Consider the following 112,093-nt stretch of genomic DNA (forward strand, 5'->3'; position numbering starts at 1 on the left):
TGAGGCATTCGGATTCGAGTGGGACGGAGAAGTCGCCTATCAGAGCCGCCGTTACGCCCTGTATGAAGAAACCCTATGCCGTCTGAAAACCGCCGGACTGGTCTATCCCTGCCATTGCAGCCGCAAAGACTGGCAGGCCGGGGCAAGGCGGGGCGCAGACGGGTTCGTCTATAACGGACGTTGCCGCCACCCAGGCCAACGCCCTGCACTGCAAGGCAAACAGCCGGCGTGGCGCATCCGCGTCCCCGACCGCATTATCGGTTTTTCAGACGGCATCGTCGGCAGTTACGCCCAAAACCTCGCCGGCGACATCGGCGATTTCGTCCTGCTTCGTGCAGACGGTTACTGGGCATACCAACTCGCCGTCGTTGCCGACGATGCCGAACAGGGCGTTACCCACATCGTCCGCGGACAAGACCTGCTCGTTTCCACGCCGCGCCAAATCTATTTGCAGCAGTGTTTGGACGTTCCGACACCGCAATATGCCCACCTGCCGCTCCTGACCAACGCACAAGGGCAGAAATGGTCGAAACAGACGCTCGCCCCAGCATTGGATTTAAACCGCCGCGAACAACTCCTCCGCCAAGTGTTCCGTTACCTCAACCTGCCCGAAGCACCGGAAACCGACCGCCCTGCCGAACTGCTCGACTGGGCGGTGGCACACTGGGATATGGACAAAGTGCCGAAACACGCCATTACCGCCCCCTAAACACCGCCCGACAAACGCACAAATGCCGTCTGAAACCTTCAGACGGCATTTCACACATACAGCCCCGCCCTATTCGCGCGTATTTGCCCGCTCAACCTCTTTCCATGCTTCGAGAATCAGGCTGCCGTCGTTGTCTTTCAAGAGCGTTGCATCAGAAAGCATACGCCGCCAAGTGCGAGCGTTTTTCAGACCGTGCATCAGCCCGAGGCTGTGGCGGACGATGTGGCGCAAGATTGTGCCGCGTCCGGCTTGGATTTGGGCTTGACTGTATGTGTAGAGACGCTGCACCAAATCGGCGTATTCAATCGGGCTGCGGGTATCGCCGTAAAACAGCCTGTCCCATTCGCGCATCACCATCGGGTTGTGGTACGCCTCGCGCCCGACCATCACGCCGTCAACGTGTTGCAGGTGTCCGGCAATTGCTTCGTTGGCGGTAATGCCGCCGTTGATGATGATTTCCAGCTCGGGAAACTCCTGCTTAAGACGGTAAACGTAATCGTATTTCAAGGGCGGAACATCGCGGTTTTCTTTGGGGGAAAGTCCGTCCAGCCATGCGTTGCGGGCGTGGACGATAAAGGTTTTGCAGGCGGTTTTGTCACGCAGCGTGCCGACGAAATCGGCAACGGTTTGGTATTCGGTCTGCCTGTCCACACCGATGCGGTGTTTGACGGTAACGGGAATGGCGACCGCGTCCTGCATCGCGTTGAGGCAGTCGGCAACCAGCCCGACTTCGTTCATCAGACACGCGCCGAACGCACCTTTCTGCACGCGCGGACTGGGGCAGCCGCAGTTGAGGTTGACCTCGTTGTAACCGTATGCCTCGGCGGCTTTGGCGGCTTTCGCCAAATCGGACGGGTCGCTGCCGCCCAGTTGCAGGGCGACGGGTTGCTCGCCTTCGTTAAACATCAAAAAGCGGTCTTTGTCGCCGTAAACAATCGCACCGGCATTGACCATTTCGCTATACAGCCAAGTATTGCGGGTAATCTGGCGCGCCATGTAACGGTAGTGCCTGTCCGTCCAGTCGAGCATCGGTGCAACGGAAAGGCGGCGCGGGGGAAGGGTGTGTGTATTGTCGTTCATTGTCGATATTTCATCATTGCGGATTCAATTTCAATCCGGAACAACCTTCATTTTTGGGGAAATCCGCGTCATGAAAGAGTCCAGCAGTATGGTTACCGGCCCGTCGTTGCAGAGCGACACCTGCATATGTGTGCGGAAACGCCCTGTTTCGACATGAATCCCGTGTCCGCGCAACAGTTCTGCCGTATGCAGGTAAAGCCGTTCCGCCTGTTCTGCCGGAGCGGCTTGCGAAAACGACGGCCGCCGCCCGCTTGTCGCGTCGGCATAAAGCGTAAACTGCGACACTAGCAGCACCGCACCCCCGACATCTTTCAAAGACAGGTTCAGCTTGCCCGCTTCGTCTTCAAACACGCGCAAATGGGCGATTTTGTCGGCGATATAGCGTGCGTCTTTTTCTGTGTCGCTATGCGTTACACCGAGCAGCACGACGAATCCGCCGTCGATTTTGCCGCAGGTTTCCGTGCCGTTTTCAGACACGACATCTACCTTCGCGCCCGTCGTTTTCTGTATCACCGCACGCATAAGCCGTCCTCCTTGTCTAAAAGCGGATAATGCCGTCTGAAAAGGCTTCAGACGGCATCGGTATCGAAAATGCCATTACGGTTTGACACCGTTTTCTTCCAAAAGGGCATCGATTTTCAAGCGGGCTTTTTCTTGTTTCAAACCCTGCTCCAATTGGTTTCTGACCAACTCGAAAGGCTGTGCGTCGGGGTTTTTCCCGACCTCGCTGAGTTTGAACAGGTAATAGCGTCCGCCCAATTTGACCGGATCGCGGGTAACGTCGCCCCGATTCATCGCGGCAAACCGGGAAGCCAGCGGCTCGGGAAGCTGCTGCGCCATAATGAAACTGTCAAACGCCTGTTCGTCGTTCGGATAACGCTTCATCAGCCCTTCAAAAGACAGCCCTTTGAGCAGAAGCTGCTGCGCCTGACGCGCCTCATCCTCCGTGGCAAAACCGACCTGCTGCAATTTGATCATGCGGATTTGCCGCTCATAAAACTGACGCAGTTCGCTTTCGGAAACCGTTTCCGAACGTTCCAAAAAGCGGACGTATTCTTGGGCGTAAAAAGACGCTTCGGCGATTTTAAAGCGGTTTTGAACGCCTTGATCCTTATCCAATCCCGCCTGCAATGCCCCGTTTTTCAAAACTTCCAAAGTTTGCAGTTGACGGACAGCATCGTTTCGGATTGCCTGCCCGTCCGGTTTTTGGGACTGCTCCGCATGCCGGTCTGCCTGCTGCATGATCTGCGCCACCAGCGTATCCACCAAAGCCGGGTCGATTTCGGGTGCTTTGGCTGCCGCAAAACCTGCCAACATTGCAGCAATAACTGCGGCAGCGGTTTTTTTCTGTTTCATGGTATTCCCTGTCCTGTACGGCGGCAAAACGCCTGTCTGAACGTCTTGCCGCCGTGTCCCGTTTTCAGATTATTTTGCAGGTTTGATGTCCGCCTTATCCAACAACGCGCCGACGGCACGGTCAATCCGTTCCGCCTGAAGGTTGCCGGCAATCTGTTCCTTCATTTCCTCAAAAGAAGGCACTTTCACATCGCGGCGGTCGTTGACATAATAAACGCCGTAGAAATCGCCGTTTTTCAGCGGCGTTGCCGTAAATTCGCCTTTTTTCAAGTCCTTAATTGCCTGATAAAGCGGCGGAACACCCTGTTCCAAATCTTTCAGCGGCACATATCCGACTGGCGCGCCGGTCTGTTTGGTATGGTCGTTGAGGGAATATTGTTTCAAAACGGCATCGAAACCTTTTTTCGCCTTCAAGTCGGCAACCGCTTTTTTCGCATTTTCTTCCTTGTCGGTCAGGATTTCGCCTAACTGGACTTCCTGCGTACCTTTATAAAAACCGCTGACATTGTCGTAACCGGCTTTTACTTCCTGCTCGGAAACCGGTTGGGTTTTCGCAACGTGCAGCGCGTATGCCCTGCCGTTCAATTCATATTCCACTGCCGACCAGACGGTTTTGAAGGACGGTTTCTTGTCATCGCCCGACTTTTTCGCTTCGGCACGCAATTTGGCCAACGTGTCTTTAAACTCTGCCGACTGGTCGAGTTTCAAACGTTTGACTTCCTGCGCGACCACGGTGTTGACCACTTCGTTTTCCAGCAGGGATTGGCGCAGTTGCGGCGTGTCTTCGGCACGGCTGTTTTCCGCACGGAATGCGGCAACCTGCGCATCGATGACGGAACTGTCGATTTTTTGACCGTTGACGGTTGCCAGTGTTTGGGCAAACAGGCTGCCTGAACAGGCAAGCAGTGCAACGGAAGTCAGGATTTTTGCTTTCATAATCTTCTCTCTTTAAATTTTAAATTGAAATGTTCGGGCAGACTTCATTCAGTCCGCCGTATGGAAATACTCGTCAGGGGCAGCCGCCCGGATGCCGAGCGCGTGAATCATGCCGTCTGCAAACAAATCTTTGAGCAGCGATTTGACCGTTTTCTGGCGGTTCAGGCGGCTTACGCCTTCAAAACGGCCGCTGACGACCAAAACAGCATAATGTCCGCCGCCAGTATTGCCCGCGTGTCCTTTGTGCAGATGGCTCTCATCGCCGATTTCCAACACCAGAGGATCGAGCGTCTGCAGGCGTTCGCGGATCAAATCGACGGCCGGCATTATTTGAACACCGCTTTAAACGGTTTAATCAGCACTTCGCTATACACGCCTGCATGAACATAGGGATCGTCTTCCGCCCAAGCCTGCGCCGCATCCAAAGACTCGAACTGCGCCACAATCAGACTGCCCGAAACACGTTCGGGATTGTCCGGCAGCGGGTTTGGGCCTGCCGTCAGCAGCCGGCCTTCCGATTTCAGCGTTTCCAGCCGTTTGAGGTGTTCGGGACGTGCCGCCATACGTGCTTCATGCACATTCTCCCCGTCTGTTGCCAGCAACATAAAATATTCCACAGTCAATCCTCCTTTTTCAGATAGGTACTCAGATAAATACCCTGAATAATAAAGAAAACAAGCATCAGCGCAGTCGAACCGAACATCTTATAGTTGACCCACTGCGACTCGAACCGGGTAAACACAAACCAGTTGGCAATTCCCATAAAAATCAGGAAACCGACCCACATATAAGTCAATTTCGCCCATACGGCATCCGGAAGCTGAATCTCTCTGCCGAGACCCGCCTTCAAGCCGTTTTTACCCGCAAGGTGGCTGCCCAGCAGGAATAATGCCCCGCACCAGAACAATACTGTCGGCTTCCACATAATGAAGCGGCTGTCGCCCAAAACGACGGTTGCGCCGCCGAATACGACAATCAGCACCAGTCCGACCCACTGCATCGTATCCAGCTTTTTATATTTCCAATACAGAAAAGCCGCCTGAACCACACCGGCAACCAAGGCAACCGCCGTTGCGGTAATCATGTTTTTAGTAACGGTATAAGTAGCGAAAAACAGGATGACGGATAAAAGGTCGCTGACAAATTTCATATCCAAATGAGAAAGCAAATCAAATAAACGCTAATCATACAGGCAGAACCCTATTTTTGCACCTGCAAAGCCAACAAATTTTGTTTTGATTAATGAAAATATGCACAGATGTTTTTGAAAAAAGATGGAGATATGTCATAATTTGTAAAATTGGCTTTAAAATACAGCTTCGGCTGGGACCTCTGCCTATCCGCACCCTATCGTCCGTATTGCCGATGCCTGATGACGAAATTTACAGACTGTACGCGGTCAAACCGTATTCAGCCGCCAACCCACAGGGGATACATCTTGAAAAACAACAGACAAATCAAACTGATTGCCGCCTCCGTCGCACTTGCCGCATCCTTTCAGGCACATGCGGGACTGGGCGGACTGAATATCCAGTCCAACCTTGACGAACCCTTTTCCGGCAGCATTACCGTAACCGGCGAAGAAGCCAAAGCCCTGCTAGGCGGCGGCAGCGTTACCGTTTCCGAAAAAGGCCTGACCGCCAAAGTCCACAAGTTGGGCGACAAAGCCGTCATTGCCGTTTCTTCCGCACAGGCAGTCCGCGATCCCGTCCTGGTGTTCCGCATCGGTGCAGGCGCGCAGGTACGCGAATACACCGCCATCCTCGATCCTGTCGGCTACTCGCCCAAAACCAAATCTGCACTTTCAGACGGCAAGACACACCGCAAAACCGATAAAAAAGACAGCGCGAACGCAGCCGTCAAACCGGCGCACAACGGCAAAACCCATACCGTCCGCAAAGGCGAAACGGTCAAACAGATTGCCGCCGCCATCCGTCCGAAACACCTGACGCTCGAACAGGTTGCCGATGCGCTGCTGAAGGCAAACCCAAATGTTTCCGCACACGGCAGACTGCGTGCGGGCAGCGTGCTTCACATTCCGAATCTGAACAGGATCAAAGCGGCAGCACCCAAAAAAAATCAAAGCGGAACAACCCAAGCCGCAAACGGCGAAACCCAAAACCGAAACCGCATCCATGCCGTCTGAACCGTCCAAACAGGCAATGGTAGAGAAACCGATAGAGAAACCTGTCGAAAAACCGGTTGAAAAACCTGAAGCAAAAGTTGCCGCGCCCGAAGCAAAAGCGGAAAAACCGGCCGTTCGACCCGAACCCAAACCCACAGTGTCCGAAACTCCGGCTTCGGCGACAGAACGCCAACCCGAACCTGTACCCGCTGCAAATACTGCCGCATCGGAAACTGCTGCCGAATCAGCCCCCCAAGAAGCCGCCGCTTCTGCCATCGACACGCCGACCGACGAAATCGGCAACGCCGTTTCCGAACCTGTTGCGGAAACAGCCAGTGAAGTTGCCGCCGAACCCGTTGCCGAACCTGTCGAACAGGTTCCTGCCGAAGAAGAAACCGAAAGCGGACTGTTTGACGGTCTGTTCGACGGTTCGTACACCTTGCTACTTGCCGGCGGAGGCGCGGCATTGATTGCCCTGCTGCTGCTTTTGCGCCTTGCCCAATCCAAACGCGCGCGCCGTACCGAAGAATCCGTCCCTGAAGAAGAGCTTGACCTTGACGACGCGGCAGACGACGGCATAGAAATCACCTTTGCCGAAGTCGAAACTCCGGCAACGCCCGAACCCGCTCCGAAAAACGATGTAAACGACACACTTGCCTTAGGTGGGGAATCTGAAGAAGAGTTATCGGCAAAACAAACGTTCGATGTCGAAACCGATACGCCTTCCAACCGCATCGACTTGGATTTCGACAGCCTGGCAGCCGCGCAAAACGGCATTTTGTCCGGCGCACTTACGCAGGATGAAGAAACCCAAAAACGCGCGGATGCCGATTGGAACAAAATCGAATCCACAGACAGCGTGTACGAGCCCGAGACCTTCAACCCGTACAACCCTGTCAAAATCGTCATCGACACGCCCAAACCGGAATCTGTCGCCCAAACTGCCGAAAACAAACCGGAAACCGTCGATACCGATTTCTACAACAACCTGTTCTCAAACAACCATATCGGCACAGAAGAAACAGCTTCCGCAAAACCTGCCTCACCCTCCGGACTGGCAGGCTTCCTGAAGGCTTCCTCGCCCGAAACCATCTTGGAAAAAACAGTTGCCGAAGTCCAAACACCGGAAGAGTTGCACGATTTCCTGAAAGTGTACGAAACCGATGCCGTCGCGGAAACTGCGCCTGAAACGCCCGATTTCAACGACACCGCAGACGATTTGTCCGCACTGTTGCAACCTGCCGAAGCACCGGCTGTTGAGGAAAATGTAACGGAAACTGTTGCCGAAACGTCCGACTTCCACACCGCCGCAGACGATTTGTCCGCATTGCTTCAACCTGCCGAAGCACCGGCCGTTGAGGAAAATGTAACGGAAACCGTTGCCGATGATTTGTCCGCGCTGCTGCAACCGTTTGAAACGCCTGACGTTGGGGAAACCGCAGCAGAAACCGTTGCCGAAATACCTGATTTCAACGCCACCGCAGACGATTTGTCCGCATTGCTTCAGCCTTCTGAAGCACCGGCTGTTGGAGAAAAAGCAGAGGAAACCATTGATAAAACGCCCGACTTCCACACCGTTGCCGACGATTTGTCCGCGCTGCTGCAACCTGCTGAAGCACCGGCCGTTGAGGAAAAAACAGAGGAAATCACTTTGGAAACACCTGATTCCAACACCTCTGAGGCAGACGCTTTGCCTGACTTCCTGAAAGACGGCGAGGAGGAAACGGTAGATTGGAGCATCTCCCTCTCGGAAGAAAATATCCCAAATAATGCAGATACCGGTTTCACTTCGGAATCTGTGGGTTCTGACGCACCGTCCGAAGCGAAATACGACCTTGCCAAAATGTATCTCGAAATCGGCGACCGCGATGCCGCTGCCGAGACAGTGCAGGAATTGCTGGAAGAAGCGGAAGGCGACGTACTCAAACGTGCCCAAACATTGGCGCAGGAATTGGGTATTTGATTCCCAACTGCCCTTTCGCAAATCAAGGATGCCGTTTCAGACGGCATCTTTTTTTGCCTTATCGGTGTAACGGATAAAGTTTGACCCGGCACAGGCTCAAACAGCAAACCGCCGACAACAAAATGCCGTCTGAACCCCCTAAAGGCTTCAGACGGCATTGGCGGCGGCGGTATCAGGCAGTTTGATAGGCAACCGAATCGTCGCCGCTTTTCTTTTGAATGAACTCGATTTTGTATCTGTCTGGGTCTTCGACGAAGGCTATCACGGTTGTGCCGTGTTTCATCGGGCCGGCTTCGCGGACGACGTTTCCGCCCTGCCGCTTCACACGTTCGCAGGCTTCGTAGGCATCGTCCACTTCAACCGCGATGTGTCCGTAGGCATTGCCCAAGTCGTATCGTTCCGTATCCCAGTTGTGCGTCAGTTCCAAAACCGTGCTGTCGGTTTCATCGCCGTAACCGACGAAGGCAAGGGTAAATCTGCCTTCGGGATAGTCTTTTCGGCGGAGCAGTTTCATGCCCAAAACGTTTTGGTAGAAATCGAGGGATTTTTCGAGATTGCCCACGCGGAGCATAGTATGGAGTAAGCGCATTTTTGTGTTCCTCTCGGTAGTGGTTAAACTTCGATTTTGTTTGGCGTAAACGTCTGCCATTTGTTGCAGGCAGGACAATGCCAGAAAAAGACTTGGGATTTGAAGTGGCAGTTGCGGCAACGGTACATCACGCTGCGCTGTAGCTGCCGTCCGATAACCGAACGCATCATATCGGCATCGGCTTTCCAAGCCGGATCCATATCGCTGATTCTTAAACCGAGCAGGCGGTAAACACCGTTCAAGTCCGGTTTGCGCCGAACAAGCTCGATAGCAGTTTGTGCAGCCTCTTTCTCCCCCCTGAGCAATAAGGATTTCTCGTACACGACGTTAATCAAATCAAGTTCCGGGAAGGTCTGCATATACCCTATCAGGCGATTTAATCCTTCTTCAGGCTTTCCTTGCGCCGCATAAGCGTCATAAAGTTTCTCTCCGACCATGCTCAAATAGGCATGATTTTGCTGCTCGATGGCGGCATACGCTTCAACCGATGCAGGAAAATTGCCCTGCCTGTATTCAATGTCGCCTAAAATCATATTGGCACGGGTACATCTTTTGTTGGCCTCAAGGGCTTTACCGACATTAAAACGTGCAACATCAAAATTGGACTTAAACAATGAAGCCTGTGCAAGTTCGCAATAAAACTGTGCGATTTCAAACTGATATGTCTGTTCGTCGTGACTGAGAAGTTGGGCGGTTTCAATCGCTTTTTCCCAATCCCTGTCCTGCTGGTAGATATTGAGCAGGTGCTGTCTGGCTTCACGCGCCATTTCACCGTCTTGCAGACTGAGGAAAATCTGTTCGGCACGATCAACCAACCCCGCACTTTGATAGTTTTGCGCCAATTCAAACAACACGCGCGCACGCTTGGCTCCGGTTGTATCGGGAGAGTCAAGCAATGTTTGGTGCATATTGATGGCTTTGTCGTTTTCGCCACGCTGACGGTAAAGCTTGCCTAGGGTGAGGTTCAGGTCGTATGACTGAGGCTGCTGATCGATGACCTCTGCCAATTCCCTGGCGGCACGTCCGCTGTTGCGGTCAACCAGTGCATCCAGACTTTTATAAAATCCCGACGGTATGCTTTTTGCCTGCTTTAATACAGTCTTCATATCCACGCGGGCGGCAAACCAGCCCATCGCGAAGAAAACGGGCAAAAGGATAATCGGCAGCAGGATAATCCACAATTCATTGTCCATATCGGCTTTCTCAAGGCTGTTTGGCAGATTCGGGCGCATTTTGCGCCGGTGGTGCGGTCAGCTCCTTCCCCGTCAAACGCGCACTTTTCTTCACTTCCGCACGCAGGCGGCTGTTTTCGCCGCGCAAGGACAGCAGCCGCCCGAACAGGGCAAACATTCCGAACACGATGCCGACGACAAACGCGCCGAACAATACGACAATCAGCGGCAAATCGACTTTCTGTCCGGGCAGGTAGGAGAAGGTAACGGCATCCGTATTAATGACGGCAAGCAGCAGGAAGAACAGCAGGATAATGATTTTGATGAAGGTATAGATAAGTTTCATATGTGTTCCGCAGGTAAGACAGACGGGCTGCGCGCCCAAACGGTACGGCAGCCGGATTGTGCAAGTTTAAACGATTTGGACGCTTCCGGATAGGGAAGCCGCTGACACGGGCAGGCCGCAATGCTAAAATATGCAAAGACAAACTCCCCGCGCCGATACAAAAATGCCATGCAACCAATCAACCAATCAACCAATCAACCAATCAACCAATCAATCAATCAATCAATCAATCAACAAAATTGTAGGCTTTGCCCGAACCTGCCGCAAGCCTGACGAAGTATTTGATTTTCTCACGCGCCACGCCGTCCCCTTCTCCCCCATCGGGGGAATGACCAACCAAAATATCCTGCTGGATCTGCCCGGCGGGAAATTCGTCCTGCGCCTGCCCCATTCCGCCCGCGCCGCCTTGATCGACCGGAGGCACGAGGCGTTCAACAATGATTTGGCGTACCGCGCCGGTTTGAATGTGGAAACGCCCGTTTTGGATGTACAAAGCGGCGTAAAGCTGACGCGTTATCTGGAAAATGCCGCGCCCTTAAATCAAACGCAACTGCAAGACGGACGCTGCCTGCGCCTGATTGCGGGCAACCTGCGCCGGCTGCACGGCGGAAACTTCGCCTTCCGCAACACATTCAATGCCTTTGACGCATTCCGCCGGTATTTTTCCTTATTGCAGGACAAGGATTTGTTCCTGAAGGCGGACGCGCGTATGGACAGGCTCGCGGATGCTTTTTGGCGGCTGGAAGGCGTATGCCGGAAACTGCCCCTGCGCCCGTGCCACAATGATTTGGTACCGGAAAATATGCTGTTGCAGGGGGAGGGGCTGTTTTTTATCGATTGGGAGTATTCGGGTATGAACGACCCCTTGTTCGACCTTGCCGCCGTTATCGAGGAGGGGCGGATGCCGTCTGAAGCGGCAGACTGCCTGCTGGAAGCCTATTTTGCCGGCGGGGCTTCAGACGGCATTTCGGCGCGGGACGCGGCGGCGCGCCTGACCATCCACCGTTTTTGCCAAAACGTGCTGTGGTTTTTGTGGACGAAGGTTAAAGAGGAACAGGGCGAAGATTTCGGCGGTTATGCGGCACGGCGGCTGGCGGCGGCGTTTGAACTGTCGGCGGTGCTGCCGTGATGCGCGGCTATCTGTTCGGAGCGGTCTCGGCGGTATTTTGGGCAGCTTCCGGCCTGTTGTTCGACCGTTTGCCGTTTGCGCGCGGCGCGGCATTCGGACAGATGGTTTTTTTGCTGTTTTTGATTGATTTGTGTTCTTTGTCGGCAGTGTGGGCGGGCTTGGGGAGCGGCGGGCGACCGGGGTTTCGCGGCGTTTTTTGGCGGCCCGTGTTGTCGGGACTGCTCGGCGGGCCGGTCGGAATGTCGGCATACCTTTTGGGCATCCATTACCTGACGGTATATTACGCCGCGCCTTTATCGTCCCTGTTCCCCGTATTGGCGGCGGCTTTGTCGGCTTGGTTTTTAAAGGAACGCACAGGGACGGCGGCGCGTGCCGGTTTCGCGCTGGCGGTACTCGCTTCGGCAGGCTTGGCTGCGGATGCGGGCGGACGGGGCGGACTGAACGCTTTGGGGCTGGTTTGTATCGCGGTGTGCGTTTCGGGCTGGTCGCTCGAGGTTGTTTTGTCTGCCCGGACGATGCGTACGCTCTCCGGCCTTCAGGTTTATTGTTTGCGCCTGTGCGGATCGGTATGCGGCTACCTGCTGATTCTCGTTTTCCTGTCTGCCCGGGGGTTTTCTTTAAACCCCTCCGATTTTCACGACGCGCGCATCATCGGCATCATTGCCTTCGGCGCGTTGTCTTATGCCTGTTATTATCAGGCGATTTATCTGTTGAAACCCCTCAAGGCGATGGCTTTGAACATTACCTACCCTGTTTGGGCGATGGTTTTGGGGTTCTTCGTTTACCGCCACCCGGTTCCGCCGTCCGCCATAATATGGGCGGTTTTGTTGGGAACCGGCGCGGCATTGAGCCTGTATGGGCGGGAAGGTGAAATATGTTTCAACACACAGGACGACACATAATAGCGTCGCCCTATATGTTGCCCTGATTGGGAAGGGGTTGCGCCCCTCCCAAATAAAGTCTGATCCTGCCTCCCTAAAGGGCGGGGTTTCAACCGAAAAGGAAATACGATGAATGCCATTATTTTGGCGGCGGGGCTGGGCAGCCGCTTTAAAGAAATGACGCAAACCGTCCACAAAGCCCTTTTGGACATCTGCGGCACGCCCAACCTCGAAAGGACGCTGTCCTTCCTGCGCGAAGCCGGCATAAGCAATATCGCCGTCGTAACCGGCCATTTGCACCGGCAATTCGATTATCTTCAAGAAAAATACGGCTGTGTTTTGATTCACAACGAAAAATATCGGGAATACAACAGCATCTATTCCTTTTCGCTGGCGTGTGATTTTTTCAACGGCTGCTACGTCGTCGATGCCGACGTGGTGCTCGGACGCAATATTTTTTTAAACCGCCCGCGGCACAGCACCTATTTCACCGTCGTCCGCGCCCGCACGCACAACGAATGGCTGCCTGTTTCAGACGACACCGGACGGGTCGTCCGCATCGACATCGGTTCCCAACCCCGCCCCAGCCTGTCGGGCGTGTCTTACTGGACGGCGGAAGACTGCCGCACCATCTTAAACCTGCTTGGGGCATACGCCGGCGCGGAACGCTTGGAAAACCCCAAACTCTATTGGGACAACATCCCGATGGAACACCTCGGCAAACTGGACATCCGCACCGAGCTGCTCGGCAGCGGCGACATATTTGAAATGGACGACCAAGAAGACTACCGCGCCATCTTACGGCAACTCTCCCCCCTTAAAGAGCGGCAATGCCCCGACGCGCAAGGCGGTGCATAAAACGCGCCTCTGCCGTATTGCCCGACGGGTTTGCCGCTGCGGCCGGCGGCGTTTCAACCGGAAAGGAATTTAGATGAAAAAACTGACACTCAGGGAACAACAGCTTGTCTGCCTCGACATTTTGGACGATTTCCACACCCTGTGCGAACGGCACGGCATCCGCTATTCGCTCGGCGGCGGCACACTGATCGGCGCGATACGCCACCAAGGCTTTATCCCTTGGGACGACGACATCGACGTTTATATGCACTTCGACGAATACCAAAAATTTGTCGATGCTTGGCAAAAAACCGCGCACCCGCACTATTTTTTGGAAACCATCGAAGACATACGCGCCCGGCACAGCGGCGAAATGGCAAAAATCTTCGATCCCCGTGCGGAACTCATCGACGCATACGGCAAAAAAAGCCCTTTATTTATCGACATTTTCATTTATGACGGCGTACCTGACGAACCAAAAACCATTTTCCGTATGATGAAAAGACACCGCCGCATCAAGCTGCGTTTTTCTTCCTGCAAAAAAAGGTGGCTGAGGGCAAAAGAAGGCAGCCTGAAACACAAAATTTTTGCCGTTTTAAGTCGTTTCCTGTTTGACAAAATGACAAAAAACCTTCAGCAATTTCGAGCCGCCTATCCCATTCGGGAATGCGGTTTCATCGGCTTGGTTTTGTCCGATTACGGCGGCTGGCGGAAATCCTATATGCCCAAAAAATATTTCGACAGCATCGTCTATAAAACATTCGAGGGCAGGCAGTTTCAAGTGATGAACGGCTACCACGAACACCTGACGCAATATTACGGCGACTATATGCGGCTGCCGCCCGAAGAAGAACAGAAACCGCACCATACGTCCGAAGCATACCTGTTGTCCGAATGAGCGCGGGCGGCGGGCAGATTGTCATCCGTCCCCGATACGGATTAAAATGTCCGAATACATATCCGAACAAGAAAGGCTTTACATCATGAGCAGACCCGTACCCGCCGTATTCGGCAGCGTTTTTCACAGTCAAATGCCCGTCCTCGCCTACCGCGAAGGCAAATGGCAGCCGACCGAATGGCAATCTTCCCAAGACCTCTCCCTCGCACCGGGCGCGCACGCCCTGCACTACGGCAGCGAATGCTTTGAAGGTTTGAAGGCCTTCCGTCAGGCAGACGGCAAAATCGTGCTGTTCCGTCCGACTGCCAATATCGCGCGCATGCAGCAAAGTGCGGACATTTTGCACCTGCCGCGCCCCGAAACCCAAGCTTATCTAGATGCTTTGGTTGAATTGGTTAAACGCGCTGCCGATGAAATTCCCGATGCGCCTGCCGCGCTGTACCTGCGCCCGACCTTAATCGGTACCGATCCCGTTATCGGCAAGGCCGGCTCTCCTTCCGAAACCGCTCTGCTGTATATTTTGGCTTCTCCCGTCGGCGACTATTTCAAAGTCGGATCGCCCGTCAAAATTTTGGTGGAAACCGAACACATCCGCTGCGCCCCGCATATGGGACGCGTCAAATGCGGCGGCAACTACGCTTCCGCCATGCACTGGGTGCTGAAGGCGAAAGCCGAATACGGCGCAAATCAGGTTCTGTTCTGCCCGAACGGCGACGTACAAGAAACCGGCGCGTCCAACTTTATCCTGATTAACGGCGATGAAATCATTACCAAACCGCTGACCGACGAATTTTTGCACGGCGTAACCCGCGATTCCGTACTGACGGTTGCCAAAGATTTGGGCTATACCGTCAGCGAACGCAATTTCACGGTTGACGAACTCAAAGCTGCGGTGGAAAACGGTGCGGAGGCGATTCTGACCGGTACGGCAGCCGTCATCTCGCCCGTTACTTCCTTCGTCATCGGCGGCAAAGAAATCGAAGTGAAAAGCCAAGAACGCGGCTATGCCATCCGTAAGGCGATTACCGACATCCAGTATGGTTTGGCGGAAGACAAATACGGCTGGCTGGTTGAAGTGTGCTGATGCTTTAAATAAAAAATGCCGTCTGAAACCCGTTTGGCGTTTCAGACGGCATTTTCGCATCCGAACCGTTTTCGCTGCACCTGCAGCAAGTCGGCACAAAGGCAATCGGTTAAAACAAGCGTCCGCATTTCCCATCCCGCCTGCCGTAAGTCGGGCATTTCCCTAGAAATACGCTTCAGACGGCAAAACGCCGCCCGAAACCGATATGCGGCACGGACGGCGCACGGATTTGAAAACGGCGGATTATCCCTCGGTGCTCAAGGCATTGATGCTGTAACCGCCGTCAACGTAAGTGATTTCGCCGGTAATGCCGGACGACAGGTCGGACAGCAGGAAGGCGGCGGTATTGCCGACTTCTTCGATGGTAACGTTGCGGCGCAGCGGATTGTGGGCGGCGACGTGTCCCAAGAGTTTGCCGAAATCGGCGATGCCGGAGGCGGCAAGCGTTTTGATCGGGCCGGCGGAAATGCCGTTGCAGCGGATGCCTTCTTTGCCCAAGCAGGCGGCGGTAAAGCGGATGCCTGCCTCAAGGCTGGCTTTTGCCATACCCATCACGTTGTAGTTCGGAATCGCGCGTACCGCGCCCAAGTAGCTCAGGGCGACGATGGCGGAATTTCTGCCGCGCATCATCGGACGGGCGGCTTTTGCCAATGCGGGCAGGCTGTATGCGGAAATTTCGTGTGCGGTGTTGAACGCTTCGCGGCTGATGCTGTCGAGGAAATCGCCGCTCAAGGCTTCTTTCGGCGCGAAGCCGATGGAATGCACCAAACCGTCCAAGCCGTCCCAATGTTTGCCCAAATCGGCGAACACTTGGTTGATTTCGTCGTCGCTGGCGACATCGCAGCGGAATACGAGTTCGGAATCCAATTCCGCCGCCATTTTGCGGACGCGCTCTTCCAGTTTGTCCACAACGTAGGTAAACGCCAGTTCCGCGCCCTGTTCGCGGCAGGCTTTGGCGATGCCGTAAGCGATGGAACGCTCGGAAATCATGCCGGTAATCAGAATTTTTTTGCCTTGCAGAAAACCCATTTTGTATCCTTCAAATAGTGTTCGGTTCGTTCTAAACCGTTGATTATAGCAAATTGTCCCTGTTTCTGTGTTTTCACGTTGCAGCGTGCAGACGGCAATGCCGTCTGAAGCGGATTTCAGACGGCATCGGACGTTTCAAATACGGTTTAAGGCATCAGATGCCGCGCAACAATTCGTTCACACTGGTTTTGGCGCGTGTTTGCGCGTCCACACGTTTGACGATGACGGCGCAGTAAAGGCTGTGGCTGCCGTCTTTGGAAGGCATACTGCCGGACACGACGACCGAACCTGCCGGTACGCGGCCTTGGTAGATTTCGCCGGTGGTGCGGTCGAAGATTTTGGTGGATTGACCGATGAACACGCCCATCGAAATCACGCTGCCTTCTTCGACAATCACGCCCTCAACGATTTCAGAACGCGCACCGATGAAGCAGTTGTCTTCAATGATGGTGGGGGCGGCCTGCAGGGGTTCGAGTACGCCGCCGATACCGACGCCGCCACTCAAGTGGACGTTTTTGCCGATTTGCGCGCAAGAGCCGACGGTTGCCCAAGTATCGACCATCGCACCTTCGTCAACGTATGCGCCGATGTTGACGTAAGACGGCATCAGCACGACATTTTTCGCCACAAAGCTGCCGCGTCGGGCAACGGCACCGGGTACGGCGCGGAAGCCTGCGTTTTTGAACTCGTCTTCAGACCAGTCGGCAAACTTGGTCGGCACTTTGTCGAAGTATTTGTTCACGCCGTCGTTGAGAACTTCGTTGTCTTGGATGCGGAAGGACAGCAACACGGCTTTTTTCGCCCATTCGTTGACTTTCCACTCGCCCACGCCCAAGCGTTCGGCGACGCGCAATTTGCCGGAATCGAGCTGGCGGATGGTTTCCAACACGGCCTCTTTGACTTCGGTGGCAACGGTGGTCGGGGTGATGTCCGCGCGGTTTTCAAAGGCGGTTTCGATAATGTTTTGCAAAGACATAATGTTTCCTTATGTGAGATGTTTCGTGGGACGCTTGCCGGTATTTTCAGGCAGTATGTTCATTTGAAATGAATGCGCTATTGTGCCACGCAAACGCATATTCGTCAGCAATACGCGGGCGGTTGCCGAACATTGGCGTTTCGGAATCGGGCGGGCGGCAGGCATTGCCTTTTCCGCACCCGAATCAATACAGAACGGCGGCAGTACCTTTATGCCGCGCCGCCGCCTTTCAGACGGCATTCGCGGTAAAACGCCATCAGCCCTTCGGTCGAGGCATCGTGTACGGACGTGCCGCCTTCCAGTTCGCCGATGATGGTTTTCGCCAACTGTTTGCCGTACTCAACCCCCCACTGATCGAAGGGGTTGATGTTCCAGATTACGCCTTGTACAAAAGTTTTGTGTTCGTAAGCCGCCATCAGCATACCCAGATTGTAGGGCGTGAGGCGGTCGAGCAGGATGCTGTTGCTGGGGCGGTTGCCGGGGAACTCTTTGTGCGGCGCGAGGCGTTCGCGTTCCGCTTCGGGCAAATCTGCCAGTTCGGCGCGTGCTTCGTCCAAGGTTTTGCCCTTCATCAAGGCTTCAGCCTGTGCAAAGGCGTTGGCAACAGTAAAACGGCTGCGTCCGTCCTCCACGCCCTGCGCCGTCATCGGGACAATAAAGTCGCAGGGAATCAGGCGCGTGCCTTGGTGGAGCAGTTGGAAATAGGCGTGCTGGCAGTTGACCCCTTCACCGCCGAACACGATGCCGCCCGTTTTGCACGCGGCGAGACTGCCGTCTGAAGCGCGGCTTTTGCCCAAACTCTCCATATCGAGCTGGTTCAGCCACGCCGGCAGCAGGCGCAGGTTGTGGCTGTACGGAACGGAGGTCTGCCCGTCCGCGTGCTGGAAATTGTTATACCACACGGCAATCAGTGCCATCAGCACGGGAATGTTGCGGCGCGGCGGCGTGTGGAAAAAATGGCTGTCCATCGCGTGCGCCCCCGCCAACAACTCGCGGAAACACGCCCCGCCGACGGCGACCATCACAGGAAGCCCGACAGGCGACCAGACGGAATAGCGTCCGCCCACCCAGTCGTACATCGCAAACACACGTTCCGCCGCAATGCCGAAACTTTGCGCCGCTTCCGTATCGGCAGACACCGCGCAAAAATGGCGCGCCGTTTCGGATTCCGAGAACCCCGCACCGCGATACCACGCCTTGACCGCCTGTGCATTGAGCAGGGTTTCCGGTGTTTTAAAGGACTTGCTGGCAACGCAAAACACCGCCGTTTCAGGGTTCAGACGGCATAAAACCGCATCCAGGCAGGCAGGGTCGGCGTTGGCGGCAAAATGGACGGCGATATGCCGTCTGAACGGCTCGAGTGCCTGAACGCACATTGCCGGCCCGAGGTCGGATCCGCCTATGCCGATGTGGACAAAATCCGTAATCCGTTTCCCAGTTATCCCCTGATACGAACCGTCGTCCAAACTGTGTGCAAACTTCAACGCACGATTTAACTCGCGGCGGATTTCGGGCAACACGTCCCTGCCGTCCACATAAACGGCATCCGCACCGTCGGGCAGGCGCAAAGCCGTATGCAGCGCGGCACGCCCCTCGCTGTTGTTGACCTTCGCACCCGTCCGCAAATCATGCATTTTCCGTCCGAGCCCTGCCGCATCTGCAAGGTTACAGAGCAGTTGAAGCGTATCTTCCCCAAGCCGGTTCTTGCTGTAATCGAACAACATGCCGTCCAAACGTTCGTGCATACGCTCAAAGCGGTCCGGTTCGCAGGCAAAGCGGTCGCGCAAAAGAATATGTCGCGTATCCTGATAATGGCGTTCGAGCGCATGCCATGCACGGGTAAAAGCATTCATCTGTTTTCCTTGATTTTTCAGAACCGGATTAAAATGTAGCAGAATGTAGTTTAACAAACGGCAGCGGCTTTGGCGAATCACGGAAACACTGCGCCCCGCTTTCAGACGGCAGCAGAATTGATTTTTATCAAGCAGGATACCGATGAAAGTGCAGGATGCAAAAAACTTGTGCTATTCTTTGTAATCGAATGAAAGACGGGGGTTATCGTCTGTAAGATACCTACAAGATGCCGCACGACGGCACGGTTGGCAAAAGAAAGCGGCACACCGCTTCGCAAATTGTTGTTTCTTCCCATTTTCCTCAGGAGCAGGTCGATATGAAGGTTTCCCCACAAACGGCAATGACGCTTCGCCAAATCATGCTGATGAACTTCGGTTTTTTCGGCATCCAATACAGCTTCGGTTTGCAGCAGACCGCCATCAACCCCATCTTCAGCTTTCTTCAGGCCGACCCCGCACAACTGCCCGTCCTCAATATGGCGGGCCCGATTACTGGACTGCTCGTGCAGCCCATCATCGGCGCAATGTCCGACCGCACCTGGATACCCGGCCTGGGTCGCCGCCGTCCGTATTTCCTCATCGGCGCAATCGGGTGCAGCCTCTGCCTCTTCATCTATCCGCACGTTACCGCCCTGTGGGTCGCCGTCATGCTGCTCTGGCTGCTCGACATCAGCAACAACACCGCCATGGAACCCTTCCGCGCCTTCGTTGCCGACACCGTTCCCGAGAAACAGCAGCCTACCGGCTTTCTGATGCAGTCCGTATTTACCGGATTGGGCATCACGCTGGCAAACGTCTCCCTCTACATCTTCCAACAAATCGGCTGGCTCAAACAGACCTCCGAAGCAGGCATCCCCTACTGGGTATTCGGTTCCTTCTACATCGGTGCGGCCTGTTCCATCGGCTCGGTGCTCATTACCATCCTCTCCACACAGGAAAAAATGCCCACAGGCAAAGAAGCCGCCGAGTTGAAAGCCAAAACGGGCAATCCCTTGGGGGCAGTCAAAGATATCTTCGCCGCCATCAAAGAAATGCCCAAAACCCTGTGGCAGCTCGCCCTTGTGTACCTCTTCCAGTGGTACGCCCTCTTCATCTACTGGCAATACATCTCCCACAGCATCGTCCAATCCGTCTGGCACTCGACCGCTGCCGACAAAGCCGCCTACGAACAGGCAGTCGCCTGGACGGGTCTGGTCAACGGTTTCTACAACATCGTAACCTTCGTTTCCGCGTTTGGACTGATGTGGCTCGCACGCAAATACGCCGCCAAATACGTCCACGCCTTCGCCGTTTCCCTTGCTGCCGCCGCACTGTTGGCAATTCCCCATATTTCCGACAAATACCTCATGTTCGCACCCATGATCGGTTTCGGCGTAGGTTGGGCAAGCATGATGGGCGTGCCGTTCATGATTGTCGTCAACTCCATCCCCAAAGCACGTTACGGCGTGTACATGGGCATCGTCAACATGATGATCGTCATCCCCATGCTGATCGAAACCGTAACCTTCGGTTGGGTTTACAACACCTTCCTCGGCGCAAACCCCACCAACGCCATGACCTTTGCCGGCATTTTCCTCGCCGTCGCCGCCGTCCTGACGCTGGGCATCAAAACCAAAGGCAAACCGTCCGAATCCTGACGAATCCCGCCCCTGCCGTGCCATCTGAAGGCAGCCGCCCTGCAAACGGCAGCCGGTCAGATTAATTACAGGCGAATAAATGCCGGACAGCCGCCTAATAAGGTATAATCGCATCCGATTCCGTCCCGTTTGCCGCCCGCAGGCGGGATGTCGGCGGTTTCCATCTTACCGGGAACACGCCGATACTGTTTTTTAACGATATTTCTTACATTTTATTCCAATTACTTTACGGGGCTAGAATATGGCTAAAAATGGGGGATTTTCTTTGTTCGCAAAGAAAGAAAAACGCTTTATCTTTGAAGGCAGGCATTCCGCCTCCGACAAACTGGTCAACGGCGAAGTATCCGCGTTTACCGAAGAAGAGGCGCGCAAAAAACTGGCAAAACGCGGCATCCGCCCGCTGCAGGTTACCCGTGTGAAAACAAGCTCCAAGCGCAAAATCACACAAGAAGACATCACCGTCTTCACCCGCCAGCTGTCCACTATGATCAAGGCGGGTCTGCCGCTGATGCAGGCATTTGAAATCGTGGCGCGCGGACACGGCAACCCGTCTATGACGGAAATGCTGATGGAAATCCGCAGCAATGTGGAACAGGGCAGCACATTGAGCCGCGCATTCTCAAACCACCCGAAATATTTCGACCGCTTCTACTGCAACCTGGTTGCGGCGGGCGAAACGGGCGGCGTGTTGGAAAGCCTGTTGGACAAATTGGCAGTTTACAAGGAAAAAACCCAGGCCATCCGCAAAAAGGTAAAAACCGCGCTGACCTATCCGGTATCCGTTATCGCCGTCGCCATCGGTTTGGTATTCGTGATGATGATTTTCGTACTGCCCGCCTTTAAAGAAGTTTACGCCAATATGGGCGCGGAGCTTCCCGCACTGACCCAAACAGTGATGGATATGTCCGACTTTTTCGTCTCATACGGCTGGATGGTGCTGATCGCACTGGGCTTTGCCATATACGGCTTCCTCAAATTGAAGGCGCGTTCGATTAAAATCCAACGGCGTATGGATGCCCTGCTGCTGCGTATGCCGATTTTCGGAGACATCGTCCGCAAAGGGACGATTGCCCGCTGGGGCAGGACGACGGCGACACTGATTGCGGCAGGCGTGCCTTTGGTCGATGTATTGGACTCCACTGCCGGCGCGGCAGGCAATTTAATCTATGAAGAAGCCACCCGGGAAATCCGTACGCGCGTCATCCAAGGCCTGTCTATGACTTCGGGGATGCGTGCGACGGAACTGTTCCCCAATATGATGGTGCAGATGTCCTCCATCGGCGAGGAATCGGGTTCTTTGGACGATATGCTCAACAAAGCCGCCGAATTTTATGAAGACGAGGTGGACAATGCGGTCGGTCGGCTGTCCGCTATGATGGAGCCGATCATTATCGTGATTTTAGGCTTGGTCATCGGCACGCTTCTGGTCGCCATGTATCTGCCGCTGTTTAATTTGGGTAACGTGGTCGGCTGACTTGCCGCACAGATCCGGCGCGGATTCGCTCTGCGCCGGTTTGTTTTTGTTTTGAATACATTGAGAACAAAATATGTCTGATTTGTCTGTATTGTCGCCGTTTGCCGTGCCTTTGGCAGCGGTGTTGGGACTGCTGGTCGGCAGTTTCCTGAATGTCGTCATTTACCGCGCACCCGTGATGATGGAGCGCGGTTGGACGGTATTTGCCAAAGAACATTTAAACCTGCCTCTGACCGATGAGGAAAGCCGCACCTTCAACCTGATGAAACCGGATTCTTGCTGCCCGAAATGTCGCGTGCCGATACGCGCGTGGCAGAATATTCCGATTGTCAGCTACCTTCTCCTGCGCGGCAAATGCGCCTCCTGCCAAACCAAAATCAGCATACGTTATCCCTTAATCGAACTGCTGACCGGCGTATTGTTCGGGCTGGTTGCCTGGCAATACGGCTGGTCTTGGATTACGCTGGGCGGATTGGTACTGACCGCGTTTCTGATTTCCCTGACCTTTATCGATGCGGACACCCAATACCTGCCCGACTCGATGACATTACCTTTGATTTGGCTGGGGCTGATATTTAATTTGAACGGCGGCTTCGTGCCTTTGCAGTCTGCCGTTTTAGGTGCGGTTGCCGGCTATGGTTCATTATGGCTCTTATGTGCAGTGTATAAACTGCTCACAGGAAAAACCGGTATGGGCAACGGAGATTTCAAACTGATTGCCGCATTGGGCGCGTGGCTCGGCATATCCGCATTGCCCGTGCTAATTTTTGTTTCCTCGCTGATCGGTTTGGTCGCGGCAATCGTTATGCGCGTCGCCAAGGGGCAGCATTTTGCCTTCGGCCCCGCACTGACAGTTTCGGGCTGGATAATTTTTACGGCAAACGATTCCGTATGGCGGGCGGTCAACTGGTGGCTGACCCATCCGGTGCTGTAAGATGACGGTATGGGTCGGACTGACCGGCGGAATCGGCAGCGGCAAATCGGCAGCCGCGCAATGTTTTGCCGATTTGGGCGTGCCGCGCATCGATGCGGACGCGGCGGCGCACTCGCTGACGGCTTCAGACGGCATCGCCCTGCCGGAAATCAGGCGGCTGTTCGGCGATACCGTTTTCGACACACAGGGTTTGTTGCGGCGCGACATATTGCGTAAAGAAATCTTTGCCTCCCCATCGCGAAAAGCCTTGCTCGAATCCGTGATGTTGCCGCTGATTTTCTTAGAAATCAAAAAACAGCAAGAAACCTTTACCGATGCGGCTTACGGCATTGTCGAAATTCCGCTGCTGACGGAAAAGCGTCAATTTGTCAGCCTGATACGGCGTGTCCTGACCATAAGCGCACCTTTGGAAAAACGTATCGGCAGGGTGATGGCCCGCAGCGGGCTGACGCGCGGCGAGGTGGATGCCGTCATCAGCCATCAGGCATCCGAATCCGAACGCCTGCTGCTTGCAGACGATGTGCTGCTCAATGACGGCAGCCTCAAAAGCCTGCGTGATAAAACAATGCGCCTGCACACGTTTTATTCAGGGATTTTCGCCTTAAAACCAACACAAGGAAAACACAATGGCTGAGTCGCGGCAAACACGCCTTCAAGTCAAATGTCCGACCTGTCAAACGGCAGTAGTATGGGAACCGGAAAACACATTCCGCCCCTTCTGTTCGCAACGCTGCAAACTGATCGACTTGGGCGGATGGGCAGATGAGGAATATACGGTTACAGCCCAAGAAGAAGGTTTATTGAAAATATCCGAATTTGAGTGTATATACCGCTGATTTTAAAAAATCCGCCTGACTAACCCCCTCTACTGCTCAAAATAAATGCCGTCTGAAACAAATACGCTTCAGACGGCATTTTCATTCTCAAACCTAATCGTTGGTATTTGCCGTTACCTCTTCCAACGAGGTAATGCCCTGCATAACTTTCAAAATGCCGGCCCGGCGCAAATCCACCATACCCTCCTTATAGGCAACGTCCAAAATATCCACTTCCGTACCGTTGTTCATAATCACACGCTGCATTTCTTCGCTGATGGGCATAACCTCATACACGCCCGCACGCCCCTTATAACCCTGCCCCCGGCAACGGTCGCAACCGACGGCGCGGTAAAGTTTCCAATCTTTTGCAAGGTCCTCATCGGTGAAGCCGACTTCCTTCAAAGCAGAGGCAGACGGACGTTCCACTTCCTGTTTGCAGCTCGAACACAGCCTGCGTAAAAGACGCTGCGCCATAATCAGGCTGACCGAACTGGCAATATTAAACGGCGCGACACCCATATTCAGCATACGCGACAACGTCGCCGGCGCATTATTGGTGTGCAGGGTGGAAAACACCATATGCCCTGTTTGTGCCGCCTTAATCGCAATATCGGCAGTTTCCAAATCACGAATCTCACCGACCATAATGATGTCCGGGTCCTGACGCAGGAAAGACTTCAAAGCAGCGGCAAAAGTCAGACCCTGCTTATCATTGACGTTAACCTGATTGATGCCCGGCAGGTTAATCTCGGCAGGGTCTTCCGCCGTTGCAATATTTACCGACTCCGTATTCAAAATATTCAAACAGGTATAGAGCGACACCGTCTTACCCGAACCCGTCGGACCGGTTACCAGCACCATCCCGTAAGGACGGTGAATCGCCTCCAACAACAATTTTTTCTGAAACGGCTCAAAACCGAGCTGGTCGATGTTCAAAGACGCGGCATCGGAATTCAAAATCCGCATCACAACCTTTTCGCCAAACAGCGTCGGCAATGTGCTGACACGGAAATCGACAGGCTTGCCGCCCTTTTGAAAGGTCAGCTGCATCCTGCCGTCCTGCGGTATCCGTTTTTCGGAAATGTCCAAACGCGACATTACCTTAATCCGGGAAGCAAGCTGCCCCCTTACCGCAATGGGCGGCTGAACCACCTCGCGGAGCTGCCCGTCCACACGGAAACGGATACGGGCATTGTGTTCGTAAAACTCAAAATGGATGTCTGATGCCCCGCTGCGCAAGGCATCAGACAAAGTTTTATGGATAAACCTCGGAACAGGGCCGTCCTCAGCCTCCTCATTGTCGATATACAGGGTGTGGCTTTCCTCTTCCTCCTGCCCCTCCCCAAGCTCCTGAAGCAGCGATGTCGAACGCGAACCCACCCAATCGAGCAAACCCGCCAACTGGTCATCCTCGACAATGACCAACTCAACCTCAATCCCTGTGGCAGAAACGGTTTTCTGAATTTGCGGCATCTGTGTCGGATCCGAAACCGCAAAAAATACTTTGTTGCCCCGACGGAAAACCGGCACACAGTGGAACTCCACCATCTGCTCCTCCGTCAATATACCCATTAACACCCTATGGCGCGGATAGTAGCGCAAATCGAAAACCGAATAACTGAACACCCTTGCAATCAATGCCGCAAGCGACTTGGGCGAAATGACACCGTCTGAAAACAGCATCGGCAACACTTCCTTACCCGCCTGCGACTCCTTGTAGTAATGCTCGGCCTGCTCAACAGTAACCACCTGGTTTTGAACCAGAATCCTCAGCAAACCTACGCTCATACGACCTTATCCCCAAATTTATTCATTGTTATACCTGTACAGCTTTTATAGTGGATTAAATTTAAACCAGTACGGCGTTGCCTCGCCTTGTCCTGATTTAAATTTAATCCACTATATCATAAAACAACAGATTTCCAAGCCGGAACATCTTTTACGGAACCTGAAAATCATTTCATGATTCTACCGTCCTAAAGGTCGGTTTTTCAAGCAGGAAGAAAAAGTTTTCAGATGGCAAAAAAGCCTTCCAACACTGAAAGGCCTTATATCGGAAACTTCCCGCAACACGAGAAACAGACAAATGCAAATCGTCAAACCTCGCCAACAGGAATCGAACCTGTATTTTACGCTTAGGAGGCATACGTTCTATCCGTTGAACTATGGCGAGCCGAAATGAAAAGGGAGATTTTAAACCTTTCCGGCAACAAAAGACAAGATGCCGGCCGCAATCAGCGGCCCGACAGGGATACCGCCCATAAATGCCACCCCGATAACCGTCCCGATTAACAGCCCTGTAATTAAAACAGGCTGCTGTCCCATCAAAGGCACGCCGCGTCCCGCCAGCCAAGCCACGAAAATACCGATAAAAACGGCGGATATCATTTTAAAATTCAAAAATTCGGCAACGGGAGGAACCTGCGCCTTTCCTGAAACCAACGGACTCAAAACCCCTATGGTCAAAAGAATGATACCGAGATTCAACCCGTGCTTCTCGACCAACGGGACAAACTGTACCAATGCCGTCTGCTGCATCAGCAGCAATATGGTTGCCGAGATGGTAATCGAATTGTTGTTGCTGACCACCCCCAACAGAATCAGCGTAACCAGAAACAGGGGAACAAAACTGAAATTCATCGCCTCAAGACACCCTGACCAAAGATTCCTTCGCCAGCTGAATCATGGCATCCTTCACTTCGCTGTCGGGCAGGGCATCCAACGCGGTAACGGCACAATCGACTGCTTTGCGCGCCTCGCCTATCGAATATGCCAACGCATCCGAACGGACGACATAATCGTGGATTTTCTCAAAATAGCTGCGATCTGCATTTTCCAAAGCAGTACGCACATCGTTCGCAACCTGTTCGGAACCCTGACGCATCAGATAAATCAAAGGCAAAGTCGGTTTTCCTTCCGCCAAATCGTCGCCGACGTTTTTGCCGGTTTCTTCGGTTTCGCCAGAATAGTCCAGCACATCGTCAATAATTTGGAATGCCGTGCCGACGTACATACCGTAGTCTTTCAACGCCTGTTCGTGTTCGGGGGAAGCCTTGCCCAAAATTGCGCCGACTTGAGCGGCAGCTTCAAACAATTTTGCCGTTTTATATTGGATGACTTGGATATATTGTTCTTCGGTAATGTCCGTATTGCCGATGTTCATCAGCTGCATGACTTCGCCCTCGGCAATAATGTTGGTTGCATCCGCCATCACTTCCAAAACGCGCATACTGCCCGAGGCAACCATCAGTTGAAAGGCGCGCGTGTATAAAAAGTCGCCAACCAACACAGCCGCCGCATTGCCGAACAGATTGTTTGCCGTTGCCCGCCCACGGCGCAAATCGCTTTCATCGACGACATCGTCGTGCAGGAGGGTGGAAGTGTGGATAAACTCGACCATCGCCGCCAGCGAATACAGTTTCTCGTCATCATAACCGACCGCCTTACCCGCCAAAATCGTCATAATCGGACGCAGGCGTTTGCCGCCCGCGCTGATGATATATGTACCGATTTGCGAAATCAGTGCGACATCGGATTGCACCGCACGGTTGATGACTTCATTGACTTTGGCAAGGTCTTCAGGCAGATGTCGCTGGAAATAGGGCAGATTCTCGAGCATGGCAGATTGAAAGCTGATTCAAATAGCGGGCAATTATATCAGCAAAGCCATCAGGGTACATCTTTTCAGACGGCATATGATTATCCGAACCGCGCAAACTTTGACAAAACAGGCAAATAACAATACAATGCCGAGTTTCGCACAATGGTGTGCGGATATTAACCATAACCCTTATGGAGTTGAGTATGTACGCGGTCGTAAAAACCGGCGGCAAACAGTATAAAGTTTCCGTCGGCGAAAAATTGAAAGTAGAACAGATACCAGCCGAACTCGACAGCCAAATCGAACTGACCGAAGTTTTGATGATTGCTGACGGCGAATCTGTAAAAGTTGGCGCACCTTTTATCGAAGGTGCAAAAGTAACGGCTAAAGTAGTGGCACACGGTCGTGGCGAAAAAGTCCGCATCTTCAAAATGCGCCGCCGCAAACACTACCAAAAACGCCAAGGCCACCGCCAAAATTTCACCCAAATCGAAATCGTGGCAATCGCCTAACCTTAAAACTTAGGAGCATTACAAATGGCAAGTAAAAAAGCAGGCGGCAGCACCCGCAACGGTCGCGATTCAGAAGCCAAACGCTTGGGCGTTAAAGCCTACGGCAACGAGCTGATTCCCGCAGGTTCCATCATCGTACGCCAACGCGGTACCAAATTCCACGCAGGCGACAACGTAGGCATGGGCAAAGACCACACTTTGTTCGCCAAAGTTGACGGTTATGTCGAATTCAAAACCAAAGGCGCGCTGAACCGTAAAACTGTCAGCATCCGTCCTTACACCGGTTCTGAAGAATAATCCAACCGATACCTGAAGCCGCATCTTTTCACGATGCGGCTTTTTATAGTGGATTAAATTTAAATCAGGACAAGGCGACGAAGCCGCAGACAGTACAAATAGTACGGCAAGGCGAGGCAACGCCGTACTGGTTTAAATTTAATCCACTATACATACCCCACACCCGATTTGATACACATTAAGCTGAAAGTAAAAATCCGCATACACCCTCCCCTGCATATTTCTTCAACAGTGGGTTTTGATATAATCGCCTATCTGTTACAGATAGTTCAAACGGCATTCAAACCCTTACAAATGCCGTCTGAAATCATCGGCATCCGCCTATGCAAAGGATATTTTATGAGTTTACACAGCGACATCCTCGTCGTCGGCGCAGGCCCGGCGGGTTTAAGTTTTGCAGCCGAACTTGCCGGCAGCGGTTTGAAAGTTACCCTGATCGAACGCAGCCCACTGACTGTTCTGCAAAATCCTCCATATGACGGACGCGAAATCGCCCTGACCCATTTTTCCCGCGAAATCATGCAGCGTTTGGGTATGTGGGACAAAATTCCCGAAAACGAAATCTACCCTTTGCGCGATGCCAAAGTGCTGAACGGACGTTCTGACTACCAGCTCCACTTTCCCCAACCGACTGAAGCGCGCGGCGAGCCTGCCGACCGCCTGGGTTATTTGATTTCCAACCACAATATCCGACGCGCCGCCTACGAAGTCGTATCCCAACTCGACAACATTACCATTCTGACCGATACGGCCGTTAAAGAAGTCAAAACATCTGATAATGAAGCGCAAGTCTTTTTGGAAAATGGAGACATTCTGACCGCGCGTCTCCTTTTAGCAGCAGACAGCCGTTTCTCACAAACCCGCCGACAACTCGGCATTTCTTCAGATATGCACGACTACAGCCGAACCATGTTCGTCTGCCGCATGAAACATACTCTTTCCAACCAGCATACCGCTTACGAATGCTTCCATTACGGACGCACCATCGCACTGCTGCCACTGGAAGAGCACCTGACCAATACCGTCATTACCGTCGATACCGATAAAATCAACAGCGTTCAAAACCTTTCGCCTGAAGAATTGGCCGCAAGCGTAAAAGAACAACTCAAGGGTAGGCTTGGCGACATGGAACTGGTCAGCAGCATCCACCATTACCCCCTTGTCGGCATGATTGCCAAACGTTTCTACGGCAAACGCAGCGCGCTGATTGGCGATGCCGCCGTCGGTATGCACCCCGTTACCGCACACGGTTTCAACTTGGGGCTTTCCAGCGCAGATATTCTGGCAAAACTGATACTCGAAGCCGAGCAGCGCGGTCAAGACATCGGCGCATCTTCCTTATTGGAAAAATACAGTAACAAACATATGCTGCATGCCCAGCCGCTTTATCACGGAACCAATATGATGCTGAAACTGTTTACCAATGAGACCGCACCGGCAAAACTGCTGCGCGGTTTGGTATTGCGTGCCAGCAACAATTTCCCGCCGCTGAAGAAACTGATCACTAAACAACTGACCGGTTAAAATCATATAAAAAATGCCGTCTGAAACATGTTCAGACGGCATTTTATTTGACTGCCTGCTATATTGCCGTTCAAGTTCGACAGACAAATCCATTACCCTGTATAAGTTGACTGATTACACAATATCATCTGACACCGACTGAAAATAAGAAATTTACAATACTTGAAAACAAAGCCTCCGAACAATCGGAGGCTTTGTTTGCCAAACGGAAATTATTTCAGTTTGGTTTCTTTGTACACTACGTGTTTGCGAGCAACCGGATCGAATTTTTTGATTTCCAGTTTGCCGGGCATAGTGCGTTTGTTTTTGGTAGTGGTGTAGAAGTGACCAGTACCTGCACTGGATTCCAGTTTGATTTTATCGCGCATTGCAGTAGTCCTTAATTAAATAGTGTTTAAATTAAGCTTCGCCGCGAGCACGCAAATCAGCCAATACGACATCAATGCCTACTTTGTCGATGGTACGCAATGCAGCGTTGGAAACGCGCAGGCGGACCCAGCGGTTTTCACTTTCTACCCAAAAACGACGTGATTGCAAGTTGGGCAAAAAACGGCGTTTGGTTTTGTTGTTGGCGTGCGATACGTTGTTGCCGGACATCGGGCGTTTGCCGGTCACTTTGCAAACTCGTGCCATAATCAGTCTCCAAACTTCTAAAATAGTAAAACGCGATTTATACCACGAAAAACAGTGTTAGTTCAAGTGTTTTAAAGAAAAACGGCTGTTTTGCGCGGATAATCCTTCCGATTGTTGCATCTGCGGAACGTTTGCAGGTACGAAACAGATGGGGTGCGATTATAGCGGATTTCGGGAACTGCTGCATTCAAAATGCCGTCCGAACATATTTCCAGTATTTTCAGACGGCATTTCAAGTTTTCAAATCTCTCAATGTCCACCACCGCCACTGCTGTGGAACGGCGGTTTTGCCAGCCATATGACAGGAATCATGATGATGAACAGCAGGCTGCCTGCCATAAAGATTTCATTCGATCCGATGATGAAGCCCTGTTGCGTGATGGTGTTGTTGATGATGCCTAGGGCTTGAATGTCAGAAACACCTTGTTGGGACAAATGCGCCGCCATTTCGTGCAATGTTGCGGAATAGGGCGTGATGTGTTCGGCAAAACGCGTGTGGTGCAACGCTTCGCGCCGTTCCCACAGGGTGCTGACGACGGATACGCCGACACCGCCCATCAGCACGCGCAGGAAATTCGACAGGCTGCCGGCGGCGGCAATCTGCCCGCCCTTCATATGCGACAGGGTGATGGTCGTCAGCGGCAGGAAGAACATGGCAACGCCTACCCCCTGCCAAAACTGCGGCCAGATGACGTTGCCGATATCCATGTCGGCATAAAAATCCGTACGCCAATAGAAAGTGAAAGCAAAGGTCAGGAAGCTGGCGGTTACGAGCAGGCGCATATCGGCCTTGTTGCCGAACCTGCCGATTAACGGAGATAGGAAAACTGGGAGGATGCCGACGGGCGCGGCGGCAAGCCCTGCCCACGTGGAGGTATAGCCCAGGTTGGTCTGCAACACTAGCGGCAGCAGGGTCAGCGTCCCCATATACACCATAAAACCCAATGATGTGGCAATGACGCCGACGGTAAAATTCCGATCTTTAAACAGCGATAAATCGACAATCGGGTATTTTTCTCCCAATTCCCAAACAATAAAATACGACAAGCACACCAGTGCGACTACGCCCAAGGTAATGATTTCTCCAGAGGCGAACCAGTCAAGTTCCTTACCCCTGTCCAACATCATCTGTAACGCGCCGATACCGACTACCATCAATGTAAGCCCGACATAGTCGGTCGGCATTTTAACGGTTTCCGTTTCCCGATATTTCAAATGTTTCCATGTAATCCATGCCGATATGATACCGATGGGGATATTAATGAAAAAAATCCAACCCCAATGCCAGTTTCCGGAAATCCAACCGCCGAGTATCGGCCCGAGAACAGGGGCGACAACGACGGTCATTGCCCACAATGCCAGTGCCAGCGTCCGTTTTGCGGGCGGATAGGATGCCATTAACAGGCTTTGCGACAAGGGAATCAGCGGCCCGGCGATAAAGCCCTGCAAAATGCGGAAAACAACCAGCGACTGAAGGTTGGGCGCGATGCCGCACAGCCATGATGTGATGACGAAACCGACAGCGGCGGCGGTAAACAATTTGACCTCGCCGATACGTTTCGCCAAAAATCCCGTTAACGGCACGGAAACGGCGTTTGCCACAGCAAAAGAAGTAATGACCCACGTCCCCTGCGTGGTTGCCGCACCGAGGTTGCCGGCGATGACGGGAACGGCGACATTGGCGATAGTCGTATCTAAAACTTCCATAAATACGGCAAGCCCCAAAGACAGCGTAACCCACGCCAATGCCGCACCCTTAAGCGGTGGATAATCCATTGTGTCCTCCGTTTCAGACGGCATCAGGGCGCGGATTGCCCGAGGATTTCATCGACCGTCCGATCGACTTCCGACCAGTCGGTACTTTCCATTTCCGGCAATGCCGCACCCGGCGTTTTTGAAACAGGCGCGCCTGCGGCGGAAGTATCCACTTTAACCGTCATCGACAAACCGATACGCAACGGATGCCTGTCCACATCTTCGCGGTTCAGCACGATACGGACGGGGACGCGCTGCACCACTTTAATCCAGTTGCCCGTTGCGTTTTGCGCCGGAATCAGCGAAAACGCGCTGCCCGTACCTGCCGAAAAACCTGCCACCCTGCCGCGATAAACAATTTGTTTGCCGTACAAATCGGACACCAGCTCGGCAGGCTGTCCGATTTTCATATGCCGCAACTGCGTCTCTTTAAAATTAGCATCCACCCACACATCCGACAGCGGCACCACCGCCATCAGCGGCGCGCCTGCCGCCACCTGTTGCCCAACCTGCACCGAACGCTTTGCCACCTGACCGTCCGCCGGCGCGCGGATTTGCGTCCGCTGAAGGTTCAACCACGCATCTTTCAACCTGCCGATTGCCGTCTGAACCGCCGGCTGTTCGCGCAAAGAAACATCTCCGCCCAAAGCCGCGCGTGCCGAAGACTCTTCCGCCAAAGCCGCTTTGACCGCCGCCTGCGCCTGAGACACTGCCGCACGGGCGTGTGCCAGCTCTTCGGCGGACACCGCGCCCGATTCCGCCAAAGCAGACCGGCGGCGCAAATCATCCTGCGCGCGCGCCAAATCCGCCCGGCGCAAGGCAACCTGCGCCGCCGCCTGCGAAGTGGCGGCATTTTGCCGGCGGTTTTGCCGCACCGCCTGAATCAGCTCGTTTTTTGCCCGTTCATACGCCAACACATAATTGCCGTCGTCCAATACGGCCAACATATCGCCTTTCTTCACAACATCCGTATCATCATGCAACACCTTCCGCACCATACCGCCCGTTTGCGGCGTAATCTGAACCACGCGTCCGACAACATAAGCGTCTTCCGTTTCCTCTTCGTGCTGCCACCATAAAAAAAACGCCGACCCGGCGGCTGCGGCGGCAAGCGCGAACAGCAGCGTCAATGCCGTCAGGCGGCGTTTGCGTTTGGCTTGCGTGTTTTGAAGTTTTGTTTCGTCCGTGTGCGTATCCATAAGATTGGGTTCCGAATTTCCTGATTTCATATAAACAATGTTCTTTCAATAGGAGGCAGATTCTATATCCGCGCAATAACGCAATCAAGTCAGTATTTTAGATGCAATATTCAAAAAACAACGCTTCAGGCGGCAAAACTGAAAATATATTTCGTTTATATATGACACGGCAAACACCGCCGCCTGCACCATGCCGTCTGAAGAAAACTACACAGATACCGCCGCTTATATTACAATCGCCGCCCCGTGGTTCGAAAACCTCCCACATTAAAAAACTAAGGAAACCCTATGTCCCGCAACAACGAAGAGCTGCAAGGCATCTCGCTTTTGGGTAATCAGAAAACCCGATATCCGATCGGCTACGCGCCTGAAATTCTCGAAGCATTCGACAACAAACATCCCGACAACGACTATTTCGTCAAATTCGTCTGTCCCGAATTCACCAGCCTCTGCCCCATGACCGGGCAGCCCGACTTCGCCACCATCGTCATCCGCTACATTCCGCACATCAAAATGGTGGAAAGCAAATCCCTGAAACTCTACCTCTTCAGCTTCCGCAACCACGGCGATTTTCATGAAGACTGCGTCAACATCATCATGAAAGACCTCATTGCCCTGATGGATCCGAAATACATCGAAGTATTCGGCGAGTTCACACCGCGCGGCGGCATCGCCATTCATCCTTTCGCCAATTACGGCAAAGCAGGCACCGAGTTTGAAGCATTGGCGCGTAAACGCCTGTTTGAGCACGACGCACAATAAACCATCCTTCCCATATTTCAGACGGCATTCCTTCGATACGATATGCCGTCTGAACGCCTTTCCGAAAGATTTTTATGTACGCATTTACCGACGCACAGCAACAGAAGGCACTCTTCTGGCTGGTGCTTTTTCATATCCTCATCATCGCCGCCAGCAACTATCTGGTGCAGTTCCCCTTCCAAATTTTCGGCATCCACACCACTTGGGGCGCATTTTCCTTTCCCTTCATCTTCCTTGCCACCGACCTGACCGTCCGCATTTTCGGTTCGCACTTGGCACGGCGGATTATCTTTTGGGTCATGTTCCCCGCCCTTTTGCTTTCCTACATCTTTTCCGTTTTGTTCCACAACGGCAGTTGGACAGGCTTGGGCGCGCTGTCCGAATTCAACACCTTTGTCGGACGCATCGCCTTAGCCAGCTTTGCCGCCTATGCGCTCGGACAAATCCTTGATATTTTTGTATTCAACAAATTACGCCGTCTGAAAGCGTGGTGGATTGCCCCAACCGCATCAACCGTCATCGGCAACGCCTTGGATACGTTGGTATTTTTCGCCGTTGCCTTCTATGCAAGCAGCGATGAATTTATGACGGCAAACTGGCAGGGCATCGCTTTTGTCGATTACCTGTTCAAACTTACCGTCTGCGGTCTGTTTTTCCTGCCCGCCTACGGCGTGATTCTGAATCTGCTGACGAAAAAACTGACAACCCTGCAAACCAAACAGGCGCAAGACCGCCCCGCGCCCTCGCTGCAAAATCCGTAACACAGCCCTGCCGGGAATCGGGACGGTTGGGTTTTCTTTTATTTGCAAACACTGCCGGAACGGATAAATCCGGATTCCCGCCACTTCGTCATTCCCGCGAAAGCGGGAATCCGGTGCGTTGGGTTTCAGTCATTTCCGATAAACTCCTGCCGCGTTGTATTTCTAGATTCCCGCTTTCGCGGGAATGACGGCAGTACTTCCTTGGCTTAGTTTTATTTGGCTGTGTTTTAACAATGTGTTGATTTTTACACTAAATTTTGCTAAAATTCCTTGCAGCCAATTGAACTACAAGGAATTTTATCATGTCTGGCGTAACAAAAGAATTAGACATTTTAAAACAACTTTTTGAAAACTTATCCGATACGGATAAACAGGCTTTTTTGACTTCTGTTAATCAAAAAAGTCATTGAACCAAGAAAAATTACGAATTGCCCACATTGTCAATCTACGCATTTTGTAAGAAATGGTACGAAATGCGATAACCAACGCTATTTGTGTCGTGATTGCAAAAAATCTTTTGTTGAGCAAACAGGCACTATTCTCTACAACACGCAAAAAGACATTGAAGTTTGGGAAAAATACATTCATTGCATGATTGAAAAATACCCATTGCGTAAATGTGCTGAAATTTGCGAAATCAATCTCGCTACTGCTTTTGCGTGGCGACACAAAATTTTAGACGCACTTCAAAACATGATGAATGAAGTTGAGTTAGATGGCATTGTGCAAGCTGACGAAACTTATTCAACTATTTCTTACAAAGGACACCACAAAAATTTTAATCTGCCACGTCCTGCTCACAAACGAGGAACGAGAGCAACGAAGCGTGGCATTTCCAAAGAACAAGTTTGTGTTCCTTGTTGTATCAATTTGGACGGTAAATCTGTTGCTAGAATTAGCAATCTAGGTAAGCCATCTCTAAAAGATTTGCAAAAAGTTCTAAATGGCAAAGTTGCCAAAGATTCTGTATTTGTTACCGATTCATTAAGACCATATCAAAAATTATCGCTGGATATGAATTTAAGCCATATCCGCATTCCACGCGGTAAACGTGCAGTTTGTACGTTTAACATTCAAACAATCAACAGTTACCACAGCATACTGAAAAACATGATTGTTCATCGGTTTAAAGGGGTTGCAACCAAGTATTTGAACAATTACTTGGTGTATCATAACTTTGTTAATTTTGCCAAAGATACGTTGGCAAACAAAGAGGTAATCCTGATGGATTTTATCCGTAACACTATGTGTACAATTAGGTCAGCAGACGTAACTAAACGTCCTGCTATTCCTGTGTAAATTAACTCAATTCAAGATTAAGGTATAACTGAAATGTTAAATTTAGACATTCAAACATTTGTAAAAGAAGCACATACATTCTCACAAGTTGAAAGCAATCATGCAGAGCCTGCTCTATTTGGAGTTACTGACGGCAAGGCAGTCGGTACATATTTAGAGCATAAATTTAAAAATTATTTGGCTCAAAATTATTCATTCCAATTGGGAAACTCTGCGAATGGTATAGATTTTCCAAGTTTGAACACTGATATGAAAGTAACAAGTAAACGGCAACCACAATCCTCATGCCCATACAAATCAGCGAGACAGAAAATTTTTGGTCTTGGCTATAATTTAATTGTATTTGTATATGAGAAATATGATGACTCAATTTCACGAACTGGTAGATTAAATATTACTGACACAATATTCGTTGAAGCAAGCAGAACAGCAGATTTCCAGACCACAACAGGGATTTTGGAAATTCTTCGAAAAAATGGAAACCGCGATGACCTCATTGGTTTTATGATTGAGCGAAATCTTCCAGTTGAAGAAATTGAACTAAATAATATAGCAAATGAAATCCTTATCACACCTCCAAATCAAGGATTTTTAACTATATCAAATGCTCTTCAATGGAGACTTCAATATACAAGAGTTATTGAAATGGCTGGTCAAGTTCAAGGTATTCACTCTATCTTCAAATTTTCTTAAGGTATTTTTATGAACAATAAAATTCGCAATAAAAAGGAATTTGGTGATTTTCAAACACCTGATTACTTTGCAATACAAGTTTGTGAAAAACTTAAAAATATTGGCATCAATGCCGACTCAATTATTGAGCCAACATGTGGTGTAGGTGCTTTTGTCATTGCTTCAAGAAAAATCTTTCCCGATGCTGAAATATTTGGTTACGAGATAAACAAGGATTATGTGGAAATTCTTGATAATAAATTGTCATCCATAGGCAATACTAACATTCACATCAAACAGTCTGATTTTTTTTCTACGAACTGGAAAGAGAATCTCTCCAAGATAAATGATAAGTTATTGGTTATTGGGAACCTGCCTTGGGTTACTAACTCAACACAAGGAAGTTTAAGAAGCAATAATTTACCAGAGAAGAATAATTTCTTGGGTTTTAAGGGGGTTGATGCCATAACAGGTAAGGCTAATTTTGATATTTCTGAATGGATGCTCATTGAAAACTTGTCATGGTTTCATAATAAAAACGGAACTATTGCTATGCTTGTTAAAACAGCAGTTGCAAGAAAGATTATTGCCTATGCTAAGAAAAGTAATGCTCACCTTATCAATGCATCAATCTATAAAATAAATGCAAAAGAATTATTTAATGCATCTGTTGATGCATGTTTAATGGTTCTTGTGTTCGACCAGAAATCAACTCCTTGCTACGACTGTTCCGTATTTGATAGTTTAAATACAACTGATTGTACAACGATAGGTCATAGAGATGGCTTAACTATATCAAACTTAGATGATTACAATCAGCTTAAAAATCTTCTTGGTTCTAGTAGTATTAAATGGAGGTCAGGAATTAAGCATGACCTCTCATCTGTTATGGAGCTAACGCGAGATGAAAGGGGCTACATTAATGGACTTGGAGAATATGTTGATATTGAGCCAGATATTTTATATCCATTGATGAAAGGTTCTGATATTGGATCTGGTAATGAATGGCGAAACAAATTTGCCATTGTTACGCAAAAAGCAATTGGAATGGATACATCTTATATAAGAGAAAAGTATCCAAAAACATGGAATTATCTTTTATCTCACTCTGAAAAACTTGATGCTCGTGGGAGTAGCATTTACAAAAAGAATCCACGATTTTCAATTTTTGGAGTAGGTGATTACTCTTTCAAAATGTGGAAAATTGCGATATGTAGTCTTTATAAAAATTTATCGTTTAGACTTGTTGAGCCAATAGAAAGAAAACCAGTCCAATTTGATGACACGGTTTATTTTATATCATTTAATTCAAAAGAAGAAGCCGAGAATGCATATTCTTACCTTACATCCGACAGTGTTCAGAAAATACTTAATTCTTTAATTTTCTGGGGAGATAAGAGACCAATTAAAGCAAGTATTTTAAACCTTTTAAAGTGGGAAGATAGTGAAAATCATCATTGACTAAAACTTGAAAAATAAAAATTATACCATCTTGCAACATTTCTACTGACCGATGATTTTCTAAAATCCAGTGTTATTTTAAAGCAGGGCTAACTAAAATATCAACACAAAATTAAGACACAGCCTTTTATTTTAATCCACTATAAATGCCGTCTGAAAACCTGTTTGCAGATTTTCAGACGGCATTGTTTTCGTCGCCGGTTCAAACTTCAATCCGATTGCGACACAGTAACCGATATGCCGCGCAAGCGCGCAAGCAGCGCGTCCGCCTTCTGTTTCTGCGCGGCAAACGCCGCCTTGTCCGCCTGCGTCAATTCGGGTGTCGGCAATGCGACCGAAACAGGATTGACGGGCTGCCCGTTGATGCGCGCCTCGTAATGCAGGTGCGGCCCGGTCGAACGCCCTGTCGAACCGACAAAACCGATGACCTCGCCGCCGCGCACATTGCCTTGTGCCTGCGAAAACGCGCTCAAGTGCGCATACAGCGTTTCCACACCGTTGGCGTGGCGTATCATCACCGCGTTGCCGTAGCCGCCCTTCCGGCCTTTAAAGGTAATCACGCCGTCGGCGGAAGCCCTGACCGGTGTTCCCTGCGGTGCGGCATAATCGATGCCCGTGTGCAGCCGCCAAGTGTGCAGGATGGGGTGCATACGGTAGCCGAACGGCGAAGAAATGCGCGTATAGACCAGCGGCTCGATGTTGAAGCCGCCTTTTTCCTGCAACACCCTGCCGTCTTCATCGTAATAATTGCCGCCCCCTCCGCCTTCCTTGTCCGAACGGTAATAGAACGCCTGATGCCTTGTGCCGCCCTTGACGACTTCCGCCGCCAGAATATCGCCCGCCGCCACCTGCTGCCCATGGAAATACAGGCTGTCGTAAAGCAGGCGCACGGCATCGCCTTCCTTCAAACCGTCAAGGCTGAAGCGGCCGGCGAAAATCCCGCTTAAGGATTCGCGGATTTCGACGGGCACTTCCGCCCGCGCCAGCGAACCGCGCGCCGACGTTTTGACCACGACCGAACGCAGCGTCGGCAAAACCTTCATATCTGCCTCAGAAGCCGTCCGCCGCCATTCGCCGCCTTTCTTTTCCAAAGCGACCAAATTGCGCTCGCCGTCTTCGTCGGTAAAAAACTGCACTTCGCGCGCACTGCCGTCGCTGCCGACCAAAACATGAACCGACTGGTCGGCGCGCAAATGCCGCAAATCGGCTTCGCCGCCATATTTTTCCGTGATTCGGGCAATCTCGTCCCGCGCCATACCCGAACGCGCCAGCACGTCCGCCAGCGAGTCGCCCGGCTGCACCGCCTCCTGCACCCAATATGCCGTCTGAACACCGCTGCCGCCCCAAGACAGCGGCGGCAGTTTTTGTTCCACGCGCTGCGGTCTGACGCGCTCCGTCCTCTCTGTCGAAGCAATGTATGCCGCCGAAGCCAGAATAATCGAAACAGCAAGCGCGCGCAGCGCGTATTTCCGATGTTTTGCCGAAAGTGGGAAGACAGCCATATTGTTCCTTTTTGACGGCGTTTGCGCCGAATCCTCTATAATGTTGCGCCTGACCTGCATTTCTAAAACGTCAAACGATGAAACTCACCCTCGCCCTCCCCTCGCTCAATTTGGATGGAGACGAAATCCGAATACCTCTATGCCTGCACGCCTTCAACAAAATCCTGCAATACGGCTCGCTGCACCGCCAAAGCTGCACGGCTTCGGCATTTTACGCGCGTTATTTGTGGTGCGGCAGACTGGTGGAACGCGCGGCGCAAAGCCTGAATATGCCGTCTGAAACCGTCGCGCTCGCCACGCCCGTCTGGCAAAAGATGGGGATGCATCAGGCAAATGTCCTGACGGCGGAATATTTGGATGTCGGTACGGATGAAGCGGAACGGCTCTGCCGCGATTTGTCTGAATTTTACGCCGATATTCCCTGGCATTTCACGCCCGTCCTGCCCGAATTATGGCTGGTTTCCCTTCCCCACGCGTACCGCTGGGACGCGAAGCCCGTTTTGGACTTGGGCGGATTGTTGGGCGCGGACGATCAGCCGGACGGGGAAGACGCGTTGGAATGGCTGCGCGTCCAAACCGAAATCCAAATGTGGCTGGCGGCGCACCCCGTCAACCATAACCGCAAAAAACGCGGGCTGCCCGAATTGAACGGGCTGTGGCTTTGGGACAGTCTGCACGGAAGCAGTCAAGGCGGCACGCTTTTCGCCGATACGGTTTGGAGCCGTTTCCACCCGAACCGCCACGCACTGCCCGACAGCTTCCGAGCTTATGCGGAAACGGCGGCGCACCTGCCCGATACGCACCATATCCTGTTTATGGACGATTTGCGCCTGACCGCCCTGACAGGGGACAGGGAGCGGTATGCGGCAATATTGCAGCAGTGGGAAGAACGCTGGTTCGCACCGATCTACGAAGCCGTCCGCGCCGGCAAAATCAAGCGGCTGGACATCGCCACGGACGGACAACACGGCGGTACGCTGACCTTCAAACCCGCCGACAGGTGGAAGTTTTGGCGCGGCGCGAAAACCTTTGACGGAATCTGGTGAACCCGCCTGCCGCAACCGCGACAATGCCGTCTGAAGCCCGAATCGGGTTTCAGACGGCATTTCCGTATCCGTTCAGACCTGACGTGCCGACCAACCATTCACACGCCGTTCCACCGCTTCGGCACTTAAACCCAAATCGTCCAAAAGTTTTTTCGGATCGCCGTGTCCGGTTACGGTATCGGCAACGCCCAAAAGCAAAACGGGTTTGCAGATGCCGTGTTTCGCCAACACTTCCAGCACCGCGCCGCCTGCGCCGCCCTGTTCGGCATTTTCTTCAAGGGTAACGATGCGGTCGTGGCTTCGGGCAAGGCGGACAATCAACTCTTCGTCTATCGGTTTGACGAAGCGCATATCGGCGACGGTGGCGTTCAGTTTTTCGGCAACCGCCAATGCGGGGGCGACCATACTGCCAAAGGCAATGAAAGCGGTTTTCTCACCTTCGCGGCGGATAATGCCCTTGCCGATTTCCACGGTTTCCATGCCGTCTGAAACCGGCGCGCCCGTACCCGTTCCGCGCGGATAGCGGACGGCGGACGGTGAATTTGCCTGATAGCAGGTCGAAAGCAGCAGGCGGCATTCGTTTTCATCGCTCGGTGCGGCAACAATCATGTTCGGCACGCAGCGCAAGAAGCTCAAATCGTACAAACCGGCATGGGTCGGGCCGTCCGCGCCGACGATGCCAGCGCGGTCGACGGCAAACAAAACGGGCAGGTTTTGCAGGGCGATGTCGTGCACCAGTTGGTCGTAGGCGCGTTGTAAAAAGGTGGAATAAATCGCCACGACGGGCTTCATCCCTTCGCAAGCCAAACCGCCGGCAAAGGTTACGGCGTGCTGCTCGGCGATGCCGACATCGAAATAACGGTCGGGGAATCGTTGTTCAAACTCCACCAGTCCGCTGCCCTCGCGCATGGCGGGGGTAATCGCAACCAGTCGGGAATCTGCCGCCGCCCGGTCGCACAGCCATTTGCCGAACACTTGGGTATAGGTCGGTTTGGCGGCGGGCTTGGGTTCTTTTTCAGACGGCATTTGCGCCGCGCCTTCTTTGGGCAGCTTGGCGACGGCGTGGTATTTGACGGGGTCGTTTTCGGCGAGTTTGTAGCCGTTGCCCTTTTTGGTGATGACGTGCAGCAGTTGAGGGCCTTTGCGGCTGCGCAAGTCTTTCAATACGTCCACCAGATTTTCGACGTTATGTCCGTCCACGGGGCCGGTGTAGCGGAAGCCGAAGTTTTCAAACAGCGACAGCGACTGTTTGGCGTGTTCGGCTTCTTCGGCAAGGGTTTTGATTTTGTGTTCGACTTTTTGGGCAAGCTCCATCGCGCCGGGTATCTTGTCTAATACCTTGCCCGTTTGCGCTTTGACGGTACTCAACAGTCCGTGCATATCGCGCACGACGTTGCTGGCAAGGTATTTCGGCAGTGCGCCAACGTTGGGGGAAATCGACATTTCGTTGTCGTTGAGGACGACCAGCAGATCCACATCCATATCGCCCGCGCAATTTAAGGCTTCAAACGCCTGCCCCGCCGTCATCGCGCCGTCGCCGATAATGGCGACGCTGCGGCGGTTGCCGCCCAAGAGTTTGTCTGCCGCCGCCATACCCAACGCCGCGCCGATGGAAGTGGACGAATGCCCCACGCCGAACGCGTCGTATTCCGACTCGCAACGTTTCGGAAAACCCGCCAAACCGCCATATTGGCGCATGGTGTGCATCTGGTTTTTCCTGCCTGTCAGGATTTTGTGCGGATAGCTTTGGTGTCCGACATCCCACACCAGCTTGTCTTCGGGCGTGTCGTACACATAGTGCAGGGCGATGGTCAGTTCGACCGCGCCCAGATTGCTGGCGAAATGTCCGCCGGTCTGCCCGATAGATTCCAGCAGAAAGGCGCGCAGCTCGCCGGCAAGGCGCGGCAGCTGTTTTTTGTCCAGACGGCGCAAATCTTGCGGGCTGTCAATCAGGTCGAGTAGGGGGCTTGGGTTCATGGTGTGTCTTTTTTGTGTGTCGTCCGGGTGCAACGGTCAATTATATATCAAGAGCGTGCGGCTGACGGCTGATTTTGCCGTATGTCATTCGTCCTGCCGCTTGGCGCGCGGGTGGGCTTCGTCATACAGGCGGGCGATGTGGTCGAAATCGAGCTTGGTGTAAATCTGCGTGGTCGAAAGGCTGCTGTGCCCGAGCAGCTCCTGCACCGCCCTGATGTCGCGCGAAGCCTGCAACAGGTGTCCGGCGTAGCTGTGGCGCATCATATGCGGCGAAACGTGCCTGCCGTCGCCGTTTTGCGCCGCCCATTGCGCCAAACGTTTTTGGATTTGGCGTTGACTCAGGCGCGTGCCGTTCCTGCCGGTAAACAGGGCTTTGCCGTCCGATGCCGTCTGACGCAGCGGCAGATAGTTTTTCAGGGCTTCCACGCTTTTGCCGGTCAGCGGAACCTGACGCTGCTTGCGCCCTTTGCCGGTAACGTGTACCCACGCCTCGTCCAAATATACATCATCCGCATTCAGACCGTGTATCTCGCTCACACGCAAACCGCTGCCGTACATCAGCTCGAACAGGGCGTGATCGCGCACCGCCAGAGGGTCGCCGCCGTCCACGGGCAAATCCAGCATCCGGTTCAACCATTCCTGGGGCAGCGCCTTAGGGATGCGTTGCGGCTGCTTCGGCGGACTGATGCCGGCGGTCGGGTCGGCGCACATCAGCCCGCGTTTGACCAGCCAGGCGCAATACTGCCGCCAAGACGACAGCTTGCGCGCCAGCGTCCGCGCATTCAAACCGCGCTGCGACAAACGCCGCAACGCCGCCGTAAAATCGCGCCGCGACAAGTCCTGCGGCACGCCGCCTCCATCTTCAGACGGCATTTGTGCCAACAGCGCAAACAGTTCTTCCAAATCGCGCCGGTATGCAGCAACCGTGTGCTCCGACTTGCCCTCGCGCACGATGTTTTCCAAATAAGCGTCAAAATGCGCCGCAAACCCGTCCGGATTCATCCCCGCCCCCTGTCCGACCTCAAAAAACAGCGGGGATATTATCACAAACCGCGCCGCCCGCCTGCCCGCGCCGGCATAGCCGCCCATAGTTTTCCGCCGTAAAAAACATTATAATCCGCCTTATCTACCCCACTGTCCAAGGAGACAAAAATGGCACTCGTATCTATGCGCCAACTGCTCGACCATGCCGCCGAAAACAGCTACGGCCTGCCCGCGTTCAACGTCAACAACCTCGAACAAATGCGCGCCATTATGGAAGCCGCCGACCAAGTCGGCGCACCCGTCATTGTTCAAGCGTCCGCCGGCGCGCGCAAATACGCGGGTGCGCCGTTTTTACGCCACTTGATTTTGGCGGCTGTCGAAGAATTCCCGCACATCCCCGTCGTGATGCACCAAGACCACGGCGCATCGCCCGACGTGTGCCAACGCTCCATCCAACTGGGCTTCTCCTCCGTGATGATGGACGGCTCGCTGCTCGAAGACGGCAAAACCCCTTCTTCTTACGAATACAACGTCAACGCCACCCGTACCGTCGTCAATTTCTCCCACGCTTGCGGCGTGTCCGTTGAAGGCGAGATCGGCGTATTGGGCAACCTAGAAACCGGCGAAGCCGGCGAAGAAGACGGCGTGGGCGCGGCAGGCAAACTCTCCCACGACCAAATGCTCACAAGCGTTGAAGATGCCGTACGTTTCGTAAAAGATACCGGTGTTGACGCATTGGCGATTGCCGTCGGCACCAGCCACGGCGCATACAAATTCACCCGTCCGCCCACAGGCGACGTATTGCGTATCGACCGCATCAAAGAAATCCACCAAGCCCTGCCCAATACACACATCGTGATGCACGGCTCCAGCTCCGTTCCGCAAGAATGGCTGAAAGTCATCAACGAATACGGCGGCAATATCGGCGAAACCTACGGCGTGCCGGTTGAAGAAATCGTCGAAGGCATCAAACACGGCGTGCGCAAAGTCAACATTGATACCGACCTGCGCCTTGCTTCCACCGGCGCGGTACGCCGCTACCTTGCCGAAAACCCATCCGACTTCGATCCGCGCAAATACCTGAGCAAAACCATTGAAGCGATGAAGCAAATCTGCCTCGACCGTTATCTTGCGTTCGGTTGCGAAGGTCAGGCAGGCAAAATCAAACCGGTTTCCTTGGAAAAAATGGCAAGCCGTTATGCCAAGGGCGAATTGGACCAAATCGTCAAATAACCGTCCGGCTGGAAATCAGAAAGGGCGGCTTACCGCCCCTTATCCGAATCCTGTCAAACAAAAAAACCAAGCCGGCCGGCTTGGTTTTTTGTCGGGATAGGCAAGATTTAGAATGTATATCTTATGCCTCCGGAAATTTCTTGGGTTCTGACCCTGTTGCCTTCCAGCCTACCCCAATCGTCGTAATGGTACGCCAAATCCAACGCGGCATTTTTCGTAATCTCGTAGCTTACCCCCGCCGTCGCACCGACACCGAGGCGGGTAATGCCGATATGGTTTGTCGTTTGGGCGAAGGGAACGGTCTGACCTGCCTGAATGGTGGGAATACCGGGGAAAATGTTGTCGAGGATTTGCTTGGGTAACGGCACAGGACTGGTATTTTTGATATAACCGTCATCGCTGAAATCGATGCTGATATGGTTCACGCTCAAACGCGCGCCGACATAAGGTTTGACGGGAGATTGTGTTTCAAAATCGTAAATAGCGGAAATGCCGACAGACCGGCTTTTGACTTTGTTGTGGGCGTTATATTCCGTCTCGAAAAAAGGTTGTGACTTTGTTGAGGCGTGTGCATCTTTTTTGATGGCGCGGTAACGCGAATAATCCAAAGCCAAACGCCATTGCCCGAAATCGTAACCTGCCGAGAAACGGGGATGAACCGCCTGCTTTTTGTATTCGGCATTTGTGCCGCCGTTGGTCAGTTTTTCCCGGGCAAGCCCGATATCTGCCTGAACATAAAAACCTTTGCTTTGAGCGCCGTCGGCAGCCGAGGCTTCAGCAGACAAAAGGATCAGGAACGCAGGAACGCAGGAACGCAGGAACGCAGGAACGCAGGAACGCAGGAACGCAGGAACGCAGGAACGCAGGAACGCAGGAACGCAGGAACGCAGGAACGCGTTTTATTTTTCATGGTGTTTCTTTCACGGATTGATAATTTATTATTATAACAGAAATAATTGCTTACGAGGACAATATTGCGAACCGTCCCGGCGGGCGCGGGCGGAATCATTGCGGCGGTCGCAATCGGGCGGTTTGCACAAGGGGGCGGTGTTATAATGCCGTCCGAACCTTTCAGGACAACATTATGCAAGCCGATTTCAACCGCCCCGTCCTCGCCGTCGATACCGGAACTTCCTATTTGTCGCTCGCGCTGCGCGCCGACGGCGAAACCCGCCTGTTCCATCAAGAGGCCGGCAGCCGCCAATCCGAATGGATTTTGCCGCAAATCCGCACGCTGTTTCACGATGCGGGCATTACCGCCGCCGATTTGGGGGCGATTGTTTATGCGAAAGGCCCCGGCGCGTTTACCGGACTGCGTATCGGCATCGGTGTGGCTCAGGGTTTGGCAACGCCGTTCGATACCCCCTTAATCGGCGTACCCTCGCTCGATGCCGCCGCCTCGCTGCCGCCGCCGCAAAGCTGCATCCTTGCTGCTGCGGACGCGCGTATGGGCGAAGTGTTTTATGCGTGGTTCGACACGCTGAACCGCCGCCGTTTGAGCGATTATCAGGTCGGTAGGGCGGCAGACATCCGGCTGCCGGAGGGATGTGCCTTTTCAGACGGCATCGGCAATGCGTTCGCGCTGGAAAACCGTCCGCCCTTCTCAGGCAAACCCGATATGCCGACCGCCGCCGATTTCCTCAATCTGGCGGCGGAAGGCGGTTTTCCCGCCGTCGCTGCGGCACACGCCGAGCTGCTCTACGTCCGCAACAAAATCGCCCTGACCGCCAAAGAACAGGCGGAACGGAGGGCGCGTCCGTGAACATCCGCCGCGCCGTTTATGCCGATTGCGCGGCACTCGCCGCACTCGATGCCGTCTGCAACCCGTCCGCATGGACGCAACGCCAATTTGAGTCCGCGCTTGTTTCGCCGTCCGAACAGGTTTTCCTTGCGGAAAAAGACGGCGGGATTGCCGCCTTTATCGTTTGGCAGAACCTGCCCGACGAATCCGAGCTGCACCTGATTGCCACCGCGCCCGAATGCCGCCGCCGTGGCGTTGCGTCCGCCCTGCTCGAATATTGGTTCGCACATCTGCCCGAAGACACGCAACGCCTGCTGCTCGAAGTCCGCGCAGGCAACACCGCCGCACAGGCACTGTACGCAGCGCACGGCTTTACCGATGCGGGCAGGCGGAAAAACTATTACCGTACAGCCGACGGTAAAACCGAAGATGCCGTCTTGATGGAGAAAATATGTTAAGCGCGCGCTACCTCCACCTGCATGAAGCTTTGGGTTTGGGTCCGATGTGGTTGAAGCGGGGAGCCGCCGTCCTGCCGCCCAAAAACACACCCGCAACCCCGGCACAGGCACGTCCCCAAACCGTCCGCGCCGCCCCGATCCGCCCTTCCCAACCCCATAACGTTCAGGCGCGGCTCGAAACGATGAAAGCGTTGGAAACCGCCGCCGTACCTACGCGCAAACCCGTGCCTGAAACCGAAACGCCTCTGCCCGGCGTTTCAGACGGCATCGCCCCCGTTCCTGCTGCTTCGGGCATTACCAGACTCGCCGTCGTCAGCCTGTGTCCGCCGACCGAGGATGCGGTTTACGGGCAACTGTTCCACGGCAAAGCGGGCATCCTGCTCGACAATATACTCAAAGCCGTAGGACTGGATGCCGCTTATGTCCACAAAACCTGTTGGGTGAAAACCGCCGCCGTCGGCAACCCGATGCCGTCTGAACAGGCTATCGAGAATGCGCTGGGTCAAATCGCCAGGGAACTCGACGGCTGCCGCGCCCCGGCCGTCCTTTTCCTCGGGCAGGCTTTTGTCCAGCCTGAACGGCAGGCGATGATTGAAACTTTGTGCGGCAGCCGACCCTTCTTCATCATTGACCATCCCGCCCGGCTTTTACGCCAACCCGAACTTAAAGCCCGAAACTGGCAGGTGTTGAAACAGTTGAAACACGCCTTGCAGGCAGGCGGCAGTTGAAGCAGGCCGCACGGGGCGGTAGAATCACAACTGCATCGCAATACCTGACAGAAAGCAAAAAATGACCGATTTCCGCCAAGATTTCCTTAAATTCTCCCTCGCCCAAAACGTCTTAAAATTCGGCGAATTTACCACCAAGGCAGGACGGCGGTCGCCTTACTTCTTCAATGCCGGCCTCTTTAACGACGGCTTGTCCACGCTGCAACTGGCAAAATTTTACGCACAATCCATCATTGAAAGCGGCATCCGATTCGATATGCTGTTCGGCCCCGCCTACAAAGGCATTATTTTGGCGGCGGCAACCGCGATGATGCTGGCGGAAAAAGGCGTAAACGTCCCGTTTGCCTACAACCGCAAAGAAGCCAAAGACCACGGCGAAGGCGGCGTGTTGGTCGGCGCGCCGCTTAAAGGGCGCGTGCTGATTATCGACGATGTGATTTCCGCCGGCACATCCGTACGCGAATCAATCAAACTGATTGAAGCGGAGGGCGCAACCCCCGCCGGCGTCGCCATCGCGCTCGACCGTATGGAAAAAGGCACGGGTGAATTGTCCGCCGTTCAGGAAGTGGAAAAACAATACGGTCTGCCCGTCGCCCCCATCGCCAGCCTGAACGATTTGTTTATCCTGTTGCAAAACAACCCCGAATTCGGACAGTTCCTCGAACCCGTCCGAGCCTACCGCCGGCAGTACGGCGTAGAATAAAAACAAAGCATATGCCGTCTGAACCGCCTTACGCCTCAGACGGCATCAAACCTGACACACACGAGGAAATACCATGCCCGCCTGTTTCTGCCCCCACTGCAAAGCCCGCCTTTGGGTCAAAGAAACCCAGCTCAATGTCGCCCAAGGCTTCGTCGTCTGCCAAAAATGCGAAGGGCTGTTTAAAGCCAAAGACCATCTGGCAAGCACGAAAGAACCTATATTCAACGATTTGCCCGAGGCTGTTTCGGATGTCAAACTCGTTCACCGTATCGGCACGCACGCCATTGGCAAGAAACAGATTTCTCGCGATGAAATCGCCGGCATCCTCAACGGCGGTACAACCCTGCACGATACGCCGCCTGCGCCTGCCGCCGCCCCTGCTGCCGCACCACAGGTTTCCGTACCGCCCGCCGCGCCCGCCCGTCAGGATGGGTTCAACTGGACGATTGCAACCCTGTTTGCCCTTATCGTCCTCATTATGCAGCTTTCCTACCTCGTCATCCTATGAGCGCGCCCGACCTCTTTGTCGCCCACTTCCGCGAAGCCGCCCCCTATATCCGCCAAATGCGCGGCAAAACGCTGGTCGCCGGCATAGACGACCGCCTGCTCGAAGGCGATACCTTAAACAAGCTCGCCGCCGACATCGGGCTGTTGTCGCAACTGGGCATCAGGCTCGTCCTCATCCACGGCACGCGCCACTTCCTCGACCGCCACGCCGCCGCGCAAGGCCGCACGCCGCATTATTGCCGGGGCTTGCGCGTTACCGACGAAACCTCGCTCGAACAGGCGCAGCAGTTTGCCGGCACCGTCCACAGCCGTTTTGAAGCCGCATTGTGCGGCAGCGTTTCCGGGTTCGCGCGCGCGCCTTCCGTTCCGCTCGTATCGGGCAACTTCCTGACCGCCCGTCCGATAGGTGTGATTGACGGAACCGATATGGAATACGCGGGCGTTATCCGCAAAACCGACACCGCCGCCATCCGTTTCCAACTCGACGCGGGCAATATCGTCTGGCTGCCGCCGCTCGGACATTCCTACGGCGGCAAGACCTTCTATCTCGATATGCTTCAAACCGCCGCCTCCGTCGCTGTCTCGCTTCAGGCCGAAAAACTCGTTTACCTGACCCTTTCAGACGGCATTGCCCACCCCGACGGTACGCTCGCCGAAACCCTCTCGGCGCAGGAAGCGCAATCGCTGGCGGAACACGCCGACGGCGAAACGCGACGGCTGATTTCGTCCGCCGTTGCCGCGCTCGAAGGCGGCGTGCATCGCGTCCAAATCCTCAACGGCGCCGCCGACGGCAGCCTGCTGCAAGAACTCTTTACCCGCAACGGCATCGGCACGTCCGTCGCCCAAGAATCCTTTGTTTCCATCCGGCAGGCGCACAGCGGCGACATCCCGCACATCGCCGCCCTCGTCCGTCCTTTGGAAGAACAGGGCATCCTGCTGCACCGCAGCCGCGAATACCTCGAAAATCACATTTCCGAATTTTCCATCCTCGAACACGACGGCAACCTGTACGGCTGTGCCGCACTGAAAACCTTTGCCGAAGCCGATTGCGGCGAAATCGCCTGCCTTGCCGTCTCGCCGCAGGCACAGGACGGCGGCTACGGCGAACGCCTGCTTGCCCACATTATCGACAAGGCGCGCGGCATAGGCATCAGCAAGCTGTTCGCACTGTCCACCAATACCGGCGAATGGTTTGCCGAACGCGGCTTTCAGACGGCATCGGAAGCCGGGTTGCCCGAAGCGCGGCGCAAAAGCCGGCAGTCTGACGGGCGCAATTCCCAAATCTTCCTGATGAAGCTCTAATGCCTTGTTTTTATAGTGGATTAACAAAAATCAGTACGGCGTTGGCTCGCCTTAGCTCAAAGAGAACGATTCTCTAAGGTGCTGAAGCACCAAGTGAATCGGTTCCGTACTATTTGTACTGTCTGCGGCTCGCCGCCTTGTCCTGATTTTTGTTAATCCACTATAAAACTTTCTCGGCGCGCCTTTATGCGCCTCATTTCGCGGACCGGCGGTTTTTGCAAAGATTTCCCCCGATTCGTGCCTATTGTTTATCCCGAGGAGAACGGAACTGGAAACAATCGCAGGCGCGTCCGCCTTCAAACCCATACCGCCCTTCAGACGGCATTGCCGCCTGCTTTTTCAAACCGCCGTCCGTACCGGCCGCGCGGCAATCGTCCGCCTGAATTTCCGATATAATCCGCCTTCTATTGTTCAGACGGCATTCCGATGAAATCCTATCCCGACCCCTACCGCCATTTTGAAAACCTCGATTCCGCCGAAACGCAGGCGTTTGCCGCCGCAGCGCATTCCGAAACGCGCGCCCGTTTTTTAGAAAACGACAAAGCGCGCGTTCTTTCAGACGGCATTTTGGCGCAGATGCAGGACACGCGGCAGATTCCGTTTTGTCAGGAACACCGCGCGCGGATGTACCATTTCCATCAGGATGCGGAATATCCGAAGGGCGTGTACCGCGTATGTACCGCGGCGACGTACCGTTCCGGCTATCCTGAGTGGAAAATCCTGTTTTCGGTGGCGGATTTTGATGAGTTGCTTGGCGACGATGTATATTTGGGCGGCGTGTCGCACTTGGTGGAAAAGCCCAACCGCGCATTGTTAACGCTGAGCAAATCGGGCGGCGATACGGCGTACACGCTGGAAGTGGATTTGGAAGCAGGGGAGTTGGTAGAAGGCGGTTTTCACTTTCCGGCAGGCAAAAACCATGTGTCGTGGCGCGATGAAAACAGCGTGTGGGTGTGTCCGGCTTGGGACGAACGGCAGTTGACCGAATCGGGCTATCCGCGCGAGGTGTGGCTGGTGGAGCGCGGCAAAAGTTTCGAGGAAAGCCTGCCGGTGTACCAAATCGGCGAAGATGGGATGATGGTGAACGCGTGGCGTTATCTCGATCCGCAGGGTTCGCCGATTGATTTGATTGAAGCATCGGACGGTTTTTACACCAAAACCTATTTGCAGGTCTCAGCCGGAGGCGAAGCGAAACCGTTAAACCTGCCCAACGATTGCGACGTGGTCGGCTATCTGGCGGGACATCTTTTGCTGACGTTGCGTAAAGACTGGAACCGCGCGAACCAAAGCTATCCGAGCGGCGCGCTGGTAGCAGTAAAATTGAACCGCGGCGAATTGGGCGCGGCGCAGCTTTTGTTTGCGCCCGATGAAACGCAGGCATTGGAAAGCGTGGAAACGACCAAGCGTTTTGTTGTGGCGAGTCTGCTGGAAAACGTACAAGGTCGTCTGAAAGCGTGGCGTTTTACTGATGGCAAATGGCAGGAAGTCGAACTGCCGCGCCTGCCTTCGGGTGCGTTGGAAATGACCGACCAACCGTGGGGCGGCGACGTGGTTTACCTTGCCGCCAGCGATTTCACCACGCCGCTGACGCTGTTTGCGCTGGATTTGAACGTGATGGAACTGACCGTCATGCGCCGTCAGCCGCAGCAGTTTGATTCAGACGGCATCGAAGTGCGGCAGTTTTGGACGACTTCGGCCGACGGCGAGCGCATTCCTTATTTCCACGTCGGCAAAAACGCCGCCCCCGACACGCCGACTTTGGTTTATGCCTACGGCGGTTTCGGTATTCCCGAATTGCCGCATTATCTGGGCAGCATTGGCAAATATTGGCTGGAAGAGGGCAATGCCTTTGTATTGGCGAACATTCGCGGCGGCGGCGAGTTCGGCCCGCGCTGGCATCAGGCGGCGCAGGGAATCAGCAAACACAAAAGCGTCGATGATTTGCTTGCCGTCGTGCGCGATTTATCCGAACGCGGCATCAGTTCGCCCAAACACATCGGTTTGCAGGGCGGCAGCAACGGCGGTCTGATTACCGCCGCCGCCTTCGTGCGCGAACCGCAAAGCATCGGCGCGCTGGTGTGCGAAGTACCGCTGACCGATATGATCCGCTATCCGCTGCTCTCCGCAGGCTCAAGCTGGACGGACGAATACGGCAACCCGCAGAAATACGAAGTCTGCAAACGCCGGCTGGGCGAATTGTCGCCGTATCACAATCTTTCAGACGGCATCGATTATCCACCCGCGCTCATTACCACCAGCCTGTCCGACGACCGCGTCCATCCCGCCCACGCGCTCAAGTTCTACGCCAAACTGCGCGAAACCTCCGCGCAATCGTGGCTCTACGCTCCCGACGGCGGCGGACACACCGGCAACGGCACGCAACGCGAATCCGCCGACGAAATGGCGTGCGTCTTATTGTTCCTCAAAGAATTTTTGGCATCATAATCAAGACGGCATTCCGTACCGTATCCGATAAGGAATGCCGTCTGCAACCATCAGGCTCAATAACGCGGCAAAGATTTGTCCACCTCAACCGCCCACGCGTCGATACCGCCTTTTAAGTTATACAGATGATCAAACCCCGCGTCCGCCAGATACATCGCCGTATGCAGGCTGCGGATACCGTGGTGGCAATACACCACAAGCGGCACATCGTCCGGCAGCTCGTTTTGCCGCAACGGAATCAGATTCATCGGGATATGCAGCGCATTTGGCAGCGAACAAACCGCCGCTTCTTCATCCGTACGCACGTCCAACAAACAAAACATCCGCCCTTCGTCCATCCACGCCTTCAATTCCGCCGCCCCAAGTTGCACAATATCCATCGCAAAAACCCCGAAAAACCAAGCAAAATGCCGTCTGAAGCCCCAAATCCGCTTTCAGACGGCATCGCAATCCGAACATCAAAAATTAAAACTGTCGAAAGGATGGGCATCCTTGTCGGTCAAATTAGCTACCAAAGTATCGAACAGTGCCTTCTCTTCAAACGTATCGCCCCTGCGCGTCATCAAAAGCGCACGTTGAACAGGCCTGCGTCCGACGATAACCACCATACGCCCCCCGTCTTTCAACTGTTGTTTCAACACATCAGGCACAATATTGACCGCGCCGCCGACATAAACCGCATCAAACGGCGCGCCCGCGGAAGGTTCAGTTAATCCGTTGTTTTGCACATAATCGATATTGTCCAAACCCAAGCCGTCCAACACCGCTTTGGCGCGGTTTTGCTGTTCGGCATCGATGTCGTCCGAAACCACCCTGCCCGCCAATTTTGCCAAAAGCGCGGCCGCATAGCCCGAGCCCGTACCGATTTCCAAAACCGTATCGTTTTTCGTCAGCTTCAAACCCTGCGCCAACCGCGCCACGACTTTCGGCTCCAGCATCTTATGTCCGTTGGCAAGCGGCAGCTCCATATCCGCATACGCCAAACCCTGTAAAGGCTCATCCACGAAAAGCTCGCGCGGAATCTCATCCAAAGCGTCCAAAACATCAAAATCCAATACATCCCAAGGACGGATTTGCTGTTCGACCATATTGGACCGCGCTTTATCAAAATCCATTTAACGCTCCGTCAAATAATTGTTTGAACAATGGCAGGCATTATAAAACCACACTCCCGCCGCGCCAACTTCGGCACGCGCCGCCCGCCTGTTTTTCCAGTCTCAAGCCGCCCGACGCGAAGCCTCAAACCGCTTTTCCAAAATCTTCGCCAGTTCGCCCAAATACAAAGCATCCGTCTCATCAAACTGCGCCGGATGTTCGCTATCCACGTCCAACACGCCGATACAGAGGCCGTCTGAAAACAGCGGCACGACGATTTCCGAACGCGACAAAGACGAACAGGCAATATGGTCGGGATGCGCGTTGACATCCTTAACAACCACCGTCCCGCCCTTCGCCCAAGCCTGACCGCACACCCCGCGCCCGAACGGAATCCGCGTACACGCCAAAGGCCCCTGAAACGGTGCCAAAACCAATTCGTCCGAACGCGTATCGACCAAATAAAAACCCACCCAAAACCAGCCGAACGCCTCCTTCAAAACCGCCGCCGTGTTCGCCAAATTCGCCACCCAGTCCGTCTCGTCCGCCACCACAGACTCAATCTGCGGCAATACCTCCCGATAAAGCGCGGCCTTGTCCGAAGCCGAAAAATGAAGCGCGTGCATCACATCTCCTATATTTTCATACATATCAGGCAGCCATTATAAAACAGCCTGCCCGAAACAACATTCCAAACCGCCCCGGCCGGCCGCTTCAAGTTGCGAACCCGCCGCATATCCACTAAACTTCACGTTGCACCGCGCCACACGCGGCAGACAGAAAAAACACGACACGGAGCAAAAAAGATGTATCGCCAAATCGGAATGTGGGATCAAAAATGGGTCATCGGCAACTGGAAAATGAACGGCCGGCTCCAAAACAACAACGCACTGATGCACCGCTTCCGCATCCACCCCACCGCCGAACGCGTCCTCATCGGACTCGCCGCCCCGACCGTTTACCTGCTGCAACTGCACAACGCCATGCAAATCGTTTTAAACAACCGCATCCTCACCTGCGCCCAAGACGTGAGCCGCTTCCCCAATAACGGCGCATACACCGGCGAAGTGTCCGCCGAAATGCTCGCCGACATCGGAACAGACATCGTCCTCATCGGACACTCCGAACGCAGCCTCTATTTCGGTGAGAAAAACGAAATCCAACGCCGCAAAATGGAAAACGTCCTCAACGTCGGACTGATTCCATTATTGTGCGTCGGCGAAAGCCTCGAAGAGCGCGAAGCCGGCAAAGAACACGAAGTCATCGCCCACCAGCTTTCCATCCTGCAAGGGCTGGACACCAAAAACATCGCCGTCGCCTACGAACCCGTCTGGGCAATCGGCACCGGCAAAGTCGCCACCGTCGAACAGATTGCCGATATGCACGCATTCATCTACAAAGAAATCTTGTCTTTGTGCGGAAGCGATGTTAAAATCCGCGTCCTTTACGGCGGAAGTGTGAAGGCGGACAACGCGGCCGACATCTTCGCAGTACCTTATGTGGACGGCGCACTCGTCGGCGGCGCGTCATTGTCGTACGACTCCTTTACCGCCATCATCAGTGCCGCACAAAATGCGTAGAAAAATATGGAAGCCTTCAAAACCCTAATTTGGATTATTAATATTATTTCCGCTTTGGCCGTCATCGTGTTAGTATTGCTCCAACACGGTAAAGGCGCGGATGCCGGCGCGACTTTCGGATCGGGAAGCGGCAGCGCGCAAGGCGTATTCGGCTCGGCCGGCAACGCTAACTTCCTCAGCCGCTCGACCGCCGTTGCAGCAACATTTTTCTTTGCAACCTGCATGGCTATGGTGTATATTCACACCCACACAACAAAACACGGTTTGGACTTCAGCAACGTACAACAGACTCAGCAAGCACCAAAACCCGTAAGCAATACCGAACCTTCTGCCCCTGTTCCTCAGCAGCAGAAATAACAGTTTTTCAAATGCCGACATGGTGAAATTGGTAGACACGCTATCTTGAGGGGGTAGTGGCCGTAGGCTGTGCGAGTTCAAATCTCGCTGTCGGCACCAACATACAAAAACGCTTAGAAATTCTAAGCGTTTTTTTCGTTTAATCCTGCCTGATGCCATCAACCAATCCCCATCAATACAAGGTTTTCAGGCTGATTGTTATCCTGCCGTCCCCTTCCTGACGGTGCAATCCCGTCCAATCCGCCCTAATTGAACTAACCTGATTTTTTACGGCATCCGAAAATACCGCGAAAAATACGTGAAAATAAAGCTGAACGACCGCCAAATCAGGAATGCCAAGCGGAAAAGAGCTTGCGGGGAATACTGCCAAGACGTAGGGAACAGGGGAAAACCGTCCAAGATGCAGGGCGGTTTTTTTGGTTCTCGGAAAACCCCTATATAGAAATGCACTACCCTTACCCGTTACCGCCGTTACTGAAAGATATTATAAAAATAAGTATATAAAATAAAATAATAAAAAAATAAAAATCGGTAACGATTACGGTAACAAGTAGTAACGGATTGGTGGCGGGTTTTGTGTGTTTGCGTTTTTTTGCCGTCTTGGCGGCACGGGTGCATCGGGACAGAAAGCGGAAACGAGCTAAAAACGAAAATTTGAGCCATTGGCGGCTATTGATCAAAAAACAGGCAGATTAACCGCAGGTGTTTCAGACGGCATAAGCGGAGAAATTGCAGGACGCAAAAGGCAGCTTGCCGTCTTATCTGTCTTTGGTGTAATTCCAAGCATCACTAAATCAATAGCTACACAATGCGGATATTCAAAAACCAGTGAATAACGAAATTTGCCAAGAAGCACAAAATCAGTGATTCCTAGCTGCCGGAAGCGGTAAGGCGGGCGGATAACGGGCTGACAGATGCAGACCTTGGCGGCGGCGTGATTAAGCAGCGCATAGCAAGGCAAGGACAAGGCAGAAGCGGCGGCTATCGCAGCCTGATATTGTTCAAACAGGCAGATAGGGCATTTTTCGTTTATGCCTTTGCCAAGAACGATCGTGAAAACATTACAGATAAAGAACTGGCAGCCCTGAAGGATTTAGCGCGATATGCCGCCAAGTGCACCAAGCAGGAGCTTGAAGCCCTGATTATCAAAATGGATTTACAGGAGATTTGAAAATGGAACGGAAATATAAAAGCGAGCTAAGCGGCGTAATCCACGAAATGGCAACCGCATTGCACGACATCGGCGCAATCGACAAAAAGACTATGCGCGGCTTTGACAAGTCCTGCCTGACCGAAATCAAACCGTTGAGCGGCGGAGACATCAAGGCAATCAGGGAGAAGGAGGCACTATCGCAAGCCGCTTTCGCCATCTATCTCAACGTGGGAAAAAATCACGTTTCGGCTTGGGAGCGGGGCGTTAAAAAGCCGAGCGGCGCGGCGTTGAAGCTGCTGACCATCGTCAAAAACAAGGGTATCGAAGCCATTGCGTAGCCGACTTGGCAAACGGCAAAATCAGCAAGTTCACAATAGACGCGCTGCTGAATATGCCTGCCAAGACAGGCAAGACCGCCGAACCGAATATCAGGGCATAGCCGCACAAATGCCCGACCGCATCAAACCAAGCCGAAACGGCGGCGGTGCAGACGGCATAGCCCGACAGCAAGGCACGGCGCAGACGGGCGCGAAACCCGAAACATCCCCGACCGCGAGGCACGGGGATTTTTTGAGCCCGTTGCAGGGGGGATTGGATTTAAGCGGCGCGGGCTTGAAGGCAAAACGGGCGGGCGCAGAACTGTTTAAATGCCGTCTGAATCTCAAACGATTTCAGACGGCATTTTGAAACAACGGCTCAAATTCTCGATCCCCTTCCCTTAACGCCAACGTTTTTTATTAACGCGCCCCTTATTTCTGACACTTTGCTCATAAACCGGCATAACGGTCGGTAACAACCGTTTTAGATTTTCTATACGGGCATTGTTTGTCGGATGAGTAGAGGTAATAGCATAAATAAAGCCGTTTTGGTCATTTTCCTGATTCATTTTTTCCCAAACCCTGACAGCGGCCGCCGGATGATAGCCTGCCTGCGCCATCAACATCATTCCCCCCTCATCGGCTTCTTCTTCCAAGCTGCGGCTATAAGGCAAGGTAATGCCGTACGTCCCCAAAATATCCATACCCAATCCGACCAATTCCGGATTAGTGTCCGGTTTTTTGTCTAATATAATCTGAGTGCCTATCTGCGCCGCCATATTAGTCAAGATTTTCTGCCCGACCTTATTTTTACCGTGTTCATGCAGGGCGTGCGTCATTTCATGCCCCATAATGGCGGCAATTTCGCCATCGGTCAGCTTAAGTTTATCGACTATCCCCGTATAAAACGCCATTTTCCCGCCGGGCATTGCCCACGCGTTCAGCTCATCGTTTTTGAAAACCGTCATTTTCCAGTCAAACTTATGGCCGGTATTATTTGCCGCATCGGCATAAGGCAACATACGTCGAAATACTGCCTGCACCCTACGGGCTGTTTTGGATGTAGTATCGACATTGCCGGCAGACTTGTTCAACTCAACCGTTTTCATATAATCTTCGGCAGCCGCAGCATTCATTGTGGCGGAATCCTGACCGTAAACATCAGCAACGACCGTACAAGCCCCCAATACCGAGATTACTGCCGACAGGCAGAGTATCCGTTTAAAGGAAGGAAGGAAGGAAGGAAGGAAGGAAGGAAGGAAGGAAATTTCATATTTAGGTTTACTCCTTAAAAAATTAAATTTAAAAAAATGCCGTCTGAATCCAAAACGGATTTCGGACGGCATCTTAACATTATTTAATGTTTTTAAAAAGATTTACACCACGATGTTCGCCAGTCTGCCCGGTACGGCGATGATTTTTTTCGCAGGCTTGCCTTCTATGAATTTCACCGCGCCTTCAGCGGCGTGTTCGGCAGCTTCTTCAGCCGGTTTGTCGAAATCACGCATAAATTGCCAATAATTCTCCGACTTTTTTACGGCTGCTGCCTTTTGCGGCAATATTGCGCTGAACTTCAACTGTTTTCAGAATAGCAAAAGAATAAATATCCCTTGTGAATTCAGTATCATGATTTGAAATTAAAACGCCTTGGGAGTCGGACGCAATTTGTCGATTTTTTTGTAAAGTCCGCGACCAATGAATTCGATCGTATTTTGGTCGCGCAAAATTTGCAACTGTTGGCGGATTTTGTCTCTGATATGGTTGTTTTTGGGAAATTGGATGGATAGTTTTTCTTCAAATTCATACATTTGCGACAATGTGAATTCTTCGGGAAGTTGGTCGATACATTTCATAACAGCCAAAAGCCAGCCTTTGCGCTCCGCATTTTGGTTGCGTAAAAACAAATTGGATTGCCATTTTTTCAGAACGGTTTCGGGTTCGATAATGCGGGAATTGTCTATTAAGAATATTTTGCCGCTTTCAGGCAAAGGGGCGAGATTGATAGAACACATAATGTGGTTCGGCCGGTTTTTAATGCCTTTATTTCTGGGAATAATCATATCCGGCGTGATGAAATGTTTGGGTACAAGCACCAATTGCCGTATGGAGTAATCCGCTTTTTTATATGCAAGAAAGAAAAAGTTGGGGTTGGTATCTGACCGGATGCGCTCCAACATAGTGCGATATGCACCGTCAGGCACACTGTTGCCTATGGTTTTTTGATTTTTACTCTTTAATTCATATTGCTCGTGGCAATTTGGACAAAAGAGGTCGGCAACAGGTTTGTTATTGGCAAATCTCTGCATCGGCTTGCTTCCGCAACAGGGGCAGTAGCCGTTTTTTTCCAACCAAGCCTCGCTCATTACACGGATTTTGTGGGTTGCTTCATTTTGTTGCTTTCCCAATTCGGTATCGAAAAATAAATTCATATTTTGGATTTTGAGATTTAAGTTTTAGTGGATTAACAAAAATCAGGACAAGGCGACGAAGCCGCAGACAGTACAAATAGTACGGAACCGATTCACTTGGTGCTTCAGCACCTTAGAGAATCGTTCTCTTTGAGCTAAGGCGGGGCAACGCCGTACCGGTTTAAAGTTAATCCACTATATTTGAGGTCTGTAATGCAGACAACTCCATCTGCCTTAAAAAGGCCGTCTGAAAACCCTGTTTCCAAGTTTCAGACGGCCTTTCCTAATTACAGCAATCAATGCCGAATCGGCTTTACACCACGATGTTCACCAGTCTGCCGGGCACGACGATGATTTTCTTCGCGGGCCTGCCTTCCATGAATTTCACCGCGCCTTCGGTGGCGAGTGCGGCGGCTTCGAGGTCGGCTTTGGATGCGTCGGCGGCGACGGTGATTTTGCCGCGCAGTTTGCCGTTGACTTGAACCATCACTTCGATTTCGGATTTGACCAAGGCGGCTTCGTCGACTGTCGGCCAGCCTGCTTCCCACAGTTTCGCGCCGTTCAATTCGCTCCACAGGGTTTCGCAGATGTGCGGCACGATGGGCCACAACAGGCGTACAGCGGTTTCCAATACTTCTTGGGCGACGGTGCGGCCTTGTTCGCTGCCGGTGTCGGTTTTGTCGTATTGGTTGAGCAGTTCCATCACGGCGGCGATGGCGGTGTTGAACTGTTGGCGGCGGCCGTAGTCGTCGCTGACTTTGGCGATGGTGGAATGCAGTTTGTGGCGTAGGTCTTTGAGTTCTTTAGACAAACCGTCTTGGCTGCCTGCGAACGCTTTGACCGCTTTGCCTTGTTTCAGGTATTCGTAAATGGTGCGCCACAGGCGGCGCAGGAAGCGGTGTGCGCCTTCGACGCCGCTGTCGCTCCATTCGAGGGACTGTTCGGGCGGTGCGGCAAACATCATGAACAGGCGGGCGGTGTCCGCGCCGTAGGCGTTAATCAGCTCTTGCGGATCAACGCCGTTGTTTTTGGACTTGGACATTTTTTCCGTGCCGCTGATGACGACAGGCAGGCCGTCGGTTTTCAGAACAGCAGAAACAGGGCGGCCTTTGTCGTCGAAAGTCAGCTCGACATCGGCAGGGTTGATCCAGTCTTTGCCGCCTTTGTCGTTTTCGCGGTAGTAGGTCTCGCAAACGACCATGCCTTGTGTGAGCAGGCGTTCAAACGGTTCGTCAACATTGACCAAGCCTTCGTCGCGCATCAGTTTGGTGAAGAAACGCGCGTACAAGAGGTGCAAAATCGCGTGTTCGATGCCGCCAATGTATTGGTCGACCGCGCCCCAGTATTTCGCGGCTTCAGCCGATACCATGCCTTCTGCGAACTTGGGCGACATATAGCGGAAGAAATACCAGCTTGATTCCATGAAGGTGTCCATGGTGTCGGTTTCGCGTTTTGCCGCGCCGCCGCAGCATGGGCAGGTAGTTTCGTAAAACTCGGGCATTTTTGCCAGCGGCGAACCCATGCCGTCGGGTACGACGTTTTCAGGCAGGACGACGGGCAGTTGGTCGGCGGGGACGGATACGTCGCCGCATTTTTCGCAATGGACGATGGGAATCGGGCAGCCCCAGTAGCGTTGGCGCGAAATGCCCCAGTCGCGCAGGCGGTATTGGGTTTTCGGTTCGCCCGCACTTTGGCTTTGCAGCTTGGCGGCGATGGCATCAAATGCCGTCTGAAAATCCAAGCCGTCCAAGTCGCCGCTGTTGACCAATACGCCGTTTTCTTTGTCGCCGTACCACTCTTGCCATCGGTTTGCGTCGAATGCGTTGTCGCCGACGGCAATGACCTGTTTTTTAGGCAGATTGTATTTGGTGGCAAACTCGAAATCGCGTTCGTCGTGCGCCGGAACCGCCATCACCGCGCCGTCGCCGTAGCCCCACAATACATAGTTGGCAATCCACACTTCCAGCTTGTCGCCGTTGAGCGGGTTGACGACGTAGCGGCCGGTCGGCACGCCTTTTTTCTCCATCGTCGCCATATCGGCTTCGGCAACCGAGCCGGCTTTGCATTCGGCGATAAATGCCTGTAATTCGGGTTTGCCGGCGGCTGCGGCAGTTGCCAGCGGATGCTCGGCGGCAACGGCAACATAAGTCGCGCCCATCAGCGTGTCGGGGCGGGTGGTATAAACTTGCAGGAATTTCGCGTAATCGCCTTCCAAACCTTGTTTGCTGTCATCTGAAACGGCGAAGCGCACGGTCATACCGCGAGATTTGCCGATCCAGTTGCGCTGCATGGTTTTGACTTGTTCCGGCCAGTGTTCCAGCTTGTCCAAGTCGTTAAGCAGCTCTTCGGCGTAATCGGTGATTTTGAAGTAATACATCGGGATTTCGCGTTTTTCGATCAACGCGCCCGAACGCCAGCCGCGCCCGTCGATGACTTGCTCGTTGGCAAGGACGGTTTGATCGACCGGATCCCAGTTTACCGTGCCGTTTTTGCGGTAGACGATGCCTTTTTCAAACAGCTTGGTAAACAGCCATTGTTCCCAGCGGTAGTATTCGGGTTTGCAGGTTGCGGTTTCGCGTTCCCAGTCAATCGCAAAACCCAGGCTTTTGAGCTGGGTTTTCATGTATTCGATGTTGTCGTAGGTCCAAGCGGCGGGAGCGACGTTGTGTTTCATCGCCGCGTTTTCCGCCGGCATACCGAACGCGTCCCAACCCATAGGCTGCATGACGTTGAAGCCGTTTAAGCGTTTGAAGCGGCTCAATACGTCGCCGATGGTGTAGTTGCGCACATGCCCCATGTGCAGCTTGCCGCTGGGGTAGGGGAACATGGAAAGGCAGTAGTATTTGGGTTTGGAAGCGTCTTCGGAGACGTTGAAAATACGGGCGTCGTCCCATTTTTTCTGCGCCGCGGGCTCGATGGCGGCGGGCTGGTAATGTTCTTGCATGGTCATTCTGTTTTTCGCTTGAAAACGTTAGGAATTTAAAAGAGGAATTATAACAGGTTGCCGATGTCGGCGAATCGGCAAATTGCCGGCAGGATGCGTAAATTCGCACGCGCATCATTCCGTATGCCGTACAAATACACCGCGTTTACTGATACGCACGTTTTTTATGCTAATATTACAAACCAAAATCAAACGTTTAAAACTCTCCTGATGCGGCTCTTCCGAACAAAAGGCAGACGGGCATCGGGTAAAAAAGGATTCTGCATATGAAAATCAAACAAATCGTCAAACCGGGCTTGGCAGTATTGGCGGCGGGCATTCTGTCTGCCTGCGCAACCAAAAGCAACGTCAAAGCCGACGGAACGACCGACAATCCGGTCTTCCCGAAACCCTATTCCCTGACCTTCAACAACGATCGCGGTACATTCCCGACCTATGACGAACTGGATCAGATGCGCCCCGGCCTGACCAAAGACGACATCTACAAAATCCTGGGCCGCCCGCATTACGACGAAGGTATGTACGGCGTGCGCGAATGGGATTATCTGTTCCACTTCCACACCCCCGGCGTAGGTATCGACCCTGAAAACACTTCCGGCGTGGAAGATGTTACTACCTGCCAATACAAAGTGGTTTTCGATAAAGACAAATTTGCCCGCAGCTTCTACTGGAATCCCGTATTCCCGAAAGATGCCGTCTGCCCGCCGCCAGCACCCAAAGCCGAGCCGCAAGTCATCATCCGCGAAATCGTGCCGGCAAAACCGAAACGTATCCGCCAATAAGCCGCTATGCCGCCCCGCCTGCTTTCAGGGATATTGTGCTGCCTGCTGACGGCTGCCCCCGTATTCGCACAGGGGCAGCCGGATGCGGTCAATGCCTATATCCAAAAGAAAAAAGTCATCGTCGACACATCCAAAGCGGAACTCTGTTTTGCCGATGACAGGCAGTGCTACCCCGTCCTCATCGGTGTTGCCACGCCCAAGGGGACGTTCGGGCTGACGCTGAACAGTACCGACAAGCCCGGATACGGCGGCGAAGTCATCGGTTTCAAGCAGGAGGGCGATTTTCTTTTCGCCCTGCACCGCGTTTGGAATCAGATACCGTCGGAAAGGCGGAACGAACGCATCGCCTCCCCGTCCGTGTCCGACAGGATTATGACCAACGGCTGCATCAACGTCAGCGATGCGGTGTACGAAAAACTGCGTCATTATTTTGTGTTGGAAGTGATTTGAAACAGACGGATACCGCACGCGCCGGTATCCGTTTTCACATTGCCCCGATGCCTGAAACAGACCGTCCGCCACGTCATGCCGTCTGAAACCGGCCGGACAACAACCATCTTTGGGAGAGCCTTATGCCCGAACAAAATCGCATCCTCTGCCGCGAACTGAGCCTGCTGGCATTCAACCGCCGCGTGTTGGCACAGGCGGAAGACAGAAACGTCCCCCTTTTGGAACGCCTGCGCTTCCTGTGCATCGTGTCGTCCAATCTTGACGAGTTTTTTGAAGTCCGCATGGCGTGGCTCAAGCGTGAAAACAAGCTGCACCCCCGGCGCAGGCTGGACAACGACAAAATGCCGTCTGAAACCATCGCCGACGTTACCGAAGCGGCGCGCTCCCTGATACGGCACCAGTACGACCTGTTCAACAACGTCCTTCAGCCCGAGCTGGCGCGGGAAGGCATCCATTTTTACCGCCGCCGCAATTGGACAGACACACAGAAAAAATGGATTGAAGACTATTTTGACCGTGAGTTGTTGCCGATTCTGACCCCCATTGGCCTTGACCCGTCCCACCCCTTCCCGCGACCGCTGAACAAATCGCTCAACTTCGCCGTCGAACTCGACGGCACGGACGCGTTCGGCAGGCCTTCGGGGATGGCGATTGTGCAGGCACCGCGCATCCTGCCGCGCGTTGTTCCCCTGCCGTCCGAACTGTGTGGCGGCGGACACGGCTTCGTCTTCCTGTCGTCCATCCTCCACGCCCACGTCGGCAAACTCTTCCCGGGCATGAACGTCAAAGGCTGCCACCAGTTCCGCCTGACGCGCGACAGCGACTTGACCGTTGACGAAGAAGACGTACAAAACCTCCGCGCCGCCATTCAAAACGAGTTGCACGACCGCGAATACGGCGACGGCGTGCGGCTCGAAGTCGCCGACACCTGCCCCGCCTACATCCACGACTTCCTGCTGTCGCAATTCAAACTGACCGCCGCCGAACTCTATCAGGTCAAAGGCCCGGTCAACCTCGTGCGCCTCAACGCCGTCCCCGACCTAGTCAACCGCCCCGATTTGAAATTTCCCACACACACGCCGGGCAGACTGAAAGCCTTGGGCAAAACCGCGTCCATATTCGATTTGGTGCGCCAATCTCCCATCCTGCTGCACCACCCCTACCAATCCTTCGACCCCGTTGTCGAAATGATGCGCGAAGCCGCCGCCGACCCCGCCGTGCTTGCCGTCAAAATGACGATTTACCGCACCGGCACGCGTTCCGAACTCGTCCGCGCCCTGATGAAGGCGGCACTCGCCGGCAAACAAGTAACCGTCGTCGTCGAACTGATGGCGCGTTTTGACGAAGCCAACAACGTCAACTGGGCGAAGCAGCTCGAAGAGGCGGGCGCGCACGTCGTGTACGGCGTGTTCGGCTACAAAGTCCACGCCAAAATGGCACTGGTCATCCGCCGCGAAGACGGCGTGCTCAAGCGTTACGCCCACCTCGGCACGGGTAACTACCACCAAGGCACATCGCGCATCTACACCGACTTCGGCCTCATCACAGCCGACGAACAAATCACCGCCGATGTGAACACATTGTTTATGGAAATCACAGGCTTGGGCAAACCCGGGCGGCTGAACAAACTCTACCAAAGCCCGTTTACCCTGCACAAAATGGTTATCGACCGCATCGCACGCGAAACCGAACACGCGAAAGCCGGCAAACCCGCCCGAATCACCGCCAAGATGAATTCGCTCATCGAACCGACCGTCATCGAAGCCCTGTATCGGGCAAGCGCGGCAGGCGTGCAAATCGATTTGATTGTGCGCGGTATGTGCACCCTGCGTCCCGGTGTAAAAGGCTTGTCCGAAAACATCCGCGTCCGCTCCATCATCGGCAGGCAGCTCGAACACGCGCGCGTGTATTGCTTCCACAACAACGGCGCGGACGATACCTTTATCTCCAGCGCGGATTGGATGGGGCGCAACTTCTTCCGCCGCATCGAAACCGCCGCGCCGATTACCGCGCCCGAACTCAAAAAACGCGTCATCCGCGAAGGTTTGGAAATGGCATTGGCAGACAATACGCACGCGTGGCTGATGCAGCCCGACGGCGGCTATATCCGCGCCGCGCCTGCCGAAGGCGAGTCCGAAGCCGATCTGCAAAACGATTTGTGGGCACTGCTCGGAGGATGACCCGCACCGTCCCAATCAAAAACCATGCCGTCTGAAACCTTTCCGTTTCAGACGGCATGGTTTTACAGCAATCTAAACAGGGCGGACCGGAGTCAAAAACACACCTTCGCCATTCCTGCACAAGCACTTCCCCTATACGCTCCCAACCCCAAGCCGCCGCATTCCAGACGGCATTATAGTGGATTAACAAAAATCAGGACAAGACGACGAAGCCGCAGACAGTACAGATAGTACGGCAAGGCGAGGCAACGCTGTACTGGTTTAAATTTAATCCACTATACCCTTCCGACAGCCGAACAAAACCCCGAATCCGTCTGCACGGTTCGGGGCATATCTCCAATACGGGCATCGTGCTCCGGAAAACCGTCAAATCCGCATCGGCATCACGATATATTTGAAATTCGGATTGTTCGGTACGGTAAACAAGGTCGAACGGTTGGCATCGCCGAAAGCAAGCTGCACATCGTCGGAATGAATATTTCGCAACACGTCCATCAGATAACCGATATTGAAACCGACTTCGAGTTCGCCGCCCTGATAGGCGATTTCGATTTCTTCACGCGCTTCTTCCTGTTCGTTGTTGCTGCACACAACGCTCAAGAGGCCTGGCTGCAAAAACAATCGCGCACCGCGGAATTTTTCATTGGCAAGAATCGATGCACGTTCCAACGCGCCCAACAATTCCGCCCTCGACAACACGAAAATCTTGTCGTTGTCCAAAGGAATCACGCGGTTGAAATCGGGGAATTTGCCGTCGATGACCTTGCTGACGATGGTCGTGCCGTTGCATTGGAAACGCACCTGTTTGTCCAGCAGCTCGATTTGAATCGGATCGTCGGGGTTGTTCAACAGTTTGAACAGTTCCAGCACCGTTTTGCGCGGCAAAATCACTTCGGCGCACGGCAAATCCGCATCAATCGCGCAGGCTGCATAGGCAAGGCGGTGTCCGTCAGTCGCCACAAGGAGCAACTGGCTGCCCTCAACCTGCATCAGCAGACCGTTGAGATAATAGCGGATGTCCTGCACCGCCATGCTGTACTGCACTTGCGACAGCATGGTTTTGAAACGCTCCTGCTCCAGCGAGAAAGTCGCGCTGATGTCCTCGCCGACATTCATCATCGGAAAATCGGCGGCAGGCAGGGTCTGCAGGGCAAAACGCGATTTGCCCGCCTTCAGCGTCAGACGGCTGTCGTCCCAATCCAGCGACACCAGCGCACCGGCAGGCAGCGCGCGCAAAATGTCCTGAAATTTCTTGGCATTGGTGGTGATGCGGAAGTCGCCCGCGCCGCCCTCGGGACCCGCAGTGTCGATTTGGATTTCCAAATCGGTTGCCAAGAGTTTGGTCTGACCGCCTTTTCCCTCAATCAGGACGTTGGACAGGATGGGCAGGGTGTGGCGGCGTTCGACAATGCCGGTAACGGCTTGCAACGGCTTGAGCAGGCTGTCGCGCTCGGCTTGTAAAATCAACATGTTCGCTCCTTTAAATCGGTTTGTATAGTGGATTAAATTTAAATCAGGACAAGGCGACGAAGCCGCAGACAGTACAAATAGTACGGCAAGGCGAGGCAACGCCGTACTGGTTTAAAGTTAATCCGCTATATCTTTACCCTTCGGACGGCATGGGCAATATCATGCCGTCTGAAAACGTTTTCCATCAGTTTTGAATCAGAATCAGCAGCTTTTCATAATCCTGAGCCAATTCCGGATCTTCTTCGCGCAGTTTCGCCACTGCCCTGATGCCGTGCATAACGGTCGTATGGTCGCGCCCGCCGAACGAATCGCCGATAGACGGCAGGCTCAAAGTGGTCAGTTCTTTGGTCAGGCTCATGGCAACCTGACGCGGACGGGCAATGTTGCGCGTGCGTTTTTTGCCGAGTACGTCGCTGATTTTGATGCGGTAATATTTCGCCACCGCATCGATGATGATGTCGGCGGTGATGACTTTGTGCTTCTCGGCAATAATGTCCTGCAAAGCGGTACGCGCCAAATCGATGTCGATGACGGGACGGTTCATAAAGCGGCTGCTCGCTCCGACGCGGTTGAACGCGCCTTCAAGCTCACGCACGTTGGAACGGATCAGATTGGCAATGAACAGCGCGGCTTCGTCTTCGATGCTGATGCCCGCCGCTTCCGCCTTTTTCTGCAAAATGGCGATACGCATTTCCAATTCGGGCGGCTCGAGTTCCAAAGTCAGTCCCCATGAAAAACGGGATTTGAGGCGGTCGTCCATACCTTCGATTTTGGCGGGTAAAACATCGCAAGTGAGGATCAGCTGTTTTTTCTCGTTGTGGAAATGGTTGTACAGATAGAAAAACTCTTCCATCGTACGGTCTTTGCCTTTGATGAACTGGATGTCGTCGATAATCAGCAGGTCGTATTGCTTGTATTGCTGCTTGAACACGTCGTAGGTATTGTTGCGAACCGCCTTCATAAAGCTGCGGATGTAGTCGTCCGAATGCATATAGCGCACTTTGGCATCGGGACGGTTTTTCAACAGTTCGTTGCCGACCGCCTGCACAAGGTGGGTTTTACCCAAACCCGTACTGCCATAGAGGAAGAACGGGTTGTAACTCTGCCCCGGGCTTTCCGCAATCGCCTGCGCCGCAGCCGCCGCAAGGCGGTTGCCCTTGCCTTCAACCAATGTGTCGAACGTATAGTCCGGCGACAGATTGGTCTGCTCGTAACGCGCCTCTTCCGCATCGCGCTGCGCATCCATCCGTGCTTTGGCAACTGCCGCCGATTCCGGCCGAGAAACAGGCTCGGCAGCCTGACGCGGCTCGTTCGGCAGGTTTTTCATACGTTCCGCCAAAATATCCGCCGCCGTTTTCGACGCAGCGGGTTTGACAGGCTCTTCAGACGGCAGCTCGTCCAACAGAACCTCCTGCACGGGCATTTCCTCCGACACCGCGTGCAAGGACGGCTCGGCAGGTTCGACAGCACCTTCAACCGCCGCCATCTCATAACGCACGCCTTCTCCCGGTTTGAATACGAAGGCGGAATGGCCGGCAGCCAACTCTTCCCTTACCGCTTCTATTTTTCCGGCAAACTGGCTCTTGAGCATATTGCAGGCAAACTGGTTCTTGCCGTACACCACCCATACGCCACCCTCCTCACCGACCGTAAGGGGCGCAATCCATTGCGCAAACTGCCCGTGAGGCAATATATCGTGAAGACGGCGGAGGCACAGCGGCCAAAACTCTGCTAATGTCATGGATAAGCTCGAATCGGTAAAAATGAAATCGAAAACAAAGAAAATATAATATTTTCAAAAAGAAAACAAATCTGTTGAACGCACATCGGTTCAAAATGCAACGAACCGATTATACCGACTCGCCGATATTTTATCCACAACCCGTGCAAAAATTTATCCACAGAAAGGCGGCAGAAATCCGCAGGTAATCGGGCAATCCTCCTGCAAAGTTTCTATATTGATTGACAAAAGCGGCAAATTGGAGTGTAATTCACGGTTTAATTATCTACCCATTCTATTTTAGGAAACATCATGAAACGCACTTATCAACCTTCCGTTACCAAACGCAAACGCACCCACGGCTTCCTGGTGCGCTCCAAAACACGCGGCGGCCGCGCAGTATTGGCCGCACGCCGCGCCAAAGGCCGCAAACGCCTGGCGGTATAATTTTGGACTACCGCTTCGGAAAGCAGTACCGCTTGTTAAAAACGGATGATTTTTCATCCGTTTTTGCATTCAGGAAACGCCGCAGCCGAGACCTTCTGCAAGTCTCCCGTTCAGACGGCAACGGACTGGGGCACCCCCGCCTCGGGCTGGTCGTCGGTAAAAAAACAGCCAAACGGGCCAACGAACGGAATTACATGAAACGCGTTATCCGCGACTGGTTCAGATTAAATAAAAACAAGCTGCCGCCGCAAGATTTCGTTGTCCGCGCCCATCGGAAATTCGGCAGGGACGCTGCGGCACAGGCACGGGAAGAACTGGCGCAGCTCATGCTGGGCGGTTCGGATCCAAACTGCAAAAAACAGGCATAAATCGGGCGATACGGCATGCGCCGGCGGGTTTACACATAAGGCATCCTCCATGAACTTTCTGTTATCCAAACTGCTGCTGGTTCTGATAAGGTTCTACCAATACTGCATCAGCCCGCTGATTCCGCCCCGCTGCCGCTATACGCCGACCTGTTCGCAATATGCCGTCGAAGCCGTCAAAAAATATGGCGCATTCAAAGGCGGCCTGCTTGCGGCAAAACGCATCGCCCGATGCCACCCCCTCGGCGGACACGGACACGACCCCGTTCCCTGACCCGACGCAATATTCAAATTGCACGCTTTCCTTTTATTTCCCATCGGTTTCTATATAATGCCGTCTGAACCTTCGGGCTGGCGGCACGACCGTCGGGTATGAAGCCCGCCCTTATTCCCCGTCTATCGGAACACGCAACCTGCGGCATTTCCGACCATTCAGGAAACTCTATATGGATTTTAAAAGACTCACGGCGTTTTTCGCCATCGCGTTGGTGATTATGATCGGATGGGAAAAGATGTTCCCCACTCCGAAACCCGCCCCCGCGCCCCAACAGGCAGCACAACAACAGGCCGTAACCGCTTCCGCCGAAGCCGCGCTCGCCCCCGAAACGCCGATTACCGTAACGACCGATACGGTCAAAGCCGTTATCGACGAAAAAAGCGGCGACCTGCGTCAAATGACCCTGCTCAAATACAAAGCAAACGGCAACGAAAACAAACCCTTCTCCCTGTTTGACGACAGCAAAGAATACACCTACGTTGCCCAATCCGAGCTTTTGGACGCACAAGGCAACAACATCCTGAAAGGTGTCAACTTTACCGCCGCCCAAAAACAATACAGCCTCAACGGCGACAAAGTCGAAGTCCGCCTGAGCGCGCCCGAAACCAACGGACTGAAAATCGACAAAGTCTATACCTTTACCAAAGACAGCTACCTCGTCAACGTCCGTTTCGACATCACCAACACCAGCGGCAAGCCCGCCAACCTGAGCGCGGACTACCGCATCGTACGCGACCACAGCCAACCGGAAGGCCAAGGCTACTTCACACGTTCCTACCTCGGCCCCGTCGTGTACACTCCTGAAGACAAATTCCAAAAAGTCAGCTTCTCCGACTTGGACGACGATGCCAAATCCGGCAAATCCGAGGCCGAATACATCCGCAAAACCCCGACCGGCTGGCTCGGTATGATCGAACACCACTTTATGTCCGCTTGGATTTTGCAACCCAAAGGCGGACAAAGCGTTTGCGTCGCAGGCGACTGCCGTATCGACATCAAACGTCGCAACGACAACCTGTACAGCGCAAGCGTCAGCGTGCCTTTAGCCGCCATCCAAGCCGACGCAAAAGCCGAAACTGCCATCAATCTGTATGCCGGTCCGCAAACCACTTCCGTTATCGCCAATATCGCCGACAACCTGCAACTGGCAAAAGACTACGGCAAAGTACACTGGTTCGCATCGCCGCTCTTCTGGCTCCTGAACCAACTGCACAACATCATCGGCAACTGGGGCTGGGCAATCATCGTTTTGACCATCATCGTCAAAGCCGTACTCTATCCACTGACCAACGCGTCCTACCGCTCGATGGCGAAAATGCGCGCCGCCGCACCCAAACTGCAAGCCATCAAAGAGAAATACGGCGACGACCGTATGGCGCAGCAACAAGCGATGATGCAGCTTTACAAAGACGAAAAAATCAATCCGCTGGGCGGCTGTCTGCCTATGCTGTTGCAAATCCCCGTATTCATCGGCTTGTACTGGGCATTGTTCGCCTCCGTAGAATTGCGCCAGGCACCTTGGCTGGGCTGGATTACCGACCTCAGCCGCTCCGACCCCTACTACATCCTGCCCATCATTATGGCGGCAACGATGTTCGCCCAAACCTATCTGAACCCGCCGCCGACCGACCCGATGCAGGCGAAAATGATGAAAATCATGCCTTTGATTTTCTCCGTCATGTTCTTCTTCTTCCCTGCCGGTCTGGTATTGTACTGGGTGGTCAACAATCTCTTAACCATCGCCCAGCAATGGCACATCAACCGCAGCATCGAAAAACAACGCGCCAAAGGTGAAGTCGTTTCCTAAATGCTGCAGCATGAAAAATGCCGTCTGAAACCTGTTCAGACGGCATTTTTATTGTTCACCCCCTATCTGGGCGGAAATCTTCAACCCGCATACATCACAAAAATCGTCGGGCGTTTTTTCAAGTTCGGCATTTCTTTTCTTTTTCGCCACTGCGCAATCGTCTGGCTGATGATTTCCTGTGTCGGCAAAGTCAAGTCCGTAGCCACACATAAGCGCGTTTCAGGATGCAGGTTTTCCACCGCATCAGCCAACAACGCATCATTGCGGTAAGGCGTTTCAATAAAAATCTGCGTCTCGCCGCACTGCCGCGAACGTTGCTCCAAAGCCTTCAAACTCTGAATCCGCTCGTTTTTTTCAGACGGCAGATAACCCTTAAACGCAAAGTTCTGCCCGTTCGCGCCCGAAGCCATCAGCGCCAGCAACAGGCTGGACGGGCCGACCAAAGGCCGTACTTCAAAACCGTGTTTATGCGCCAATGCCACCAAATTCGCACCCGGATCAGCCACAGCCGGGCAACCCGCCTCGCTGACAATCCCCATACTGCGCCCTTCTTGCAAAGGTTTCAGTAATTCCGGCAAAGTCTTCAAATCCGTGTGTTCGTTCAATGTTTGCAGATTCAGCTCGCGGATAGGCGCAGTTACGCCCAAATGTTTCAAATGCGCACGCGCCGTTTTTTCCGCTTCCACGACAAAATCCGTCAGCCCGACAACCGCCCGTTGTTCGTGCGGCAACAGGCACGGCGTGTCAGGCGTACCCAAAGGCGTAGGAATCAAATACAAAACAGGAGACATCATTCCCTCACTCGTCAGTTAAAAATGCCGTCTGAACCCTTCAGACGGCATAAACGGGCAGTTACAAAACATCCACGCCCTCATTTTTCAAAAAATCGACCAGACGGAAAACCGGCAAACCGATTAAAGCATTCGGATCAGTACTCTCAATCCTTTCGATCAACAATGCACCCAAATCCTCGCTCTTCAACGCACACGAGCAATAAACCGCATCCGGCTCGCGCTCCAAATAACGGAGTATATGCAGCTCGTCCAACTTCCTCATCACGACCACAGTCTTATCGATATGCCGCTGCATCGTGCCCGTAACCGTATTCAACAGCACGACCGCGCTGTAAAACTCAATCTCCCTGCCGCTCAAGTGCATCAGCATCTTTTGCGCATTGGCAAGGTTCATCGGCTTGCCCCACTGCCTGCCGTCGCACCACGCTACCTGGTCCGCACCGACAATCAACGCCTCGGGGAAACGTCCGGCCAACGACCGCGCCTTACCCTCGGCAAGGCGCAATGCCGTCTGAGGGGCAGACTCCCCCAGCATCGGCGTTTCGTCAAAATCGGGGGATGCCGCCTGAAAGGCGATGCCGAGCCTTTCCATCTGTTCGCGGCGGAAAACCGAACTCGTACCTAAAATCAAAGGCAGCTTCAAACCCATCCCATCCTCCTTACCGTTGAAAACACGCCCGAAGAGGCGGTAAAATCCGAACATAAGCCGAAACTCGGACACCCCCTCCGGCACACCGTAACATTTTTCTTAAAAATATTGACGTTAGAACATCTAAATTATATCATACCCCGTTTATGTCAGACCCTAATTTGATTGACCCGGAAATTTTTGCCGCCGAAGGGCAGAACCTGCAAGGCAGTTTTCTGCTGGAAGAATTGGACGAGCGAGTCAGTTTGCACGATTATCCCGCCGACAGGCAGACCAAAATATCGTTTACACTGACCGGCGGTCGCGACCGGCTGCAACGCCTGTTCCTCGACCTGAACGTCAAAGCCGATATGCCCCTGATCTGCCAGAGATGTATCAAACCCATGCCGTTCATGCTCGATGAAAGCAGCCGTATTGTCCTGTTTTCCGACGAAGAGTCCTTGGACGAATCCATGCTTGCCGACGAAGAACTCGAAGGCATACTGATTGAAAAAGAACTCGACGTGCGCGCATTGGTAGAAGACCAAATCCTGATGTCCCTGCCCTTTTCGCCGCGACACGAAGACTGCGGCGACAATGGGACACTGGAAGAAGTCAATCGGGACAAACCCAACCCCTTTGCTGTTTTGGCAGGTTTGAAAAGCAGTTAATTAGGACACAGTTTATTTATCTAGGAGCTTGAAATGGCCGTTCAACAAAACAAAAAATCCCCTTCCAAACGCGGTATGCACCGTTCGCACGACGCGCTGACCGCGCCTTCACTGTCCGTTGACAGCGCAACCGGCGAAGTACACCGCCCGCACCACATTTCTCCAAACGGCATGTACCGCGGCCGCAAAGTGGTCAAAGCCAAAGGCGAATAATCCCTATTCGACTGACTGAAAAAGCCAGAACATTGCCATGCAATTACTGGCTTTTTTTGCATTGGACGCACCATCCGTCCAAACTTTCGCCATACGTCAACACACAGGGGCAAAGCGTTCCGTATAATAACCCGTGAAAATATTCCAAAAGCCCCAACCACCAAGGAAATTCCGATGAAACAGAAAATCTGGTACACCTACGATGATATCCACCGCGTCATCAAAGCATTGGCAGAAAAAATCCGGAACGCCGGCGTCAAATACGACGCCATGATCGCTATCGGCGGCGGCGGCTTTATTCCTGCACGTATGCTGCGCTGTTTTCTGGAAATTCCGATTTATGCCGTAACCACCGCCTATTACGACAGCGACAACGAAGGACAAGTTACCGAAGAAGTCAAAAAAGTCCAATGGCTAGACCCCGTCCCCGAAGCCTTACGGGGTAAAAACGTCCTTGTTGTCGACGAAGTGGACGACAGCCGCGTAACCATGGAATTTTGCCTGACAGAGCTGCTTAAAGAAGACTTCGGCACCATCGGCGTCGCCGTACTGCACGAAAAAATCAAAGCCAAAGCAGGTAAAATCCCCGAAGGCATTCCCTATTTCAGCGGCATCACCGTAGACGACTGGTGGATCAACTATCCATGGGATGCACTCGATATCGACGAACACAACCGTCTTGCCGAAAGCAGCCGAGGCTGACCCTTTCAGACGGCATATTTTCCGAACCGATGCCGTCTGAAAACCCATCCGATCCCTGCCGCAGACCGAAAACCTACCGGAGAAACCCCTATGATTACATTGGCCGTAGATGCCATGGGCGGCGACCAAGGACTTGCCGTTACCGTACCCGGCGCAACCGCATTCCTCCAAGCACATCCCGATGTCCGCCTGATTATGACCGGCGACGAAACGCAACTGCGCCAAGCCCTGACCGCGGCAGGCGCACCGATGGAACGCATCGACATCTGCCATACCACCCAAGTCGTCGGCATGGACGAAGCCCCCCAATCTGCCCTGAAAAACAAAAAAGACTCCTCCATGCGCGTCGCCGTCAACCAAGTTAAAGAAGGCAAAGCCCAAGCCGCCGTATCCGCAGGCAACACGGGCGCGCTCATGGCAACCGCACGTTTCGTCCTCAAAACCATACCCGGCATCGAACGCCCCGCCATCGCCAAATTCCTCCCGTCCGACACCGACCACGTTACCCTTGCACTCGACCTCGGCGCGAACGTTGACTGCACGCCCGAACAGCTCGCCCAATTTGCCGTTATCGGCAGCGAACTCGTCCACGCACTCCATCCTCAAAAAGGACAGCCGCGCGTCGGGCTGGTCAACGTCGGCACGGAAGACATCAAAGGTACGGACACCGTCAAACAAACCTACAAACTACTGCAAAACAGCAAACTCAACTTTATCGGCAACATCGAAAGCAACGGCATCCTGTACGGCGAAGCAGATGTCGTCGTCGCCGACGGCTTTGTCGGCAACGTCATGCTCAAAACCATCGAAGGCGCGGTCAAATTCATGAGCGGAGCCATCCGCCGCGAATTCCAAAGCAACCTGTTCAACAAACTTGCCGCCATTGCCGCCCTGCCCGCCCTCAAAGGGCTGAAAAACAAACTCGATCCGCGCAAATTCAACGGGGCCATCCTGCTCGGGCTGCGCGGCATCGTCATCAAAAGCCACGGCGGCACAGACGAAACCGGTTTCCGCTACGCACTCGAAGAAGCCTACCACGAAGCCAAGTCCGCCGGCCTTTCCAAAATCGAACAAGGCGTTGCCGAACAACTCGCCGCACTCGAAACTGCCAAAGCCGTCCAAAACGAAAATGTCGGCGGTCTGTAACACACACGATGCCGTCTGAACGCCCCCGCTCCTTTCAGACGGCATCCGCCCGCACCAAACCTGCGGGCGCGGACGGCGATGCGCCTGTCCGGCACTTCCCAAATACTTCCCTGTACAATAAGGAATATTTGAAAAATGAAGACATTAGAAAAACGGATGAAAGCTCTAGACAAACGGATGATGAAGTTCGGAAAATCCCTTGAAGGCAGGCTTGATGCCCGTCTGATTGAATCCGCATTGGATTATATTCATTTGTAGAGGGTTTTGCTGGAACACACGATTTTATGGGCGGTCAAATGTGGGGCTTTTATGATGAATATGGAAATACAACGCCAAATAGAAGAACAACAAATAAAAAAGATGAAACTATTTCAAGTAAAGTAACTGTTGCAGCGATACCAGTAGCCGCTCCATTTGCTATTGCCGATATAGTCGATCAGGATTTTATCCAAGTGATTATGAAATTAAGTGGGCATTGATTTATGATTACGCGTTGTTTTAAAGTTGTCATTATTGTTTTTATAATGGTAATGACAACTTCTTGTAATCCTTGCTTTTTTGCAACTTCGTCTTGTCATTATCCTTTTGATGATATGACGACAAGAGCAAACAACGATATTGAATATTTTGTTAAAAATAATACGACTAACGAACAACGAATTGATGATTTCAGAAGTTGCCTTTCCGTTGCTTGTCCTGAAATATATAAATTATATCAATTACCTGATGAAAAGGGTAATTATCAATATATTATAAAAAAATATTATGATAATAAATACAATGATAATGCAGTCAAATCGATAAATTGTATTGGGGATAATGCAAGATGTATGCTTAATAATAAAGGATATTCAACAAAATGGTAATAATGGGTTACGGCGTTTCAGGCAGTGCGAGTTATAGCAAGTCCAAAGTGAATGCGGATTATGCGTCTGTGAATGAGCAAAGCGGCATATTTGCGGGTGAAGACGGTTATCAAATCAACATCAAAGGACACACCGACCTCAAAGGCGGACTCATCACCTCCACCCAAAGCGCGGAAGATAACGGCAGAAACCAATTCGCCACCGGCACACTCAGCTTCAGAGACATCCAAAACCACAGCCATTACGAAGGCGAAAGTTTCGGTATTGGCACCGATGGCAATGTCAAAGGTGGCTGGATGGGTAACGCCAAAGACGGTCTATCTGCCAGCATAGGTTACGGCAAGGACAACGACAGCCAAAACAGCATCACCCGCAGCGGCATCAACACCCAAAATATCCAAATCAGTGACGAAGCCGCATTCGGAACGTTTTTTGGCTTTTGAAATCCTGTGTACTTATATCGAAGATTTCGATGTCCGGCTGACGGAACAAGAATCCCGGGAAATTTCTTTTATCAACAAGGAATTTGAGATAGAAAGCACGTCCGATTAACCAAATAAAGCCAATGGGTTGATAAACATGAAAACATCGACGGTTGTTTTTGGCGGATTTTTTATGGCAGACAACGGGGAGCGAATCCAAATCCCCGTTTTGGAAAATCCTGACATTAGGGAAATCAATCACTTTTTTTTCCGTATCAAATTTTGAGAAAAAAGCCGGCGTCCTTGTTTTCAGAATTATTCCTGAACCCAAATTTGGCAATACCGAATTAACTATCTATTTTGAAGAAGGATGTTATTTGCCAATGATTCAAACAATTTTAGAAGACGGGGATATTGAAGTAAAAAACCTTAAAACAGAAAATTATAGTGGAAATACAATGGAAATTTGGGGAGACTTCTACCCTATTGAGCATATCTCTAAAAATATTTCTACAATTCAAAATATCATTTCCGAATTTATGATACAAAAACAAACACCGGCACCAATAATTTGATGGAAACCCAACAATCAAAATGCCGTCTGAAGCAGGTTTGGTTTTCAGACGGCATTTCCTTCGCTTAAAACAGCATATCGGCAACCCCGCCCTGCCTGTCCACGGCAATCTGCATCTGAAAACCATCTGTATCCCAAACCACACCCCCCATCCCGATTTCCGTCATTTGCACCCTGCCCGTATTGGGCAATCATCGGTTTTTCGCTTACAATAGCCGAATCTGAACCAACTCTCCAAAAAGGCCGTTCCCATGCAGTATGCCAAAATTTCCGGCACGGGCAGCTATCTTCCTGCCAACCGCGTCAGCAATGACGACCTTGCTCAAAAGGTAGATACCTCTGACGAGTGGATTACCGCGCGCACGGGCATCAAATTCCGCCATATTGCAGCCGAAAATGAGAAAACCAGCGATCTTGCAGCCGAAGCGGCCCGCCGTGCCCTAGATGCTGCCGGATTGGACAGCGGCGAAATCGATTTGATTATTGTGGCAACGGCAACGCCGGATATGCAGTTTCCGTCTACTGCAACCATCGTGCAGCAAAAATTGGGCATCACCAACGGCTGCCCCGCCTTCGACGTTCAGGCAGTGTGTGCGGGCTTTATGTACGCGCTGACTACGGCAAACGCCTACATTAAAAGCGGTATGGCGAAAAACGCACTGATCATCGGTGCGGAAACCTTCAGCCGCATTGTAGACTGGAACGACCGCACAACCTGCGTATTGTTCGGCGACGGCGCGGGCGCGGTGGTTTTAAGCGCGTCGGACGAACCGGGCATCATCCACGCCAAACTCAAAGCCGACGGCAATTATCTGAACCTACTCAACGCCCCCGGGAAAATTGCCGACGGACAAATCTGCGGATCGCCTTATATCACTATGGACGGACCGGGCGTATTCAAATTCGCCGTCAAAATGCTGGCGAAAATCGCCGACGAAGTCATCAGCGAAGCCGGTTATACCGCCGAACAAATCGACTGGATTGTTCCCCATCAGGCAAACCGCCGCATCATCGAATCCACTGCGAAACATTTGGGGCTGAGCATGGACAAAGTGATCTTAACCGTCCAAGACCACGGCAATACTTCCGCCGCCTCGATTCCGCTGGCTTTGGATACGGGCATCCGCAACGGACAAATCAAACGCGGTCAAAACCTGCTGCTCGAAGGCATCGGCGGCGGTTTCGCGTGGGGCGCGGTATTGCTGCAATATTGAATACCATGCCGTCTGAAACAGGCTTTCAGACGGCATTTCCCATCCTATGAAGCAACTGTCTTTCCTCAAGCTGACAATATGCACAGCCTTTTTATCCGCTGTTTTCATATTATGTCCCCTATTGGGAGCGTGTTACGCCATACTGTCTTTTTACACATTTGCACTTTACGGCATCGACAAACGGCATGCCGTGCGGGGAAAACGCCGCATTCCCGAACACCGCCTGCTGCTGCCTGCCTTGTTCGGCGGTTGGACGGGCGCATACTTGGGCAGCAGGATATTCAGGCATAAAACGGCGAAAAAGCGTTTTGTTGTGCTGTTTCGTCTAACTGTTTCGGGCAATGTCCTGGCGACCTGCATCCTGATTTATAGTGGATTAAATTTAAACCAGTACGGCGTTGCCTCGCCTTGCCGTACTATTTGTACTGTCTGCGGCTTCGTCGCCTTGTCCTGATTTTTGTTAATCCACTATATTATTTTGTCTCGCCTGAATTTTTCGTAAAACTCGGGCAGAATACCTGATTATCCAACCAAACAAAGGAATACTATGTCTTTTGCCTTCTTTTTTCCCGGACAAGGTTCTCAAAGCCTCGGTATGATGAACGGCTTTGCCGAACACGCCATCGTCAAAAACACCTTTGCCGAAGCCTCCGCCATATTGGGGCAGGACTTGTGGGCGATGATTAACGGCAGCGATGCCGAAATCATCGGACAAACCGTCAATACCCAGCCCATCATGCTCGCCGCCGGCGTTGCCGTTTACCGCGCCTATTTAGAAGCGGGCGGCAAAACGCCTGCCGCCGTTGCCGGACACAGCCTCGGCGAATACACCGCACTCGTTGCCGCCGGCGCATTGAATTTTGCCGACGCGGTCAAACTCGTGCGCCTGCGCGCCGAACTGATGCAGTCCGCCGTACCGCAAGGCGTGGGCGCAATGGCGGCGATTCTCGGCTTGGAAGATGAGCAGGTTAAAGCCATTTGTGCCGAAGCCGCCCAAGGCGAAGTGGTCGAAGCCGTCAACTTCAACTCGCCCGGACAAGTCGTAATTGCAGGCAATGCCGCCGCCGTCGGACGCGCCATGACCGCCGCCAAAGAAGCCGGTGCCAAACGCGCCCTGCCGCTGCCCGTGTCCGTACCTTCCCATTGCAGCCTCATGAAACCCGCCGCCGACAAACTCGCCGAAGCCCTGAAAACCGTTGAAATCAAGCAGCCGCAAATCCGCGTCATCCACAACGCCGACGTTGCCGCCTACGATGATGCCGACAAAATCAAAGACGCGCTCGTCCGCCAGCTTTACAGCCCCGTACGCTGGACGGAAACCGTCAACGCCCTTGTTTCAGACGGCATTGCCGAATCCGCCGAATGCGGCCCGGGCAAAGTGTTGGCGGGCTTGGCAAAACGCATCAACAAAGCCGCCGCGTGCAGCGCACTGACCGATGCCGGACAGATTGCCGCCTTTATAGAAGCACACTGACTTCGTTCCGCAAAAAGCAGCCCGCATGCCTCAGGCTGCTTTTCACGTCCGAACGGCAAACAGCCGCATATTTGCGCTATAATCCATCCCGACCAAACCACCGACAGCGGCTGCCATTGCAGTTCCCGCCCTACCGATATGATAGAAAAACTGACTTTCGGACTGTTTAAAAAAGAAGACGCGCGCAGCTTTATGCGCCTGATGGCATACGTCCGCCCCTACAAAATCCGCATCGTTGCCGCCCTGATTGCCATTTTCGGCGTTGCCGCCACCGAAAGCTATCTTGCCGCCTTCATCGCCCCCCTGATCAACCACGGCTTTTCCGCACCCGCCGCGCCGCCCGAGCTGTCTGCCGCCGCCGGCATCATTTCCACCCTGCAAAACTGGCGCGAACAGTTTACCTATATGGTTTGGGGGACGGAAAACAAAATCTGGACCGTCCCGCTCTTTCTCATCATCCTCGTCATCATCCGGGGCATCTGCCGCTTTACCAGCACCTATCTGATGACTTGGGTCTCCGTGATGACCATCAGCAAAATCCGCAAAGATATGTTTGCCAAAATGCTGACCCTTTCCTCCCGCTACCATCAGGAAACGCCGTCCGGCACCGTACTGATGAATATGCTCAACCTGACCGAACAGTCGGTCAGCAACGCCAGCGACATCTTCACCGTCCTCACGCGCGACACGATGATTGTTACCGGCCTGACCATCGTCCTGCTTTACCTCAACTGGCAGCTCAGCCTCATCGTCGTCCTGATGTTCCCCCTGCTCTCCCTGCTCTCGCGCTACTACCGCGACCGTCTGAAGCACGTCATTTCCGACTCGCAAAAAAGCATAGGCACGATGAACAACGTGATTGCCGAAACCCATCAGGGACACCGCGTCGTCAAGCTGTTCAACGGGCAGGCGCAGGCGGCAAACCGGTTCGACGCGATCAACCGCACCATCGTCCGCCTCAGCAAAAAAATCACGCAGGCAACGGCGGCACATTCCCCGTTCAGCGAACTGATTGCCTCGATCGCCCTCGCCGTCGTCATCTTCATCGCCCTGTGGCAAAGCCAAAACGGCTACACCACCATCGGCGAATTTATGGCATTCATCGTCGCGATGCTGCAAATGTACGCCCCCATCAAAAGCCTTGCCAACATCAGCATCCCGATGCAGACGATGTTCCTCGCCGCCGACGGCGTATGTGCATTTCTCGACACTCCGCCCGAACAAGACAAAGGCACGCTCGCGCCACAACACATCAAAGGGCGCATCAGCTTCCGAAACGTCGATGTCGAATACCGTTCAGACGGCATCAAAGCTCTCGACGGCTTCAACCTCGACATCAGACAAGGCGAACGCGTCGCCCTGGTCGGACGTTCCGGCAGCGGCAAATCCACCGTCGTCAACCTGCTGCCCCGCTTTGTCGAACCCACCGCCGGCAACATCTGCATAGACGGTATCGACATCGCCGACATCAAACTCGACTGCCTGCGCGCCCAATTTGCCCTCGTCTCCCAAGACGTATTCCTGTTTGACGATACTCTTTTTGAAAACGTCCGATACAGCCGTCCCGACGCGGGCGAATCCGAAGTCCTGTCCGCCCTCCAAGCCGCCAACCTGCAAAGCCTGATCGACGCATCCCCGCTCGGACTGCACCAGCCCATCGGATCGAACGGCAGCAACTTATCCGGCGGACAGCGGCAACGCGTCGCCATTGCCCGCGCCATCTTGAAAGACGCGCCGATATTATTATTGGACGAAGCCACCAGCGCATTAGACAACGAATCCGAACGCCTCGTCCAACAAGCGCTCGAACGCCTGATGGAAAACCGCACCGGCATCATCGTCGCCCACCGCCTGACCACCATCGAAGGGGCCGACCGCATCATCGTCATGGACGGCGGCAAAATCATCGAACAAGGTACACACGAACAACTGATGTCCCAAAACGGCTACTACACGATGTTACGCAATATCTCAAACAAAGATGCCGCCGTCCGGACGGCATAAACAAAATGCCGTCTGAAATGGTACAATCGCCCCGACCCCTTCAGACGGCATCATATCCGCCGACCCATCCGATTATCTTCAATCACTGTAAAACCCATTATGACCCAAGACAAAATCCTCATCCTCGACTTCGGTTCGCAAGTTACCCAGCTCATCGCCCGCCGCGTGCGCGAAGCCCACGTTTACTGCGAGCTGCATTCCTTCGATATGCCTTTGGACGAAATCAAAGCCTTCAACCCCAAAGGCATCATCCTTTCCGGCGGCCCTAATTCCGTTTACGAATCCGACTATCAAGCCGATACCGGCATCTTTGATTTGGGCATTCCGATTTTGGGCATCTGTTATGGAATGCAATTTATGGCGCACCACTTGGGCGGCGAAGTGCAGCCCGGCAACCAGCGCGAATTCGGTTACGCACAAGTCAAAACCATAGACAGCGAACTGACCCGCGATATTTACGACGACGCGCCCAATACATTGGACGTATGGATGAGCCACGGCGACAAAGTGTCCAAACTGCCCGACGGTTTCGCCGTCATCGGCGACACCCCGTCCTGCCCGATTGCCATGATGGAAAACGCCGAAAAACAATTCTACGGCATCCAGTTCCACCCCGAAGTTACCCACACCAAACAAGGCCGCGCCCTGTTGAACCGCTTTGTCTTGGATATTTGCGGCGCACAACCGGGCTGGACGATGCCCAACTACATCGAAGAAGCCGTTGCCAAAATCCGCGAACAGGTCGGCAGCGACGAAGTGATTTTAGGTCTGTCCGGCGGCGTGGACTCTTCCGTGGCGGCTGCGCTGATTCACCGCGCCATCGGCGACCAACTGACCTGCGTGTTCGTCGATCACGGTTTGTTGCGCCTGAACGAAGGCAACATGGTGATGGACATGTTTGCCCGCAACTTGGGTGTGAAAGTGATTCACGTCGATGCCGAAGGGCAGTTTATGGCGAAACTCGCCGGCGTTACCGACCCCGAGAAAAAACGCAAAATCATCGGCGCGGAATTTATCGAAGTATTTGATGCCGAAGAGAAAAAACTCACCAACGCCAAATGGCTGGCGCAAGGCACGATTTACCCTGACGTAATCGAATCCGCAGGCGCGAAAACCAAAAAAGCCCACGCCATCAAATCGCACCACAACGTCGGCGGCCTGCCCGAAAACATGAAGCTCAAGCTGCTTGAGCCTTTACGCGACTTGTTTAAAGACGAAGTGCGCGAACTCGGCGTTGCTTTGGGCTTGCCGCGCGAAATGGTGTACCGCCATCCGTTCCCCGGCCCCGGTTTGGGCGTACGCATCTTGGGCGAAGTGAAAAAAGAATACGCTGACTTGCTCCGTCAGGCAGACGATATTTTCATCCAAGAATTGCGCAATACTACCGATGAAAACGGCACATCTTGGTACGACCTGACCAGCCAAGCCTTTGCCGTATTCCTGCCTGTGAAATCCGTCGGCGTGATGGGCGACGGCCGTACTTACGATTACGTCGTCGCACTGCGCGCCGTCATCACCAGCGACTTCATGACCGCGCATTGGGCGGAACTGCCGTATTCCTTGTTGGGCAAAGTGTCCAACCGCATCATCAACGAAGTCAAAGGCATCAACCGCGTGGTGTACGATGTCAGCGGCAAACCGCCTGCCACCATCGAGTGGGAATAAACAGCAAACAGGGCTGCACCGTCCGGCGCAGTCCTTCGATTATCGGAAAAAAGGAAAAGACATGAGTACACAAGATTTAAGCGGCAAAATCGCTTTGGTAACAGGCGCATCGCGCGGTATCGGTGCAGCGATTGCCGACACGCTGGCGGCAGCCGGTGCCAAAGTCATCGGTACGGCGACTAGCGAAAGCGGGGCTGCGGCGATTAGCGGGCGGTTGGCGCAATGGGGCGGCGAAGGTCGTGCATTGGATTCCGCCGAACCTGAAACCATCGAAAGCCTGATTGCCGACATCGAAAAAGCGTTCGGCAAGCTGGATATTCTGGTCAACAACGCCGGTATCACCCGCGACAACCTCTTGATGCGTATGAAAGAAGAAGAGTGGGACGACATCATGCAGGTCAACCTAAAATCCGTCTTCCGCGCCTCCAAAGCCGTCTTGCGCGGCATGATGAAGCAGCGCGCCGGCCGTATCATCAACATCACATCCGTCGTCGGCGTAATGGGCAATGCCGGTCAAACCAACTATGCCGCGGCAAAAGCAGGCTTAATCGGTTTCTCCAAATCCATGGCGCGCGAAGTCGGCAGCCGCGGCATTACCGTCAACTGCGTCGCCCCCGGCTTTATCGATACCGACATGACCCGCGCCCTGCCGGAAGAAACCCGCCAAACCTTTACCGCCCAAACTGCCTTGGGCAGATTCGGCGACGCGCAAGACATCGCCGATGCGGTTCTGTTCCTCGCTTCCGATCAGGCAAAATACATTACCGGTCAAACGCTGCACGTCAACGGCGGCATGCTGATGCCTTAACAGACAACTTTTTCAACCATGCCGTCTGAAGCCCTTTCAGACGGCATTTGCATTCTCAGGCAAAATGAACACACACCACACCCCGCCCTGCCCATGCGGCTCAGGCACAAGCTATGCCGGCTGCTGCCGTCCACTTCATCTGCGCCAAATCCTGCCGCCCACCGCCGAAGCCCTCATGCGTTCGCGGTACAGCGCGTATGTGCTGCACCTTATCGACTACATCATCACTACTACCGTTCCGGCACAACAAGCATTCCTCAATACCGCCGAACTGATGCAGTGGAGCAGAGAAACCGAATGGCTGGGTTTGAACATCATCGCACACCGCAACTTCGGCAAACAGCACGCCCAAGTCGAATTTGAAGCCTACTTCCAAGACGGACAACACCGATCCGCACATCACGAACTGTCCGGCTTCGTCAACATCGGCGGACAATGGTATTTCATCGATCCGACTGTTCCGCATCCTGCGATGAAACAACCCTGCATTTGCGGATCGGGCAAAAAATTCAAAGCCTGCTGCGGCAAATATCTGCAACCTGTCGCATAAAAATGCCGTCTGAACGTTCAGACGGCATTTTCAACGCGCAAAAAAAACCATTCATACCAAGGGTAAGTATGAATGGTCAATACATTGCGGGAAAACGTCTTACTTGCTGCACTGCCGAAAAGGGAGAAACGACAGCGGTAATCAGCGGAAGGGATTGTACCCGAATTAATGTTAAGAAACGTTAATCGTGAAAATATATTAACAAACCTGTTGAAACCTATTGGTTTTCCCGTATCCACCCGACCCAGCGTTCAAACAGCTTCGGTTCGAGCGCGGCAACGACCGAGCGTTTGAACACGTGTTCACCACTCCAAAACCCGTCGCCTTCCAAAGTCGTCAGCCTGCCGCCCGCCTCCTCAAAAATCAACGCACCCGCAGCATAGTCCCACAGCTTCTGCCCGCCGTGGACATAAACATCGTAACGCCCGCACGCCAGATAACACCAGTCCAGCGTACTGCTGCCCATACTGCGTATCGTCCCGAAAGGCGCGAGCGTGCTCATCCGGCTGGACAGCTTGCCGGAACGCAGATATTTGATTTCCACACCCGCAATCGCCTCATTGAGTTTTTTTTCGACCAAACGCAAAGGCAGGCGCGTCCCGTTTAAAAACGCACCCTGCCCCCGTTCGGCATAAAAACATTCGCCGCTGACCGGATTGTAAATCACACCCAATTCGGCGCGCCCGTTGCGGACAAACGCCACCGACACGGCAAAATGCGGCAGCCCGTTGACAAAATTGTTTGTCCCGTCTATCGGATCGACAATCCACAGCCCCTTTTCCCCCGAATATTGTTCCCACAAAGCCGACTGTTCCTGCCGCGACATTTCCTCGCCCAACATCGGGCAATCGATCAGAAGCGGCAACGCGGCGGCAAAAGCCGTCTGCGCGGCAATGTCCGCCTCGCTCAACATCGAACCGTCTTCCTTGCGGCAAGACGGCGTATTCAAAAAACGCGGCATAATTTCGGTTTGCGCGATATGGCGCACGACTTTCTGCAAACGGTGCAACACTTCCTACTGTCCTCATATTTTGAACTTGCGGCGCGCGAACGTATAATGTCCGTTTCCATCACGCCGCTGCGACGGATTATAACCGTCCGAACCGCCAAAAACTATGCCCCGATTCCACCTACCCGAAAACCTTTCCGTCGGACAAACCGTCGCCCTGCCCGACAACATCGTCCGCCACCTCAACGTCCTGCGCGTCCGCCCCAACGAAAACATCACCCTCTTCGACGGCAAAGGCAAGGCACATGCCGCACGGCTGACCGTTTTGGAAAAACGCCGCGCCGAAGCCGAAATCCTGCACGAAGACACAACCGACAACGAGTCCCCGCTCAACATCACACTGATACAATCCATCTCCTCCGGCGATCGCATGGATTTCACCCTGCAAAAAAGCGTCGAACTCGGCGTAACCGCCATACAGCCCGTCATCAGCGAACGCTGCATCGTCCGCCTCGATGGGGAACGCGCCGCCAAACGCCTCGCACGCTGGCAAGAAATCGTCATCTCCGCGTGCGAACAGAGCGGCAGAAACACCGTTCCCCCCGTACTGCCCATCATCGGCTACCGTGAAGCACTCGACAAAATGCCGTCTGAAAGCACCAAGCTGATTATGAGCATCAACCGCGCCCGCAAACTCGGCGACATCCGCCAACCGTCCGGCGCAATCGTCTTTATGGTCGGGCCTGAAGGCGGCTGGACAGAACAGGAAGAACAACAGGCATTTGAAGCCGGCTTCCAAGCCGTAACATTGGGCAAACGCATCCTGCGCACCGAAACCGCCCCACTCGCCGCCATCGCCGCGATGCAGACGCTTTGGGGCGATTTTGTATAAACAGAAATGCCGTCTAAAACCCGTTCAGACGGCATTTTGCAGCCGATTAAGATATAGTAGGTTCAAATAAGATTTCCCGTGTCGTCATTCCCGCGAAAGCGGGAATCTAGAAATTTAACGTTTCGGAAAAACAGAAATCCCCCCACCGTCATTCCCGCGAAAGCGGGAATCTAGAAACGAAAAACGACAGGGATTTATCCGAAATAACAAACCCTCTCCGCCGTCATTCCCGCGAAAGCGGGAATCTAGAAATTTAACGTTGCGGTGATTTATCGGAAATGACTGAAACTCAACGAACCGGATTCCCACTTTCGCGGGAATGACGAAGTGGAAGTTACCCGAAACTTAAAACAAGCGAAACCGAACAAACCGGATTCCCCGACATAAATTTAGGGACAGCGCACACCCGCCAAATAAGGAAAGGCCAAAACCTATTCAAACGGGACGACGTGCCGCCCAAGTTGTTTTTCCAATTTTTTCTGACGTTTCCGTTCTCTCGCCCTTTCGATTTCCCTGCCGATTTTTCCCAAAGCGCGTTTCAACAAAACCTTCGGGGAGCGGCGGTTGCGGTGCGATTCCTGCCTGCCGTTTTTCAGTTGGCTGGGCAGGGTTTCGCTTTGGATGCACAAGGCAGGGGTCAGTTGGCAAACCGTCATCCCCCCTTTGTCGAGAAAACTGCTGAACAGCATCCAATCCACCGCCTTCAGGCGTTCGGACGGCAAAACGGCAAACCTGTCCAAAAAGAAACGCATCGCCTTTCGGGAAATGATATAGCCCGCCGTCCCCCAGTGTTCGCTTTCCAACAGCGGAAAGGCGCGCCCGCAGTAGTCCGCCACGCCGGAGGGCGAGGTCAGTACGTGCATAAACATCGTTTCCAAGCGGACGATAAAGGCGGAATCGGGGTCAAAGCGTTCTTGCAGCCAAGCGTCTTCGGCAAGGAATTTCTCCGCGCCTTCGCCGAGTAAAACGTCGTCCTCAAATACGGCGATATACGGCAGACCTTCATCCAATGCCTGTTTCCACAATACGGCGTGGCTCATAAAGCAGGCTTTTTCCACTCCGCTCAAATAGGGGTGCGCCGACAAACCGGGTACGAGTTCCGCCATTGCCTGTTCCAGCCTTTCAGACGGCATCAGTGCGTCGAAAAACTGAAACGGGATGCCGCGCGCGCCGAAGGTATCGGCAATGTGCGCCCTGCGTTCTGCGGCGGAAGCCAGGCTGATAACGTGGTTTTGCATGATTTATCCTGTTTTTTGTCTGTTGGATAAAGCGGCGTTTTTCAACGGTTTTTCAACAATCGGTGCAAAATGCCGAAGTATTGCCTCAAGGTAAACAGCCGCCGCATCCTGCCGTCTGCCGCAAAATCCAGCCACACGCCGGCGGGCGGCGTGTCCGTCCGTTTGAAACATTGATACAAAAACCGGCGGGCGCGTTCAAAATCTTCTTCCGGCAAATGTTTCTCCAGCAATTCATACGCTACTGCTTTTATTTGGCGGTATTCAAGGCTGTCGAACCGGGTTTTAAAACCCATAGACTGCAAAAAATCGTTTCTGGCGGTTTTTTGGATGCCTTGCGCGATTTCGTGTTGGCGGATGCTGTATTTGGATGAAACCTGATTGGCGTGAAGGCGGTATTTGACCAAGGCTTCGGGATAATAAGCCAGCCTGCCCAATTTGCTGACATCGTACCAAAATTGGTAATCTTCCGCCCAATCCCGCTCGGTGTTGTAACGCAAACCGCCGTCAATGACGCTGCGCCTCATAATCATCGTGTTGTTGTGTATGGGGTTGCCAAAAGGGAAAAAGGCGGCGATGTCTTCGTGCCGGGTCGGCTTTTTCCAAATTTTGCCGTGTTCGTGGTGCCGCGCCAGCCGGTTGCCGTCCTTTTCTTCCGACAAAACTTCCAGCCACGCGCCCATTGCGATGATGCTGCGGTCTTTTTCCATCTCGCCCACGATTTTCTCAATCCAGTCGGGGGCGGCAATATCGTCGGCATCGGTGCGTGCAATATATTCCCCCATTCCTGACTTTGCCAATTCGTCCAGCCCGATGTTTAAAGAGGGAATCAGGCCGGAATTTTGAGCTTGTGCAAGGATTTTGATACGGCTGTCCCGCTTTTGAAAATCCTTGGCAATGGCAAGCGTACCGTCTGTCGAGCCGTCATCGACAATCAAAATCTCCAAGTTGCGCCAAGTTTGATTCACGACGGCGGCTAATGATTGGGCGAAATATTTTTCTACGTTGTAGGCGCAAATCAATACGCTGACTAAAGGCTGCAATTTATTCTCCCGATAGGCACGATGCCGTCTGAAGGCTTCAGACGGCATTTGGACTGTACAACGGTTACTCGCCCAAAAGCGCGATGTCGGCTACCGCGTTCATTTGCTCTGCCAAGCGGTTCAGCAGGTTCAGGCGGTTTTGTTTTACGGCGGCATCTTCCGCCATTACCATCACGCCGTCAAAGAATGCATCGACTTGCGGTTTGACGGAAGCCAGTTCGGACAAAGCAGTTTGAAAATTGCCTTCGGCGACGGCGGCGGCAATTTTCGGCTGCAAGCCTTGTGCGGCGGCAAAGAGGGCTTTTTCTTCATCCTGTTGCAGCAGGCTTTCATCGACTTCGCCCAACGCGGCATCGGCTTTTTTCAGCAGGTTTTGCACGCGTTTGTTGGCGGCGGCGAGCGCGGCGGCTTCGGGCAGTTGTTTGAATGCGGCGACAGCCTGCAGTTTGGCGGTCAAATCGTCCAAACGGCGCGGCTGTTTGGCGAGTACGGCGGCAACGATGTCTTGCGGATAATCGTTTTGCAGCAACACGGCAAGGCGCGCCTGCATAAAGTCGGCGGTTTCAGACGGCGTTTTCTCGTTGAGCAAACCTTTGGGGAAGCTGTCGAATGCCGTCTGAATCAGTTCGTTCACGTCCAAACCGTACTGCATCAGCATCCGCAAAATACCCAAGGCGGCGCGGCGCAGGGCGTAGGGGTCTTTATCGCCGGTAGGAATCAGACCGATGCCCCAAATACCGACCAAGGTTTCTAGTTTGTCGGCCAGTGCCACGGCGGTGGCAACTTTGCCATTCGGCAGATTGTCGCCGGCAAAACGCGGCTGATAGTGCTGCTCGACGGCTTCGGTAATTTCTTCGGTTTCGCCGTCCAAGCGGGCGTAGTATTTGCCCATCGTGCCTTGCAGTTCGGGGAACTCGCCGACCATTTCGGTTACTAAGTCGGCTTTTGCCAAACGCGCAGCGCGTTCGGCGGCGGCGGCATCCGCACCCAATGCTTTGGCGATATGGGCGGCGATGCTTTGCAAGCGTTCGATACGTTCGGCTTGCGAACCGATTTTGTTGTGGTACACCACGTTTGCCAGCTTGGGCAGGCGGCTTTCCAGAGTCGCTTTTTGGTCTTGTTTGTAGAAGAACTCGGCATCAGACAGGCGCGCGCGCAAGACGCGTTCGTTGCCTCGGATGATGTGCGACGGATCTTCGGTTTGCAGGTTGGAAACCAGCAGGAAGCGGTTCATCAGCTTGCCGTTTTGGTCAAGCAGCGGGAAGTATTTTTGGTTTTGCTGCATCGTCAGAATCAGGCATTCCTGCGGCACGGCGAGGAAGTGTTCCTCAAAACCGGCTTCCAAAACAACGGGGTATTCGACCAGCGCGGTTACTTCGTCCAGCAATGCTTCATCGGCGGCAACGGTCGCGTTCAGACGACGCGCCTGCCCTTCCAATGCCGTCTGAATCGCGGCTTTGCGCTCGGCAAACGAAGCGACGACTTTGCCTTGTTCGCGCATTTGTTCGGCGTAGCTGTCGGCGTTTTCAATGATGATTTCGCCGTCGGAGAGGAAGCGGTGTCCCAAGGTTTGATTGCTGCTTTGCAGACCCAAAACGCTGACGTTTACGATGTCGCCGCCGTGCAGCACAATCAGCCCGTGGACGGGGCGCACGAAGGTAAACGTACTGCTGCCCCAACGCATCACTTTTGGAATCGGCAGTTTCTTAACGGCTTGATTGATAATGTCTTCCAAAAGTCCGCCCAACGGCTTGCCGGTTTGGACGTATTCGTAGGCATACACATCCTGCTTGCCGTCGTGGACGATGGTCAAATCTTCGATTTTCGCCCCGGCACCGCGTGCAAAACCTTCCAAAGCCTTGGTCGGCGCACCGTCTTTTACGGCATTCGCCACGGCAGGGCCTTTTTTCACGATTTTTTGATCTGCCTGAACGGCTTTGACGTTTTTGACTTGAACCGCCAAACGGCGCGGCGAGGCATAAGCTGTAAATTCGGCTGCGCCGTCAACCAGTTGCGCTTTTTCCAAGCCTTCGGCAACGGAAGCGGCGAAGTGGTTGCCCAGATTATTCAGGGCTTTGGGCGGGAGTTCTTCGGTAAGGAGTTCGATTAAAAGGGTTTGGGTCATCATTCGGCTTTCTTTGAATTTGGTTAATCTGCCTGTTTATAGGTTTCGCTGTAATTTTCCCAGCCGTCATCCCCATAAAAACCGTCAACCAGCGGGGTGGCGTACAAAGTGGCAACATCTTCGCGGTCTGCCAGCCAAGAGATAATGGCTTTTTTCTCGGTTTCTCCCAAGCTTCGGGCACCGGATTTTTGAAACAGGCACGAAAAATCGCCACAATCGCCCCCGCCCGCCATTTCCAAGCCGTTTACCACAAGATACGCAATCAGCTCGTCCATAAAGCGGTCGAACGCTTCGGCATCGTCCTCAGCTTGGTGCAAACTGCCTTGAACGCCGAAAATCAATGTTTGAAACTCGCCCAAATGCAGCTTTTTATGCTGGCGGCGGTTCATTTTGTGCAGGCGTTTCCTGCTTGGGGTGCGGAAATAGACAGGCATGATTTTCCTAAAATATATAATGGTTTACGGACGGATACCATATCGGGCCGCCCGAACGTAAAAAATCGCCTGCCCCCTAGGCGGCATTTGCCTTCATTAAGGGAAAGCCCAGTTTTTCGCGGCTTTCGACATATTTTTGCGCCACGGCGCGGCTCAACGCGCGGATGCGCCCGATGTAGGTGGCGCGTTCGGTTACGGAAATCGCGCCGCGTGCATCTAAAAGGTTGAACGTATGCCCCGCTTTGAGGACGAGCTCGTAGGCAGGCAGGGCAAGGCTGACGTTTTCTTCGGCAAGCAGGCGTTTGGCTTGTGCTTCGTAGTCGTTGAACTGGCGCAGCAGCCAATCGGCATCGCTGTATTCGAAGTTGTAGGTGGATTGTTCGACTTCGTTTTGGTGGTACACGTCGCCGTAGCTTACGGTATTGCCGTCCGGCGTTTTTGCCCAAACGAGGTCATAGACGTTTTCCACGCCTTGCAGGTACATCGCCAAGCGTTCGATGCCGTAGGTAATTTCGCCGAGTACGGGCGTGCAGTCGATGCCGCCGACTTGTTGGAAATAGGTAAACTGTGTTACTTCCATGCCGTTGAGCCAAACTTCCCAGCCCAAGCCCCATGCGCCGAGGGTGGGGTTTTCCCAGTCGTCTTCAACGAAGCGGATGTCGTGCACTTTGGGGTCGATGCCCAATTCGCGCAGGGAGTCGAGATAGAGGTCTTGGATATTGGCGGGGGCGGGTTTGAGGGCGACTTGGAATTGGTAATAGTGTTGCAGGCGGTTGGGGTTGTCGCCGTAGCGACCGTCTTTAGGGCGGCGGCTGGGTTGGACGTAGGCGGCAAACCAAGGCTCGGGGCCGAGTGCGCGCAGGCAGGTGGCGGGGTGGGAAGTACCTGCGCCGACTTCCATATCGAAAGGTTGGATGACGGTGCAGCCTTTGTCTGCCCAGAATGTTTGCAGTTTGAAGATGATTTGTTGGAAGGTGAGCATGACTTATTGTTCGATAAAATAAAGGTTTTATTTTACTGTTTCCATTGCTGTTTGGATAGGTTTATCTCAAAGACAGACTGATTTGAAAACACGGCATACATGATATTTTCAAAACTTGGAAAAATAAAAAGCACGGTCAAACGGCCGTGCTTTTCCAAACCAAACAAGTTTATTTCTTGTGCGAACGGATATAGTCCAAAGTCTTGAGCTGTGCAATTGCGGCAGCCAATGCCTTGTGCGCCTCCGCCAAATCCTTGTTGTCTTTGGCTTGAGAGATGCCGACTTCGGCAGCTTTTTTCGCCTCTTCCGCACGTGCCTGATCCATCTCTGCACTACGGACGGCAACGTCCGCCAAAACGGTAACTTTATCAGGTTGAACTTCCAAAACACCACCGGAAACAGCAACCAAAACCTCTTTATCCTCGCCGGGAACAGTCAAACGCAAAGCCCCCGGCCGCACCAAACTCATAATCGGCTCGTGTCGCGGGTAAATACCAAGCTCACCTTGAACGGTCGGAACCACTACAAAGCTGGCTTCGCCCGAATAGATGTTTTGCTCGCTACTGACCACTTCAACTTGCATGACGCTCATGTCGACCTCCTCAGTTTAAGGTTTTCGCTTTCTCAACCGCTTCTTCGATGCTGCCGACCATGTAGAATGCCTGTTCGGGCAGATGGTCGTATTCGCCGTTCAAGATGGCTTTGAAGCCGGCAATGGTATCGCGCAGAGCGACATATTTGCCTGGAGAACCTGTAAACACTTCGGCAACGTGGAACGGTTGAGACAGGAAGCGTTGGATTTTACGGGCACGCATTACAGTCAGTTTGTCTTCGTCAGACAATTCGTCCATACCCAGAATGGCGATAATGTCGCGCAATTCTTTGTATTTTTGCAGAGTAGACTGTACACCGCGCGCTACGTCGTAGTGCTCTTGACCCAATACCATCGGATCCAATTGGCGTGAAGTAGAGTCAAGCGGGTCAACTGCTGGGTAAATACCCAAAGATGCAATATCACGGCTCAATACGACGGTTGCGTCCAAGTGGGCGAAAGTTGTCGCTGGAGACGGGTCAGTCAAGTCATCCGCAGGTACATATACGGCTTGGATGGAAGTAATGGAGCCGGTTTGGGTAGAGGTAATACGCTCTTGCAAACGACCCATTTCTTCAGCCAATGTCGGTTGGTAACCCACTGCAGAAGGCATACGGCCCAACAGTGCAGATACTTCGGTACCGGCCAGAGTGTAACGGTAGATGTTGTCGACGAAGAACAATACGTCGCGGCCTTTACCGTTTTCGTCTTTTTCGTCACGGAAGTATTCGGCCATAGTCAAACCGGTCAAAGCAACGCGCAGACGGTTGCCCGGAGGTTCGTTCATTTGACCATACACCATGGCCACTTTATCCAATACGTTGGAATCTTTCATCTCGTGGTAGAAGTCGTTACCTTCACGGGTACGCTCACCCACACCTGCGAACACGGACAGACCGCTGTGCGCTTTGGCGATGTTGTTAATCAATTCCATCATGTTCACGGTTTTGCCTACACCGGCACCACCGAACAGACCTACTTTACCGCCCTTAGCAAACGGACACAGCAAGTCGATCACTTTAATACCGGTTTCCAACAATTCGGTAGTTGCAGACAACTCGTCGAATTTCGGAGCAGTTTGGTGAATGGCGCGGCTCTTGTCGGTATCGATCGGACCTGCTTCATCAACAGGCGTACCCAATACGTCGACAATACGACCCAATGTACCTTTACCTACCGGCACAGTGATTGGCGCACCGGTATTGCTGACAGACATGCCGCGTTTCAGGCCGTCTGAACTACCCATTGCAATAGTACGGACAACGCCGTCACCCAGAAGCTGTTGGACTTCCAGGGTCAGACCGTTCTCGTCCAATTTCAGGGCATCGTAAACATGCGGAATCGCATCGCGTGGAAATTCCACGTCAACCACCGCACCAATAACTTGCACGATTTTGCCTTGGCTCATTATCGTATCCTAATTTCCTGTTCAGGCTTCAGACGGCATCAAACTGCCGCCGCACCTGCTACAATTTCTGACAATTCCGTGGTAATCGCGGCTTGGCGCGATTTGTTGTACACCAGGCGCAATTCTTTGATGGCATTGCCTGCGTTGTCGGTTGCGGCTTTCATCGCTACCATACGCGCGGCTTGTTCGGATGCCATGTTGTCGCTCAATGCCTGATAAACCACAGACTCCAAATAGCGGCGAACCAAATATTCCAATACGGCGACAGGGCTCGGCTCGTAGAGGTATTCCCAAGTAAATGAAGAATGGCCTGCTTCGTCGTCAATAACGTTTTCGCCGATGGGCAGCAAAACCTCCATACGCGGCTCTTGGCGCATCGTATTGATGAAACGCGAATAAACCATATGGATACGGTCTAATTCATGTTTCTCATAACGCCGGAAGATTTCGGTCAAAGGGCCGAGCAACGCTTCCATTTTCGGGGTATCGCCCAAATTGGCTGCACTGGCAATAACGTTCAAACCAATGCTTTGGCAAGCGGCCAAACCTTTACTGCCCAAGCACACGACTTCGACTTCGATGCCTTGTTCCTGATACTCTTGAACTTGCGCCAAAAACTTTTTCAGTACGTTGGCGTTCAAACCGCCACACAAACCCTTATCAGACGTAATCAAAATAAAACTGACACATCTGATTCCCCGATGAGATTCCAGTAACGGAATACCATGATCGGTATTGGTTTGCGCAAGATGGCTCATCACCATACGCACTTTTTCGGCATACGGACGCGCCAAACGCATCCGTTCCTGAGTCTTCCGCATTTTAGAGGTTGACACCATTTGCATCGCTTTAGTGATCTTTTGGGTATTCTGAACACTGCGGATTTTGGTGAGAATCTCTTTTCCTACTGCCATTTCAGACTCCTTTCACTTCAAGCCTTATGCCTGATAGGCGTAAGAAGATTTGAAGGATTTCATGGCTGCTTCAAGCGTTTTCTCGCTCTCGTCAGACATTGCACCTGAAGCATTGACGGCTTCCAAAACTTCCGGATGTTGGGTACGGACAAAGCTCAAAAATTCAGATTCAAAAGCCAGAGCTTTGGCAACCGGAACATCAGAATACGAACCGTTGTTGATTGCCCAAAGGGTCAAAGCCATTTCAGCCGTATTCAACGTACTGAACTGTTTCTGTTTCATCAGTTCGGTTACGACTTCGCCATGCTCCAATTGTTTGCGCGTAGCTTCATCCAAATCGGATGCAAATTGCGAGAACGCCGCCAATTCACGATATTGTGCCAACGCCAAACGGATACCGCCACCCAGCTTTTTAATCACTTTGGTTTGTGCAGCACCGCCTACGCGGGATACGGAAATACCGGCATTGATTGCAGGACGGATACCGGCGTTGAAGAGGTCGGTTTCCAAGAAAATCTGACCGTCGGTAATCGAAATGACGTTAGTCGGAACGAAAGCAGATACGTCGCCCGCTTGGGTTTCGATAATTGGCAAAGCAGTCAGAGAACCGGTTTTGCCTTTTACTTCGCCGTTGGTCAATTTCTCCACTTCGTGTTCATTGACACGTGCCGCACGTTCCAACAGACGGGAGTGCAGGTAGAACACATCGCCGGGATAGGCTTCGCGGCCGGGCGGACGGCGCAAAAGCAGGGAAATTTGACGGTAAGCCACAGCCTGTTTGGACAAATCGTCATAAACAATCAAGGCATCTTCGCCACGGTCGCGGAAGAATTCACCCATCGTACAACCTGAATAAGGTGCGATATATTGCAATGCCGCCGCTTCAGATGCAGTTGCAGCAACCACAATCGTGTGTTCCATCGCGCCATGCTCTTCCAATTTGCGTACCACGTTGGCAATAGAAGATGCTTTTTGACCGATAGCGACATAGATACAGATAACACCCGTACCTTTTTGGTTGACGATGGCATCCAATGCTACGGCCGTTTTACCTGTCTGACGGTCGCCAATAATCAACTCACGCTGACCACGACCGACAGGAACCATAGAGTCAATCGCCTTCAGACCGGTTTGCATCGGCTGGTCAACCGATTTGCGCGCAATCACGCCCGGCGCGATTTTTTCGATTGGAGCAGTCAAAGTTGTATTAATCGGACCTTTGCCGTCGATAGGCCGACCCAATGCATCAACGACGCGTCCGACCAGTTCGCGTCCGACCGGCACTTCCAAGATACGGCCGGTACAGGTAACCGTGTCGCCTTCTTTAATATGTTCGTATTCGCCCAACACCACGGCACCGACGGAATCACGCTCCAAGTTCATCGCCAAGCCGAAAGTGTTACCCGGGAATTCGAGCATCTCACCTTGCATTGCATCTGACAAACCATAGATGCGAACGATACCGTCAGTTACCGAAATCACCGTACCACGGGTACGCACTTCGGCATTTACAGACAGATTTTCGATCTTGGCTTTAATCAGATCGCTAATTTCAGCAGGATTAAGCTGCATGAAAACTCTCCTAATTCGTCATAGTCGCGTACAAGGTACTCAGTTTGCCTTGTACAGACAAATCCAAAACCTGATCACCCACTTCAACTTTTATGCCGCCAATCAGCTCCGGTTCGATTTCGACAGAGATTTTCAGCTCGCTGTCGAAACGCTTATTCAGCATTTGCGCCAACTCGCAGACCTGTTTGTCGGTCAACGGATAGGCACTGTAAATGACGGCAGATTTGATATGGTTGAATGATAAGGTCAAGTCTTGATATTGAGCATATACTTCCGGCAATATCGACAAACGTTTCTGCCCGGCCAAGACGATAACAAAGTTTTTCAACTCCTTGTCTTTCAAACCGACCAAATCGATGAGGATATCTGCTTTTTCTGAAGCATTCGTTTCAGGACGGTCAATCAATGAAGCCACCTTCCCTTCCTGAACAACCGCCGCAAGTTTTTCCAGTCCGCCCAACCAAGACTCAATTTGGTTTTTTTCCTGAGCCAGACCGAACAATGCTTTCGCATAAGGTCTGGCGATTGTTGCGAACTCTGCCATAAGATTACAGCTCCTGTTTCAGGGTATCGAGCAGTTTTGCGTGTTTGGAAGCATCGACTTCGCTGCGCAAAATAGATTCGGCACCTTTAACAGCCAACACGGCAACCTGCTCGCGCAGGGATTCGCGTGCGCGGAACAATTCCTGCTCCACATCGGCCTTTGCCTGAGCTGTAATGCGCGCCGCCTCGGAAGAAGCCTGTTCTTTGGCTTCTTCGACAATTTTGGCGGCACGTTTTTCGGCGTTGGCAACCATTTCGGAAACCTGATTACGCCCTTCGACCATAAGTTCTGCAACTTTTTTCTCTGCCTGCTCAAAATCGCTCTTACCGCGCTCGGCGGCAGCCAAGCCCTCGGCGATTTTTGCAGCACGCTCATCCAAAGCTTTTGCAATCGGCGGCCACACAAATTTCATGGTAAACCATACCAAACCGAAAAAGACGATGATTTGAGCGAATAATGTTGCATTGATATTCACGTTACTTAACCTTCGTATTGGGGTTAATCAAACAGACGGTAAGCCTGTATCTGAACGGATTTCTCCGCCTTGATTACGCAGCACCAGTACCAAACGGGTTAACGAAGGCGAACAACAGGGCAATAGCCACACCGATCAAGAAGGCCGCATCAATCAAACCGGCAATCAGGAACAGCTTGGTTTGCAGCGGACCGATCAGTTCGGGCTGGCGGGCAGAAGATTCCAAGTATTTAGAACCGACCATTGCGATGCCGATAGAGGCACCCAACGCACCCAGAGCAACGATCAAACCACATGCGATAGCAATCAAACCCATTTTAAACTCCTTAAAGAAACAAAGGTTAAACTACAAAAAACAAACTACTTGGGAAAATCAGTGTGCATCGTGCGCCTGCCCGATATAGACGAACGCCAACGCCATGAAAATAAACGCCTGCAGGGTAATCACCAAAATATGGAAAATCGCCCATGCCAAACCGGCAATAATGTGGAAGACAAACAGAATCGGATCCATGACTTCGACGCTGCCGGAAGCCGCCCAAGCACCGCCAAGCAAGGCTATCAGCAAGAATACCAATTCGCCCGCATACATATTGCCGAACAACCGCATACCGTGGGATACGGTTTTAGAAAGAAACTCGACCAAATTCAGCAGGAAGTTCGCAGGTGCGAGTTTTGCACCGAACGGCGCACTGAACAACTCGTGAAACCAGCCGCCCAATCCTTTGATTTTGATGTTGTAATAGATACAAATCAGCAACACGCCGACAGCAAGTGCCAAAGTGGTGTTCAAATCGGCAGTCGGTACGACGCGCAACAAGGCGTGATGGTTGCCGGTAATGCCCTGCCATACCATCGGCAGCAAATCGACCGGCAGCATATCCATCGCGTTCATCAGGAAAATCCAGACAAACAGCGTCAAACCCAAAGGGGCAATGGCTTTTCTAGACTGTTCATTGTGGATGATGCTCTTACACATATCGTCCACAAACTCGAACAAGATTTCCACTGCAGCCTGAAAACGCCCAGGAACGCCTGCCGTTGCTTTTTTTGCACCACGCCACAACAGGAAGCTGCCGATTACGCCCAACAGGGCGGCAAAAAAGACGGCATCAAGGTTAATAAACGAAAAATCAGCAATGTTTTTCAGTCCCTGACCCTGAGTAACATCCGACAAACTGGTCAAGCTCTGCAAGTGGTGCTTGATGTAGTCGGCAGCGGTAATGGTTTCACCTGCCATAATCTTTCACTCTCAACAATACTAAAAAAACCAGATGGCTGACACCGAGTAGCCCCATCAGAAACGGGGCGAACACCAGCGATTGATGCCATATTGCAAATACGGCAAGCATAGACAACAGCGACAGCACTACTTTTAAAATCTCTCCGAAGATGTACATCCTGCTTTGGAGAAAGGGATCCCCACTGAAAAGTTTTAAAAGTAAAACTGCAACAAGCGTGGGAAGCAGATAGGACAGGCCGCCGCCGATTGCCGATAGAAACCCCGAATACCCCCATATAACAAGGGAAACTAGGGAACATACGGATAATACTGCAAATTGCAGGATAATAATCTGCTTCATAAAAAAGAATGATTCCGCCTCGGATTTGAGGCGCGGCTAATATAATTTAGAAGCCTTCTTACGTCAAGCAATATGTTAATCTTTGTGAAACTCGCCGCCGATACAGACAAGCGACTCCCCAAAATCCAACTCCGCTATTCTAACACATATTACATATGATTACAGGATATCGGGGAGTTTGTCCGCAATTTCTTTACATCTTATATTTCAGACGGCATATTGCGCAAAATTAAGGCTGGTAATCTATTCCCAACTGCTCCAACAGGTGGCCGAACGTTTCGGGCGTATCGAAATACAGGACAATCCTGCCTTTTTTGTGGTTAACGGTTTTGACTTCAGCGTTGACACCCAGTTTTTCAGTCAGCAAATCATTCAGGCGGCCGATATCTGCGGCGGCAGTTTTTTTGGACTCGGGACGTTTGTTTTGAAGGGCGACTTGGCTGCGGCGTTCGACTTCGCGCACCGACCAGCCGTTTTTGACAGCCTTTTGCGCCAACTCGAGCTGTTCTACGACGGGCAGGGTCAGCAGTGCGCGGGCGTGTCCCATTTCGAGGCGGCGTTGGTAAAGCATTTCCTGCACGGGTTCGGGCAGGCTTAAAAGGCGCAGGCTGTTGGAAATCGCACTTCGGCTTTTACCGACGGCTTTGGCTATGGTTTCGTGGGTCAGTCCGAACTCGTCGGCAAGACGTTTCAACCCCTGCGCTTCTTCGATAGGGTTGAGATTCTCTCGCTGAAGGTTTTCTATCAACCCCATGGCCAGTGCGGTTTCGTCGCTGATAGTCTTGATAACGACGGGGATTTCGGTCAGGCCGGCAAGCTGGGAGGCGCGCCATCGCCGCTCCCCTGCAATCAGTTCGTACCGGGACAAACCGTGTTCCCGCACAATGACGGGCTGTATCACGCCCTGTGCTTTAATCGAATCCGCCAGCTCCTGCAAGGCTTCGTCATCGATTTGAACACGCGCCTGATAGCGGCCGGGCTGGATATCTTTAACTGCAACCGTGGTCAATCGGTCGCCGCTGCTGTTGTCTGCGCCGTTGGCGAGCAGCGAATCCAAACCGCGCCCCAATCCGCCTTTTACTTTTGCCATGCCTTTCTCCCTTACGTGTTCAAATGTAATGATAAAGTCGATATTTTATCGGATATTGAGTGTTGCCGACAATTTGTATCCGTGTTTATCTCGAATCGTTTTTTTTCACTATAATAACCGCTTTGCCGCTGCCAGCGGCATAACGGAAAGGCGGATGATGACTCGACGATTGATTGTCGGCATCAGCGGGGCAAGCGGCTTTGCTTACGGCATTAAGGCATTGCGGCTTCTGCTTACGCAAGATGTCGAAACGCACCTTGTGGTATCGAAAGGTGCGGAGATGGCCCGGACTTCGGAAACGGATTATACGAAAGACGAAGTATATGCCTTGGCCGACTTCGTCCATCCGATTGGCAATATCGGGGCATGCATTGCCAGCGGTACGTTTAAAACGGACGGGATGCTGGTTGCACCCTGTTCGATGCGGACGCTTGCCTCTGTCGCGCACGGCTTCGGCGACAATCTGCTGACACGTGCGGCGGATGTAGTTTTGAAGGAAAGGCGGCGGCTGGTACTGATGGTCCGCGAAGCACCGTTGAACCTTGCTCATCTGGAGAATATGAAACGGGTAACAGAAATGGGCGGCGTGGTGTTTCCCCCTGTTCCTGCGATGTACCGCAAACCGCAAACTGCAGACGATATTGTTACACACAGTGTTGCACACGCTTTGTCGCTTTTCGGAATCGATACGCCGGATTCGGCGGAATGGCAAGGGATAGCGGACTAAAGGACAAAAATGCCGTCTGAACACGGATACGGTTCAGACGGCATCATTTTATACAACGGCCTTATTTGGCTGCGCCTTCATTCCATGCGGCAGGGTATTTGTAGCCCTCGAAGCGTTTGTGCGCGTAGGCTTTGAACGCGTCGGAGTTATAGGCCTCGGTTACGTCTTTAAGCCATTGGCTGTCTTTGTCAGCGGTTTTGACGGCAGACCAGTTGACATAAGCAAAGCTCGGCTCTTGGAACAGGGCTTCGGTCAGCTTCATGCCGCTGCTTATGGCGTAGTTGCCGTTGACGACGGCAAAATCCACGTCGGCACGGCTGCGCGGCAGTTGCGCAGCTTCAAGCTCGACGATTTTGATGTTTTTCAGGTTTTCGGCAATATCCGCTTTGGATGCAGTCAGCGGATTGATGCCGTCTTTGAGTTTAATCCAACCCAGTTCGTTCAGCATCACCAAGGCGCGTGCGAAGTTGGACGGGTCGTTGGGCGCGGATACGGTGCTGCCGTCTTTGACTTCTTCCAGCGATTTCAGTTTGCCCGGATACAGTCCCAAAGGCGCGGTCGGCACTTGGAAGGCTTCGGTGATGTCCAGATTGTGTTCTTTTTTGAAATCGTCAAGATAGGGTTTGTGTTGGAAGACGTTGATGTCCAACTCACCCTCAGCCAATGCCAGATTCGGGCGCACATAGTCGGTAAACTCGACCAATTTGACGGTGTAGCCTTTTTTCTCCAACTCGAGTTGGATTTGTTCTTTGACCATATCGCCGAAGTCGCCGACGGTCGTGCCGAAGACGATTTCTTTTTTCGCCGCGCCGTTGTCGGCGGCGGCAGAAGCGGATGCGGCGGGCGCGCTGTCCTGTTGGCCGCCGCAGGCGGCGAGGATGAGCGCGAGTGCGGCGGCGGAAAGGGTTTTGAAGAAGGTTTTCATATTTTCTCCTGATGTTGTGGCGGTTTCAAACAAAAATGACGGGCAAGAAGTCCTGCCGTCCGGATTCGGCGTTCAGACGGCATTTGCCGCGAACAGGGGATTTTATAGCATTTTTCGGATAGCGGTGGGGTTTTTGGCGTTCAGACGGCATTCGGGTTTAACGTTTGTCCAATTTCCGCGCCAACGCGTTGCCGGTGCTTTGAATCAGGATGACCAGCAGCACGAGGAGGGCGACGATGAAGACGATGACTTCGGTTTGGTAGCGGTAGTAGCCGTAGCGGATGGCGAGGTCGCCCAAGCCGCCGCCGCCTATCATCCCTGCCGCCGCGCTGTATGACAAAAGCCCGATGGCAAGCACGGTAATGCTGGAAACCATACCCGCGCGCGCTTCGTTTAAGAGGACTTTGCGGATGATGGCAACCGGCGGCGCACCCATAGCGGCGGCGGCTTCAATCACGCCTTTGGGGACTTCGCGCAGGTTTTGTTCCACCAAACGGGCAAAATAAAACAATCCCGACACGCTCAACACCAGCGAGGCGGCAACCGGACCGATGGTGCTGCCGACGATGACGCGTGTGGCGGGTATCATCGCAATCATCAGGATGACGAAGGGGAAGGCGCGCATGAGGTTGACGAGGTTGTCGAGCAGGAAGTTCACCGGCTTGTTGTAATGCAGTTGGCGGCTGGAGGTTACGAAGAGCAGCACGCCCAGCAGCGTGCCGAAGATGACGGCAAACGTGGTGGACAGCCCGACCATCACAAAGGTTTCGCCCAAGGCGCGGACGATTTCGCCTTTCATACCGATGATGTTGGAAACGGCTTGTTCAAATGTTAAGCCTGCCATATTCAGTCCTCCCGAATCAGTTCGCGCCCGATGTCGGATCGGGCGTGGATTTGGTTGCCGCGTACTTCGACGATTTCGACGACTTTTCCCTTATCCAACAGGGCGGCGCGGTCGCACAGTCGTCTGATGACGCTCATTTCGTGGGTTACGATGACGATGGTTACGTTGAAGCGTTTGTTGATGTCTTCCAAACATTCCAAGACGCTGCGCGTGGTGGCGGGGTCGAGGGCGGAAGTGGGTTCGTCGGCGAGGATGACTTGGGGTTTGGGCGCGAGCGCGCGGGCGATGCCGACACGCTGTTTTTGTCCGCCGGAAAGCTGGGCGGGATAGTGGCTGGCGCGTTCGGTCAAGCCGACGATTTCAAGGCATTCTTTAACGCGTTCTTTGATTTTTTCAGACGGCCATCCGGCGATTTCCAATGGGAAGGCGACGTTACCGGCAACAGTGCGGTTGCTCAAAAGATTGAACTGTTGAAATACCATGCCGATATTCTGCCGCGCCTGACGCAATGCGGCGGCATCGAGCGCAGTCAGCTCTTGTCCGCACACATTGACCTTGCCGCTGTCGGGACGTTCCAACAGGTTAATCAGCCGCAACAGGGTGGATTTGCCCGCGCCGGAATAGCCCATCAGCCCGAAGATTTCGCCGTCGCGGATTTCGAGGCTGGTCGGCTCGACGGCGGCAAAACGGGTCTTGTCGCGCGTTTGGTAATGCTTGGAAACCTTGTCCAAAATAATCATTGTCTTTCCCATACAACAAAGCCCGATGTCGGACACAACGGGCGCGGAAGATAAAGCTGAAATTGTCGGAACGCTTTAGCTGTTATGCCCGCAAGCTGTGTCAAATCGGCAGGTTAATTTTCGTAGGATATTATCGGGAAAGCGTTTTTTTGTCAATAAGGCAGGAAGCGGGCAACCATTTCGGACAATGCCGTCTGAAACGGGCAAAGGCAGCGGTTCGCACTCAAACGGCAAATGATTGAAAAATATAAATTATGTCGTAAACATTCCAAAGGCGGTGCAGTTTCGGCATATAATTCGGGCAAACGCCTGTTCAGACGGCATTTTGTCTTTTCCAATCCTGACCGTTCAGGGTTCCGATTCTTAAGGAAATCCGATGTACCTACCCTCTCTGAAGCATTCCCTGCCGCTGCTGGCGGCCTTGGTGCTTGCCGCGTGTTCTTCGACACACGCGCCCGGCAGCAAGACCCCGGCAGACAATATAGAAACTGCCGGTCTTTCGGCAAGCGTTCCCACCCGCCCTGCCGAACCCGAAGGAAAAACGCTGGCAGATTACGGCAGCTACCCGTCCGCACTGGATGCAGTGAAACAGAAAAACGATGCGGCAGTCGCCGCCTATTTGGAAAACGCCGGCGACAGCGCGATGGCGGAAAATGTCCGCAACGAGTGGCTGAAGTCTTTGGGCGCACGCAGACAGTGGACGCTGTTTGCACAGGAATATGCCAAACTCAAACCTGAAGGGCGCGCCCAAGAAGTCGTGTGTTATGCCGACTTGAAACACAGCGACTATACGCGTGCCGCCGAACTGGTTAAAAATACGGGCAAACTGCCTTCGGGCTGCACCAAACTGTTGGAACAGGCAGCCGCATCCGGCTTGTTGGACAGCAACAATGCCTGGAGGCGCGTTCGCGGACTGTTGGCCAACAGCCAAACCACAGACGCACGCAACCTTGCCGCCGCATTGGGCAGCCCGTTTGACGGCAGCACACAAGGTTCGCGCGAATACGCCCTGTTGAACGTCATCGGCAAAGAGGCGCGTAAATCGCCGAATGCCGCCGCCCTGCTGTCCGAAATGGAAAGCGGTTTAAGCCCCGAACAACGCAGTTTCGCGTGGGGCGTATTGGGGCATTATCAGTCGCAAAGCCTCAATGTGCCTGCCGCCTTGGACTATTACGGCAAAGTTTCCGACCGCCGCCAACTGACCGACGATCAGATCGAGTGGTACGCCCGCGCCGCCTTGCGCGCCCGACGTTGGGACGAGCTGGCCTCCGTTATCTCGCATATGCCCGAAAAACTGCAAAAAAGCCCGACCTGGCTCTACTGGCTGGCACGCAGCCGCGCCGCAACGGGCAACACGCAAGAGGCGGAAAAACTCTACAAACAGGCGGCAGCGACGGGCAGGAATTTTTATGCCGTACTGGCAGGGGAAGAATTGGGTCGGAAAATCGATACGCGCAACAATGTTCCCGATGCCGACACAAACAGCGTCCTCCGTATGGCGGAAGACGGTGCAGTCAAACGCGCACTGGTATTGTTCCAAAACAGCCGAACCGCCGGCGATGCGAAAATGCGCCGTCAGGCTCAGGCGGAATGGCGTTTTGCCACACGCGGCTTCGACGAAGACAAGCTGCTGACCGCCGCGCAAACCGCGTTTGACCACGGTTTTTACGATATGGCGGTCAACAGCGCGGAACGCACCGACCGCAAACTCAACTACACATTGCGCTATATTTCGCCGTTTAAAGACACGGTAATCCGCCACGCGCAAAATGTTAATGTCGATCCGGCGTGGGTTTACGGCCTGATTCGTCAAGAAAGCCGTTTCGTCATGGGCGCGCAATCCGGCGTAGGCGCGCAGGGGCTGATGCAGGTTATGCCTGCCACCGCGCGCGAAATCGCTGGCAAAATCGGTATGGATGCCGCCCAGCTCTACACCGCCGACGGCAATATCCGTATGGGGACGTGGTATATGGCGGACACCAAACGCCGCCTGCAAAACAACGAAGTCCTCGCCACCGCAGGCTATAACGCCGGCCCCGGCAGGGCGCGCCGATGGCAGGCGGATATCCCCCTTGAGGGCGCGGTATATGCCGAAACCATCCCATTTTCCGAAACGCGCGACTATGTCAAAAAAGTGATGACCAATGCCGCCTACTACGCCTCCCTCTTCGGCGCGCCGCACATCCCGCTCAAACAGCGTATGGGCACCGTTCCTGCACGCTGACGTACCGATGCCGTCTGAAACCCGCCCGGTCTTTCAGACGGCATTTTTATCCCGAACGGCATTGACGGCGAACCATAAATATAAGACAATCCGAAAATTGTTTTTCCTGCTTTTTCAAGCAGCTTGACACGGCACAAGCCGACCCGTTAGGAGGTGATGTTTCCGTCACGGCGCGTATCCCGCCGCCGCAAGGCACAGCGATACGGTAAACCTTCAACACCGTCTGCCCTACCCTTTCCACCGATATGATGGGCAGATGAAACAACCGAATTTATTAAAGGAAATAAAATGCCTGCAATCCGCGTAAAAGAGAATGAACCATTTGAAGTCGCTATGCGCCGTTTCAAACGCGCCGTAGAAAAAACCGGCCTGCTGACCGAGCTGCGCGCCCGCGAAGCCTACGAAAAACCGACTACCGAACGCAAACGCAAAAAAGCGGCAGCCGTAAAACGCCTGCAAAAACGCCTGCGCAGCCAACAACTGCCACCCAAAATGTACTAAACGTTCAAGTACAGATTACAGGTCAGCCCTGTGATATGAGGACACACCGCAAGACCTGCTCTGCGGTGTGTTTTGCTTTTCAGACGGCATCGAAACCCGCCGTTTCCATCCGACATCCCAGCGAGGACATTATGAGCCTGAAAATCCGCCTTACCGAAGACATGAAAACCGCGATGCGCGCCAAAGACCAAGTTTCCCTCGGCACCATCCGCCTCATCAACGCCGCCGTCAAACAATTTGAAGTGGACGAACGCACCGAAGCCGACGATGCCAAAATCACCGCCATCCTGACCAAAATGGTCAAGCAGCGCAAAGACAGCGCGAAAATCTATGCTGAAGCCGGCCGTCAGGATTTGGCAGACAAAGAAAATGCCGAAATCGAGGTACTGCACCGCTACCTTCCCCAAATGCTCTCCGCCGGCGAAATCCGTACCGAGGTCGAAGCCGCCGTTGCCGAAACCGGCGCGGCAGGTATGGCGGATATGGGCAAAGTGATGGGCGTATTGAAAACCCGTCTCGCCGGCAAAGCCGATATGGGCGAAGTCAACAAAATCCTGAAAGCCGTACTGACCGCCTGATTGCCCGAATATCGGACAAATGCCGTCTGAAGCCCGTATCACAGGTTCAGACGGCATTTTCAATATCCCAATATCGAATTGACAGGACAACACGGTTTCAATACGCCGAGACGGGTTTTGCCGATAAACGGATTCCGTTTATGCCCCATCGGATAAAGCTTTGCTTTTTACTTATTTTCAGGCAGCCTTAAAACCACTTACACTTACCTTTTTTGTTTTACCACCTCTAAACTATGCCCACCATCTCAACCCTACACATCCTCTCACCCAAGCTCTATCCCATTACCCAAAACCAATTCAGAAAAACTGAATCAAGATATTTATCGAGAGGTTCAAAAAATGGGTAACGGCTGATCGGTTGATACCAGTAATCACAGTCATGGGGGAATTACAGCAAGCGTTTCCTTAAAAGATTGGGTAAACAATCAAAAACAAAATGGCATTGCCCCAATCAGAAAAGCACGTTTCTATGGTACAGCCACAAATGTGCAGAATGATTACGCCGATGTATTACAGAAAAACGGCTATACCTATACGGGTGTAGACGGTAAAACTTATAACAGCGGAGCCTATTCGATTGTGCATGACAAGGATTTTGTGGGGAACAAATGGATACCTTTCTTGCTAGGAACCAATGACACCACACAAGGTGCATGTAAGGGATTGTGCTATTCGCATAGCAGTTATTTTGCGGAAGTTCCTGAAAAAGGTACAAAAGAATGGGATAATTATGTTGAAAAATGGGATACACCAAAAGAAGGGGCAGATGGTAAATATATCAATCATGCAGTTCCAAAATTAGTCAATCCCAATAATCCGAATGGAGAAAAATATGAAACAAATCCTTTTTAAATATTTTATGCTAATTACTTGTGTTTTTGTATTAAGCAGTTGTGGTTATTTATTATCATTTGGGCAGTTAATGTTTGATGGCAGTTGTGCAGACTGGAATTGTTCAAAACATAACCCACGTTGGACACAAGCAGTTCATACTTGTTATGACTTAAACTTTGAAATTGCCAAGCAAAAATTGGGTTACGAAAATTTAGAAGAAGTACAGGACAGCGAAATTGGACGAAATATTTATGGTCAATGCACTAGAAATGCTGGTAAATATGACATTCGCAAAGATAAGCAGTATGGTCATTTGTTTGTGCAATAACCAGCGTAACCTGTGCAATTAACGAGAATTGTTAAATGGTAGGGTGGGTGCTTATTGCTCCCCACACACAATTCAGTATCGTAATGCCGTCTGAAACACGATTCCGTTCAGACGGCATAGATTTATTTGACCAATTTCAAGCCTTTTTTGGCAGGTTGGGGCGCGGTTTCGGCAAAGGTGTTTTCAGACGGCGTGTCGGGGCTGTACTCCTCCAATTCAAACCCCATACCTTCTCCAGTCTCCCGTGCAAAAAGGCTGAGGACGTGTCCGACAGGTATCCATATGTCGTGTGCCTTTCCGCCGAAACGGGCGGAAAAGCTGACCCAATCGTTGTCGATTTGAAGGTTTTGGGTGGCGGTTGCGCCGATGTTGAGCATGATTTCATTGTCGCGGACATACTGCATGGGAACGCGCGTATGCTCGTTTACCCAGACAAGGATGTGAGGGGTAAAGGCGTTGTCGCTACACCATTCGCAAAGTGCGCGGAGGATATAAGGTTTGGTGGAAGTAGTCATAATGTTCCCCATGATGTGCCTGAATATAGAAATGCCTGAAACCGTCAGGTTTTACAGGCATTTCAAGCTTATTTGCGCATAGCCTTTTCCGCAGGTGTCAGCGCATCGATAAAGGCTTCTCGTTGGAAAATCCGTTCGGCGTATTTGAGCAGCGGCGCGGCACTTTTGCCCAATTTGATATCGTAATGGTCGAGCCGCCACAACAGCGGTGCGAGGGCGACATCAATCATGGAAAAGTCATCGCCGAGAATGTATTTGTTTTTACTGAATGAAGGGGCGAGCATGGTCAGACCGTTGCCGATAGCTTCGCGCGCTTTTGCCTGCTCCTTATTGGTGGAGGCTGGGTTCTCCAAAATTTGAACGAGGCTGAACAGTTCTTTTTCCATGCGGTACAACACCAAGCGTCCCCGGCCGCGCATAACGGGATCGCCGGGCATAAGCTGCGGATGGGGGAAGCGTTCGTCAATGTATTCGTTGATAATATTGGACTCGTGCAGCACCAAATCGCGCTCGACCAGCACGGGAACTTGGTTGTACGGGTTCATGACGGCGAGGTCTTCGGGCTTGTTGTAAATATCGACGTCTTTGATTTCAAAATCCATACCTTTTTCGTACAAAACGAAGCGGCAGCGGTGGCTGAAGGGGCAGGTAATGCCGGAATAGAGGGTCATCATAATAATTGTCGCTCCTGTGTGATGCCTGCAAAACGGCTGATTTATAAAGGTTTAATCGCGCAATTATACGCGATTTCCGGCACTTAATCCAGAAATTCGGCTCAATCTGTTGTTTTCAATGTATTTTCCCCGGTTTTCCGTATCAGTGCGAACTTACTGTCTTTGTTGCGCGGGCGCGCACCCTGCCAGACCGTCTGCCAGCCTTGCGGCGCATCCGCATTTTGGGGCAGGCGGACGATGCGGTAGCGGCATTGTACATCGCCGACGCGGTGCGGCAATGTGCCGTACTGCGTCCAAACAATCCGCGTATGCAGATCGCCGCCGCCTATGTCGATACACTCGATGCCGTCTGAAAGCCCCCGTTTTAATTCCGGGGAAAGCGATGCCTCCATACTCCGGACGACGGGCGCGTAGCTTTTCGCCGCATCCAGCCACGGCAGGAACAGCGTCATCAGCAAAGCCCAGGTTAGGGTAACGCCTGCCGCCCAGTTGGTGACCGCCTGCCTGCCGCGTATGTTTTTGCGGGTAATCGCCCACAGCCACAAGGGTGTGAACAGTACGGCAACCGCCATCGGAATGGGATCGATGTCGGGAACGTAATACGGGCTGAAGTAGGCGGCGCGTTCGGCAAGCTTGGCGGGCCAGCCGTAATTCATGGCGAAAAAGCCCGTCCACAGGAACACGGCAAACAGTCCGAACGCCATAATGCCGAACCAGTTGACAAACGCCGCCGCACCGCGCCTCAGGCTGTCCAGTTGCGCCGCGCCGAACAGGGCGAGCGGCGGCAGCAGCCAGACGAGGTTGTCCTGAAAACGCTGCGGATTGGCGGCGAGCAGCACCAAAACGGCAGCCATCCAGACAATGCCCAAAATCCCCCAGTCGGTCGAAAACAGGCGCGTTCGGCATACCGTCCAAACCGCCAGCGGCAGCGCAGGCAATGCAAACCAAAGCAGGTTTTTCAGATAGTAAAACAAACTGAATGCCGTCTGAACATGCCGCACGCCGCCGAACGTACCGAAAACGTGATAGTCGAGCCATTGCGCGAACAGCGCGGGCTGCGTTTTTGCCAAGAGCAGCGGGTAAACGGTCATCAGCGGCAGGGCAAAGGCAAGCGAGGCGACTGCCGTCAACATCAAACGCCTGCTTTGCCACGGACGGAAAAACATCAGTACGGGCAAGGGCAGCATCAGGGCAAATGCTGCCGGATAAGCTGCCGCCAGCGACATCAGCGTCCAACCCGTACCGAGCAGGAAAGAGGCGGCAATCACGCGCCGACGTGCCAGCGAATAGCCGTGCAGCACCAGTCCGGCGGCGGCAAAGGCGGCAGCAGCGGGGTTGAGGAAATGGGCAACCG

The 112,093-nt window shown here is 53.0% G+C and carries 120 protein-coding genes, 2 tRNA genes, 9 pseudogenes and 1 riboswitch (1 of these 132 cut by a window edge); of the genes and pseudogenes, 70 read left to right on the forward strand and 61 right to left on the reverse strand.

Going from position 1 to position 112,093, the window contains the following annotated elements; translation table 11 throughout:
• A partial coding sequence (gene gluQRS, locus ACNAU7_RS04710; protein ID WP_416301092.1) for a tRNA glutamyl-Q(34) synthetase GluQRS occupies positions 1–709 on the forward strand: 709 nt, incomplete at its 5' end.
• A gap of 69 nt (positions 710–778) precedes the next feature.
• On the opposite strand, the gene dusA is transcribed toward gluQRS, so the two are convergent.
• From dusA to ACNAU7_RS04745, 7 genes are all read right to left on the reverse strand, one after another.
• The gene (dusA, locus tag ACNAU7_RS04715; protein WP_416301094.1) at positions 779–1,789 is read right to left on the reverse strand and encodes a tRNA dihydrouridine(20/20a) synthase DusA; all 1,011 of its coding nucleotides are present in this window, start codon (positions 1,787–1,789) and stop codon (positions 779–781) included.
• 30 nt (positions 1,790–1,819) lie between these two features.
• Positions 1,820–2,311 carry a D-aminoacyl-tRNA deacylase gene (gene dtd / locus ACNAU7_RS04720; protein WP_416301096.1) on the reverse strand — a complete coding sequence of 164 codons (492 nt, stop codon included), beginning with the start codon at positions 2,309–2,311 and terminating at the stop codon, positions 1,820–1,822.
• A gap of 75 nt (positions 2,312–2,386) precedes the next feature.
• Entirely contained in the window at positions 2,387–3,145 is a 759-nt protein-coding gene (locus ACNAU7_RS04725; RefSeq protein ID WP_416301098.1) for a peptidyl-prolyl cis-trans isomerase, read from the reverse strand.
• A gap of 69 nt (positions 3,146–3,214) precedes the next feature.
• Positions 3,215–4,081: a peptidyl-prolyl cis-trans isomerase gene (locus tag ACNAU7_RS04730; protein WP_416301100.1), complete on the reverse strand. Its 867-nt coding sequence runs from the start codon at positions 4,079–4,081 to the stop codon at positions 3,215–3,217.
• 48 nt (positions 4,082–4,129) lie between these two features.
• Positions 4,130–4,408 carry a BolA family protein gene (locus ACNAU7_RS04735; protein WP_025458290.1) on the reverse strand — a complete coding sequence of 93 codons (279 nt, stop codon included), beginning with the start codon at positions 4,406–4,408 and terminating at the stop codon, positions 4,130–4,132.
• A complete protein-coding gene (locus ACNAU7_RS04740) occupies positions 4,408–4,698 on the reverse strand; it encodes a YciI family protein (protein WP_025458291.1) in 291 nt (96 codons plus the stop codon). The genes ACNAU7_RS04735 and ACNAU7_RS04740 overlap by 1 nt, the downstream gene beginning before the upstream one ends.
• A 2-nt stretch (positions 4,699–4,700) precedes the next feature.
• A complete protein-coding gene (locus ACNAU7_RS04745) occupies positions 4,701–5,231 on the reverse strand; it encodes a septation protein A (protein WP_416301103.1) in 531 nt (176 codons plus the stop codon).
• Positions 5,232–5,519: 288 nt separating this feature from the next.
• On the opposite strand from ACNAU7_RS04745, the gene ACNAU7_RS04750 reads away from it, so the two are divergent.
• The gene (locus ACNAU7_RS04750; RefSeq protein WP_416301105.1) at positions 5,520–6,227 is read left to right on the forward strand and encodes a FimV family protein; all 708 of its coding nucleotides are present in this window, start codon (positions 5,520–5,522) and stop codon (positions 6,225–6,227) included.
• Positions 6,217–8,169, forward strand: coding sequence for a FimV/HubP family polar landmark-like protein TspA (tspA, locus tag ACNAU7_RS04755; protein ID WP_416301107.1), 1,953 nt, complete (start codon positions 6,217–6,219; stop codon positions 8,167–8,169). Before ACNAU7_RS04750 ends, tspA begins: the two co-directional genes overlap by 11 nt.
• Positions 8,170–8,341: 172 nt before the next feature.
• Here tspA and gloA read toward each other — a convergent pair whose 3' ends face one another.
• The 3 genes from gloA to ACNAU7_RS04770 are packed head-to-tail and all read right to left on the reverse strand — an operon-like array spanning position 8,342 to position 10,276.
• A complete protein-coding gene (gene gloA / locus ACNAU7_RS04760; RefSeq protein ID WP_416301110.1) occupies positions 8,342–8,758 on the reverse strand; it encodes a lactoylglutathione lyase in 417 nt (138 codons plus the stop codon).
• 23 nt (positions 8,759–8,781) lie between these two features.
• Positions 8,782–9,951 (reverse strand): lipopolysaccharide assembly protein LapB, encoded by a 1,170-nt coding sequence (gene lapB / locus ACNAU7_RS04765; RefSeq protein ID WP_416301376.1) that lies wholly within the window; start codon positions 9,949–9,951, stop codon positions 8,782–8,784.
• 10 nt (positions 9,952–9,961) lie between these two features.
• Positions 9,962–10,276: a LapA family protein gene (locus ACNAU7_RS04770; RefSeq protein ID WP_416301112.1), complete on the reverse strand. Its 315-nt coding sequence runs from the start codon at positions 10,274–10,276 to the stop codon at positions 9,962–9,964.
• 130 nt (positions 10,277–10,406) lie between these two features.
• Between ACNAU7_RS04770 and ACNAU7_RS04775 the strand changes: the two genes are divergently transcribed.
• The 5 genes from ACNAU7_RS04775 (at position 10,407) to ilvE (ending at position 15,105) form a co-directional block, all read left to right on the forward strand.
• Complete coding sequence (locus ACNAU7_RS04775) at positions 10,407–11,405, forward strand: phosphotransferase (RefSeq protein WP_416301114.1); 999 nt, start codon at positions 10,407–10,409, stop codon at positions 11,403–11,405.
• Complete coding sequence (locus ACNAU7_RS04780; protein WP_416301116.1) at positions 11,405–12,307, forward strand: DMT family transporter; 903 nt, start codon at positions 11,405–11,407, stop codon at positions 12,305–12,307. Before ACNAU7_RS04775 ends, ACNAU7_RS04780 begins: the two co-directional genes overlap by 1 nt.
• A gap of 108 nt (positions 12,308–12,415) precedes the next feature.
• The gene (locus ACNAU7_RS04785) at positions 12,416–13,144 is read left to right on the forward strand and encodes an NTP transferase domain-containing protein (RefSeq protein WP_416301118.1); all 729 of its coding nucleotides are present in this window, start codon (positions 12,416–12,418) and stop codon (positions 13,142–13,144) included.
• A 73-nt stretch (positions 13,145–13,217) separates the two neighbouring features.
• Entirely contained in the window at positions 13,218–14,021 is an 804-nt protein-coding gene (locus ACNAU7_RS04790; protein WP_416301120.1) for a LicD family protein, read from the forward strand.
• Between the two features lie 85 nt (positions 14,022–14,106).
• On the forward strand, positions 14,107–15,105 hold the full coding sequence (ilvE, locus tag ACNAU7_RS04795; RefSeq protein WP_196979304.1) for a branched-chain-amino-acid transaminase: 999 nt from the start codon (positions 14,107–14,109) through the stop codon (positions 15,103–15,105).
• A gap of 243 nt (positions 15,106–15,348) precedes the next feature.
• Here ilvE and fabI read toward each other — a convergent pair whose 3' ends face one another.
• The 4 genes from fabI to pgi form a co-directional block, all read right to left on the reverse strand.
• Positions 15,349–16,134 (reverse strand): enoyl-ACP reductase FabI, encoded by a 786-nt coding sequence (gene fabI, locus ACNAU7_RS04800; RefSeq protein WP_002223367.1) that lies wholly within the window; start codon positions 16,132–16,134, stop codon positions 15,349–15,351.
• Between the two features lie 154 nt (positions 16,135–16,288).
• Positions 16,289–17,110: a 2,3,4,5-tetrahydropyridine-2,6-dicarboxylate N-succinyltransferase gene (gene dapD / locus ACNAU7_RS04805; RefSeq protein ID WP_416301133.1), complete on the reverse strand. Its 822-nt coding sequence runs from the start codon at positions 17,108–17,110 to the stop codon at positions 16,289–16,291.
• A gap of 9 nt (positions 17,111–17,119) precedes the next feature.
• On the reverse strand, positions 17,120–17,350 hold the full coding sequence (locus ACNAU7_RS04810) for a hypothetical protein (protein WP_078835829.1): 231 nt from the start codon (positions 17,348–17,350) through the stop codon (positions 17,120–17,122).
• Positions 17,320–18,963 (reverse strand): glucose-6-phosphate isomerase, encoded by a 1,644-nt coding sequence (gene pgi, locus ACNAU7_RS04815; protein ID WP_416301135.1) that lies wholly within the window; start codon positions 18,961–18,963, stop codon positions 17,320–17,322. Before pgi ends, ACNAU7_RS04810 begins: the two co-directional genes overlap by 31 nt.
• 317 nt (positions 18,964–19,280) lie before the next feature.
• On the opposite strand from pgi, the gene ACNAU7_RS04820 reads away from it, so the two are divergent.
• The 5 genes from ACNAU7_RS04820 (at position 19,281) to yacG (ending at position 23,844) form a co-directional block, all read left to right on the forward strand.
• A complete protein-coding gene (locus tag ACNAU7_RS04820; protein WP_196428370.1) occupies positions 19,281–20,600 on the forward strand; it encodes an MFS transporter in 1,320 nt (439 codons plus the stop codon).
• Positions 20,601–20,841: 241 nt separating this feature from the next.
• Positions 20,842–22,074: a type 4 pilus assembly protein PilG gene (pilG, locus tag ACNAU7_RS04825; RefSeq protein WP_003710974.1), complete on the forward strand. Its 1,233-nt coding sequence runs from the start codon at positions 20,842–20,844 to the stop codon at positions 22,072–22,074.
• Between the two features lie 73 nt (positions 22,075–22,147).
• Entirely contained in the window at positions 22,148–23,008 is an 861-nt protein-coding gene (locus ACNAU7_RS04830; RefSeq protein ID WP_416301138.1) for a prepilin peptidase, read from the forward strand.
• A 1-nt stretch (position 23,009) separates the two neighbouring features.
• Positions 23,010–23,642, forward strand: a complete 633-nt coding sequence (coaE, locus tag ACNAU7_RS04835; RefSeq protein ID WP_416301140.1) for a dephospho-CoA kinase — start codon at positions 23,010–23,012, stop codon at positions 23,640–23,642.
• Positions 23,635–23,844: a DNA gyrase inhibitor YacG gene (gene yacG, locus ACNAU7_RS04840; RefSeq protein WP_025457134.1), complete on the forward strand. Its 210-nt coding sequence runs from the start codon at positions 23,635–23,637 to the stop codon at positions 23,842–23,844. Before coaE ends, yacG begins: the two co-directional genes overlap by 8 nt.
• Before the next feature lie 93 nt (positions 23,845–23,937).
• Here the strand turns inward: yacG and pilB are convergent, their stop codons facing one another.
• The 4 genes from pilB to ispB all read right to left on the reverse strand — a co-directional run bounded on the left by pilB (position 23,938) and on the right by ispB (position 27,445).
• On the reverse strand, positions 23,938–25,614 hold the full coding sequence (gene pilB, locus ACNAU7_RS04845) for a type IV-A pilus assembly ATPase PilB (protein WP_416301142.1): 1,677 nt from the start codon (positions 25,612–25,614) through the stop codon (positions 23,938–23,940).
• A 313-nt stretch (positions 25,615–25,927) separates the two neighbouring features.
• Positions 25,928–25,999: transfer RNA gene (locus tag ACNAU7_RS04850), tRNA-Arg, on the reverse strand.
• 20 nt (positions 26,000–26,019) lie between these two features.
• Positions 26,020–26,466, reverse strand: a complete 447-nt coding sequence (locus tag ACNAU7_RS04855; protein WP_124186267.1) for a DUF441 domain-containing protein — start codon at positions 26,464–26,466, stop codon at positions 26,020–26,022.
• A gap of 4 nt (positions 26,467–26,470) precedes the next feature.
• Positions 26,471–27,445 (reverse strand): octaprenyl diphosphate synthase, encoded by a 975-nt coding sequence (gene ispB, locus ACNAU7_RS04860; protein WP_002221965.1) that lies wholly within the window; start codon positions 27,443–27,445, stop codon positions 26,471–26,473.
• A 185-nt stretch (positions 27,446–27,630) separates the two neighbouring features.
• Between ispB and rplU the strand changes: the two genes are divergently transcribed.
• The 4 genes and pseudogenes from rplU (at position 27,631) to ubiM (ending at position 29,760) form a co-directional block, all read left to right on the forward strand.
• Positions 27,631–27,939 carry a 50S ribosomal protein L21 gene (gene rplU, locus ACNAU7_RS04865; protein WP_002216394.1) on the forward strand — a complete coding sequence of 103 codons (309 nt, stop codon included), beginning with the start codon at positions 27,631–27,633 and terminating at the stop codon, positions 27,937–27,939.
• 24 nt (positions 27,940–27,963) lie between these two features.
• Entirely contained in the window at positions 27,964–28,236 is a 273-nt protein-coding gene (rpmA, locus tag ACNAU7_RS04870) for a 50S ribosomal protein L27 (RefSeq protein ID WP_002212328.1), read from the forward strand.
• Positions 28,237–28,280: 44 nt separating this feature from the next.
• Positions 28,281–28,412, forward strand: a pseudogene (locus tag ACNAU7_RS04875) (IS5/IS1182 family transposase); the annotation flags it as partial.
• Positions 28,413–28,575: 163 nt separating this feature from the next.
• On the forward strand, positions 28,576–29,760 hold the full coding sequence (gene ubiM / locus ACNAU7_RS04880) for a 5-demethoxyubiquinol-8 5-hydroxylase UbiM (protein ID WP_416301152.1): 1,185 nt from the start codon (positions 28,576–28,578) through the stop codon (positions 29,758–29,760).
• A gap of 212 nt (positions 29,761–29,972) precedes the next feature.
• Here ubiM and rpmG read toward each other — a convergent pair whose 3' ends face one another.
• From rpmG to farA, 4 genes are all read right to left on the reverse strand, one after another.
• Entirely contained in the window at positions 29,973–30,128 is a 156-nt protein-coding gene (gene rpmG, locus ACNAU7_RS04885) for a 50S ribosomal protein L33 (protein ID WP_002212306.1), read from the reverse strand.
• Positions 30,129–30,159: 31 nt separating this feature from the next.
• A complete protein-coding gene (gene rpmB / locus ACNAU7_RS04890) occupies positions 30,160–30,393 on the reverse strand; it encodes a 50S ribosomal protein L28 (RefSeq protein WP_002216391.1) in 234 nt (77 codons plus the stop codon).
• Between the two features lie 249 nt (positions 30,394–30,642).
• Positions 30,643–32,169, reverse strand: coding sequence for a fatty acid resistance MFS efflux transporter permease subunit FarB (farB, locus tag ACNAU7_RS04895; RefSeq protein WP_416301378.1), 1,527 nt, complete (start codon positions 32,167–32,169; stop codon positions 30,643–30,645).
• 23 nt (positions 32,170–32,192) lie between these two features.
• On the reverse strand, positions 32,193–33,347 hold the full coding sequence (gene farA / locus ACNAU7_RS04900; protein WP_416301161.1) for a fatty acid resistance MFS efflux transporter adaptor subunit FarA: 1,155 nt from the start codon (positions 33,345–33,347) through the stop codon (positions 32,193–32,195).
• Positions 33,348–33,587: 240 nt separating this feature from the next.
• Positions 33,588–33,632: riboswitch (PreQ1 riboswitch) on the forward strand.
• Positions 33,633–33,635: 3 nt separating this feature from the next.
• Here farA and queF point away from each other — a divergent pair.
• The 5 genes and pseudogenes from queF to ACNAU7_RS04925 all read left to right on the forward strand — a co-directional run bounded on the left by queF (position 33,636) and on the right by ACNAU7_RS04925 (position 38,302).
• Positions 33,636–34,109 carry a preQ(1) synthase gene (gene queF / locus ACNAU7_RS04905; RefSeq protein WP_416301163.1) on the forward strand — a complete coding sequence of 158 codons (474 nt, stop codon included), beginning with the start codon at positions 33,636–33,638 and terminating at the stop codon, positions 34,107–34,109.
• Between the two features lie 74 nt (positions 34,110–34,183).
• Positions 34,184–34,870: a 7-cyano-7-deazaguanine/7-aminomethyl-7-deazaguanine transporter gene (locus ACNAU7_RS04910; RefSeq protein WP_416301165.1), complete on the forward strand. Its 687-nt coding sequence runs from the start codon at positions 34,184–34,186 to the stop codon at positions 34,868–34,870.
• A gap of 302 nt (positions 34,871–35,172) precedes the next feature.
• Positions 35,173–36,169, forward strand: a pseudogene (locus ACNAU7_RS04915) (IS1595 family transposase).
• Between the two features lie 33 nt (positions 36,170–36,202).
• Positions 36,203–36,862 carry a hypothetical protein gene (locus tag ACNAU7_RS04920; RefSeq protein WP_416301167.1) on the forward strand — a complete coding sequence of 220 codons (660 nt, stop codon included), beginning with the start codon at positions 36,203–36,205 and terminating at the stop codon, positions 36,860–36,862.
• A gap of 9 nt (positions 36,863–36,871) precedes the next feature.
• On the forward strand, positions 36,872–38,302 hold the full coding sequence (locus ACNAU7_RS04925; protein ID WP_416301169.1) for an N-6 DNA methylase: 1,431 nt from the start codon (positions 36,872–36,874) through the stop codon (positions 38,300–38,302).
• Positions 38,303–38,511: 209 nt separating this feature from the next.
• On the opposite strand, the gene ACNAU7_RS04930 is transcribed toward ACNAU7_RS04925, so the two are convergent.
• Entirely contained in the window at positions 38,512–39,804 is a 1,293-nt protein-coding gene (locus tag ACNAU7_RS04930; RefSeq protein ID WP_416301171.1) for a M23 family metallopeptidase, read from the reverse strand.
• A gap of 77 nt (positions 39,805–39,881) precedes the next feature.
• Between ACNAU7_RS04930 and ACNAU7_RS04935 the strand changes: the two genes are divergently transcribed.
• On the forward strand, positions 39,882–40,850 hold the full coding sequence (locus tag ACNAU7_RS04935) for a hypothetical protein (RefSeq protein WP_416301173.1): 969 nt from the start codon (positions 39,882–39,884) through the stop codon (positions 40,848–40,850).
• Positions 40,851–40,922: 72 nt separating this feature from the next.
• Here ACNAU7_RS04935 and dxs read toward each other — a convergent pair whose 3' ends face one another.
• Positions 40,923–42,827: a 1-deoxy-D-xylulose-5-phosphate synthase gene (gene dxs / locus ACNAU7_RS04940; protein WP_308075439.1), complete on the reverse strand. Its 1,905-nt coding sequence runs from the start codon at positions 42,825–42,827 to the stop codon at positions 40,923–40,925.
• 84 nt (positions 42,828–42,911) lie between these two features.
• Positions 42,912–43,829 (reverse strand): tyrosine recombinase XerC, encoded by a 918-nt coding sequence (gene xerC, locus ACNAU7_RS04945; protein ID WP_416301380.1) that lies wholly within the window; start codon positions 43,827–43,829, stop codon positions 42,912–42,914.
• A gap of 150 nt (positions 43,830–43,979) precedes the next feature.
• Between xerC and fba the strand changes: the two genes are divergently transcribed.
• Positions 43,980–45,044 carry a class II fructose-bisphosphate aldolase gene (gene fba, locus ACNAU7_RS04950; protein ID WP_003708283.1) on the forward strand — a complete coding sequence of 355 codons (1,065 nt, stop codon included), beginning with the start codon at positions 43,980–43,982 and terminating at the stop codon, positions 45,042–45,044.
• A gap of 107 nt (positions 45,045–45,151) precedes the next feature.
• Here the strand turns inward: fba and ACNAU7_RS04955 are convergent, their stop codons facing one another.
• On the reverse strand, positions 45,152–45,829 hold the full coding sequence (locus tag ACNAU7_RS04955; protein ID WP_013449501.1) for an opacity family porin: 678 nt from the start codon (positions 45,827–45,829) through the stop codon (positions 45,152–45,154).
• 299 nt (positions 45,830–46,128) lie between these two features.
• Between ACNAU7_RS04955 and tsaB the strand changes: the two genes are divergently transcribed.
• From tsaB to ACNAU7_RS04990, 7 genes are all read left to right on the forward strand, one after another.
• Entirely contained in the window at positions 46,129–46,806 is a 678-nt protein-coding gene (gene tsaB / locus ACNAU7_RS04960; RefSeq protein ID WP_118779262.1) for a tRNA (adenosine(37)-N6)-threonylcarbamoyltransferase complex dimerization subunit type 1 TsaB, read from the forward strand.
• Positions 46,803–47,243 (forward strand): ribosomal protein S18-alanine N-acetyltransferase, encoded by a 441-nt coding sequence (gene rimI, locus ACNAU7_RS04965; RefSeq protein ID WP_050892651.1) that lies wholly within the window; start codon positions 46,803–46,805, stop codon positions 47,241–47,243. Before tsaB ends, rimI begins: the two co-directional genes overlap by 4 nt.
• On the forward strand, positions 47,237–47,971 hold the full coding sequence (locus tag ACNAU7_RS04970; RefSeq protein WP_416301177.1) for a uracil-DNA glycosylase family protein: 735 nt from the start codon (positions 47,237–47,239) through the stop codon (positions 47,969–47,971). Before rimI ends, ACNAU7_RS04970 begins: the two co-directional genes overlap by 7 nt.
• 61 nt (positions 47,972–48,032) lie before the next feature.
• The gene (gene pyrE, locus ACNAU7_RS04975; protein ID WP_002217982.1) at positions 48,033–48,674 is read left to right on the forward strand and encodes an orotate phosphoribosyltransferase; all 642 of its coding nucleotides are present in this window, start codon (positions 48,033–48,035) and stop codon (positions 48,672–48,674) included.
• A gap of 73 nt (positions 48,675–48,747) precedes the next feature.
• Positions 48,748–49,182: an MJ0042-type zinc finger domain-containing protein gene (locus ACNAU7_RS04980; RefSeq protein WP_003712626.1), complete on the forward strand. Its 435-nt coding sequence runs from the start codon at positions 48,748–48,750 to the stop codon at positions 49,180–49,182.
• Positions 49,179–50,483 (forward strand): amino-acid N-acetyltransferase, encoded by a 1,305-nt coding sequence (gene argA, locus ACNAU7_RS04985; RefSeq protein WP_416301185.1) that lies wholly within the window; start codon positions 49,179–49,181, stop codon positions 50,481–50,483. Before ACNAU7_RS04980 ends, argA begins: the two co-directional genes overlap by 4 nt.
• A 426-nt stretch (positions 50,484–50,909) precedes the next feature.
• Positions 50,910–52,928, forward strand: coding sequence for a prolyl oligopeptidase family serine peptidase (locus ACNAU7_RS04990; RefSeq protein WP_416301187.1), 2,019 nt, complete (start codon positions 50,910–50,912; stop codon positions 52,926–52,928).
• Positions 52,929–52,984: 56 nt separating this feature from the next.
• On the opposite strand, the gene ACNAU7_RS04995 is transcribed toward ACNAU7_RS04990, so the two are convergent.
• The 3 genes from ACNAU7_RS04995 to ACNAU7_RS05005 all read right to left on the reverse strand — a co-directional run bounded on the left by ACNAU7_RS04995 (position 52,985) and on the right by ACNAU7_RS05005 (position 54,649).
• Entirely contained in the window at positions 52,985–53,308 is a 324-nt protein-coding gene (locus ACNAU7_RS04995; RefSeq protein ID WP_416301189.1) for a rhodanese-like domain-containing protein, read from the reverse strand.
• Between the two features lie 78 nt (positions 53,309–53,386).
• Positions 53,387–54,043 carry a protein-L-isoaspartate O-methyltransferase family protein gene (locus ACNAU7_RS05000; RefSeq protein WP_416301191.1) on the reverse strand — a complete coding sequence of 219 codons (657 nt, stop codon included), beginning with the start codon at positions 54,041–54,043 and terminating at the stop codon, positions 53,387–53,389.
• Positions 54,044–54,145: 102 nt separating this feature from the next.
• Positions 54,146–54,649, reverse strand: a complete 504-nt coding sequence (locus ACNAU7_RS05005; RefSeq protein WP_416301193.1) for a GAF domain-containing protein — start codon at positions 54,647–54,649, stop codon at positions 54,146–54,148.
• Positions 54,650–54,829: 180 nt separating this feature from the next.
• Here ACNAU7_RS05005 and tpiA point away from each other — a divergent pair, with 180 nt between their 5' ends.
• From tpiA to ACNAU7_RS05035, 6 genes are all read left to right on the forward strand, one after another.
• A complete protein-coding gene (gene tpiA / locus ACNAU7_RS05010) occupies positions 54,830–55,603 on the forward strand; it encodes a triose-phosphate isomerase (RefSeq protein WP_003712638.1) in 774 nt (257 codons plus the stop codon).
• A 6-nt stretch (positions 55,604–55,609) separates the two neighbouring features.
• Positions 55,610–55,960 (forward strand): preprotein translocase subunit SecG, encoded by a 351-nt coding sequence (gene secG / locus ACNAU7_RS05015; RefSeq protein WP_002239323.1) that lies wholly within the window; start codon positions 55,610–55,612, stop codon positions 55,958–55,960.
• A gap of 13 nt (positions 55,961–55,973) precedes the next feature.
• Positions 55,974–56,059 (forward strand) — tRNA-Leu (locus ACNAU7_RS05020).
• A 775-nt stretch (positions 56,060–56,834) separates the two neighbouring features.
• Entirely contained in the window at positions 56,835–57,131 is a 297-nt protein-coding gene (locus tag ACNAU7_RS05025; RefSeq protein WP_416301382.1) for a type II toxin-antitoxin system RelE/ParE family toxin, read from the forward strand.
• 2 nt (positions 57,132–57,133) lie between these two features.
• Positions 57,134–57,451, forward strand: coding sequence for a helix-turn-helix domain-containing protein (locus tag ACNAU7_RS05030; protein WP_003751596.1), 318 nt, complete (start codon positions 57,134–57,136; stop codon positions 57,449–57,451).
• The gene (locus tag ACNAU7_RS05035) at positions 57,444–57,800 is read left to right on the forward strand and encodes a hypothetical protein (RefSeq protein WP_416301196.1); all 357 of its coding nucleotides are present in this window, start codon (positions 57,444–57,446) and stop codon (positions 57,798–57,800) included. The genes ACNAU7_RS05030 and ACNAU7_RS05035 overlap by 8 nt, the downstream gene beginning before the upstream one ends.
• A 31-nt stretch (positions 57,801–57,831) precedes the next feature.
• Here ACNAU7_RS05035 and ACNAU7_RS05040 read toward each other — a convergent pair whose 3' ends face one another.
• From ACNAU7_RS05040 to leuS, 5 genes and pseudogenes are all read right to left on the reverse strand, one after another.
• Entirely contained in the window at positions 57,832–58,539 is a 708-nt protein-coding gene (locus ACNAU7_RS05040) for a M48 family metallopeptidase (protein WP_416301198.1), read from the reverse strand.
• Between the two features lie 267 nt (positions 58,540–58,806).
• A pseudogene (locus ACNAU7_RS05045) lies at positions 58,807–58,917 on the reverse strand (leucyl-tRNA synthetase); the annotation flags it as partial.
• Positions 58,918–58,930: 13 nt separating this feature from the next.
• Positions 58,931–59,104: pseudogene (locus tag ACNAU7_RS05050) on the reverse strand (DNA adenine methylase); the annotation flags it as partial.
• Positions 59,068–59,859, reverse strand: a complete 792-nt coding sequence (locus ACNAU7_RS05055) for a DpnI domain-containing protein (protein WP_416301200.1) — start codon at positions 59,857–59,859, stop codon at positions 59,068–59,070. The pseudogene ACNAU7_RS05050 and the gene ACNAU7_RS05055, both read right to left, overlap by 37 nt.
• Before the next feature lie 292 nt (positions 59,860–60,151).
• Positions 60,152–62,782, reverse strand: coding sequence for a leucine--tRNA ligase (gene leuS / locus ACNAU7_RS05060; RefSeq protein WP_416301384.1), 2,631 nt, complete (start codon positions 62,780–62,782; stop codon positions 60,152–60,154).
• A 266-nt stretch (positions 62,783–63,048) separates the two neighbouring features.
• Between leuS and ACNAU7_RS05065 the strand changes: the two genes are divergently transcribed.
• From ACNAU7_RS05065 to ppk1, 3 genes are all read left to right on the forward strand, one after another.
• A complete protein-coding gene (locus ACNAU7_RS05065) occupies positions 63,049–63,564 on the forward strand; it encodes an outer membrane protein assembly factor BamE (RefSeq protein ID WP_416301202.1) in 516 nt (171 codons plus the stop codon).
• 6 nt (positions 63,565–63,570) lie between these two features.
• Positions 63,571–64,014: a murein L,D-transpeptidase gene (locus ACNAU7_RS05070; protein ID WP_416301204.1), complete on the forward strand. Its 444-nt coding sequence runs from the start codon at positions 63,571–63,573 to the stop codon at positions 64,012–64,014.
• A gap of 122 nt (positions 64,015–64,136) precedes the next feature.
• The gene (gene ppk1, locus ACNAU7_RS05075; RefSeq protein WP_416301207.1) at positions 64,137–66,194 is read left to right on the forward strand and encodes a polyphosphate kinase 1; all 2,058 of its coding nucleotides are present in this window, start codon (positions 64,137–64,139) and stop codon (positions 66,192–66,194) included.
• A 366-nt stretch (positions 66,195–66,560) separates the two neighbouring features.
• Here the strand turns inward: ppk1 and dnaN are convergent, their stop codons facing one another.
• A complete protein-coding gene (dnaN, locus tag ACNAU7_RS05080; RefSeq protein WP_416301209.1) occupies positions 66,561–67,664 on the reverse strand; it encodes a DNA polymerase III subunit beta in 1,104 nt (367 codons plus the stop codon).
• 23 nt (positions 67,665–67,687) lie between these two features.
• On the opposite strand from dnaN, the pseudogene ACNAU7_RS05085 reads away from it, so the two are divergent.
• Positions 67,688–67,798: pseudogene (locus tag ACNAU7_RS05085) on the forward strand (IS5/IS1182 family transposase); the annotation flags it as partial.
• 50 nt (positions 67,799–67,848) lie between these two features.
• Here ACNAU7_RS05085 and dnaA read toward each other — a convergent pair.
• The gene (gene dnaA, locus ACNAU7_RS05090) at positions 67,849–69,405 is read right to left on the reverse strand and encodes a chromosomal replication initiator protein DnaA (protein WP_416301211.1); all 1,557 of its coding nucleotides are present in this window, start codon (positions 69,403–69,405) and stop codon (positions 67,849–67,851) included.
• Between the two features lie 291 nt (positions 69,406–69,696).
• On the opposite strand from dnaA, the gene rpmH reads away from it, so the two are divergent.
• From rpmH to yidC, 4 genes are all read left to right on the forward strand, one after another.
• The gene (gene rpmH, locus ACNAU7_RS05095; protein WP_002214728.1) at positions 69,697–69,831 is read left to right on the forward strand and encodes a 50S ribosomal protein L34; all 135 of its coding nucleotides are present in this window, start codon (positions 69,697–69,699) and stop codon (positions 69,829–69,831) included.
• Positions 69,832–69,833: 2 nt separating this feature from the next.
• Positions 69,834–70,199, forward strand: coding sequence for a ribonuclease P protein component (gene rnpA / locus ACNAU7_RS05100; RefSeq protein ID WP_250314417.1), 366 nt, complete (start codon positions 69,834–69,836; stop codon positions 70,197–70,199).
• A gap of 49 nt (positions 70,200–70,248) precedes the next feature.
• On the forward strand, positions 70,249–70,470 hold the full coding sequence (yidD, locus tag ACNAU7_RS05105) for a membrane protein insertion efficiency factor YidD (protein ID WP_003676181.1): 222 nt from the start codon (positions 70,249–70,251) through the stop codon (positions 70,468–70,470).
• Between the two features lie 172 nt (positions 70,471–70,642).
• On the forward strand, positions 70,643–72,280 hold the full coding sequence (gene yidC, locus ACNAU7_RS05110; protein WP_416301230.1) for a membrane protein insertase YidC: 1,638 nt from the start codon (positions 70,643–70,645) through the stop codon (positions 72,278–72,280).
• Between the two features lie 80 nt (positions 72,281–72,360).
• Here the strand turns inward: yidC and ACNAU7_RS05115 are convergent, their stop codons facing one another.
• Both ACNAU7_RS05115 and ACNAU7_RS05120 read right to left on the reverse strand, forming a co-directional pair.
• The gene (locus ACNAU7_RS05115; RefSeq protein WP_416301386.1) at positions 72,361–73,071 is read right to left on the reverse strand and encodes an SAM-dependent methyltransferase; all 711 of its coding nucleotides are present in this window, start codon (positions 73,069–73,071) and stop codon (positions 72,361–72,363) included.
• A 61-nt stretch (positions 73,072–73,132) separates the two neighbouring features.
• Positions 73,133–73,723, reverse strand: a complete 591-nt coding sequence (locus tag ACNAU7_RS05120; protein ID WP_416301388.1) for a Maf family protein — start codon at positions 73,721–73,723, stop codon at positions 73,133–73,135.
• A 146-nt stretch (positions 73,724–73,869) separates the two neighbouring features.
• Between ACNAU7_RS05120 and ACNAU7_RS05125 the strand changes: the two genes are divergently transcribed.
• The 18 genes and pseudogenes from ACNAU7_RS05125 to ACNAU7_RS05210 all read left to right on the forward strand — a co-directional run bounded on the left by ACNAU7_RS05125 (position 73,870) and on the right by ACNAU7_RS05210 (position 86,011).
• Positions 73,870–74,373, forward strand: a complete 504-nt coding sequence (locus ACNAU7_RS05125; RefSeq protein ID WP_118997111.1) for a YceD family protein — start codon at positions 73,870–73,872, stop codon at positions 74,371–74,373.
• A gap of 33 nt (positions 74,374–74,406) precedes the next feature.
• Positions 74,407–74,586, forward strand: coding sequence for a 50S ribosomal protein L32 (gene rpmF, locus ACNAU7_RS05130; protein ID WP_002240035.1), 180 nt, complete (start codon positions 74,407–74,409; stop codon positions 74,584–74,586).
• A 174-nt stretch (positions 74,587–74,760) separates the two neighbouring features.
• Positions 74,761–75,288, forward strand: coding sequence for a phosphoribosyltransferase (locus tag ACNAU7_RS05135; protein ID WP_416301233.1), 528 nt, complete (start codon positions 74,761–74,763; stop codon positions 75,286–75,288).
• Positions 75,289–75,378: 90 nt separating this feature from the next.
• Entirely contained in the window at positions 75,379–76,434 is a 1,056-nt protein-coding gene (plsX, locus tag ACNAU7_RS05140; protein WP_416301235.1) for a phosphate acyltransferase PlsX, read from the forward strand.
• Between the two features lie 8 nt (positions 76,435–76,442).
• A complete protein-coding gene (locus ACNAU7_RS05145) occupies positions 76,443–76,637 on the forward strand; it encodes a hypothetical protein (protein WP_416301398.1) in 195 nt (64 codons plus the stop codon).
• Positions 76,638–76,718: 81 nt separating this feature from the next.
• Complete coding sequence (locus ACNAU7_RS05150) at positions 76,719–76,913, forward strand: hypothetical protein (RefSeq protein WP_416301237.1); 195 nt, start codon at positions 76,719–76,721, stop codon at positions 76,911–76,913.
• Between the two features lie 3 nt (positions 76,914–76,916).
• Positions 76,917–77,300 (forward strand): hypothetical protein, encoded by a 384-nt coding sequence (locus ACNAU7_RS05155; protein WP_176608552.1) that lies wholly within the window; start codon positions 76,917–76,919, stop codon positions 77,298–77,300.
• Positions 77,297–77,716, forward strand: a pseudogene (locus ACNAU7_RS05160) (hemagglutinin); the annotation flags it as partial. The gene ACNAU7_RS05155 and the pseudogene ACNAU7_RS05160, both read left to right, overlap by 4 nt.
• A 1-nt stretch (position 77,717) precedes the next feature.
• Positions 77,718–77,852: pseudogene (locus ACNAU7_RS05165) on the forward strand (MafI family immunity protein); the annotation flags it as partial.
• A gap of 27 nt (positions 77,853–77,879) precedes the next feature.
• Positions 77,880–78,297, forward strand: a pseudogene (locus ACNAU7_RS05170) (DUF6911 family protein).
• Positions 78,298–78,316: 19 nt separating this feature from the next.
• Positions 78,317–78,521, forward strand: a pseudogene (locus ACNAU7_RS05175) (hypothetical protein).
• A 26-nt stretch (positions 78,522–78,547) separates the two neighbouring features.
• Positions 78,548–79,510 (forward strand): beta-ketoacyl-ACP synthase III, encoded by a 963-nt coding sequence (locus ACNAU7_RS05180; RefSeq protein WP_416301239.1) that lies wholly within the window; start codon positions 78,548–78,550, stop codon positions 79,508–79,510.
• Positions 79,511–79,556: 46 nt separating this feature from the next.
• Entirely contained in the window at positions 79,557–79,964 is a 408-nt protein-coding gene (locus ACNAU7_RS05185; protein ID WP_308031016.1) for a DUF1294 domain-containing protein, read from the forward strand.
• 93 nt (positions 79,965–80,057) lie between these two features.
• Entirely contained in the window at positions 80,058–80,984 is a 927-nt protein-coding gene (gene fabD / locus ACNAU7_RS05190; RefSeq protein ID WP_416301242.1) for an ACP S-malonyltransferase, read from the forward strand.
• Positions 80,985–81,122: 138 nt separating this feature from the next.
• Complete coding sequence (gene msbA, locus ACNAU7_RS05195; protein ID WP_416301244.1) at positions 81,123–82,988, forward strand: lipid A export permease/ATP-binding protein MsbA; 1,866 nt, start codon at positions 81,123–81,125, stop codon at positions 82,986–82,988.
• A gap of 99 nt (positions 82,989–83,087) precedes the next feature.
• Positions 83,088–84,653: a glutamine-hydrolyzing GMP synthase gene (guaA, locus tag ACNAU7_RS05200; RefSeq protein ID WP_416301246.1), complete on the forward strand. Its 1,566-nt coding sequence runs from the start codon at positions 83,088–83,090 to the stop codon at positions 84,651–84,653.
• 61 nt (positions 84,654–84,714) lie between these two features.
• Positions 84,715–85,461, forward strand: a complete 747-nt coding sequence (gene fabG, locus ACNAU7_RS05205) for a 3-oxoacyl-ACP reductase FabG (protein WP_416301248.1) — start codon at positions 84,715–84,717, stop codon at positions 85,459–85,461.
• Positions 85,462–85,525: 64 nt separating this feature from the next.
• On the forward strand, positions 85,526–86,011 hold the full coding sequence (locus ACNAU7_RS05210) for a YchJ family protein (RefSeq protein WP_416301250.1): 486 nt from the start codon (positions 85,526–85,528) through the stop codon (positions 86,009–86,011).
• 217 nt (positions 86,012–86,228) lie between these two features.
• Here ACNAU7_RS05210 and ACNAU7_RS05215 read toward each other — a convergent pair whose 3' ends face one another.
• Positions 86,229–87,023, reverse strand: coding sequence for an inositol monophosphatase family protein (locus ACNAU7_RS05215; RefSeq protein ID WP_002233103.1), 795 nt, complete (start codon positions 87,021–87,023; stop codon positions 86,229–86,231).
• 103 nt (positions 87,024–87,126) lie between these two features.
• Between ACNAU7_RS05215 and ACNAU7_RS05220 the strand changes: the two genes are divergently transcribed.
• Positions 87,127–87,852, forward strand: a complete 726-nt coding sequence (locus ACNAU7_RS05220; protein WP_416301252.1) for a 16S rRNA (uracil(1498)-N(3))-methyltransferase — start codon at positions 87,127–87,129, stop codon at positions 87,850–87,852.
• Between the two features lie 431 nt (positions 87,853–88,283).
• On the opposite strand, the gene ACNAU7_RS05225 is transcribed toward ACNAU7_RS05220, so the two are convergent.
• The 15 genes from ACNAU7_RS05225 to ACNAU7_RS05295 all read right to left on the reverse strand — a co-directional run bounded on the left by ACNAU7_RS05225 (position 88,284) and on the right by ACNAU7_RS05295 (position 101,849).
• Complete coding sequence (locus ACNAU7_RS05225; protein ID WP_416301254.1) at positions 88,284–89,090, reverse strand: glycosyltransferase family 25 protein; 807 nt, start codon at positions 89,088–89,090, stop codon at positions 88,284–88,286.
• Positions 89,091–89,131: 41 nt separating this feature from the next.
• Positions 89,132–90,178: a glycosyltransferase family 2 protein gene (locus ACNAU7_RS05230; protein ID WP_416301256.1), complete on the reverse strand. Its 1,047-nt coding sequence runs from the start codon at positions 90,176–90,178 to the stop codon at positions 89,132–89,134.
• Between the two features lie 16 nt (positions 90,179–90,194).
• On the reverse strand, positions 90,195–92,258 hold the full coding sequence (glyS, locus tag ACNAU7_RS05235; RefSeq protein ID WP_416301258.1) for a glycine--tRNA ligase subunit beta: 2,064 nt from the start codon (positions 92,256–92,258) through the stop codon (positions 90,195–90,197).
• Between the two features lie 20 nt (positions 92,259–92,278).
• Complete coding sequence (locus tag ACNAU7_RS05240) at positions 92,279–92,689, reverse strand: YggL family protein (RefSeq protein WP_019272257.1); 411 nt, start codon at positions 92,687–92,689, stop codon at positions 92,279–92,281.
• Between the two features lie 76 nt (positions 92,690–92,765).
• Complete coding sequence (gene glyQ, locus ACNAU7_RS05245; protein ID WP_019272258.1) at positions 92,766–93,671, reverse strand: glycine--tRNA ligase subunit alpha; 906 nt, start codon at positions 93,669–93,671, stop codon at positions 92,766–92,768.
• A 169-nt stretch (positions 93,672–93,840) separates the two neighbouring features.
• Positions 93,841–94,263 carry a F0F1 ATP synthase subunit epsilon gene (locus ACNAU7_RS05250; RefSeq protein ID WP_301818915.1) on the reverse strand — a complete coding sequence of 141 codons (423 nt, stop codon included), beginning with the start codon at positions 94,261–94,263 and terminating at the stop codon, positions 93,841–93,843.
• 10 nt (positions 94,264–94,273) lie between these two features.
• Positions 94,274–95,671: a F0F1 ATP synthase subunit beta gene (atpD, locus tag ACNAU7_RS05255; protein WP_003750991.1), complete on the reverse strand. Its 1,398-nt coding sequence runs from the start codon at positions 95,669–95,671 to the stop codon at positions 94,274–94,276.
• A gap of 38 nt (positions 95,672–95,709) precedes the next feature.
• Entirely contained in the window at positions 95,710–96,585 is an 876-nt protein-coding gene (gene atpG, locus ACNAU7_RS05260) for a F0F1 ATP synthase subunit gamma (RefSeq protein ID WP_416301262.1), read from the reverse strand.
• A 24-nt stretch (positions 96,586–96,609) separates the two neighbouring features.
• On the reverse strand, positions 96,610–98,157 hold the full coding sequence (gene atpA / locus ACNAU7_RS05265; RefSeq protein ID WP_002237117.1) for a F0F1 ATP synthase subunit alpha: 1,548 nt from the start codon (positions 98,155–98,157) through the stop codon (positions 96,610–96,612).
• Positions 98,158–98,167: 10 nt separating this feature from the next.
• Positions 98,168–98,701, reverse strand: coding sequence for a F0F1 ATP synthase subunit delta (locus ACNAU7_RS05270; RefSeq protein ID WP_416301264.1), 534 nt, complete (start codon positions 98,699–98,701; stop codon positions 98,168–98,170).
• Positions 98,702–98,705: 4 nt separating this feature from the next.
• Positions 98,706–99,176 (reverse strand): F0F1 ATP synthase subunit B, encoded by a 471-nt coding sequence (locus ACNAU7_RS05275; RefSeq protein WP_416301266.1) that lies wholly within the window; start codon positions 99,174–99,176, stop codon positions 98,706–98,708.
• A gap of 73 nt (positions 99,177–99,249) precedes the next feature.
• Positions 99,250–99,492 (reverse strand): F0F1 ATP synthase subunit C, encoded by a 243-nt coding sequence (atpE, locus tag ACNAU7_RS05280; protein WP_003708448.1) that lies wholly within the window; start codon positions 99,490–99,492, stop codon positions 99,250–99,252.
• Between the two features lie 57 nt (positions 99,493–99,549).
• Positions 99,550–100,416: a F0F1 ATP synthase subunit A gene (gene atpB / locus ACNAU7_RS05285; protein WP_416301268.1), complete on the reverse strand. Its 867-nt coding sequence runs from the start codon at positions 100,414–100,416 to the stop codon at positions 99,550–99,552.
• Positions 100,406–100,759: an ATP synthase subunit I gene (locus ACNAU7_RS05290; protein WP_250314437.1), complete on the reverse strand. Its 354-nt coding sequence runs from the start codon at positions 100,757–100,759 to the stop codon at positions 100,406–100,408. The genes atpB and ACNAU7_RS05290 overlap by 11 nt, the downstream gene beginning before the upstream one ends.
• 229 nt (positions 100,760–100,988) lie before the next feature.
• Entirely contained in the window at positions 100,989–101,849 is an 861-nt protein-coding gene (locus ACNAU7_RS05295) for a ParB/RepB/Spo0J family partition protein (protein WP_416301271.1), read from the reverse strand.
• A gap of 157 nt (positions 101,850–102,006) precedes the next feature.
• Here ACNAU7_RS05295 and ACNAU7_RS05300 point away from each other — a divergent pair, with 157 nt between their 5' ends.
• Positions 102,007–102,576, forward strand: coding sequence for a UbiX family flavin prenyltransferase (locus tag ACNAU7_RS05300; RefSeq protein ID WP_188210040.1), 570 nt, complete (start codon positions 102,007–102,009; stop codon positions 102,574–102,576).
• Between the two features lie 61 nt (positions 102,577–102,637).
• Here ACNAU7_RS05300 and ACNAU7_RS05305 read toward each other — a convergent pair whose 3' ends face one another.
• The 4 genes from ACNAU7_RS05305 to ACNAU7_RS05320 are packed head-to-tail and all read right to left on the reverse strand — an operon-like array spanning position 102,638 to position 105,085.
• Entirely contained in the window at positions 102,638–103,501 is an 864-nt protein-coding gene (locus ACNAU7_RS05305; RefSeq protein ID WP_416301273.1) for a MetQ/NlpA family ABC transporter substrate-binding protein, read from the reverse strand.
• 25 nt (positions 103,502–103,526) lie between these two features.
• Positions 103,527–103,652, reverse strand: coding sequence for a hypothetical protein (locus tag ACNAU7_RS05310; protein ID WP_416301275.1), 126 nt, complete (start codon positions 103,650–103,652; stop codon positions 103,527–103,529).
• Between the two features lie 6 nt (positions 103,653–103,658).
• Positions 103,659–104,345 (reverse strand): methionine ABC transporter permease, encoded by a 687-nt coding sequence (locus tag ACNAU7_RS05315; protein WP_416301277.1) that lies wholly within the window; start codon positions 104,343–104,345, stop codon positions 103,659–103,661.
• A gap of 2 nt (positions 104,346–104,347) precedes the next feature.
• On the reverse strand, positions 104,348–105,085 hold the full coding sequence (locus ACNAU7_RS05320; protein ID WP_416301279.1) for a methionine ABC transporter ATP-binding protein: 738 nt from the start codon (positions 105,083–105,085) through the stop codon (positions 104,348–104,350).
• 376 nt (positions 105,086–105,461) lie between these two features.
• On the opposite strand from ACNAU7_RS05320, the gene ltgA reads away from it, so the two are divergent.
• The 5 genes from ltgA (at position 105,462) to ACNAU7_RS05345 (ending at position 109,550) form a co-directional block, all read left to right on the forward strand.
• Positions 105,462–107,309, forward strand: coding sequence for a lytic transglycosylase LtgA (gene ltgA, locus ACNAU7_RS05325; protein WP_416301281.1), 1,848 nt, complete (start codon positions 105,462–105,464; stop codon positions 107,307–107,309).
• A gap of 288 nt (positions 107,310–107,597) precedes the next feature.
• Positions 107,598–107,810 carry a 30S ribosomal protein S21 gene (gene rpsU, locus ACNAU7_RS05330; RefSeq protein ID WP_002214819.1) on the forward strand — a complete coding sequence of 71 codons (213 nt, stop codon included), beginning with the start codon at positions 107,598–107,600 and terminating at the stop codon, positions 107,808–107,810.
• 131 nt (positions 107,811–107,941) lie between these two features.
• Entirely contained in the window at positions 107,942–108,388 is a 447-nt protein-coding gene (locus ACNAU7_RS05335; RefSeq protein ID WP_416301391.1) for a GatB/YqeY domain-containing protein, read from the forward strand.
• A 486-nt stretch (positions 108,389–108,874) separates the two neighbouring features.
• Positions 108,875–109,240 (forward strand): filamentous hemagglutinin, encoded by a 366-nt coding sequence (locus ACNAU7_RS05340; protein ID WP_283129729.1) that lies wholly within the window; start codon positions 108,875–108,877, stop codon positions 109,238–109,240.
• Positions 109,221–109,550 carry a hypothetical protein gene (locus tag ACNAU7_RS05345; RefSeq protein WP_416301291.1) on the forward strand — a complete coding sequence of 110 codons (330 nt, stop codon included), beginning with the start codon at positions 109,221–109,223 and terminating at the stop codon, positions 109,548–109,550. The genes ACNAU7_RS05340 and ACNAU7_RS05345 overlap by 20 nt, the downstream gene beginning before the upstream one ends.
• A 122-nt stretch (positions 109,551–109,672) precedes the next feature.
• On the opposite strand, the gene ACNAU7_RS05350 is transcribed toward ACNAU7_RS05345, so the two are convergent.
• From ACNAU7_RS05350 to ACNAU7_RS05360, 3 genes are all read right to left on the reverse strand, one after another.
• Positions 109,673–110,065, reverse strand: coding sequence for a ClpXP protease specificity-enhancing factor (locus tag ACNAU7_RS05350; RefSeq protein ID WP_029609154.1), 393 nt, complete (start codon positions 110,063–110,065; stop codon positions 109,673–109,675).
• A 68-nt stretch (positions 110,066–110,133) separates the two neighbouring features.
• On the reverse strand, positions 110,134–110,739 hold the full coding sequence (locus ACNAU7_RS05355) for a glutathione S-transferase N-terminal domain-containing protein (RefSeq protein ID WP_039854120.1): 606 nt from the start codon (positions 110,737–110,739) through the stop codon (positions 110,134–110,136).
• Positions 110,740–110,840: 101 nt separating this feature from the next.
• Positions 110,841–112,093, reverse strand: partial view of an ArnT family glycosyltransferase gene (locus tag ACNAU7_RS05360; protein ID WP_416301293.1) — the 3' portion only. 424 nt of this gene lie beyond the right edge of the window; only the last 1,253 of its 1,677 coding nucleotides appear in the window; its start codon lies off the right edge, out of view; it ends in the stop codon at positions 110,841–110,843.

The sequence above is a fragment of the Neisseria sp. LACPHL-SPEC-2024-00856 genome (assembly GCF_047915665.1).
Taxonomy (GTDB): Bacteria; Pseudomonadota; Gammaproteobacteria; order Burkholderiales; family Neisseriaceae; genus Neisseria; species Neisseria polysaccharea.

Coding starts and splice junctions, on each gene's coding strand:
- rpsU (WP_002214819.1), top strand. CDS start 107,598: ATGCCTGCAATCCGCGTAAAAGAGAATGAACCATTTGAAGTCGCTATG.
- ACNAU7_RS05295 (WP_416301271.1), bottom strand. CDS start 101,849: ATGGCAAAAGTAAAAGGCGGATTGGGGCGCGGTTTGGATTCGCTGCTC.
- rpmF (WP_002240035.1), top strand. CDS start 74,407: ATGGCCGTTCAACAAAACAAAAAATCCCCTTCCAAACGCGGTATGCAC.
- lapB (WP_416301376.1), bottom strand. CDS start 9,951: ATGGACAATGAATTGTGGATTATCCTGCTGCCGATTATCCTTTTGCCC.
- ACNAU7_RS04775 (WP_416301114.1), top strand. CDS start 10,407: ATGCAAAGACAAACTCCCCGCGCCGATACAAAAATGCCATGCAACCAA.
- fba (WP_003708283.1), top strand. CDS start 43,980: ATGGCACTCGTATCTATGCGCCAACTGCTCGACCATGCCGCCGAAAAC.
- rpmB (WP_002216391.1), bottom strand. CDS start 30,393: ATGGCACGAGTTTGCAAAGTGACCGGCAAACGCCCGATGTCCGGCAAC.
- ACNAU7_RS04990 (WP_416301187.1), top strand. CDS start 50,910: ATGAAATCCTATCCCGACCCCTACCGCCATTTTGAAAACCTCGATTCC.
- pgi (WP_416301135.1), bottom strand. CDS start 18,963: ATGAATGCTTTTACCCGTGCATGGCATGCGCTCGAACGCCATTATCAG.
- ACNAU7_RS04925 (WP_416301169.1), top strand. CDS start 36,872: ATGAACAATAAAATTCGCAATAAAAAGGAATTTGGTGATTTTCAAACA.
- ACNAU7_RS05005 (WP_416301193.1), bottom strand. CDS start 54,649: ATGCACGCGCTTCATTTTTCGGCTTCGGACAAGGCCGCGCTTTATCGG.
- queF (WP_416301163.1), top strand. CDS start 33,636: ATGTCCCGCAACAACGAAGAGCTGCAAGGCATCTCGCTTTTGGGTAAT.
- dnaA (WP_416301211.1), bottom strand. CDS start 69,405: ATGACATTAGCAGAGTTTTGGCCGCTGTGCCTCCGCCGTCTTCACGAT.
- ACNAU7_RS05180 (WP_416301239.1), top strand. CDS start 78,548: ATGCAGTATGCCAAAATTTCCGGCACGGGCAGCTATCTTCCTGCCAAC.
- ACNAU7_RS04810 (WP_078835829.1), bottom strand. CDS start 17,350: ATGCCGTCTGAAAGGCGGCGGCGCGGCATAAAGGTACTGCCGCCGTTC.
- ACNAU7_RS05115 (WP_416301386.1), bottom strand. CDS start 73,071: ATGTCTCCTGTTTTGTATTTGATTCCTACGCCTTTGGGTACGCCTGAC.
- ACNAU7_RS05240 (WP_019272257.1), bottom strand. CDS start 92,689: ATGCCTGTCTATTTCCGCACCCCAAGCAGGAAACGCCTGCACAAAATG.
- ACNAU7_RS05305 (WP_416301273.1), bottom strand. CDS start 103,501: ATGAAAACCTTCTTCAAAACCCTTTCCGCCGCCGCACTCGCGCTCATC.
- atpD (WP_003750991.1), bottom strand. CDS start 95,671: ATGAGCCAAGGCAAAATCGTGCAAGTTATTGGTGCGGTGGTTGACGTG.
- dxs (WP_308075439.1), bottom strand. CDS start 42,827: ATGAACCCAAGCCCCCTACTCGACCTGATTGACAGCCCGCAAGATTTG.
- farB (WP_416301378.1), bottom strand. CDS start 32,169: ATGGATTATCCACCGCTTAAGGGTGCGGCATTGGCGTGGGTTACGCTG.
- ACNAU7_RS05155 (WP_176608552.1), top strand. CDS start 76,917: ATGATTACGCGTTGTTTTAAAGTTGTCATTATTGTTTTTATAATGGTA.
- ACNAU7_RS05270 (WP_416301264.1), bottom strand. CDS start 98,701: ATGGCAGAGTTCGCAACAATCGCCAGACCTTATGCGAAAGCATTGTTC.
- ACNAU7_RS05040 (WP_416301198.1), bottom strand. CDS start 58,539: ATGAAAACGGTTGAGTTGAACAAGTCTGCCGGCAATGTCGATACTACA.
- ACNAU7_RS05055 (WP_416301200.1), bottom strand. CDS start 59,859: ATGAATTTATTTTTCGATACCGAATTGGGAAAGCAACAAAATGAAGCA.
- ACNAU7_RS05300 (WP_188210040.1), top strand. CDS start 102,007: ATGACTCGACGATTGATTGTCGGCATCAGCGGGGCAAGCGGCTTTGCT.
- dtd (WP_416301096.1), bottom strand. CDS start 2,311: ATGCGTGCGGTGATACAGAAAACGACGGGCGCGAAGGTAGATGTCGTG.
- ACNAU7_RS04725 (WP_416301098.1), bottom strand. CDS start 3,145: ATGAAACAGAAAAAAACCGCTGCCGCAGTTATTGCTGCAATGTTGGCA.
- ubiM (WP_416301152.1), top strand. CDS start 28,576: ATGAGTTTACACAGCGACATCCTCGTCGTCGGCGCAGGCCCGGCGGGT.
- ACNAU7_RS05220 (WP_416301252.1), top strand. CDS start 87,127: ATGCCCCGATTCCACCTACCCGAAAACCTTTCCGTCGGACAAACCGTC.
- xerC (WP_416301380.1), bottom strand. CDS start 43,829: ATGAATCCGGACGGGTTTGCGGCGCATTTTGACGCTTATTTGGAAAAC.
- ACNAU7_RS04910 (WP_416301165.1), top strand. CDS start 34,184: ATGTACGCATTTACCGACGCACAGCAACAGAAGGCACTCTTCTGGCTG.
- ACNAU7_RS04930 (WP_416301171.1), bottom strand. CDS start 39,804: ATGGCTGTCTTCCCACTTTCGGCAAAACATCGGAAATACGCGCTGCGC.
- ACNAU7_RS05230 (WP_416301256.1), bottom strand. CDS start 90,178: ATGCCGTCTGAAGCCTTCAGACGGCATCGTGCCTATCGGGAGAATAAA.
- leuS (WP_416301384.1), bottom strand. CDS start 62,782: ATGCAAGAACATTACCAGCCCGCCGCCATCGAGCCCGCGGCGCAGAAA.
- ACNAU7_RS05335 (WP_416301391.1), top strand. CDS start 107,942: ATGAGCCTGAAAATCCGCCTTACCGAAGACATGAAAACCGCGATGCGC.
- rplU (WP_002216394.1), top strand. CDS start 27,631: ATGTACGCGGTCGTAAAAACCGGCGGCAAACAGTATAAAGTTTCCGTC.
- argA (WP_416301185.1), top strand. CDS start 49,179: ATGAGCGCGCCCGACCTCTTTGTCGCCCACTTCCGCGAAGCCGCCCCC.
- tspA (WP_416301107.1), top strand. CDS start 6,217: ATGCCGTCTGAACCGTCCAAACAGGCAATGGTAGAGAAACCGATAGAG.
- guaA (WP_416301246.1), top strand. CDS start 83,088: ATGACCCAAGACAAAATCCTCATCCTCGACTTCGGTTCGCAAGTTACC.
- dnaN (WP_416301209.1), bottom strand. CDS start 67,664: ATGTTGATTTTACAAGCCGAGCGCGACAGCCTGCTCAAGCCGTTGCAA.
- gloA (WP_416301110.1), bottom strand. CDS start 8,758: ATGCGCTTACTCCATACTATGCTCCGCGTGGGCAATCTCGAAAAATCC.
- tpiA (WP_003712638.1), top strand. CDS start 54,830: ATGTATCGCCAAATCGGAATGTGGGATCAAAAATGGGTCATCGGCAAC.
- ACNAU7_RS05120 (WP_416301388.1), bottom strand. CDS start 73,723: ATGGGTTTGAAGCTGCCTTTGATTTTAGGTACGAGTTCGGTTTTCCGC.
- ACNAU7_RS05150 (WP_416301237.1), top strand. CDS start 76,719: ATGGGCGGTCAAATGTGGGGCTTTTATGATGAATATGGAAATACAACG.
- ACNAU7_RS05355 (WP_039854120.1), bottom strand. CDS start 110,739: ATGATGACCCTCTATTCCGGCATTACCTGCCCCTTCAGCCACCGCTGC.
- glyQ (WP_019272258.1), bottom strand. CDS start 93,671: ATGCTCACCTTCCAACAAATCATCTTCAAACTGCAAACATTCTGGGCA.
- ACNAU7_RS05145 (WP_416301398.1), top strand. CDS start 76,443: ATGCCGTCTGAACGCCCCCGCTCCTTTCAGACGGCATCCGCCCGCACC.
- ilvE (WP_196979304.1), top strand. CDS start 14,107: ATGAGCAGACCCGTACCCGCCGTATTCGGCAGCGTTTTTCACAGTCAA.
- fabI (WP_002223367.1), bottom strand. CDS start 16,134: ATGGGTTTTCTGCAAGGCAAAAAAATTCTGATTACCGGCATGATTTCC.
- atpA (WP_002237117.1), bottom strand. CDS start 98,157: ATGCAGCTTAATCCTGCTGAAATTAGCGATCTGATTAAAGCCAAGATC.
- secG (WP_002239323.1), top strand. CDS start 55,610: ATGGAAGCCTTCAAAACCCTAATTTGGATTATTAATATTATTTCCGCT.
- ACNAU7_RS04790 (WP_416301120.1), top strand. CDS start 13,218: ATGAAAAAACTGACACTCAGGGAACAACAGCTTGTCTGCCTCGACATT.
- ACNAU7_RS05065 (WP_416301202.1), top strand. CDS start 63,049: ATGAAAATCAAACAAATCGTCAAACCGGGCTTGGCAGTATTGGCGGCG.
- ACNAU7_RS04935 (WP_416301173.1), top strand. CDS start 39,882: ATGAAACTCACCCTCGCCCTCCCCTCGCTCAATTTGGATGGAGACGAA.
- ACNAU7_RS04820 (WP_196428370.1), top strand. CDS start 19,281: ATGAAGGTTTCCCCACAAACGGCAATGACGCTTCGCCAAATCATGCTG.
- coaE (WP_416301140.1), top strand. CDS start 23,010: ATGACGGTATGGGTCGGACTGACCGGCGGAATCGGCAGCGGCAAATCG.
- dusA (WP_416301094.1), bottom strand. CDS start 1,789: ATGAACGACAATACACACACCCTTCCCCCGCGCCGCCTTTCCGTTGCA.
- ACNAU7_RS05345 (WP_416301291.1), top strand. CDS start 109,221: ATGAAACAAATCCTTTTTAAATATTTTATGCTAATTACTTGTGTTTTT.
- ACNAU7_RS05290 (WP_250314437.1), bottom strand. CDS start 100,759: ATGAAGCAGATTATTATCCTGCAATTTGCAGTATTATCCGTATGTTCC.
- ACNAU7_RS04745 (WP_416301103.1), bottom strand. CDS start 5,231: ATGAAATTTGTCAGCGACCTTTTATCCGTCATCCTGTTTTTCGCTACT.
- ACNAU7_RS04735 (WP_025458290.1), bottom strand. CDS start 4,408: ATGCCGGCCGTCGATTTGATCCGCGAACGCCTGCAGACGCTCGATCCT.
- tsaB (WP_118779262.1), top strand. CDS start 46,129: ATGCAAGCCGATTTCAACCGCCCCGTCCTCGCCGTCGATACCGGAACT.
- dapD (WP_416301133.1), bottom strand. CDS start 17,110: ATGTCTTTGCAAAACATTATCGAAACCGCCTTTGAAAACCGCGCGGAC.
- ACNAU7_RS04995 (WP_416301189.1), bottom strand. CDS start 53,308: ATGGATATTGTGCAACTTGGGGCGGCGGAATTGAAGGCGTGGATGGAC.
- ACNAU7_RS05135 (WP_416301233.1), top strand. CDS start 74,761: ATGAAACAGAAAATCTGGTACACCTACGATGATATCCACCGCGTCATC.
- plsX (WP_416301235.1), top strand. CDS start 75,379: ATGATTACATTGGCCGTAGATGCCATGGGCGGCGACCAAGGACTTGCC.
- atpG (WP_416301262.1), bottom strand. CDS start 96,585: ATGGCAGTAGGAAAAGAGATTCTCACCAAAATCCGCAGTGTTCAGAAT.
- fabD (WP_416301242.1), top strand. CDS start 80,058: ATGTCTTTTGCCTTCTTTTTTCCCGGACAAGGTTCTCAAAGCCTCGGT.
- pyrE (WP_002217982.1), top strand. CDS start 48,033: ATGACCGATTTCCGCCAAGATTTCCTTAAATTCTCCCTCGCCCAAAAC.
- ltgA (WP_416301281.1), top strand. CDS start 105,462: ATGTACCTACCCTCTCTGAAGCATTCCCTGCCGCTGCTGGCGGCCTTG.
- pilB (WP_416301142.1), bottom strand. CDS start 25,614: ATGAGCGTAGGTTTGCTGAGGATTCTGGTTCAAAACCAGGTGGTTACT.
- yacG (WP_025457134.1), top strand. CDS start 23,635: ATGGCTGAGTCGCGGCAAACACGCCTTCAAGTCAAATGTCCGACCTGT.
- atpB (WP_416301268.1), bottom strand. CDS start 100,416: ATGGCAGGTGAAACCATTACCGCTGCCGACTACATCAAGCACCACTTG.
- ACNAU7_RS05070 (WP_416301204.1), top strand. CDS start 63,571: ATGCCGCCCCGCCTGCTTTCAGGGATATTGTGCTGCCTGCTGACGGCT.
- ACNAU7_RS05000 (WP_416301191.1), bottom strand. CDS start 54,043: ATGGATTTTGATAAAGCGCGGTCCAATATGGTCGAACAGCAAATCCGT.
- rpmA (WP_002212328.1), top strand. CDS start 27,964: ATGGCAAGTAAAAAAGCAGGCGGCAGCACCCGCAACGGTCGCGATTCA.
- ACNAU7_RS04970 (WP_416301177.1), top strand. CDS start 47,237: ATGTTAAGCGCGCGCTACCTCCACCTGCATGAAGCTTTGGGTTTGGGT.
- farA (WP_416301161.1), bottom strand. CDS start 33,347: ATGGATACGCACACGGACGAAACAAAACTTCAAAACACGCAAGCCAAA.
- yidC (WP_416301230.1), top strand. CDS start 70,643: ATGGATTTTAAAAGACTCACGGCGTTTTTCGCCATCGCGTTGGTGATT.
- ACNAU7_RS04730 (WP_416301100.1), bottom strand. CDS start 4,081: ATGAAAGCAAAAATCCTGACTTCCGTTGCACTGCTTGCCTGTTCAGGC.
- ACNAU7_RS05315 (WP_416301277.1), bottom strand. CDS start 104,345: ATGGCAGGCTTAACATTTGAACAAGCCGTTTCCAACATCATCGGTATG.
- msbA (WP_416301244.1), top strand. CDS start 81,123: ATGATAGAAAAACTGACTTTCGGACTGTTTAAAAAAGAAGACGCGCGC.
- fabG (WP_416301248.1), top strand. CDS start 84,715: ATGAGTACACAAGATTTAAGCGGCAAAATCGCTTTGGTAACAGGCGCA.
- ACNAU7_RS04980 (WP_003712626.1), top strand. CDS start 48,748: ATGCCCGCCTGTTTCTGCCCCCACTGCAAAGCCCGCCTTTGGGTCAAA.
- ACNAU7_RS04830 (WP_416301138.1), top strand. CDS start 22,148: ATGTCTGATTTGTCTGTATTGTCGCCGTTTGCCGTGCCTTTGGCAGCG.
- ACNAU7_RS05225 (WP_416301254.1), bottom strand. CDS start 89,090: ATGCAAAACCACGTTATCAGCCTGGCTTCCGCCGCAGAACGCAGGGCG.
- ACNAU7_RS05210 (WP_416301250.1), top strand. CDS start 85,526: ATGAACACACACCACACCCCGCCCTGCCCATGCGGCTCAGGCACAAGC.
- ACNAU7_RS05350 (WP_029609154.1), bottom strand. CDS start 110,065: ATGACTACTTCCACCAAACCTTATATCCTCCGCGCACTTTGCGAATGG.
- ACNAU7_RS05185 (WP_308031016.1), top strand. CDS start 79,557: ATGAAGCAACTGTCTTTCCTCAAGCTGACAATATGCACAGCCTTTTTA.
- pilG (WP_003710974.1), top strand. CDS start 20,842: ATGGCTAAAAATGGGGGATTTTCTTTGTTCGCAAAGAAAGAAAAACGC.
- ppk1 (WP_416301207.1), top strand. CDS start 64,137: ATGCCCGAACAAAATCGCATCCTCTGCCGCGAACTGAGCCTGCTGGCA.
- ACNAU7_RS05125 (WP_118997111.1), top strand. CDS start 73,870: ATGTCAGACCCTAATTTGATTGACCCGGAAATTTTTGCCGCCGAAGGG.
- glyS (WP_416301258.1), bottom strand. CDS start 92,258: ATGATGACCCAAACCCTTTTAATCGAACTCCTTACCGAAGAACTCCCG.
- ACNAU7_RS04770 (WP_416301112.1), bottom strand. CDS start 10,276: ATGAAACTTATCTATACCTTCATCAAAATCATTATCCTGCTGTTCTTC.
- rpmH (WP_002214728.1), top strand. CDS start 69,697: ATGAAACGCACTTATCAACCTTCCGTTACCAAACGCAAACGCACCCAC.
- ACNAU7_RS04785 (WP_416301118.1), top strand. CDS start 12,416: ATGAATGCCATTATTTTGGCGGCGGGGCTGGGCAGCCGCTTTAAAGAA.
- ACNAU7_RS04920 (WP_416301167.1), top strand. CDS start 36,203: ATGTTAAATTTAGACATTCAAACATTTGTAAAAGAAGCACATACATTC.
- ACNAU7_RS05310 (WP_416301275.1), bottom strand. CDS start 103,652: ATGCCGTCTGAACGCCAAAAACCCCACCGCTATCCGAAAAATGCTATA.
- ACNAU7_RS05320 (WP_416301279.1), bottom strand. CDS start 105,085: ATGATTATTTTGGACAAGGTTTCCAAGCATTACCAAACGCGCGACAAG.
- ACNAU7_RS04780 (WP_416301116.1), top strand. CDS start 11,405: ATGCGCGGCTATCTGTTCGGAGCGGTCTCGGCGGTATTTTGGGCAGCT.
- ACNAU7_RS05250 (WP_301818915.1), bottom strand. CDS start 94,263: ATGAGCGTCATGCAAGTTGAAGTGGTCAGTAGCGAGCAAAACATCTAT.
- rpmG (WP_002212306.1), bottom strand. CDS start 30,128: ATGCGCGATAAAATCAAACTGGAATCCAGTGCAGGTACTGGTCACTTC.
- yidD (WP_003676181.1), top strand. CDS start 70,249: ATGAACTTTCTGTTATCCAAACTGCTGCTGGTTCTGATAAGGTTCTAC.
- ACNAU7_RS05030 (WP_003751596.1), top strand. CDS start 57,134: ATGGAACGGAAATATAAAAGCGAGCTAAGCGGCGTAATCCACGAAATG.
- ACNAU7_RS04855 (WP_124186267.1), bottom strand. CDS start 26,466: ATGAATTTCAGTTTTGTTCCCCTGTTTCTGGTTACGCTGATTCTGTTG.
- ispB (WP_002221965.1), bottom strand. CDS start 27,445: ATGCTCGAGAATCTGCCCTATTTCCAGCGACATCTGCCTGAAGACCTT.
- atpE (WP_003708448.1), bottom strand. CDS start 99,492: ATGGGTTTGATTGCTATCGCATGTGGTTTGATCGTTGCTCTGGGTGCG.